General features: G+C 71.2%; 108 protein-coding genes and 2 riboswitches (2 of these 110 running past the window's edge). Of the genes, 59 read left to right on the top strand and 49 right to left on the bottom strand.

Annotation, left to right across the window (positions count from 1 at the left end):
- A protein-coding gene (locus tag OG490_RS10865) for an NUDIX domain-containing protein (protein ID WP_371619920.1) crosses the window boundary here: on the bottom strand, positions 1 to 496 show its 5' portion. It extends 5 nt beyond the left edge of the window; only the first 496 of its 501 coding nucleotides appear in the window; the start codon lies at positions 494 to 496; the stop codon falls past the left edge of the window.
- A gap of 225 nt (positions 497 to 721) precedes the next feature.
- Here OG490_RS10865 and OG490_RS10860 point away from each other — a divergent pair, with 225 nt between their 5' ends.
- The gene (locus tag OG490_RS10860) at positions 722 to 1,330 is read left to right on the top strand and encodes an NUDIX hydrolase (RefSeq protein WP_330300874.1); all 609 of its coding nucleotides are present in this window, start codon (positions 722 to 724) and stop codon (positions 1,328 to 1,330) included.
- A 105-nt stretch (positions 1,331 to 1,435) separates the two neighbouring features.
- Positions 1,436 to 1,567: a hypothetical protein gene (locus OG490_RS10855; protein ID WP_330296076.1), complete on the top strand. Its 132-nt coding sequence runs from the start codon at positions 1,436 to 1,438 to the stop codon at positions 1,565 to 1,567.
- Here the strand turns inward: OG490_RS10855 and OG490_RS10850 are convergent.
- Positions 1,561 to 1,860 carry a hypothetical protein gene (locus OG490_RS10850; protein WP_330296075.1) on the bottom strand — a complete coding sequence of 100 codons (300 nt, stop codon included), beginning with the start codon at positions 1,858 to 1,860 and terminating at the stop codon, positions 1,561 to 1,563. The two genes, OG490_RS10855 and OG490_RS10850, sit on opposite strands and share 7 nt — an antisense overlap.
- A 10-nt stretch (positions 1,861 to 1,870) precedes the next feature.
- On the bottom strand, positions 1,871 to 2,533 hold the full coding sequence (locus tag OG490_RS10845; RefSeq protein ID WP_330296074.1) for a TetR/AcrR family transcriptional regulator: 663 nt from the start codon (positions 2,531 to 2,533) through the stop codon (positions 1,871 to 1,873).
- A gap of 86 nt (positions 2,534 to 2,619) precedes the next feature.
- Between OG490_RS10845 and OG490_RS10840 the strand changes: the two genes are divergently transcribed.
- A complete protein-coding gene (locus OG490_RS10840) occupies positions 2,620 to 3,390 on the top strand; it encodes an SDR family NAD(P)-dependent oxidoreductase (RefSeq protein WP_330296073.1) in 771 nt (256 codons plus the stop codon).
- Between the two features lie 93 nt (positions 3,391 to 3,483).
- Here OG490_RS10840 and OG490_RS10835 read toward each other — a convergent pair whose 3' ends face one another.
- The 6 genes from OG490_RS10835 to OG490_RS10810 form a co-directional block, all read right to left on the bottom strand.
- Positions 3,484 to 4,002: a DUF4240 domain-containing protein gene (locus OG490_RS10835; protein ID WP_330296072.1), complete on the bottom strand. Its 519-nt coding sequence runs from the start codon at positions 4,000 to 4,002 to the stop codon at positions 3,484 to 3,486.
- Positions 4,003 to 4,169: 167 nt separating this feature from the next.
- Entirely contained in the window at positions 4,170 to 6,854 is a 2,685-nt protein-coding gene (gene aceE / locus OG490_RS10830; protein WP_330296071.1) for a pyruvate dehydrogenase (acetyl-transferring), homodimeric type, read from the bottom strand.
- A gap of 276 nt (positions 6,855 to 7,130) precedes the next feature.
- On the bottom strand, positions 7,131 to 7,754 hold the full coding sequence (locus OG490_RS10825; RefSeq protein WP_330300873.1) for a GntR family transcriptional regulator: 624 nt from the start codon (positions 7,752 to 7,754) through the stop codon (positions 7,131 to 7,133).
- A gap of 235 nt (positions 7,755 to 7,989) precedes the next feature.
- Positions 7,990 to 9,732, bottom strand: a complete 1,743-nt coding sequence (gene sucB, locus OG490_RS10820) for a 2-oxoglutarate dehydrogenase, E2 component, dihydrolipoamide succinyltransferase (protein ID WP_330296070.1) — start codon at positions 9,730 to 9,732, stop codon at positions 7,990 to 7,992.
- 53 nt (positions 9,733 to 9,785) lie between these two features.
- The gene (gene lpdA, locus OG490_RS10815) at positions 9,786 to 11,174 is read right to left on the bottom strand and encodes a dihydrolipoyl dehydrogenase (RefSeq protein WP_330296069.1); all 1,389 of its coding nucleotides are present in this window, start codon (positions 11,172 to 11,174) and stop codon (positions 9,786 to 9,788) included.
- Between the two features lie 337 nt (positions 11,175 to 11,511).
- The gene (locus OG490_RS10810) at positions 11,512 to 13,047 is read right to left on the bottom strand and encodes a leucyl aminopeptidase (protein ID WP_330296068.1); all 1,536 of its coding nucleotides are present in this window, start codon (positions 13,045 to 13,047) and stop codon (positions 11,512 to 11,514) included.
- Between the two features lie 347 nt (positions 13,048 to 13,394).
- Here OG490_RS10810 and OG490_RS10805 point away from each other — a divergent pair, with 347 nt between their 5' ends.
- The 5 genes from OG490_RS10805 (at position 13,395) to OG490_RS10785 (ending at position 20,165) form a co-directional block, all read left to right on the top strand.
- A complete protein-coding gene (locus tag OG490_RS10805; protein WP_330296067.1) occupies positions 13,395 to 15,425 on the top strand; it encodes a hypothetical protein in 2,031 nt (676 codons plus the stop codon).
- A 142-nt stretch (positions 15,426 to 15,567) separates the two neighbouring features.
- Positions 15,568 to 17,097: a GT4 family glycosyltransferase PelF gene (gene pelF, locus OG490_RS10800; protein WP_330296066.1), complete on the top strand. Its 1,530-nt coding sequence runs from the start codon at positions 15,568 to 15,570 to the stop codon at positions 17,095 to 17,097.
- Complete coding sequence (locus tag OG490_RS10795) at positions 17,094 to 18,623, top strand: hypothetical protein (RefSeq protein WP_330296065.1); 1,530 nt, start codon at positions 17,094 to 17,096, stop codon at positions 18,621 to 18,623. Before pelF ends, OG490_RS10795 begins: the two co-directional genes overlap by 4 nt.
- A 40-nt stretch (positions 18,624 to 18,663) precedes the next feature.
- Positions 18,664 to 19,326 carry a spherulation-specific family 4 protein gene (locus OG490_RS10790; protein ID WP_330300872.1) on the top strand — a complete coding sequence of 221 codons (663 nt, stop codon included), beginning with the start codon at positions 18,664 to 18,666 and terminating at the stop codon, positions 19,324 to 19,326.
- A complete protein-coding gene (locus OG490_RS10785; protein WP_330296064.1) occupies positions 19,323 to 20,165 on the top strand; it encodes an endo alpha-1,4 polygalactosaminidase in 843 nt (280 codons plus the stop codon). Before OG490_RS10790 ends, OG490_RS10785 begins: the two co-directional genes overlap by 4 nt.
- On the opposite strand, the gene OG490_RS10780 is transcribed toward OG490_RS10785, so the two are convergent.
- On the bottom strand, positions 20,162 to 20,740 hold the full coding sequence (locus OG490_RS10780) for a TetR/AcrR family transcriptional regulator (RefSeq protein WP_330296063.1): 579 nt from the start codon (positions 20,738 to 20,740) through the stop codon (positions 20,162 to 20,164). The two genes, OG490_RS10785 and OG490_RS10780, sit on opposite strands and share 4 nt — an antisense overlap.
- A gap of 90 nt (positions 20,741 to 20,830) precedes the next feature.
- Between OG490_RS10780 and OG490_RS10775 the strand changes: the two genes are divergently transcribed.
- Positions 20,831 to 21,277: a DUF1772 domain-containing protein gene (locus OG490_RS10775; RefSeq protein ID WP_330296062.1), complete on the top strand. Its 447-nt coding sequence runs from the start codon at positions 20,831 to 20,833 to the stop codon at positions 21,275 to 21,277.
- Positions 21,278 to 21,312: 35 nt separating this feature from the next.
- Here the strand turns inward: OG490_RS10775 and OG490_RS10770 are convergent, their stop codons facing one another.
- From OG490_RS10770 to OG490_RS10750, 5 genes are all read right to left on the bottom strand, one after another.
- Positions 21,313 to 22,539: a sensor histidine kinase gene (locus OG490_RS10770; protein ID WP_443065787.1), complete on the bottom strand. Its 1,227-nt coding sequence runs from the start codon at positions 22,537 to 22,539 to the stop codon at positions 21,313 to 21,315.
- A 29-nt stretch (positions 22,540 to 22,568) separates the two neighbouring features.
- Positions 22,569 to 23,303 carry a hypothetical protein gene (locus tag OG490_RS10765; protein WP_330296061.1) on the bottom strand — a complete coding sequence of 245 codons (735 nt, stop codon included), beginning with the start codon at positions 23,301 to 23,303 and terminating at the stop codon, positions 22,569 to 22,571.
- On the bottom strand, positions 23,300 to 25,033 hold the full coding sequence (locus tag OG490_RS10760) for a phosphatidylglycerol lysyltransferase domain-containing protein (protein ID WP_443065945.1): 1,734 nt from the start codon (positions 25,031 to 25,033) through the stop codon (positions 23,300 to 23,302). Before OG490_RS10760 ends, OG490_RS10765 begins: the two co-directional genes overlap by 4 nt.
- A 273-nt stretch (positions 25,034 to 25,306) precedes the next feature.
- Entirely contained in the window at positions 25,307 to 26,368 is a 1,062-nt protein-coding gene (gene cobT / locus OG490_RS10755) for a nicotinate-nucleotide--dimethylbenzimidazole phosphoribosyltransferase (protein WP_330296059.1), read from the bottom strand.
- 85 nt (positions 26,369 to 26,453) lie between these two features.
- Positions 26,454 to 27,659, bottom strand: a complete 1,206-nt coding sequence (locus OG490_RS10750) for a bifunctional adenosylcobinamide kinase/adenosylcobinamide-phosphate guanylyltransferase (RefSeq protein ID WP_330296058.1) — start codon at positions 27,657 to 27,659, stop codon at positions 26,454 to 26,456.
- Positions 27,660 to 27,770: 111 nt separating this feature from the next.
- On the opposite strand from OG490_RS10750, the gene OG490_RS10745 reads away from it, so the two are divergent.
- Positions 27,771 to 27,983, top strand: a complete 213-nt coding sequence (locus OG490_RS10745; protein ID WP_250742535.1) for a hypothetical protein — start codon at positions 27,771 to 27,773, stop codon at positions 27,981 to 27,983.
- 96 nt (positions 27,984 to 28,079) lie between these two features.
- Here the strand turns inward: OG490_RS10745 and OG490_RS10740 are convergent, their stop codons facing one another.
- Positions 28,080 to 28,865, bottom strand: a complete 786-nt coding sequence (locus OG490_RS10740; RefSeq protein WP_330300870.1) for a class I SAM-dependent methyltransferase — start codon at positions 28,863 to 28,865, stop codon at positions 28,080 to 28,082.
- A complete protein-coding gene (locus OG490_RS10735) occupies positions 28,862 to 29,470 on the bottom strand; it encodes a DUF3043 domain-containing protein (RefSeq protein WP_330296057.1) in 609 nt (202 codons plus the stop codon). The genes OG490_RS10740 and OG490_RS10735 overlap by 4 nt, the downstream gene beginning before the upstream one ends.
- Before the next feature lie 246 nt (positions 29,471 to 29,716).
- On the opposite strand from OG490_RS10735, the gene OG490_RS10730 reads away from it, so the two are divergent.
- Both OG490_RS10730 and pspAA read left to right on the top strand, forming a co-directional pair.
- Positions 29,717 to 30,508: a PspA/IM30 family protein gene (locus OG490_RS10730; RefSeq protein ID WP_330296056.1), complete on the top strand. Its 792-nt coding sequence runs from the start codon at positions 29,717 to 29,719 to the stop codon at positions 30,506 to 30,508.
- 13 nt (positions 30,509 to 30,521) lie between these two features.
- Positions 30,522 to 30,800: a PspA-associated protein PspAA gene (pspAA, locus tag OG490_RS10725; protein ID WP_330296055.1), complete on the top strand. Its 279-nt coding sequence runs from the start codon at positions 30,522 to 30,524 to the stop codon at positions 30,798 to 30,800.
- A 48-nt stretch (positions 30,801 to 30,848) separates the two neighbouring features.
- Here pspAA and OG490_RS10720 read toward each other — a convergent pair whose 3' ends face one another.
- Positions 30,849 to 31,619: a hypothetical protein gene (locus tag OG490_RS10720; protein ID WP_330296054.1), complete on the bottom strand. Its 771-nt coding sequence runs from the start codon at positions 31,617 to 31,619 to the stop codon at positions 30,849 to 30,851.
- Positions 31,620 to 31,689: 70 nt separating this feature from the next.
- On the opposite strand from OG490_RS10720, the gene OG490_RS10715 reads away from it, so the two are divergent.
- From OG490_RS10715 to OG490_RS10705, 3 genes are all read left to right on the top strand, one after another.
- On the top strand, positions 31,690 to 32,511 hold the full coding sequence (locus OG490_RS10715) for an adenosylcobinamide-GDP ribazoletransferase (protein ID WP_330296053.1): 822 nt from the start codon (positions 31,690 to 31,692) through the stop codon (positions 32,509 to 32,511).
- A gap of 47 nt (positions 32,512 to 32,558) precedes the next feature.
- Positions 32,559 to 33,287: a response regulator transcription factor gene (locus tag OG490_RS10710; protein ID WP_330296052.1), complete on the top strand. Its 729-nt coding sequence runs from the start codon at positions 32,559 to 32,561 to the stop codon at positions 33,285 to 33,287.
- Positions 33,288 to 33,479: 192 nt separating this feature from the next.
- Complete coding sequence (locus tag OG490_RS10705) at positions 33,480 to 36,617, top strand: efflux RND transporter permease subunit (protein WP_330296051.1); 3,138 nt, start codon at positions 33,480 to 33,482, stop codon at positions 36,615 to 36,617.
- 113 nt (positions 36,618 to 36,730) lie between these two features.
- Here OG490_RS10705 and nadA read toward each other — a convergent pair whose 3' ends face one another.
- Positions 36,731 to 37,930 carry a quinolinate synthase NadA gene (gene nadA / locus OG490_RS10700; protein ID WP_330296050.1) on the bottom strand — a complete coding sequence of 400 codons (1,200 nt, stop codon included), beginning with the start codon at positions 37,928 to 37,930 and terminating at the stop codon, positions 36,731 to 36,733.
- A 363-nt stretch (positions 37,931 to 38,293) separates the two neighbouring features.
- On the opposite strand from nadA, the gene erpA reads away from it, so the two are divergent.
- Entirely contained in the window at positions 38,294 to 38,650 is a 357-nt protein-coding gene (erpA, locus tag OG490_RS10695; protein ID WP_214949940.1) for an iron-sulfur cluster insertion protein ErpA, read from the top strand.
- 87 nt (positions 38,651 to 38,737) lie between these two features.
- Here erpA and OG490_RS10690 read toward each other — a convergent pair whose 3' ends face one another.
- On the bottom strand, positions 38,738 to 40,222 hold the full coding sequence (locus tag OG490_RS10690) for a hypothetical protein (protein WP_330296049.1): 1,485 nt from the start codon (positions 40,220 to 40,222) through the stop codon (positions 38,738 to 38,740).
- A 92-nt stretch (positions 40,223 to 40,314) separates the two neighbouring features.
- Entirely contained in the window at positions 40,315 to 40,539 is a 225-nt protein-coding gene (locus OG490_RS10685; protein WP_330296048.1) for a hypothetical protein, read from the bottom strand.
- A gap of 133 nt (positions 40,540 to 40,672) precedes the next feature.
- On the opposite strand from OG490_RS10685, the gene OG490_RS10680 reads away from it, so the two are divergent.
- A complete protein-coding gene (locus OG490_RS10680) occupies positions 40,673 to 41,650 on the top strand; it encodes a carbohydrate kinase family protein (protein WP_330296047.1) in 978 nt (325 codons plus the stop codon).
- Between the two features lie 133 nt (positions 41,651 to 41,783).
- Here the strand turns inward: OG490_RS10680 and OG490_RS10675 are convergent, their stop codons facing one another.
- Positions 41,784 to 43,166, bottom strand: coding sequence for a cysteine desulfurase/sulfurtransferase TusA family protein (locus OG490_RS10675; protein ID WP_330296046.1), 1,383 nt, complete (start codon positions 43,164 to 43,166; stop codon positions 41,784 to 41,786).
- A gap of 294 nt (positions 43,167 to 43,460) precedes the next feature.
- Here OG490_RS10675 and ctaC point away from each other — a divergent pair, with 294 nt between their 5' ends.
- The 4 genes from ctaC (at position 43,461) to OG490_RS10655 (ending at position 47,946) form a co-directional block, all read left to right on the top strand.
- The gene (ctaC, locus tag OG490_RS10670) at positions 43,461 to 44,435 is read left to right on the top strand and encodes an aa3-type cytochrome oxidase subunit II (protein WP_330296045.1); all 975 of its coding nucleotides are present in this window, start codon (positions 43,461 to 43,463) and stop codon (positions 44,433 to 44,435) included.
- Entirely contained in the window at positions 44,432 to 46,162 is a 1,731-nt protein-coding gene (gene ctaD, locus OG490_RS10665) for an aa3-type cytochrome oxidase subunit I (protein WP_330296044.1), read from the top strand. The genes ctaC and ctaD overlap by 4 nt, the downstream gene beginning before the upstream one ends.
- Entirely contained in the window at positions 46,159 to 46,557 is a 399-nt protein-coding gene (locus OG490_RS10660; protein ID WP_330296043.1) for a cytochrome c oxidase subunit 4, read from the top strand. The genes ctaD and OG490_RS10660 overlap by 4 nt, the downstream gene beginning before the upstream one ends.
- A 144-nt stretch (positions 46,558 to 46,701) precedes the next feature.
- Positions 46,702 to 47,946, top strand: a complete 1,245-nt coding sequence (locus OG490_RS10655) for a L,D-transpeptidase (protein WP_330296042.1) — start codon at positions 46,702 to 46,704, stop codon at positions 47,944 to 47,946.
- Positions 47,947 to 48,097: 151 nt separating this feature from the next.
- On the opposite strand, the gene OG490_RS10650 is transcribed toward OG490_RS10655, so the two are convergent.
- Complete coding sequence (locus OG490_RS10650; RefSeq protein ID WP_330296041.1) at positions 48,098 to 48,499, bottom strand: hypothetical protein; 402 nt, start codon at positions 48,497 to 48,499, stop codon at positions 48,098 to 48,100.
- A gap of 200 nt (positions 48,500 to 48,699) precedes the next feature.
- Here OG490_RS10650 and ctaE point away from each other — a divergent pair, with 200 nt between their 5' ends.
- The 6 genes from ctaE to OG490_RS10620 all read left to right on the top strand — a co-directional run bounded on the left by ctaE (position 48,700) and on the right by OG490_RS10620 (position 55,945).
- A complete protein-coding gene (ctaE, locus tag OG490_RS10645) occupies positions 48,700 to 49,320 on the top strand; it encodes an aa3-type cytochrome oxidase subunit III (RefSeq protein ID WP_330296040.1) in 621 nt (206 codons plus the stop codon).
- A gap of 74 nt (positions 49,321 to 49,394) precedes the next feature.
- A complete protein-coding gene (qcrC, locus tag OG490_RS10640; RefSeq protein WP_330296039.1) occupies positions 49,395 to 50,204 on the top strand; it encodes a cytochrome bc1 complex diheme cytochrome c subunit in 810 nt (269 codons plus the stop codon).
- Positions 50,201 to 51,259, top strand: a complete 1,059-nt coding sequence (gene qcrA / locus OG490_RS10635; protein WP_330296038.1) for a cytochrome bc1 complex Rieske iron-sulfur subunit — start codon at positions 50,201 to 50,203, stop codon at positions 51,257 to 51,259. The genes qcrC and qcrA overlap by 4 nt, the downstream gene beginning before the upstream one ends.
- A complete protein-coding gene (gene qcrB, locus OG490_RS10630) occupies positions 51,256 to 52,884 on the top strand; it encodes a cytochrome bc1 complex cytochrome b subunit (RefSeq protein WP_330296037.1) in 1,629 nt (542 codons plus the stop codon). Before qcrA ends, qcrB begins: the two co-directional genes overlap by 4 nt.
- Positions 52,885 to 53,069: 185 nt before the next feature.
- Complete coding sequence (gene trpD / locus OG490_RS10625) at positions 53,070 to 54,134, top strand: anthranilate phosphoribosyltransferase (RefSeq protein WP_330296036.1); 1,065 nt, start codon at positions 53,070 to 53,072, stop codon at positions 54,132 to 54,134.
- Positions 54,135 to 54,225: 91 nt separating this feature from the next.
- A riboswitch (SAM riboswitch) is annotated at positions 54,226 to 54,342 on the top strand.
- A gap of 217 nt (positions 54,343 to 54,559) precedes the next feature.
- Positions 54,560 to 55,945 (top strand): aminotransferase class V-fold PLP-dependent enzyme, encoded by a 1,386-nt coding sequence (locus tag OG490_RS10620; protein ID WP_330296035.1) that lies wholly within the window; start codon positions 54,560 to 54,562, stop codon positions 55,943 to 55,945.
- 86 nt (positions 55,946 to 56,031) lie between these two features.
- Here the strand turns inward: OG490_RS10620 and OG490_RS10615 are convergent, their stop codons facing one another.
- From OG490_RS10615 to OG490_RS10605, 3 genes are all read right to left on the bottom strand, one after another.
- The gene (locus OG490_RS10615) at positions 56,032 to 56,628 is read right to left on the bottom strand and encodes a dihydrofolate reductase family protein (protein WP_330296034.1); all 597 of its coding nucleotides are present in this window, start codon (positions 56,626 to 56,628) and stop codon (positions 56,032 to 56,034) included.
- 122 nt (positions 56,629 to 56,750) lie between these two features.
- On the bottom strand, positions 56,751 to 57,032 hold the full coding sequence (locus OG490_RS10610) for an Lrp/AsnC ligand binding domain-containing protein (RefSeq protein WP_330296033.1): 282 nt from the start codon (positions 57,030 to 57,032) through the stop codon (positions 56,751 to 56,753).
- Entirely contained in the window at positions 57,029 to 57,766 is a 738-nt protein-coding gene (locus tag OG490_RS10605; RefSeq protein WP_330296032.1) for a rhomboid family intramembrane serine protease, read from the bottom strand. The genes OG490_RS10610 and OG490_RS10605 overlap by 4 nt, the downstream gene beginning before the upstream one ends.
- A gap of 130 nt (positions 57,767 to 57,896) precedes the next feature.
- Between OG490_RS10605 and OG490_RS10600 the strand changes: the two genes are divergently transcribed.
- The 7 genes from OG490_RS10600 (at position 57,897) to OG490_RS10570 (ending at position 66,465) form a co-directional block, all read left to right on the top strand.
- On the top strand, positions 57,897 to 58,136 hold the full coding sequence (locus OG490_RS10600) for a hypothetical protein (RefSeq protein ID WP_008738811.1): 240 nt from the start codon (positions 57,897 to 57,899) through the stop codon (positions 58,134 to 58,136).
- Between the two features lie 40 nt (positions 58,137 to 58,176).
- Positions 58,177 to 59,541 carry an NYN domain-containing protein gene (locus tag OG490_RS10595; RefSeq protein ID WP_330300869.1) on the top strand — a complete coding sequence of 455 codons (1,365 nt, stop codon included), beginning with the start codon at positions 58,177 to 58,179 and terminating at the stop codon, positions 59,539 to 59,541.
- 253 nt (positions 59,542 to 59,794) lie between these two features.
- Entirely contained in the window at positions 59,795 to 60,817 is a 1,023-nt protein-coding gene (locus tag OG490_RS10590) for a C40 family peptidase (protein WP_330296031.1), read from the top strand.
- Between the two features lie 281 nt (positions 60,818 to 61,098).
- Positions 61,099 to 62,154 carry a C40 family peptidase gene (locus OG490_RS10585; RefSeq protein ID WP_330296030.1) on the top strand — a complete coding sequence of 352 codons (1,056 nt, stop codon included), beginning with the start codon at positions 61,099 to 61,101 and terminating at the stop codon, positions 62,152 to 62,154.
- A gap of 25 nt (positions 62,155 to 62,179) precedes the next feature.
- A complete protein-coding gene (locus OG490_RS10580; RefSeq protein ID WP_330296029.1) occupies positions 62,180 to 63,421 on the top strand; it encodes a hypothetical protein in 1,242 nt (413 codons plus the stop codon).
- 84 nt (positions 63,422 to 63,505) lie between these two features.
- Positions 63,506 to 64,648: a glycosyltransferase family 4 protein gene (locus OG490_RS10575; protein ID WP_330296028.1), complete on the top strand. Its 1,143-nt coding sequence runs from the start codon at positions 63,506 to 63,508 to the stop codon at positions 64,646 to 64,648.
- Between the two features lie 200 nt (positions 64,649 to 64,848).
- Entirely contained in the window at positions 64,849 to 66,465 is a 1,617-nt protein-coding gene (locus OG490_RS10570) for a GMC oxidoreductase (RefSeq protein WP_330296027.1), read from the top strand.
- A gap of 5 nt (positions 66,466 to 66,470) precedes the next feature.
- On the opposite strand, the gene OG490_RS10565 is transcribed toward OG490_RS10570, so the two are convergent.
- On the bottom strand, positions 66,471 to 68,267 hold the full coding sequence (locus OG490_RS10565) for an AMP-dependent synthetase/ligase (RefSeq protein WP_330296026.1): 1,797 nt from the start codon (positions 68,265 to 68,267) through the stop codon (positions 66,471 to 66,473).
- 228 nt (positions 68,268 to 68,495) lie between these two features.
- Here OG490_RS10565 and OG490_RS10560 point away from each other — a divergent pair, with 228 nt between their 5' ends.
- The 6 genes from OG490_RS10560 (at position 68,496) to OG490_RS10535 (ending at position 73,659) form a co-directional block, all read left to right on the top strand.
- Positions 68,496 to 69,308 (top strand): metallophosphoesterase family protein, encoded by an 813-nt coding sequence (locus tag OG490_RS10560; protein WP_330296025.1) that lies wholly within the window; start codon positions 68,496 to 68,498, stop codon positions 69,306 to 69,308.
- Positions 69,309 to 69,399: 91 nt separating this feature from the next.
- Positions 69,400 to 69,852 carry an SRPBCC family protein gene (locus OG490_RS10555; RefSeq protein WP_330296024.1) on the top strand — a complete coding sequence of 151 codons (453 nt, stop codon included), beginning with the start codon at positions 69,400 to 69,402 and terminating at the stop codon, positions 69,850 to 69,852.
- A 151-nt stretch (positions 69,853 to 70,003) separates the two neighbouring features.
- On the top strand, positions 70,004 to 71,164 hold the full coding sequence (locus OG490_RS10550; protein ID WP_330296023.1) for an ArsA family ATPase: 1,161 nt from the start codon (positions 70,004 to 70,006) through the stop codon (positions 71,162 to 71,164).
- Between the two features lie 130 nt (positions 71,165 to 71,294).
- A complete protein-coding gene (locus tag OG490_RS10545; RefSeq protein ID WP_330296022.1) occupies positions 71,295 to 71,825 on the top strand; it encodes a DUF5304 domain-containing protein in 531 nt (176 codons plus the stop codon).
- A 61-nt stretch (positions 71,826 to 71,886) separates the two neighbouring features.
- The gene (locus OG490_RS10540) at positions 71,887 to 72,828 is read left to right on the top strand and encodes an ROK family glucokinase (RefSeq protein WP_330296021.1); all 942 of its coding nucleotides are present in this window, start codon (positions 71,887 to 71,889) and stop codon (positions 72,826 to 72,828) included.
- A gap of 75 nt (positions 72,829 to 72,903) precedes the next feature.
- Positions 72,904 to 73,659, top strand: coding sequence for an endonuclease/exonuclease/phosphatase family protein (locus OG490_RS10535; protein ID WP_330296020.1), 756 nt, complete (start codon positions 72,904 to 72,906; stop codon positions 73,657 to 73,659).
- A 190-nt stretch (positions 73,660 to 73,849) separates the two neighbouring features.
- Here OG490_RS10535 and OG490_RS10530 read toward each other — a convergent pair whose 3' ends face one another.
- A complete protein-coding gene (locus OG490_RS10530; RefSeq protein ID WP_330296019.1) occupies positions 73,850 to 74,410 on the bottom strand; it encodes a hypothetical protein in 561 nt (186 codons plus the stop codon).
- A complete protein-coding gene (locus OG490_RS10525) occupies positions 74,403 to 75,182 on the bottom strand; it encodes an alpha/beta hydrolase (RefSeq protein ID WP_330296018.1) in 780 nt (259 codons plus the stop codon). The genes OG490_RS10530 and OG490_RS10525 overlap by 8 nt, the downstream gene beginning before the upstream one ends.
- Positions 75,183 to 75,331: 149 nt before the next feature.
- Here OG490_RS10525 and OG490_RS10520 point away from each other — a divergent pair, with 149 nt between their 5' ends.
- From OG490_RS10520 to OG490_RS10495, 6 genes are all read left to right on the top strand, one after another.
- Positions 75,332 to 76,069 (top strand): lysophospholipid acyltransferase family protein, encoded by a 738-nt coding sequence (locus OG490_RS10520; RefSeq protein WP_443065786.1) that lies wholly within the window; start codon positions 75,332 to 75,334, stop codon positions 76,067 to 76,069.
- Positions 76,070 to 76,107: 38 nt separating this feature from the next.
- Positions 76,108 to 77,316, top strand: coding sequence for a MacS family sensor histidine kinase (gene macS / locus OG490_RS10515; protein WP_330296017.1), 1,209 nt, complete (start codon positions 76,108 to 76,110; stop codon positions 77,314 to 77,316).
- A gap of 44 nt (positions 77,317 to 77,360) precedes the next feature.
- Positions 77,361 to 78,005, top strand: a complete 645-nt coding sequence (locus tag OG490_RS10510; RefSeq protein ID WP_330300867.1) for a response regulator transcription factor — start codon at positions 77,361 to 77,363, stop codon at positions 78,003 to 78,005.
- A gap of 183 nt (positions 78,006 to 78,188) precedes the next feature.
- Complete coding sequence (locus OG490_RS10505; RefSeq protein ID WP_330296016.1) at positions 78,189 to 79,217, top strand: 6-phosphofructokinase; 1,029 nt, start codon at positions 78,189 to 78,191, stop codon at positions 79,215 to 79,217.
- Between the two features lie 104 nt (positions 79,218 to 79,321).
- On the top strand, positions 79,322 to 80,323 hold the full coding sequence (locus OG490_RS10500) for a 2-hydroxyacid dehydrogenase (protein ID WP_330296015.1): 1,002 nt from the start codon (positions 79,322 to 79,324) through the stop codon (positions 80,321 to 80,323).
- 73 nt (positions 80,324 to 80,396) lie between these two features.
- Positions 80,397 to 80,750 (top strand): hypothetical protein, encoded by a 354-nt coding sequence (locus OG490_RS10495; RefSeq protein ID WP_330296014.1) that lies wholly within the window; start codon positions 80,397 to 80,399, stop codon positions 80,748 to 80,750.
- Here the strand turns inward: OG490_RS10495 and OG490_RS10490 are convergent.
- Positions 80,747 to 82,672 carry an anthranilate synthase family protein gene (locus OG490_RS10490; RefSeq protein WP_330296013.1) on the bottom strand — a complete coding sequence of 642 codons (1,926 nt, stop codon included), beginning with the start codon at positions 82,670 to 82,672 and terminating at the stop codon, positions 80,747 to 80,749. The genes OG490_RS10495 and OG490_RS10490 overlap by 4 nt on opposite strands.
- Positions 82,673 to 82,770: 98 nt before the next feature.
- Complete coding sequence (locus tag OG490_RS39170) at positions 82,771 to 82,839, bottom strand: trp operon leader peptide (protein WP_443065944.1); 69 nt, start codon at positions 82,837 to 82,839, stop codon at positions 82,771 to 82,773.
- A 94-nt stretch (positions 82,840 to 82,933) separates the two neighbouring features.
- Here OG490_RS39170 and OG490_RS10485 point away from each other — a divergent pair, with 94 nt between their 5' ends.
- The gene (locus OG490_RS10485; RefSeq protein WP_443065785.1) at positions 82,934 to 84,313 is read left to right on the top strand and encodes a class II 3-deoxy-7-phosphoheptulonate synthase; all 1,380 of its coding nucleotides are present in this window, start codon (positions 82,934 to 82,936) and stop codon (positions 84,311 to 84,313) included.
- 147 nt (positions 84,314 to 84,460) lie between these two features.
- Positions 84,461 to 84,727: a (2Fe-2S)-binding protein gene (locus tag OG490_RS10480; RefSeq protein WP_330296011.1), complete on the top strand. Its 267-nt coding sequence runs from the start codon at positions 84,461 to 84,463 to the stop codon at positions 84,725 to 84,727.
- A gap of 51 nt (positions 84,728 to 84,778) precedes the next feature.
- Here the strand turns inward: OG490_RS10480 and bfr are convergent, their stop codons facing one another.
- Positions 84,779 to 85,258 carry a bacterioferritin gene (gene bfr, locus OG490_RS10475; RefSeq protein ID WP_330296010.1) on the bottom strand — a complete coding sequence of 160 codons (480 nt, stop codon included), beginning with the start codon at positions 85,256 to 85,258 and terminating at the stop codon, positions 84,779 to 84,781.
- A gap of 173 nt (positions 85,259 to 85,431) precedes the next feature.
- Between bfr and OG490_RS10470 the strand changes: the two genes are divergently transcribed.
- A complete protein-coding gene (locus tag OG490_RS10470; RefSeq protein ID WP_330296009.1) occupies positions 85,432 to 86,064 on the top strand; it encodes a sulfite oxidase-like oxidoreductase in 633 nt (210 codons plus the stop codon).
- Positions 86,065 to 86,098: 34 nt separating this feature from the next.
- Here OG490_RS10470 and OG490_RS10465 read toward each other — a convergent pair whose 3' ends face one another.
- The 6 genes from OG490_RS10465 to OG490_RS10440 all read right to left on the bottom strand — a co-directional run bounded on the left by OG490_RS10465 (position 86,099) and on the right by OG490_RS10440 (position 91,465).
- Positions 86,099 to 86,641 (bottom strand): DUF4396 domain-containing protein, encoded by a 543-nt coding sequence (locus tag OG490_RS10465; RefSeq protein ID WP_330296008.1) that lies wholly within the window; start codon positions 86,639 to 86,641, stop codon positions 86,099 to 86,101.
- An 84-nt stretch (positions 86,642 to 86,725) separates the two neighbouring features.
- Positions 86,726 to 87,616 carry a deoxyribonuclease IV gene (locus OG490_RS10460; protein WP_330296007.1) on the bottom strand — a complete coding sequence of 297 codons (891 nt, stop codon included), beginning with the start codon at positions 87,614 to 87,616 and terminating at the stop codon, positions 86,726 to 86,728.
- A 9-nt stretch (positions 87,617 to 87,625) separates the two neighbouring features.
- On the bottom strand, positions 87,626 to 89,548 hold the full coding sequence (gene pknB, locus OG490_RS10455; protein WP_330296006.1) for a Stk1 family PASTA domain-containing Ser/Thr kinase: 1,923 nt from the start codon (positions 89,546 to 89,548) through the stop codon (positions 87,626 to 87,628).
- 743 nt (positions 89,549 to 90,291) lie between these two features.
- Positions 90,292 to 90,900 (bottom strand): hypothetical protein, encoded by a 609-nt coding sequence (locus OG490_RS10450; RefSeq protein WP_330296005.1) that lies wholly within the window; start codon positions 90,898 to 90,900, stop codon positions 90,292 to 90,294.
- Positions 90,901 to 91,032: 132 nt separating this feature from the next.
- Entirely contained in the window at positions 91,033 to 91,305 is a 273-nt protein-coding gene (locus OG490_RS10445; protein ID WP_330296004.1) for a hypothetical protein, read from the bottom strand.
- Positions 91,298 to 91,465 (bottom strand): hypothetical protein, encoded by a 168-nt coding sequence (locus tag OG490_RS10440; RefSeq protein WP_330296003.1) that lies wholly within the window; start codon positions 91,463 to 91,465, stop codon positions 91,298 to 91,300. Before OG490_RS10440 ends, OG490_RS10445 begins: the two co-directional genes overlap by 8 nt.
- A 164-nt stretch (positions 91,466 to 91,629) precedes the next feature.
- Here OG490_RS10440 and OG490_RS10435 point away from each other — a divergent pair, with 164 nt between their 5' ends.
- Both OG490_RS10435 and OG490_RS10430 read left to right on the top strand, forming a co-directional pair.
- Complete coding sequence (locus OG490_RS10435; RefSeq protein WP_330296002.1) at positions 91,630 to 91,947, top strand: putative quinol monooxygenase; 318 nt, start codon at positions 91,630 to 91,632, stop codon at positions 91,945 to 91,947.
- Positions 91,947 to 93,185 carry a helix-turn-helix domain-containing protein gene (locus OG490_RS10430; RefSeq protein ID WP_330296001.1) on the top strand — a complete coding sequence of 413 codons (1,239 nt, stop codon included), beginning with the start codon at positions 91,947 to 91,949 and terminating at the stop codon, positions 93,183 to 93,185. The genes OG490_RS10435 and OG490_RS10430 overlap by 1 nt, the downstream gene beginning before the upstream one ends.
- Positions 93,186 to 93,217: 32 nt before the next feature.
- Here OG490_RS10430 and OG490_RS10425 read toward each other — a convergent pair whose 3' ends face one another.
- The 4 genes from OG490_RS10425 to thiO form a co-directional block, all read right to left on the bottom strand.
- Positions 93,218 to 93,520, bottom strand: a complete 303-nt coding sequence (locus OG490_RS10425; protein ID WP_330296000.1) for a hypothetical protein — start codon at positions 93,518 to 93,520, stop codon at positions 93,218 to 93,220.
- Between the two features lie 83 nt (positions 93,521 to 93,603).
- Entirely contained in the window at positions 93,604 to 94,410 is an 807-nt protein-coding gene (locus OG490_RS10420; protein ID WP_330295999.1) for a thiazole synthase, read from the bottom strand.
- 4 nt (positions 94,411 to 94,414) lie between these two features.
- Complete coding sequence (gene thiS, locus OG490_RS10415) at positions 94,415 to 94,639, bottom strand: sulfur carrier protein ThiS (RefSeq protein ID WP_330295998.1); 225 nt, start codon at positions 94,637 to 94,639, stop codon at positions 94,415 to 94,417.
- Entirely contained in the window at positions 94,636 to 95,835 is a 1,200-nt protein-coding gene (gene thiO, locus OG490_RS10410) for a glycine oxidase ThiO (protein WP_330295997.1), read from the bottom strand. The genes thiS and thiO overlap by 4 nt, the downstream gene beginning before the upstream one ends.
- Positions 95,833 to 95,945: riboswitch (TPP riboswitch) on the bottom strand. Its footprint overlaps the gene before it by 3 nt.
- A gap of 120 nt (positions 95,946 to 96,065) precedes the next feature.
- On the opposite strand from thiO, the gene OG490_RS10405 reads away from it, so the two are divergent.
- From OG490_RS10405 to OG490_RS10385, 5 genes are all read left to right on the top strand, one after another.
- Positions 96,066 to 97,316, top strand: a complete 1,251-nt coding sequence (locus OG490_RS10405) for an NAD(P)/FAD-dependent oxidoreductase (RefSeq protein ID WP_330295996.1) — start codon at positions 96,066 to 96,068, stop codon at positions 97,314 to 97,316.
- 159 nt (positions 97,317 to 97,475) lie between these two features.
- The gene (locus OG490_RS10400) at positions 97,476 to 97,841 is read left to right on the top strand and encodes an Rv2175c family DNA-binding protein (RefSeq protein ID WP_266630041.1); all 366 of its coding nucleotides are present in this window, start codon (positions 97,476 to 97,478) and stop codon (positions 97,839 to 97,841) included.
- Positions 97,842 to 97,981: 140 nt separating this feature from the next.
- Positions 97,982 to 98,632, top strand: a complete 651-nt coding sequence (thiE, locus tag OG490_RS10395; RefSeq protein ID WP_330295995.1) for a thiamine phosphate synthase — start codon at positions 97,982 to 97,984, stop codon at positions 98,630 to 98,632.
- Between the two features lie 135 nt (positions 98,633 to 98,767).
- Positions 98,768 to 99,682 carry a methylenetetrahydrofolate reductase [NAD(P)H] gene (gene metF, locus OG490_RS10390; protein ID WP_330295994.1) on the top strand — a complete coding sequence of 305 codons (915 nt, stop codon included), beginning with the start codon at positions 98,768 to 98,770 and terminating at the stop codon, positions 99,680 to 99,682.
- A 52-nt stretch (positions 99,683 to 99,734) separates the two neighbouring features.
- Entirely contained in the window at positions 99,735 to 100,676 is a 942-nt protein-coding gene (locus tag OG490_RS10385) for a hypothetical protein (protein WP_330295993.1), read from the top strand.
- 28 nt (positions 100,677 to 100,704) lie between these two features.
- Here OG490_RS10385 and OG490_RS10380 read toward each other — a convergent pair whose 3' ends face one another.
- The 5 genes from OG490_RS10380 to OG490_RS10360 form a co-directional block, all read right to left on the bottom strand.
- Positions 100,705 to 102,114, bottom strand: coding sequence for a phytoene desaturase family protein (locus OG490_RS10380; protein ID WP_330295992.1), 1,410 nt, complete (start codon positions 102,112 to 102,114; stop codon positions 100,705 to 100,707).
- A 10-nt stretch (positions 102,115 to 102,124) separates the two neighbouring features.
- Positions 102,125 to 102,739, bottom strand: a complete 615-nt coding sequence (locus OG490_RS10375) for a DUF4126 domain-containing protein (protein ID WP_330295991.1) — start codon at positions 102,737 to 102,739, stop codon at positions 102,125 to 102,127.
- A 70-nt stretch (positions 102,740 to 102,809) separates the two neighbouring features.
- Positions 102,810 to 103,211, bottom strand: a complete 402-nt coding sequence (locus OG490_RS10370; RefSeq protein ID WP_330295990.1) for a DUF3040 domain-containing protein — start codon at positions 103,209 to 103,211, stop codon at positions 102,810 to 102,812.
- A gap of 332 nt (positions 103,212 to 103,543) precedes the next feature.
- A complete protein-coding gene (locus OG490_RS10365) occupies positions 103,544 to 104,302 on the bottom strand; it encodes a class I SAM-dependent methyltransferase (protein WP_330295989.1) in 759 nt (252 codons plus the stop codon).
- 96 nt (positions 104,303 to 104,398) lie between these two features.
- The gene (locus tag OG490_RS10360) at positions 104,399 to 104,941 is read right to left on the bottom strand and encodes an SAV_6107 family HEPN domain-containing protein (RefSeq protein WP_330295988.1); all 543 of its coding nucleotides are present in this window, start codon (positions 104,939 to 104,941) and stop codon (positions 104,399 to 104,401) included.
- A 208-nt stretch (positions 104,942 to 105,149) separates the two neighbouring features.
- Between OG490_RS10360 and OG490_RS10355 the strand changes: the two genes are divergently transcribed.
- From OG490_RS10355 to OG490_RS10345, 3 genes are read left to right on the top strand one after another with little or no spacing between them, the layout of a single operon-like run.
- Complete coding sequence (locus OG490_RS10355; RefSeq protein ID WP_330295987.1) at positions 105,150 to 106,076, top strand: ATP-binding cassette domain-containing protein; 927 nt, start codon at positions 105,150 to 105,152, stop codon at positions 106,074 to 106,076.
- Positions 106,048 to 108,132 (top strand): YhgE/Pip domain-containing protein, encoded by a 2,085-nt coding sequence (locus OG490_RS10350; protein ID WP_330295986.1) that lies wholly within the window; start codon positions 106,048 to 106,050, stop codon positions 108,130 to 108,132. The genes OG490_RS10355 and OG490_RS10350 overlap by 29 nt, the downstream gene beginning before the upstream one ends.
- 36 nt (positions 108,133 to 108,168) lie before the next feature.
- Positions 108,169 to 108,801 (top strand): TetR/AcrR family transcriptional regulator, encoded by a 633-nt coding sequence (locus tag OG490_RS10345; RefSeq protein WP_330295985.1) that lies wholly within the window; start codon positions 108,169 to 108,171, stop codon positions 108,799 to 108,801.
- 383 nt (positions 108,802 to 109,184) lie between these two features.
- Here OG490_RS10345 and OG490_RS10340 read toward each other — a convergent pair whose 3' ends face one another.
- Together OG490_RS10340 and OG490_RS10335 are read right to left on the bottom strand one after the other, a co-directional pair.
- Positions 109,185 to 111,605, bottom strand: a complete 2,421-nt coding sequence (locus tag OG490_RS10340) for a transglutaminase family protein (RefSeq protein WP_330295984.1) — start codon at positions 111,603 to 111,605, stop codon at positions 109,185 to 109,187.
- Positions 111,602 to 112,722: the 3' portion of a DUF58 domain-containing protein gene (locus tag OG490_RS10335; protein ID WP_330295983.1), read on the bottom strand. It continues 280 nt past the right edge of the window; the window shows 1,121 of its 1,401 coding nt (coding positions 281-1,401); the start codon falls outside the window, past its right edge — the gene reads right to left on this strand; the stop codon is at positions 111,602 to 111,604. The genes OG490_RS10340 and OG490_RS10335 overlap by 4 nt, the downstream gene beginning before the upstream one ends.

The following is a 112,722-nucleotide window of genomic DNA, read 5'->3' as shown; positions in this document are numbered from 1 at the left end:
ACTGCGCGGTCCGGAACACGAGATACCGGCTGAAGGCCTCGTGACTGTCGGGAGTGAAGCGCCACTCCAACAGAGCCGAGTGAAGCTCGGACTCGGTCAGCCAGCCATGCCAGGCGACCTCATCGGGATCGCGGGTCACAGCGTCCGGCACCACGGCTTCATGCACGCCGAGCCAGTGAGGGCTTAGGCCGCTGCGGTTGATGAACGTGAACAGCAAGCGCGGCAGGCCGCGGATGCCCAGCTCTTCGGCCAGCTCTCGCCCGGCAGCCTGTTCATAGGATTCGCCGACACCCACGGCGCCACCGACCATGACCTCATAGAGCCCGGGGAAGCGCGACAGCTGCTCCGACCGCCGATGGACGAGGATCCGACCACGCTCATCACGACACACCGTCGAGGCGATTCGATGCAGCCAGCCCTCCCGGATGGCCTGCCGACGGGTGACTACCCCTAGGACACGATCTTGACAGTCGACGCGCTCCACCAGTTCCTCCACGAAGCACAGAGTGGCAGAACCCACTGACAACGCCGTTTCTCGGCGAGCTGTTCTCAGAACTCGACAACATTCTGGACCCGCTTGATCAACATCTGTTGCCCGAACTCGGCACCAACCGTTCTCGCGTTACACCTACGTAGCCACCCAGGGCGAGGAGAGCTCCAGAACGCCTGACTTGAGGCGCGACATGTTGCAGCTCCCTGCCATCATGTCGTCGTGATCACCATGGATTCCTCAGGCGTTCCCCATCAATCACTTCGCGGCCAGCTGATGCATGTGCTCGGCGGCATCGAGCCCTGGGATGACCTGGAGCGTTCGCACCTTGCCGAAACTGTGGAATGGATCACCGGCGGGGCGCCTCTGTACAGGACGCAGAAGCCCGCGACCCCGGCGAAGCACCTGGTCAGCTACTTTGTCGTGCTCGATGAGACTTGCGAGGAGCTCCTACTCGTAGCCCACCGCAAGGCTGGCCTGTGGCTTCCCAGCGGCGGCCACGTCGAGCCGATGGAAGACCCGTGGAACACCGTCCGGCGTGAATGCCGCGAGGAACTGCGCATCGAAGCCGTACCCGCCTCGATCGCTGGCGACCGCCCGCTCTTCCTGACCGTCACCCGGACTCGCGGCCAAGGGCAGCACACTGACGTGTCCTTGTGGTACGTCCTGCGGGCAGAGGCAGGCCAGGTCACGTCCTTCGACGAAGCCGAGTTCGATGCGATCAAGTGGCTTTCACTGGACCAGGTCCTCGCCACGCCAGAGGACACCCTCGACCCCCACATGCACCGATTCACTCGCAAGCTGATGAGCCTCCTGGCCCTGCAGGGGAGCGCGCGGTGATGGCCTTCGGCCGCCAGGAGTAGACGTGCCTCACGTGGCTGACAACCACAAAAAGCTCTGACCGGCATGTATATACAGGCGACCCCAGATAACAGGTGGGGTGACGTGGAGGCGGAGGTCGCCGACGTCATCGTGACGGCGATGGTCACCCTGGCCCGGATGCGTCCCGACGCTCCCGCCTTCTTCGCCGCGCATCTGGAGCAGAAGTCGCAGCGGTTCCTGCGGCCGACTCAGTAGTCGGCGTGTTCGGGGTGGCCCTTGAGGAGTTTGCCCCAGGCCAGGCAGAGGAGCGGGAAGCCCAGATCGTGCAGGATGCGGCGGGCGGGTTCCACGTCGTCGAGCTTGCTGCCAGACGCGTGGTTGACCAGGTCAACCGGGGTGTGGAGGCCCGTGCCGACGAGCACGTACCACGAGTTGTTCGGCATGTGCTCACTGTGAACGGGCACCAGACGGGCCGACGCCGCCTGGACGTCGAGCCGGCTGATCGTGTGCTTCGTGCCGCCGGCGGTGAAGGTGATCTCGGTCTGCAAGGGGGTCCTCTCAGAGGGAAGGGCGCAGCAGCGGCATCGCGCCCGTGAGGTCGCGCAGGCAGCGGAGTGCCAGGTCCGAGGGGGAGCCGGGGCCCAGGGGCGGGGCGTCCGTGGCGGACCAGAGTTCCAGGGCGATGCGGATCGCGTCGGTGGCCGCCGCCGCGAGGAGGCGGATGGACAGGAGGTCGGCGTCCGGGCCGGCGAGGCGGGAGATCACGGGGACCAGGTTCTCCTCGGAGTCCTGGTTGACCCGGTACCAGACGGCGCGCAGCGCCTCGTCGGTCGCGGCGGCGCGCAGCAGTCCGCGGGTGACCTCCAGGCCTTCGTCGATGGCCTGGGGCTCGGTGAGCGAGCGGGTGACCGCGCGTTCCAGGGCCTGCGCGAGCGGGGTGCCGGGGTCCTCCTCGGCGAGCAGGGCGCGCCAGGCGTCACCGCCGCCCGCGAGCAGTGGGGCCACGGCTTCCTGCTTGTTGCGGAAGTAGCGGTAGAACGTGCGCAGTGCCACGCCCGCCCGGTGGGCGATGTCCTCGGCGGTGGTGCCGTCGGGGCCGTGCTCGGCGAAGAGTTCGCAGGCCGCGCGGGCGATGTCGAGCTGGGTGGCGGCCTTGCGGCGCTCGTTCAGCGACTGGGCTCCGGGGCCTGCCTGGGGAGAGTACGGACGAGGGGATCTCACGAGGGAAGAATACCCTCAGCCCGAGGAGGGATTGCACGCTTTGACAGGGTGGCAAAACGTGTCATGACGGGAGTACGCTCGTCCCCATGAACCGTTACGAAGGACGTCGCGTCCTCATCACCGGCGGTGGCTCCGGCATCGGCCAGGCCACCGTCCACCGCATCCTCTCCGAGGGCGGCCGCGTCCACGCCGTGGACGTCAACGAAGCCGGTCTCAAGATCACCGCTGAGCAGGCCGCCGCCGACGGCCGCGCCGACGGCCTCACCACCTCGGTGCTCGACATATCCGACGAAGCCGCCGTGAAGGCCGGCATCGCCGCCGCCGTGGCCGCCCTCGGCGGGCTCGACGTGCTGGTCAACGCCGCCGGCATCCTGCGGTCCTCGCACACCCACGAGACCACGCTCGAATTCTGGAACAAGATCATCTCGGTGAACCTGACCGGTACGTTCCTGGTCATCCGCGAATCGATCCCGGCGCTGCTGGAGGGAGACCAGCCGGTCGTCGTCAACTTCAGCTCCACCTCGGCGACCTTCGCCCACCCCTACATGTCCGCCTACGCGGCCAGCAAGGGCGGCATCCAGTCGATGACCCACGCGCTGGCCGCCGAATACAGCAAGCAGGGTCTGCGCTTCGTCGCCGTCGCGCCCGGCTCCATCGAGAGCGGCATGACCACCGGCAACGGCCCCGGCCTGCCCGAGGACACCGACTGGAGCCTGTTCACCAAGCTCGCCCCGGCCCTCGGCCAGGGCTTCGCAGGCCCGCAGACGGTCGCCGGCGTCGTCGCGATGCTGGGCTCCGAGGACGGTGCGTTCATCACCGGCACGGAGATCCGCATCGACGGCGGCACGCACTACTGAGCCGCACGCACCACTGGGCAGCACGCACCACTGGGCAGCACGCACCACTGAGTGGCACGCACCACTGGGCAGCACGTAAGAAGAGGCCGCCGGTCAGCCTCTGAAGCGGTCCCACAGCCGGGGGAAGCGCTCCGCGAGCACGGCTTCGTTCTCGAAGTCCAGCGCAGCGCCCTCCGGCTCCGCCGCCTGCAGCGGGATGCCCAGATCGGGTGCGACCGCCCCGGTGAGCTGCTCGTAGGCCTCGTCGGCCGCGTACCCCAGCTCCTCGCCGTCCCCGTCGATCTCCTCGTCGAACTCGCCGAGGAGCTCCGCCAGATGGTCGGGGTCGTGCACCCCGCCCTCGAAGACCTCCCGCCCCTGGCCGATCAGCCAGCACCGGAAGTAGTCGAACGCGTCGTCGCTCGCCCCGTCGAGCAGCACCCACGCGGCGCCCCACAGGTCCCAGGTGTACGCCCGGTTGTACCGCGACTCGAAGTGCCGGGCGAAGTCCAGCACGGAGTCCGGATCGAGCTGCGCCAGCCGCTCCACGAGCAGCTCGGCGTGTTCCTCGGGGTCGCCCTCGGCGGCCTCGCGGGTACGGTCGACGATCTCCCAGAACTCCGTCTCGTCCATCACCGCTCCAGCATCACGGGTCCACCCCCGCGCCGCCACCGCGCATGCCGCGAAAGTCCGGTGCCCGACCCCCACACGGACGCATGCCCGGACCCGGCCGCCAACGCCGTGAGGCGGCCCGCCCCCACAGGGGCGGACCGCCTCACGGTCGGATCGCTCGTTACGCCTTACAGGCCGTAGCGCTCCCGGGCTTCCTTGACGGAGGACGCCGGTACCTCGCCGCGGCGGGCGAGCTGGGCCAGCGCGGCCACCACGATCGACTGGGCGTCGACACCGAAGTGGCGGCGGGCGCCCTCACGGGTGTCGGACAGACCGAAGCCGTCCGTACCCAGCGAGGTGTAGTCCTGCTCGACCCACTGGCTGATCTGGTCCGGGACCTGACGCATCCAGTCGGAGACGGCGAGCACCGGGCTGGTGACACCCTCCAGCGCGCGGGTGACGTACGGGGTACGCATCTCGCCGCGCAGCAGGGCCTCGTCGCAGTCCAGCGCGTCGCGGCGCAGCTCGCCCCAGGAGGTGGCGGACCAGACGTCGGCGGCCACGTTCCAGTCGGCGGCGAGCAGCTTCTGGGCGTCGAGGACCCAGTGGATCGCCGTACCGGAGGCCATCAGCTGGATCTTCGGGGCATCGGCGGCCGGGGCCGCCTCCGCGAGGTCCGCCGCCGTGTTGAAGCGGTAGAGGCCCTTGAGGATGCCCTCTTCCACGCCCTCCGGCATGGCCGGCTGGACCTTCGGCTCGTTGTAGACCGTCAGGTAGTAGAAGACGTCTTCCGGCTTCTCGCCGTACATCCGGCGCAGACCGTCCTTGACGATCACCGCGATCTCGTACGCGAAGGCCGGGTCGTAGTTGAGCGACGCCGGGTTCGTGGACGCGATCAGGTGCGAGTGGCCGTCCGCGTGCTGGAGGCCCTCACCTGTCAGGGTGGTGCGGCCGGCGGTGGCGCCGACGATGAAGCCCTTGCCGAGCTGGTCGGCGAGCTGCCACATCTGGTCGGCGGTGCGCTGCCAGCCGAACATCGAGTAGAAGATGTAGAACGGGATCATCGGCTCGCCGTGCGTCGCGTACGACGTGCAGGCGGCGATGAAGTCGGCCATGGCGCCGGCCTCGGTGATCCCCTCGTTGAGGATCTGGCCGTCCTTGGCTTCCTTGTAGTACATGAGCTGGTCGCGGTCGACCGGCTCGTACGTCTGGCCCAGCGGCGAGTAGATGCCGGCCGACGGGAAGAGGGACTCCATACCGAAGGTGCGGGCCTCGTCGGGGACGATCGGCACCCAGCGCTTGCCGGTCTCCTTGTCCCGCATCAGGTCCTTGACGAGCCGGACGAAGGCCATGGTGGTGGCCATCTCCTGCTTGCCGGAGCCCTTGAGCAGCGGGGCGAAGGAACGGTCCGCCGGGGCGGGCAGGGCCACGTGCTTGACCTTGCGGGCCGGGGCCGGGCCGCCGAGCGCCGCGCGGCGCTCGTTCAGGTACTGCACCTCGGGGCTGTTGGCGCCCGGGTGGCCGTACGGGACCTGGCCGTCGGCGAAGGCGCTGTCCGGGATCGGGAGGCCAAGGAGGTCACGCATGTCCTTGAACTCGTCGATCGTCAGCTTCTTCATCTGGTGGTTCGCGTTCTTCGACTCGAACCCGGCACCCAGCGTGTAGCCCTTGACGGTCTGCGCGAGGATGACCGTCGGCGCACCCTTGTGCTCCAGGGCGGCCTTGTACGCGGCGTACACCTTGCGGGGCTCGTGGCCGCCGCGGGAGGTGTGGAAGCACTCGGCGATCTTCGCGTCGGAGAGCACACCGGCCAGCTGCACGAGCTCGGCGTTGGCGCCGAAGAAGTGCTGGCGGATGTAGGCCACGTCGCGGGTCGCGTACGTCTGGAACTGCGCGTCGGGTACCTCGCGCAGGCGGCGTACCAGGGCGCCCGTGGTGTCGAGCTGGAACAGCTCGTCCCAGGCGGAGCCCCACAGCGACTTGATGACGTTCCAGCCGGCGCCGCGGAACTGGGCTTCCAGCTCCTGCACCACGCGGAAGTTGGCGCGGACCGGACCGTCGAGGCGCTGCAGGTTGCAGTTGATGACGAAGGTCAGGTTGTCGAGCTGCTCGCGGGAGGCGAGGGCCAGGGCGGCGGTCGACTCGGGCTCGTCCATCTCGCCGTCGCCCAGGAAGGCCCAGACGTGCGAGTTGGCGGTGTCCTTGATGCTCCGGTTGTGCAGGTAGCGGTTGAACCGCGCCTGGTAGATCGCCGAGAGCGGGCCGAGGCCCATGGACACCGTCGGGAACTCCCACAGCCACGGCAGGCGCCGCGGGTGCGGGTAGGACGGCAGGCCCTGGCCGCCGGCTTCCTGGCGGAAGTGGTCGAGCTGCTGCTCGGAGACGCGTCCGTCGAGGAACGCGCGGGCGTAGATGCCGGGGGAGGCGTGGCCCTGGATGTAGAGCTGGTCGCCCGATCCGTCGGCCTCCTTCCCGCGGAAGAAGTGCTGGAAGCCGGTCTCGTACAGCCATGCGGCCGAGGCGAAGGTGGCGATGTGGCCGCCGACGCCGTACTTGGAGCCGCGGGTCACCATGGCGGCCGCGTTCCAGCGGTTCCATGCGGTGATCCTGGCTTCCATCGCCTCGTCACCGGGGAACTCCGGCTCGGCGGCGGTGGGGATGGTGTTGACGTAGTCCGTCTCGAGCAGCTTCGGCAGCGCGAGGCCGGCGGCCTCGGCGTGCTGGAGGGTGCGACGGAGCAGGTATTCGGCGCGGCGCGTACCGGCGGCCTTGGCGACTGCGTCGAGGGAGGCCGCCCATTCGGCGGTCTCCTCGGTGTCGCGGTCCGGGAGCTGGTCGAGCTCGCTCGGAAGCTTTCCTACGGGGTCGGACATCGGTGTGCGCCGCCTTCCGGACAAAGGAGAGGTGGTGAAGAAATCCCTGACGGGCAGGACAGGGTCGTTGGACCCGGGTGGGGTCCGCGATGACTGTAAGGCGCTGATCGATGATCGATCAAATGAAAGTGGCGAAGAAATGTCGATATGACAAAAGTCGGCACCCGGTGCCATGAAACAAGGCACCCGGTGCCGGGTAAAACGGTACAAACCGACCTGTAAATAGGGGGGTATCAGCCATAGGGGGGTGGCCAGGGGAGGCAGGAGGGGGCTGGATCAAGCCCGGGGCGCGCACCCGAGGACATGCCGCTTCACGAGCAGGCCGATGTCCGGGTCCTGGTTCCGGAAGGCCTCTACGAGGGCTTCGTGCTCCTCGGCGTAGGACTTCTGGACCGTGCCCAGCCACCGGATGGACAGGGCCGTGAAGACCTCGATGCCCAGGGACTCCCAGGTGTGCAGCAGCACGCTGTTCCCGGCCGCCCGGACCATCTCCCGGTGGAAGCCCACCGTGTGCCGCACCTGCGCCGTGCCGTCCGCGCTGCGGTCCGCGTCCCACAGGGCCGCCACATGCGGCTCCAGGGCCGTGCAGTCGGCCGCCAGCCGGGGCGCGGCCAGCTCGGCCGCGATCTGCTCCAGACCCGCCCGGACCGGGTAGATCTCCTCCAGGTCCGCCGCCGACAGGTTCCGTACGCGCACGCCCTTGTTCGGCGCCGACTCGATCAGCCGCAGCGTCTCCAGCTCGCGCAGGGCCTCGCGCACGGGCGTCTGGCTGACCTCGAGCTCCACGGCGATCCGGCGCTCCACGATCCGCTCGCCGGGCTTCCAGCGCCCGCTGACGATCCCCTCCACGATGTGCTCGCGGATCTGCTCGCGCAGCGAGTGCACGACGGGTGGGGTGATCATCGGGGCTTCATCTCCTGATGGGTGTGCAGGGGCATGCGGTGCCTGATGCGTAGACAATACGGCGGCGTCGCTCGCCGCGTTGCGTTCCTGGTCAGGGGCGCAGGGTGAGGCTGGTTACAGGCGGCCCGCGAAGGACCCGTAGCGGCCCTTTTGGATACGACGACGGCGCCCCCGCCCGGACGTGAATCCCGGGCGGGGGCGCCGTACGCGACAGATGCTGTCGCGGTGAGGCTTACAGGCCGAGCTCGACCTCGAACTCGCCGGCCTCGAGGATCGCCTTGACGGCCGAGAGGTACCGGGCCGCGTCCGCGCCGTCCACCAGGCGGTGGTCGTAGGACAGGGTCAGGTACGTCATGTCGCGGACGCCGATGACGGTGCCCTCGGCGGTCTCGATGACCACCGGGCGCTTCACCGTGGCACCGATGCCCAGGATGGCGGCCTGGTTCGGGGGCACGATGACCGTGTCGAACAGCGCACCGCGCGAGCCGGTGTTGCTGATGGTGAAGGTCGCGCCCGACAGCTCGTCCGGCGTGATCTTGTTGCCGCGGACCTTGCCGGCCAGATCGGCGGTGGCCTTGGAGATGCCCGCCAGGTTGAGGTCGCCCGCACCCTTGATGACCGGGGTCATCAGGCCCTTCTCGGAGTCGACGGCGATGCCGATGTTCTCCGAGTCGAAGTAGGTGATGGTGCCCTCGTCGTCGTTGATCCGGGCGTTGACGACCGCGTGGGCCTTCAGCGCCTGGGCAGCGGCCTTGACGAAGAACGGCATCGGCGAGAGCTTGACGCCCTCGCGGGCCAGGAAGGAGGCCTTGGCCTTCTCGCGCAGCTTCATGATCTTGGTGATGTCCACCTCGACCACGGAGCTGAGCTGAGCCTGCGAGTGCAGGGCCTTCATCATGTTGTCGCCGATGACCTTGCGCATGCGGGTCATCTTGACGGTCTGACCGCGCAGCTCGGACACCGCGGCGGCCGGAGCCTTGGCGGCGGGAGCGGCAGCGGTCGGAGCCGGGGCGGCAGCGGCGGCCTTGGCGGCCTCGGCGGCGGCCAGGACGTCCTGCTTGCGGATGCGGCCACCGACACCGGTGCCGGACACCGCGGACAGGTTGACGCCGGACTCCGAGGCGAGCTTGCGCACCAGCGGGGTCACGTACGCACCCTCGTCACCGGCGGAAACCGCGGCGGCGGGGGCGGCCGGGGCCACGGGGGCGACCGGAGCCGGAGCGGCCACGGGAGCCGGAGCGGCGACCGGGGCAGCCACGGGGGCGGCGACCGCGGGGGCTGCCACGACCGGAGCCGGGGCGGCGACCGGAGCGGCAGCCGCGACCGGAGCCGGAGCTGCGGCGACCGGGGCGGCCGCGGGGGCGGCACCGGCCACGCCGATGACGGCCAGACGCGCGCCGACCTCGGCGTTCTCGTCCTCGGCGACCAGGATCTCCAGCAGGACGCCGGCGACCGGGGCGGGGATCTCGGTGTCGACCTTGTCGGTCGAGACCTCGAGCAGCGGCTCGTCGGCCTCGACGGACTCGCCGACCTGCTTCAGCCAGCGGGTGACGGTGCCCTCGGTGACGGACTCGCCCAGGGCGGGGAGTACGACATCGGTACCGGCGGCCGGAGCGGCAGCGGCGGGAGCCGGGGCCGCGGGGGCCTCGGCGACCGGAGCCGGCGCGGCCGGAGCCTCGGCGACGACCGTCTCGGCAACGGCGGCGGCCGGGGCGGCAGCCGCGACCGGCGCGCCCGAGCCGTCGTCGATGATGGCCAGCTCGGCGCCGACCTCGACGGTCTCGTCCTCGGCGACCTTGATGGAGGCCAGGATGCCCGACACGGGGGACGGGATCTCGGTGTCGACCTTGTCGGTCGAGACCTCGAGCAGCGGCTCGTCGGCCTCGACGCGCTCGCCCTCGGCCTTCAGCCAGCGGGTGACAGTGCCCTCAGTAACGCTCTCTCCGAGCGCCGGAAGGGTTACGGAAACCGACATGGTTTCAGTTGCTCCTAACGAATGTGCGGAAGTGGTCGTCGCGCCCGTGACGATTAGTCGTGGTTGTGCAGCGGCTTGCCGGCCAGCGCGAGGTGCGCCTCACCGAGGGCCTCGTTCTGGGTCGGGTGCGCGTGGATCAGCTGCGCGACCTCGGCCGGCAGGGCTTCCCAGTTGTAGATCAGCTGGGCTTCGCCGACCTGCTCGCCCATGCGGTCGCCCACCATGTGGATGCCGACCACTGCGCCATCCTTGACCTGGACGAGCTTGATCTCGCCCGCGGTCTTCAGGATCTTGCTCTTGCCGTTGCCCGCGAGGTTGAACTTCGCGGCGATGACCTTGTCCGCACCGTAGATCTCCTTGGCCTTGGCCTCGGTGATGCCCACGGAAGCGACCTCGGGGTGGCAGTACGTGACGCGCGGGACACCGTCGTAGTCGATCGGGACGGTCTTGAGACCGGCCAGACGCTCCGCGACCAGGATGCCCTCGGCGAAGCCGACGTGCGCGAGCTGGAGGGTCGGGACGAGGTCGCCGACCGCCGAGATGGTCGCCACGTTGGTCTGCATGTACTCGTCGACCAGGACGTAGCCGCGGTCCATCGCGACGCCCTGCTCCTCGTAGCCCAGACCCTGCGAGACCGGGCCGCGGCCGATGGCGACCAGCAGCACCTCGGCTTCGAAGGTCTTGCCGTCGGCGAGGGTGACCCGTACGCCGTTCTCGGTGTACTCGGCCTTGTCGAAGAAGGTGCCGAGGTTGAACTTGATGCCGCGCTTGCGGAACGCGCGCTCAAGAAGCTTCGAGCTGTTCTCGTCCTCGACCGGCACGAGGTGCTTGAGGCCCTCGATGACGGTGACCTCGGAACCGAAGGACTTCCACGCCGAGGCGAACTCGACGCCGATGACGCCGCCGCCCAGGATGATCGCGGACTCGGGCACGCGGTCCAGGACCAGCGCGTGGTCCGAGGAGAGGATCCGGTTGCCGTCGATGTTCAGGCCCGGCAGCGACTTCGGCACGGAGCCGGTCGCCAGCAGGACGTGGCGGCCCTGGATGCGCTGGCCGTTCACGTCGACGGACGTCGGCGAGGAGAGGCGGCCCTCACCCTCGATGTACGTCACCTTGCGAGAGGCGACCAGGCCCTGCAGGCCCTTGTACAGGCCCGAGATGACCTCGTCCTTGTACTTGTTGACACCCGCGATGTCGATACCCTCGAAGGTGGTCTTGACACCGAACTGGGCGGCTTCACGAGCCGAGTCGGCGACCTCGCCCGCGTGCAGCAGAGCCTTCGTGGGGATGCAGCCGTTGTGCAGGCAGGTGCCGCCGAGCTTGTTCTTCTCGATCAGGGCAACGTCCAGACCCAGCTGGGATGCGCGCAGCGCCGCGGCGTAACCGCCACTGCCACCGCCGAGGATCACTAGGTCGAAAACGGTGCTGGCGTCGTTCGCCACGTCACGTCCTCCATGCATGTGCGCCGAGCACCGGTCCTCTGTGACCGGGCGGCGGCTGGTATACGGCCGCTTGTTTCTTCGGCCCTGTGGTGGGGGCCCTGTCCTGCCGAGAACCCATCTTCGCATTTGTCGGGGGAACGCGGGACGGCGGGCCCGCCCTGTGGACGGTCGATCTGTCCGAACCAGGGGTTACCACGGCGTAGAAACCTACGGATTTCGTTGAGAGTGAACAGGCCCCGGACCTGATCGGGAAAACCGACCAGGTCCGGGGCCCGCACGGTGACCGGAGGCTTGCCGCCCGGTGGGTGGCGGTTACCGGCCGGTGGGCGTCAGGGCCTCAGCCCAGGTCGCCGGTGGCGGTGCGCTCGGCCAGCCGCACCAGGGTGCGCACGGCCGAGCCGGTGCCGCCCTTGGGGGTGTAGCCGTACGGGGCGCCCTCGTGGAAGGCGGGACCCGCGATGTCGAGGTGGGCCCAGGTGATGCCCTCGCCGACGAACTCCTGGAGGAAGAGGCCGGCGATCAGGCCGCCGCCCATCCGGACACCCATGTTGGCGATGTCGGCGGTGGGGGAGTCCATGGTCTTGCGCAGGTCCGCCGGGAGCGGCATCGGCCAGGAGGCCTCGCCGACCTCCTCGGCGATCTCGTGGATCGCCGTGCGGAAGGCGTCGTCGTTGGCCATGATCCCGAAGGTGCGGTCGCCCAGGGCCAGCACCATGGCGCCGGTCAGGGTCGCCACGTCGATGATCGCGTCCGGGTTCTCCTCGGAGGCCTTGGCCAGCGCGTCACCCAGGACCAGGCGGCCCTCGGCGTCGGTGTTGAGGACCTCGACGGTCTTGCCGGTGTACATGCGCAGCACGTCGCCGGGCTTGGTGGCGGAGCCGGAGGGCATGTTCTCGGCGAGCGCGAGCCAGCCGGTGACGTTGACCTGGAGGCCGAGCTTGGCGGCCGCGACGACGGAGGCGAAGACGGCGGCGGCGCCGGCCATGTCGCACTTCATCGTCTCGTTGTGGCCGGCCGGCTTCAGGGAGATGCCGCCGGAGTCGTAGGTGATGCCCTTGCCGACGAAGGCGAGGGTCTTCTCCGCCTTGGGGTGGGTGTAGGAGAGCTTCACCAGGCGCGGCGGGTTCTCGGAGCCCTTGCCGACGCCCATGATGCCGCCGTAGCCGCCCTTGAGCAGCGCCTTCTCGTCCAGGACCTGGACCTTGATGCCGTTCTCCTTGGCGGTCGCGGAAGCGACCGCGGCGAAGGCCTCGGGGGTCAGGTCGTTCGGCGGGGTGTTGACCAGGTCGCGGCTGATGTTGACCTCGGTCGCGACGATGACGGCGCGCTCGGCCGCGGCCTTGTGCTCCTTGTCGCGCGGCTTGGCGCCGAGCAGGGCCACCTCGGCGAGCGGCTGCTTCGGGCCGCCGTTCTTGGCGCCGGCGGCCTTCTTCTCGCCGCCCTGGTAGGCGGTGAAGGCGTACGCGCCCAGCAGCGCGCCCTCGGCCACGGCCGTGACGGCGGAGGCGTCGTCGAGGGGGAGGGCGAAGGCGGCCTTCTTGGAGCCGTGCAGCGCGCGGGCGGCGGAGCCGGCGGCGCGGCGCAGCACTTCCTCGTCGTACGACTCGTCCGCCTCGGGGACGGAGCCCAGCCCGACCGCCAGCACGACCGGGACCTTCAGGCCGTCGGGAGCCGGCAGCTTGGTGGTCTCGCCTTCGGCGCCCGAGGCACCGAGCGCGTCGAGCACGGCGGCGAGCTTTCCGTCGTAGGCCTTGTCCACGGCCTCGGCGCCCGCGGCGACGACGAGGCCCTTGGGGCCCTTCGCTACGCCGACGACGAGGGCGTCGGCACGCAGCGTCGCCGGTCCGGCAGTGCTGAGAGTCAGAGCAGTCACGGTGGTGAAGTCTCGCTTCCGTTTTGGAGGTGTGGGCCGAGTGGGTGGACGGCCATCCGTAGCGATCGTATTCGGGCCCGACGGCCGCCGGAAATGAGCCTACGCGTACGCACTCGTCCGCACGCCACTCGAAGGTTTGGCAAGTTGTTCGATCAAGAGACTCTCAGGTTCACCCATCTGTGGCCTCTGTTCCAGGTTTGCCCCTTAGACCTGACGAGGTCCGAAAGACTCGGGCCACTCTCGCAAGGGGACGCGGGGTTCCTTTGCATCATTTCCACAGAGCTTCCCCGGCCCGGCCGACCGCCTCGGGGCCGTAGTCGAGGAAGCCTGCGGGGGGAAAGGCCGACATGGTCAAGAAGAACCGGACGAACAGGCTCGCCGCTGTGTGCTTCGCGGCTGCGATAGCGTCCGTGGCCGTACCCGGAGTCGCCGCTCAGGCCGCCGTGACTCCGCGCATCGACCTGAGGGTGCTGGTCGTCGACGACGGCGGCAGCTCGGTCCAGGCGATCACGGCGGAACTGCGTGACACCGGGGTTCCGTACACCCGGGTGGACCTGAGCAGCGCAAGCCGCCCGGTCGTGAACGCGGCGTTCCTCGCCGACACGGTCGACGGTCGGCCGCGCGCCAAGTTCCAGGGCGTGGTGCTGCCGAACGAGAACCCGTTCGGCGCCGGCTCGGCCGAGATGGCCGCACTCACCGCGTACGAGACCACGTACGCGATCCGCCAGGTGGACGCCTACACCTGGGCGCACCCGGAGGTCGGTCTGGAGTACACCGACAACGGCGGCTACGGCGGCACCCTCGACGGCACCCAGGCCGCCGTCACCGCCGCGGGCAAGACGGGCCCCTTCGGCTACCTCGGCGGGACGGTCCCCTTCGAGGACAACTCGCCGCTGGTGCTCGAGAGCTACGGGTTCATGGCCAAGCCGCGGACCGGTTACACCAGCCTCATCGACGCCCCCGTCCCGGGCGGCACCGGCCGGGCCTCGCTCGTCGGCGAGTACACCCACGACGGGCGCAGCGAGCTGGTCGTCACCTTCGGCTACAACCAGTACCAGCAGCAGTTCCGGCTGCTGGCGCGCGGCATCGTCGAGTGGGTCACCCAGGGCGTGCACCTGGGCCAGGAGCGCCAGTACTTCGCGGTCCACGTCGACGACGTCTTCGCCCCGGACGCCCGCTGGAGCAAGGACCTCAACTGCACCCCCGGCGACTACGCCTGCGCGGGCGGCGAGGGCAAGGAGTCCACGATCCGGATGACGGCCGCCGACGCCGTGTACCTGGCGCAGTGGCAGACGCAGAAGAACTTCAAGCTCGACCTGCTCTTCAACGCCGGTGCGGGCGAGGAGTGGAAGACGGAGAACGGCAACACCGACGCCCTGACCGCCCAGTTGATCGCCGACAAGGCGAAGTACCGGTGGATGAACCACACCTACACCCACCTGTTCCTCGGCTGCACCCAGGACACCACCACCGTCCCGTGGACCTGCACGAAGAACGCCGCGGGCGCGATCAACTGGATGAGCCGCGCCGACATCTCGGCGCAGATCCGCGACAACAACAACTGGGCCACGTCCAAGGGCATCACCACCGACCGCACCGAACTGGTCACCGGTGAGCACTCCGGCCTCAAGACCCTCCCGCAGCAGGCCCAGGACAACCCCAACCTGGCCGGCGCGCTCGCCGACAACGGCGTCAAGTGGGCGGGCAGCGACAACTCCCGCGAGCCCGCGCAGCGGGCGGTCGGAGCCGCGCTGACCGTCCCCCGGTATCCGATGAACGTGTACTACAACACGGGCACCAACTCGGAAATGGCCGACGAGTACAACTGGATCTACACCAGCCGGGCCGACGGCGGCAGCGGCATCTGCGAGGACAACCCGGGCACCTCCACCTGCCTGCCGGCCCCGCTCGACGCCAACACCGGCTACCTGAACTACATCGTTCCGGCCGAGGCCACCACCGCCCTGCGCCACGTCCTGAACAACGACCCGCGCCCGCACTACGTGCACCAGACCAACCTCGCCGAGGACCGCACCCTCTACCCGGTGCTCAACCAGGTCCTCGACACCTACCGCACGCTCTACGCGCCCAGCGCGCCGATCGTCAACCAGAGCATGAAGGACACCGGCGTCGAGCTCCAGCGCCGTGCGGCCTGGGACGCCGCGGTCGCGAACAACCAGGTCACCGCCTACCGCATCGGCAAGGACGTCACCGTCAAGGCGCCCTCCGGAGTCGTGGCCCCGGTCACCGCGCCCACCGGCACCAAGAAGCAGCTCGTGCTCGGCACCGCCGACTTCGGCACCGCGTACGCCGGCAGCCGTTCCACCTGGACGGCCCCCGAGCTGCTGCAGAGCGGCGTCACGCTGCACCTGCCGTAACGACGTACCTGCCACAACGGGCTACCTGACCCGACCGTCCGGCAGCACGTCCGAGCAAGCCACACGTACCACCTAGCGCCGGCGCTCCGCGGCACGAACCACGGGCGCCGGCCCCTTTCACGTCCTTGGGGGGACACACCGCATGAGCCATGGGCGTCATGTCACCATGCTCACCGAAGGCACCTACCCGCACGTCCACGGGGGCGTCAGCACCTGGTGCGACCAACTGGTCCGCGGTATGCCGGAGGTCGACTTCAACGTCATAGCCCTGACCGGCTCGGGACGCGAGCCGGTCACCTGGGAGCTGCCGCGCAACGTCTACCGCCACACCGCCGTTCCGCTCTGGGGGCCTCCGCCGGCCCGCAGGCTCCGTTCCGGTCTCCGGGGCAAGGCGCAGCGCCGCTTCACCGAGATCTACGAGACCTTCCTGCTCTCCCTGCTCGACCCCGCGCGCGGGGGCTTCTCCGACTCCCTGCGCGAACTGGCCCTGCTGGCCCGGGCCGGCCGGCTCGCCCCGGCCCTGCGCTCCGAGTCGGTGCTGCGCCTGCTGATGGACGTCTGGACCCGCCCCGGACTCCTGACCGCCGAGGCCGAGCCCACCATCCACGACGCGCTCACCGCCACCGACCTGCTGGAACACGCGCTGCGCCCGCTGTCCGTGCGGATCCCGCCCGACAGCGTCGCCCACGCCGTCAGCAGCGGACTGGCCACCCTTCCGGCGCTCGCCGCCAAGTACCTCGACAAGGTGCCCTTCCTCCTCACCGAGCACGGCATCTACCTGCGCGAGCGCTACCTCGGCTACCGCAGCGCCGAACAGCGCTGGCCCGTCAAGGCCCTCATGCTCGGCTTCTACCGCGAGCTCAACACCGAGGGCTACCGGCAGGCCGACCTGATCACCCCGTGCAACCAGTACAACCGCCGCTGGGAGGAGCGCGGGGGCGCCGACTCCGAGCGGATCCGCACCGTCTACAACGGCGTCGATCCTCACGCCTTCCCCGAGGCCGGCCCCGAACCGGAGGTGCCCACCCTCAGCTGGTGCGGCCGCATCGACCCGATCAAGGACCTCGAAACCCTCATCAGGGCCTACGCGTTCATGCGCGAGGAGATGCCCGCCCTGCGGCTGCGCCTCTTCGGCCCGGTCCCGGCCGGCTGCGAGGACTACAAGCTGGAGCTGGAGAAGCTCGCCGCCGAACTCGGGGTGTCCGACGGGATCTCCTACGAGGGCCGCATCACCGAAGTCGCCAAGGCCTACGCGGCCGGTTCCGTCGTGATGCTCTCCTCCATCAGCGAGGGTTTCCCGTTCTCCATCATCGAGGCCATGTCCTGCGGCCGCACCACCGTCTCCACCGACGTGGGCGGGGTCCGCGAGGCCGTGGGCGACACCGGCCTCGTCGTCCCGCCGCGCGAGCCCGAGACCATGGCCCGCGCCACCCTCGCCCTGCTCCGCGACGACGAACGCCGCGCCGAACTGGGCCGGATGTCCCGCAAACGGGTCGTGGAGAAGTTCACCCTCGACCAGTCCGTCGACGGCTTCCGCCACATCTACCGCGGCCTGGCCCTCGAGAAGGACGCGAGCCGGCCCGTGCTGCCCCTCCAGGTGGGCGACGCGTGGACCCCGGGTCTCGCCGACCCCTGGTACAAGGAACTGGCCGCCGACGGGAGCCTGTGGTGAGCGGATCCCTCTGGCTGAAGGTCCCCGGCGGGGACACCCTCCCCGCCATCCCGCGCCCCCGCCGGGGCGCCTCCCCGGCCGCCGATCCGATGGACGAACTCGCCGAGCGCCTCGGCGGGTTCATCGCCGCGGCCGTGCACCCCGACGAGATCGCCGCCATCCTCGAATCCGACGGGATGACCGACGAGCACATCCGGCTCACCTACGGACGCCAGGACTCCTTCGGACTCGCCGAGGAGCTCTACGCCCGGGTGCCGCGCGCCTTCCCGGAGCCCGCGGACGTCCCCGACCCCTGGAAGGTCTCCCTCACCGCCTGCCTGCTGCGCGGGGTGATCTTCGCCCTGCCCGGCCTCGCCTACCTGCTCGGCTCCCCCCTCCTGGAGGGCCCGCAGGACCGGCTGGGGCTGCCCGCCGGGACGCTGACCCTGCTCGCCGGGGCGCTCATCGGCTGGGTCTGGGACCAGACCCTGTCCCACCGCGCCTACTCCTGGCTGGGCCTGGGCGACCGGGCCGCCGCCGGGCGGACCCTGCTGCTCGGAGCCCCTGCCGGGGCGCTGCTGGGCACGGCGGCCGCGCTGTCGGTTCCCGGCGGGCCGCCGTTCTCGTACGCCTTCGCCGCCGGTCAGGCCCTGTACGTCGGGGCCGCCACCGTCCTGCTCGTGCTCGGGCGGGAGCGGGTGCTGCTCGCCGCGCTCGCGCCGATGGCCACCGGCGCGGTGCTCACCCTCTTCACGGACCTGCCCGTCGCGGTACGGGTCCTGCTGCTGGTGGCGTCCCTGCTGGCCGCCTGCGCGCTGGCGGTACGGGAACTGCCGCTGGCCGACGGGGTACGGGCCCTCGTGCTGCGGATCAAGGGCTGGACCGAACGCCGCCCCGGCGAACGGGGCCCGGTCCGCTGGCAGATGCTGCGCGGCGCCGAAGAGGACTACGCCCCGCGCGGCCCCCGGCTCGGGGATTCCGTCCCCTACGGGGTCTTCGGCCTGGGCACCGGCCTCCTCGTGCTCTACGCGGCCCTCGGGGAGGTCCTCGCCGGCGGCCCCGCCGAGGCCGTGGCGGCCCCCTCGGCGGTGGCCCTCACCCTCAGCATGGGCCCCGCCGAATGGCTGCTCCACCGGTTCCGCAGCGGCAGCCTCGCGGGACTGCGCGCGGCCCGCTCGCCCCGGCAGTTCGGGCTGCGGATGCTCGCCACCCTGGCCCGGTGCCTGGCCTGCTACCTCGGGGTGCTCCTGGCCCTGGGCCTCACCGGAACCCTGCTCTGGCCCGGCGCGCCGGGCCTGACCGGAGTCCGCGTCGCCACGCTGCTCCTGCTCGGCGCCGTGATGTGGACCGGGCTGCTCCTGCAGTCCTTCGGTGCGGTGCGGCCCGCCGCGGTGGTCTGTGCCTCGGCCGCCGTCGCGCAGAGCCTGGCCCTGCTCCTGGGGATCGGGCAGCCGCGCGCCGTGCAGCTCGTCGTCGCCGGGGCCGCGGCCCTCGCGCTGGCCCTGCTCGTCTGCCTGCTGCTGGGCCGCGCGACGGCCCACCGCTGAACACGTGAACCCGTACGACCCGCACGAGAAGAAGGACCACATGCTGCTGGTGCCCCTCTACGAGCACCCCGCCGACCGGCCCGAGGACTGGGAGCTGCTCATCCGCTCCGCGGGCCGGCTGCACTCGGTGGTGCTCAACCCCGACAGCGGGCCGGGCGACGCCCCCGACGAGCGGTTCGCCGCCGTCGCCGAGCGGCTGCGCGACGCCGGGGTGCCCGTCCTGGGGTACGCCGACACCGACTACGGTCGCCGCCCGCACGCCGCGGTCGTCCAGGACCTGCTGCGCCACCGGGACTGGTACGCCACCGACGGGGTCTTCCTGGACCAGGCCGCCGCCGACCCGGAGTTCCTGCCGCACTACGCCCGGCTCGCCGTCGCCGCCCGGGCCGCCGGGGCCCGTACCGTCGTCCTCAACCACGGAGTGCACCCGCACCCCGGATACGCCGAACTCGCCGACCTGCTCGTCACCTTCGAAGGGCCCTGGGACGCCTACCGGGACGCGGCCGCGGTACCGCCGTGGACCGTCGACCATCCCGCCCAGCGGTTCTGCCACCTGGTGTACGCCGTCCCGCCGGGCGCCCCGGCCGCCGAACTCGCCGAGCAGCTGGCGCTGGAGCGGGGCGCGGGGGTGCACTGCGCGGTCCCCGGGACCGGCGCGCACCCGTGGGGGACCCTGCCGTACGCCCTGGAGGCCGCCGGATGAACCGCCCGTCGCCGCTGCGCCTGCTGGGCATGCTGCTCCTCGTACCGCTCCTGTCCCTCGCGGCCTGCACCTCTTCCCCCGGAGACGGTGGGGAGGAGGAGCAGCCGGACGACCTCTCGCCCGCCCCGGCGCCGGGGGAGCGCTGGCAGCCGGCGCCCGGGGTGAGCTGGCAGTGGCAGCTCACCGGGAAGCTGGACACCTCGGTGAAGGCCGCCGTCTACGACGTCGACGGGTTCACCACCACCAAGGAGCAGGTCGCCGAGTTGAAGAAGGCGGGCCGGCGGACCATCTGCTACCTGTCCACCGGCGCCTGGGAGGACTTCCGGCCGGACGCCGAGGCCTTCCCGCAGTCGATGCGCGGGGAGGGCAACGGCTGGGAGGGCGAGCGCTGGCTGGACGTCCGGCGGCTCGCCGAACTGGAACCGCTGATCGGCAAGCGGTTCGACATGTGCCGGGAGAAGGGCTTCGACGCGGTGGAGCCCGACAACATGGACGGCTACCGCAACAAGTCCGGCTTCCCGCTGACGGCCGAGGACCAGCTGAAGTACAACCGGCTGATCGCGAAGCTGGCGCACGACCGGGGCCTGTCGGTGGGGCTGAAGAACGACCTGGACCAGATCCCGCAGCTGGTGGGGGAGTTCGACTTCGCGGTCAACGAGCAGTGCATGCAGTACGAGGAGTGCGACCGGGTCGCGCCCTTCGTGAAGGCGGGCAAGGCCGTCTTCCACGTGGAGTACGAGAAGCCGCTCAAGGAGTGGTGCCCCAAGGCCCGGGAGGCGAAGCTCAGCTCGCTGCAGAAGAAGTCCGAGCTGGGGGTCTGGCGCCAGGTCTGCCGTTAGAGCACGGCGAGCCGGTCCACCAGCAGCTCCACCCTCGGCCCGGCGTCCCCGGGCAGCAGGCGGCCGGTTCGGGTCAGGGTCGCCAGGCCGTGCAGGGCCGCCCAGAACACCTCGGTGAACATCCCCGGGTGGACGCCGTCGCCGGCGACCTCGGCGAGGCATTCGAGGAGGGCGGCGAAGGCGTCCTTCAGCGGCTCGGGGGTGTCCTCCCGGGCGTACGCCAGGCCGCCGTCGAGCTGGAACAGGGCGTCGTAGACGGCCGGGTTGTGCTCGGCGAAGTCGAGGTAGGCGCGGGCGAGGGCGGCGACGCGCTCGCGCGGGCCGTTCGCTGCGGCGGCCGCGGCGCGGACCGCCGCGGCCAGCTCGACGGCGCCTTCCAGGGCGACGGCGCCGATGATCTCGCGCTTGCCGCGGAAGTGGCTGTAGAGGACGGGCTGGCTGTATTCGATGCGCTCGGCGAGCCGGCGGGTGGTGACGGCGTCCCAGCCCTGCTGCTCGGCGAGTTCGCGGGCCGTCGCCACGATGAGGCGTTCGCGCTCCGCCCGGTCGCGTTCCTTGCGTTCCCTTACTGACATGACTGGATGCTAGCACTGCTAGACAATCGAGCGTTAGTAGTACTAGCGTTGCCTCATCACCTAGCAACGCTAGCTCTCGGAGGGATCGCCATGCTCAACGCACTCGAGGTCGTCACCACCGTCGTCGTCGGCCTGATGGTGGGAGTGGAGTTCTCCGTCCTCTTCATCATGAACCGGATCCTGGACGCGCTTCCCGAGGACAGCGGCCAGCTCGGCCACGCCCACGGCGGCCGGATGCTCGGCGCCCTGATGCCGTTCTGGTACATCGGATCGGTCGTGCTCAGCGCGATCTGGGCCGTCGCCGGATGGCACCACCACGGCGCCGGACTCGTCGTCACCGCCGCCGGACTGCTGATCCTCAGCGTGGTCATGTCGATCCTGCTGCTCGTCCCGATCAACAACCGGAACAAGACCTGGACCCCCGAGAACCGGCCCGCCGACTGGAAGGCGCAGCTGGACCGCTGGAACCGCTACCACTACGTCCGTGTCGCCGTCATCGTCGCCGCGTTCACCCTGCTGGTCTGCGCGCTCGTATGACGCCCCGCCCGACGCCCCCGCCCGAGGCCCCGGCCTCAGCCCACCGGAAGGATCGCGTGCACCCTGTAGCCGCCCCCGAAGCGGGGGCCGGCGAAGCAGGAGCCGTTCAGGGCGACGGCCCGCTCGCGCATGCCGAGCAGGCCGTGGCCGCCGCCCTCGTCCGGGGGCTCGGCCGCCGCGTCCGCCGGGGAACCGCCGTCGTCCAGCACGGTCACCTCGACCGAACCGCCCACCCGGACCACGCTGACCTCGGCACTGGCTCCCGGGCCCGCGTGCTTGCGCACGTTGGTCAGCGCCTCCTGGATCACCCGGTACGCGGCCAGGTCCACGGCGGCGGGCAGGGGAGCCGCGACGGCGGGCCGGCCCAGCTGCACCATGACCTTCACCGGGAGCCCGGCGTTGCGGAAGGTGTCCACGAGGTCGTCCAGGACCGCCAGGCCCGGCGCCGGCTCGGTCGGCGCCTCGGGATCGCCGGACTGGCGCAGCAGCCCCACCGTCGCCCTCAGCTCGTTGAGCGCAGAGCGGCTGGCGTCGCGGACATGGGCCAGCGCCTCCTTCGCCTGATCCGGGCGCTTGTCCATGACGTGCGCGGCCACCCCGGCCTGGACGTTGACCAGGGCGATGTGGTGGGCCACCACGTCGTGGAGGTCCCGGGCGATCCGCAGCCGCTCCTCGGCCACCCGGCGCCGGGCCTCCTCGTCGCGGGTCCGCTCGGCGCGCTCCGCCCGCTCCCGGATCGCGTCGATGAAGGCGCGGCGGCTGCGCACCGCGTCCCCGGCGGCCGCGGCCATGCCGGTCCACGCGAAGATCCCGATGTTCTCCTGGGCGTACCAGGGCAGCGGGCCGGAGAGCATGGCCACGCCCGTCAGACCGGCCATGGTCAGGACGCCGACCCGCCAGGTGGTGGGCCGGTCGGTGCGGGAGGCCAGCGTGTACAGGGCGATCACCGTGCACATGGCGACGGGCGCCCGCGGCTCCCCGGTGGTCAGCTCCAGCAGCGACAGAGCGATCGTCACGGCCAGCACCACCCGCGGCCGTCGGCGCCGGAACACCAGGGCGGCCGCGCCGAACACCATGAGGACCAGCGAGAACGTCGCGGGGGTGCGGGTCCCGAAGGTCGGCCCGTGGGCGCCGTGCGGGTCGGCGAAGGAGCCGAGGACCATGGAGACGAGCGCCCCGAGCGCCAGTACGGCATCGGTGGCCAGCGGATGGTCCCGCATCCACCGCCGCGTGCGGGCGAACGGCCCGAGCTCTGTCGTCACCCCGATACGGTACGGCCCCGCGGGCGCTCTCAGCCCCGGGGAACCGGAGGCGACGGCGGCGGGCCCGGGGGAGCGCTCCGCGTCCGGACGCCCAGCGGGGTCCGGGAGCGCTCGGGGCCCCACTTCGCGCGGACGAAGCAGAGCGCCATCACCGAGGCGATGGCGGCCAGGTGCTCCTTGCCCGCCAGGTTGTCCTTGAAGAGCAGCTCGCCGATCATCAGCACGATGACCACGGAGCCGGTCAGGTACGCCCGGTAGCGCCAGCAGACGTAGATGGCCAGTCCGACCACCGCCGCCGAGGGCCCGGTGTCGTTGACGATCCGGTCCGTGTCCGGCAGGCCGAAGGGGTGGTCCGCGCCGAGCGAGAGCCCGATCCGCGCGTACGTGGTCCCGGCCAGGGTGGCGACGTAGCCGATGGCCAGCGTCCGCCACCACCCGATGCAGATCTCCGAGATCCCGAAGACGAGCAGGATCTGGGCGAGCGCCCCCCACACCGGAAGGTCCAGCGCGGGCACGAACAGCGACAGGGGGGTGCGCAGCAGGGCGAGCCAGAGCGGGTCGACGGCTTTGACCGACCCGAGGTTCTGGACCGGCTGGAAGCCCCATGACGTGTTCTGCACGATCTGGAAGACCGAGGTCAGCAGGACCGCGCCGATGGTCATCGGGATCGCCCGCCACTTCTTGTGGACGAGCGCGTCCCGGATCGTCCAGTACAGGGGCCCCCACTCGCGGCGGGCGAACCGCCGCAGTGAGGCAGTGGTCAACGCTTGCTCTCCAGATGTCTGCGGTGCATCCACTTCGGAAGGCCGGGGGCTTCCAGGAAGCCCTCGGCCCGGCCCGCCGCGATACCGATCCGCAGCAGGTCCGAACTCTTCTCGAAGAGCATGAACCGCGGTTCCCAGATCGGCCGGTATTTGGCGTTGGCCCGGTAGAGGGACTCGATCTGCCACCAGCGCGAGAAGAAGCTCAGCAACGAGCGCCACATGCGCAGCACCGGACCGGCGCCGAGCTTCGACCCACGCTCGAAGACGGAACGGAACATCGCGAAGTTGAGTGAGACCTGTGTGACCCCGATCTCCTTTGAGCGTTCCAGGAGTTCGATGACCATGAACTCCATCAGACCGTTCTCGGAATCGCGGTCGCGGCGCATCAGGTCCAGCGACAGGCCCTTGGGTCCCCACGGGACGAAGGACAGCACGGCGCGCAGCTCTCCGTCGCCGTCGAAGCACTCCAGCATCACGCACTGGCCGTCGCCCGGATCGCCCAGTCGGCCCAGCGCCATGGAGAAGCCGCGCTCGGTCGCGCCGTCGCGCCAGTCGTCGGCGCGCAGCAGGAGTACGTCCATCTCCTCGGCCGGGATCTCGGCGTGGCGGCGGATGCGGACCGTGTACCCGGCGCGCTTGACGCGGTTGTACGCCTGGCGGACGGTGCGCATGGCGCGGCCCTCCAGGGTGAACTCGTCGGTCTCCACGATCGCCTCGTCGCCGAGCTCCAGGGCGTCGAGTCCGTGCCGGGCGTAGATCTGCCCGGCCTCCTCGCTCGCGCCCATCACCGCGGGCACCCAGCCGTGCTCGCGGGCCTCGGCCAGCCACGGGTCGATGGCTCCGGGCCAGGCCTCGGGGTCGCCGATCGGGTCGCCGGAGGCCAGTGAGACCCCGCCGACGACGCGGTAGGTGACGGCGGCCTTGCCGGTGGGGGACCAGATGACGGACTTCTCGCGGCGCAGCGCGAAGTAGCCGAGGGAGTCGCGGTCGCCCTGCTTGGCGAGCAGTGCGCGCAGCTTGTCCTCGTCCTCCTCGGTGAGCGGGTCGACCGCGCGGCGCGAGCGGAAGGCCGCGAACAGCACGGCGAGCAGCAGCAGCGTGGACATGACGTTGATGGCGACGTCCACCCAGCCGGGGGTGGTGATCGAGTTGTACGCCTTGTCGTCCGGGGCCAGGGTGACCAGGCGCATCACGCCGTACCGCCAGCGGGCCAGGAAGGTGGCGTCGGCGGCGTCCGGGTCGGTGTTGGTCGCGCCCACGATCAGGGCGGCGACCAGCGAGGTCAGCAGCAGGCCGACGGAGGCGACGAGGCTGGCCAGCAGCGGGTTGGAGCGGTCGCCCTTGGCGTAGAACTCCCGGCGGCCCAGCAGCAGGGCGCCGACGAAGAGCGCGGTGAGGGCGAAGGCCACCCAGTTCTGGGCGTGGCCGCGGAACTCCGGGTAGCAGAACTCGTAGTCACCGCCCGAGCAGGGGGTGAAGGAGGCGACGGCGGCCATGGTGAACGCCAGCAGCAGCAGTCCGCTGAGCACCAGGTTCAAGATCCATGCGGCGCGTTTGCGGCGGCCCATGGTGACGGTGAGCAGCAGCGAGAAGGCCGCGGAGGCGAAGCCCGCCGTGAGCAGGTACGGGGTGTAGAAATCGGCGGTGCTGTGCCGGCGCAGGTCCTGGCCGAGCGATACCCACACCGCGCTGAGCAGGTTGACGAAGGTGACGGCGCGCAGGTACCACACCGCGAAGGCGGCGCTGCGCCGCGATCGGGCGCTTCCCCTGCGGTTCTCCTTCTCCTTGCCGTTCTCCCCGTTGCTCTCCCGGCCGGGTTCCCGGCCGCCCCCTGGTTTGCCGTTGCCGTTCGGATCCGTACCGGTTGCTCGGTCGGTCTTCCGCTCGGTCTCTGCGCTGGTCAAACGGACCTCTCCCATAAAAAGCGATGATATGGGGCGTCGCGGTCCGTGCTCGGCGGTCCCAAGGACCACGGCCTGGTCAGGACCGCGGTCCCCGGTGACTCATTCCGTCGGTTCCTGAACCCGCTCAGGGAGTTCCGCCGCGAGTGCGGCGGCCGCCTGGACGAGGGGAAGAGCGAGCAACGCCCCGGTTCCTTCTCCTACAGTGACGCCGTGGTCCAGCACCGGGTTGAGTGCCATCCGGTCCAGGGCCTTGGCCTGGCCCGGTTCCCCGCTGGCCTGCCCGGCCAGCCACCAGTCCGGGGCACGGAAGGCGGCCCGCTGGGCCACCAGTCCGCAGGCCGCCGAGACGACCCCGTCGAGGATGACGGGGGTGCGGCGCACCGCGCACTGGAGCAGGAATCCGGTGATCGCGGCGAAGTCCGCACCGCCGACGGCGGCCAGCAGCGCGACCTGATCCCCGAGGACGGGCCGGGCGCGTCGCAGCGAGTCGCGGATGGCCGCGCACTTGCGCATCCAGGTCAGGTCGTCCACGGGTACGCCGCCGCGGCCGGTGACCACGGAGGCGTCGGTGCCGCACAGGGCGGCGACGAGCGTGGCGGCGACGGTGGTCCCGCCGACGCTCAGGTCCCCGAGCACGATCAGATCGGTCCCGGAGTCGGCCTCCTCGTCGGCGATCTGCATGCCCAGGCGCAGCGCGGCCGAGGCCTCCTCGGCCGTCAGCGCGTCCTCCACGTCGATCCGCCCGCTGCCGCGCCGGACGCGGTGCTTGGTGATCTCCTGCGGAAGCAGATCGAGGTGGCAGTCCAGGCCCGCGTCGACGATCCGCACGGAGGCGCCGAACCGCGCGGCCAGGATGCCCACCGGGCTCGTCCCGTCGAGCACGGCCCGCACCAGCTCGTGGGTGCTGCCGGCGGGCCGGACGGACACCCCCTGGGCGGCGATCCCGTGGTCGGCCGCGAACAGCACGACGCGCGGCCGCTCGATCGGCTTGACCGGAACCTGCCCCTGCGCGGCCGCGAGCCACTCGGCGAGCTCGTCGAGCCGCCCCAGCGCCCCGACCGGTACGGCCTGCCGCTCACGGCGTTCCTCGGCATCACGCCGTACGCCCCCGTCGGGGCGTTCGATCAGATCGGAGAAGTCGTCGAGATTCAGCATGGTCATCTGCCAGAGCGTACAGCCGAGGCCTTGCATACTCAGCCCCGCCGGCGCTTCCCGGACGGGGCCCACAGCTCCGGTGGAGCGGGAGTCACTGCTTGAGGACCACCGGCTGGCCGGCCACCACCAGCAGCACGTGCTCGCACTCGCCCGCCACCCCCGCGTTCAGCCGCCCCAGCTCGTCCCGGAACCGCCGCCCCGAAGCCGTCGCGGGGACCACCCCGGAGCCGACCTCGTTGCTGACGAGCACCACCGGGCGGCGGGTCGCGCGCACCGCCGCCACCAGCTCGGCCGTCCGCTCCTCCAGCTCCTTGCGGCCGCCGCCGGCCCAGGCCGCGTCGTCCCAGGCCAGGGCCCGGTCCATCGCGTCCGTCAGCCACAACGCCAGGCAGTCGATCAGCAGCGGCGGCCCGTCCTCGGCCAGCAACGGAACCAGCTCGCAGGTCTCCACCGTCCGCCAGGACGAGGGCCGCCGCTCCCGGTGCAGGCCGACCCGCGCCGCCCACTCCGCGTCGCCCTCACGGGTGCCGCCCGTGGCCACGTAGACGACCTCGGGGAAGCCGGTCAGCCGGCGCTCCGCCTCGTAGGACTTCCCCGACCGGGCCCCGCCCAGGACCAGGGTCCGGCGCGGCACCCGGGGCAGCGCCCGGTACTCGCCGGTCGACACCGTCGTGCCGTCCGCCACCGTCCGGGCGCCCAGGGCCGCGCACCGGCGCTCCAGCTCCGCGCCGGGCGGGGTGTCGTGGTCCAGGTGGACCGCGATCACGTCCGTCGCCGGGCCCACCGCACCGCTCGCCCGCAGCCGGGCCAGCGCCTCCGGGCGGCCGAGCACGTCCGCGAGGACCACGTCGTACGGGCGCTGCGCGCTGGTCCCGTTGGTTCCCGCGGGCGCCCCGCCCGGCGGCAGGTACAGCAGCCGCGCCCCGTCCGGGCCGGTCACCTCGTACCCGGTGCCGGGCGCGTCCATGGCCACCGCCAGCACCCGGTGCCCGGAGATCACCGCGAGCTCCCGCCCGTCCGGCACCCGCCCGGCGGCGGGCAGCCCCGGCGGGAGCTCCACGGCCGGCCCGTCGTGGGGGTGGGTCAGCAGGACCTGGCGCACGCCGGTCAGTGAATGCCCCGCGCGCGCGCCCGCGAGCACCGCCCCCGGGGTCAGGTCCAGCAGCAGCGCCCCGTCGACGAGCACGGACGTGGCGGCGCGCGCCCGCGGCCCGACGCTGAGCGCGCAGACGGCGCAGGGACAGCCGGGGCGGGGCAGTCCTTCGGGTGTGCCGGTGCCGAGCAGAGTGAGTTCCACAGGATGATCCTCCCGCGTCGCCGAGACTGGTGCGCGCCCGGCTACTCTCTGGGCACACTCAAGACGAGAAGCGTGCGATCAGCGATCAGCGGACGAGCAACGGAGGCGGACATGGCGTGGACGTGGCGGTTCGAGACGGCGGACGGCAGTGAGACGAGCCCGTCGGTGGTTCCGGAGGAGTTCACCACGCAGGGGGACGCCGAGTCGTGGATCGGCGAGTACTGGAAGGACCTGCTGGAGGGCGGCACCGAGCAGGTGAAGCTGTCCGACGACAACGGCGTCCAGCTGTACACGATGAGCCTGCGCGAGGCCGCCGAGCTCTGACCCGGCCGGGCCGGTGACGGCCGAGGACGCGAAGGAGCCCGGGTCCGCGAGCGGACCCGGGCTCCGGGCGTGTTCCGAAAGAGACGGCCTGGGGGCTCAGCCCCGTACGCCGCACAGGTGCAGCAGGGCCGCGACCCCGCGGTAGGGGTCGATCCGCCCGGCGCGGTCCTCGGCGGCGAGCAGCCGCTCCAGCTCCGCGCCCTCGGGGAGCCGCTCCCCGGCCTCGGTGCCGTCCGTGAAGACCCGTACGCCGTACCAGGTCTGCAGCGGGGCGCCGATCCCGGACAGGGTGGCCGTCAGCGCGGCCAGCCGGTCGGCGCGCACGTCCAGGCCCAGCCGGTTCGTGTAGTCGGTGGTGTCGAAGGCGTCCAGCGCGGCCTTCCAGTCGCCGTCGAGGCCGGGCCGCATGGCGAGCGCGTCGCCGTTGCGCACCAGCAGGGACAGCAGTCCGCCGGGGGCCAGCATGCGGGCGAGCCCGGCGAGCATGGCGTCCGGCTCGGGGACGTACATCAGCACGCCGTGGCAGAGCACCACGTCGAAGCTGCCCGGCAGGAAGTGCGCCCCGGTCTCGCGGCCGTCGCCCTCCATGAGGCGGACGCGGTCCCGGATCCCGGCGGGCTCGGCGGCCAGCGCCTCGCGGGCGACGTCCAGCATCGCCGGATCCTGCTCCAGGCCCGTCACCATGTGCCCGGCGCGGGCCAGGCGCAGCGCCTGGGTGCCCTGGCCCATGCCGACGTCCAGGACGCGCAGCCGCTGCCCGACGGGGAAGCGGTGCGCTATCTGCTCGTCGACCTGGCGGCCGACGAGCTCCTGGCGGACGGCGTTGCGGAGCCCGCCGAGGCCCTCGAGCCAGAGGCGGGATCCGTCCGAGAAACCGCTCAGGGCCGTTCCCCGCGCTTGACCTGCGGCTTGGGCAGGCGCAGCCGGCGCATCTGGAGGGTGCGCATGAGGCCGTACGCGACGGCGCCGCGCTTGGGCTCGTCGGGGAACTTGGTGTTCAGGGCCTTGCGCAGCCGGATGAACATGCCGACGGAGTCGACGAGGATCAGCGCGATCACGCCGAGCCACAGCATCAGCGCGATGTTCTGGATGGACGGCACGCGCACCATGCTGAGCACCAGGATGATCACTGCCAGCGGCAGGAACATCTCGGCGACGGAGAAGCGGGAGTCCACGAAGTCGCGGACGTAGCGGCGCACGGGGCCCTTGTCGCGGTTGGGCAGGTAACGCTCGTCGCCACTGGCGAGGGCCTCGCGCTGCTTGGTCATCTCGACCCGGCGGCGTTCACGGGCTCGCTTGGCATCCTCCTTGCGGTTGCCGGTCGAGGCCACCACGGCCTTGCGCTGTGACTGAGCCACGGCACGCTTCGGCGTAGGGCGGCCCTTCGGGGCCTGCGGGTCACGGGACTGCGAGAGGTCGGCGCTCACCTTGTCGGTGGCTGCGGCCTTCTCTTCCTTGGAGGATCGGCTACCAAACACAAAACCCAAGGGTACGTGGTTGTGGGCACGGGCCCCATCCCGGACGGGAACGATCCGGCAACGGCGGGCGTCCTTCCTGTTGGGTAACCGTGAGGGGAGCACCTACTCCTTACGCCTGACACGGCGGCGCAGCAGTCGTCCTGGAGGAGGAGCCCATCCGTACTCGAACAGTGCGGTAATAGATGCAGGGCCCGTACTGTGGGTCTTGTTGGTGACCTGGAGCACAGTCCGTCTAGAAGGGGGCGCGCGAAGCCCATGAGCGGTGTCATGAAGCGTATGGGGATGATCTTCCGCGCGAAGGCGAACAAGGCCCTTGACCGGGCCGAGGACCCGCGCGAGACCCTCGACTACTCGTACCAGAAGCAGCTGGAGCTGCTTCAGAAGGTGCGCCGCGGGGTCGCCGACGTGGCGACCTCCCGCAAGCGGCTGGAACTGCAGCTGAACCAGCTCCAGGGCCAGTCCAGCAAGCTGGAGGACCAGGGCCGCAAGGCGCTGGCCCTCGGCCGCGAGGACCTGGCCCGCGAGGCCCTGTCCCGCCGCGCCTCGCTGCAGCAGCAGGTCAGCGACCTCGAGGTGCAGCACCAGACCCTGCAGGGCGAGGAGGAGAAGCTGACGCTGGCCGCGCAGCGCCTCCAGGCCAAGGTGGACGCCTTCCGCACCAAGAAGGAGACCATCAAGGCCACGTACACGGCCGCCCAGGCGCAGACCCGGATCGCCGAGTCCTTCTCCGGCATCTCCGAGGAGATGAGCGACGTCGGCCTCGCCATCCAGCGGGCCGAGGACAAGACGGCGCAGCTGCAGGCCCGCGCCGGCGCGATCGACGAGCTGCTGGCCTCCGGCGCGCTGAGCGACGCGAGCGGGCTCGCCAAGGACGACCTCCAGGCCGAGCTGGACCGCATCTCGGGCGGCTCGGACGTGGAGCTGGAGCTCCAGCGGATGAAGGCAGAGCTGGCGGGCGGTTCCTCCGCCCCGCAGCAGGCCATCGAGGGCGGCGCCGCGGGCAATGGCCAGCCGTCGCAGACCCAGCACCGGTTCGACAAGCAGTAGGACGGGGCCCGTCATGATTGTCCGCATCATGGGGGAAGGTCAGGTGAAGCTGGCGGACAGCCACTTCACCAAGCTCAACGAGCTGGACGACGAACTGCTCGCGGAGATGGAGTCCGGCGACGAGGAGGGCTTCCGGCGCACGCTGGGAGCGCTGCTCGACGAGGTGCGCCGACTCGGCGAGCCGCTCCCGGACGACGCGCTGGAGCCGTCCGAACTGATCCTGCCCGCGCCGGACGCGACGCTGGACCAGGTCAAGGAGATGCTCAGCGACGACGGCCTGATCCCGGGCTGAAGACGGTGAGGAAGGGCCCGTCCCCCCGGGGGCGGGCCCTTCCGTCGTTCAGCGCGACTCTCCTCCGGCGTCGGACACCTGCTCCTTGTCGGGGGTCCCGCCGATGAAGTTCTCGAACTTGCGGCGCGGCGCGGTCCACCGGCGGTCGTGGTGGAAGGCGCGGAGCCCGGCCTTGGCGCGGGCCCGCGGGCGGTTGGCGTAGAACCTCTTCGCGTACGGGGAACCGGGCCGGGCCAGCCGGATCGAGCCGATCAGCGCCACGAAGGGGATGACCGTGCCGAAGAACGCCGTGCGCGGCTTGCCCTTCCACAGGGCGATCAGCGCGAGGAAGAAGTTGGTCGCCGTATTGATGACGACCAGCCCGCGGCTGTGTCTCTCCTCCTCGGTGAGGTCGTTGACCCCGAACGGCAGGAACCCGCCCAGCACCAGCGCCACGATCGCCGCCGTCAGGACCACGATCTCCACGCTCTTGCGGCCCTGCTCGCTCCAGTAGACGTCGTCCAGGTGCAGGATCAGCGCGAACTCGTCCAGCACCAGCCCCGCGCCCAGCCCGAAGATGACCGCCGACAGCCCCGCCCCGAAACTGTGCCGGCTGCTGCCGACCGCGCCGAACCCGCCGATGATCACGAGGATCACGCCCGGTACCACGTGGTGGATGTGCAGCCCGCCCGGAGTGACGTTCTTGAAGGGCCCCCGGCCCGCCCGGATCAACCGGGTGATCACGCGGGTGACCAGGAAGGACAGGACGAAGGAGACCAGGGCGAGGAGCAGCGGGAGCTTCCCCGGCTCCACAATGTTTCGATACCACCAGTGACCCATGCCACCACCTCCCGGTTTGGGGCGTAATGGGTAACTTACCGTTCCCGGTGAGCGGGTAGCGTTCGCGCCGATGACAGATTCGTACGACGGCCCGTCCCCGACGCCGCCCCCGGACCGGGCCTCGCTGCTCGACGGGGTCCGCTTCGCCTTCGGCACGCTCACCGTGCTGCCCGCCCGCATCACCCGCTGGGACCGCCCCGCCGCCCGCACCGGGATGGCCTGCGCCCCCCTCGCCGGGCTCGTGGTGGGACTCCTCGCGGCCGTGCCCGGCGTCCTCCTGCTGCTGTGCGGCGCAGGTCCGCTGCTCGCCGCGGCCGTCACCGTCGCCGTACCGGCGGCCCTGACCCGCGCCCTGCACCTGGACGGCCTCGCCGACACGGTGGACGGACTGGGCAGCGCCAAGCCGGCCGACGCCGCGCTGCGCATCATGAAGCAGTCCGACATCGGCCCCTTCGGGGTGGTGGCGCTGGTGTTCGTGCTGCTGGTCCAGGTCGCCGCGCTGGCCGACGTGTACGCCGACAGCTGGATCCGGGGCGCCCTCGCCGCCGTGCTCGCCGCCGTCGCCGCCCGCCTCGCCATGACGCTGGCCTCCCGCGACGGGGTCCCGGCGGCCCGCCCCGAGGGGCTGGGCGCGGCGGTCGCCGGAGTCGTCCCGTACGGGGCGGCCGCCGCCGTCGCCGTGCTCACCGTGGTCCTGGCGGCCGTGGCCGCGCTGCCGCTGGGCGCGGGCGCCGCCGCGCAGCACGGGGCGGCGGTACTGGCCGCCCTGCTGGCGGCGGAGGCCCTGCTCCGGCGCTGCGTCCGGCGGTTCGACGGGGTCACGGGGGACGTGTTCGGAGCCCTGGCCGAGGTGTCCGCGACGGCGGTCCTGGTGGTCCTGGCCCTGGGCTAGGCCGCCTCCCGCCCGGTCGGCCGCGCGGGACGACGTAGGGTCGGCTCGTGGAAGAGACCCAGCCCCAACTCCAGGAGCAGGCTCCGGCGCCCATCAGGGTGCTGCTCGCCGACGACCAGGCGCTGCTGCGCAGCGCGTTCAAGGTGCTCGTCGACTCGGAGCCCGACATGCGGGTCGTCGGGGAGGCCTCCGACGGGGCGCAGGCCCTCGAGCTGGCGCGCGAGTTCCGGCCCGACGTGGTGCTCATGGACATCCGGATGCCCGGCACCGACGGCCTCGCCGCCACCCGGCTGATCAGCGCCGATCCCGAACTGGCCGGGGTCCGCGTGGTGATGCTGACGACCTTCGAGGTGGACGAGTACGTGGCCGCGGCCCTGCGGGCGGGCGCCTCCGGGTTCCTCGGCAAGGGCGCCGAGCCCGAGGAGCTCCTCAACGCCATCCGCGTCGCCGCCGCCGGTGACGCGCTGCTCTCCCCGGCCGCGACCAAAGGGCTGATCGCCACCTTCCTCGCCCAGGGCGGCGGCGACGAGACCCGCACCGCGACCGCCGCGGCGCACGCGCAGCGGCTCGCCGCGCTGACGGGACGCGAGCGCGAGGTCCTCGTACTCGTGGCGGCGGGTCTGTCCAACGACGAGATCGCCGGGCGGCTGGAGGTCAGCCCGCTCACCGTCAAGACGCACGTCAACCGGGCCATGGCCAAACTCGGCGCCCGCGACCGTGCCCAATTGGTGGTCATCGCCTACGAATCGGGACTAGTCAGGCCCCGCGCGGAGTAGCCGCAGTAGCACCGACTACTGCGGACGCGGTATGCCGGGCGTAAGGACGGGACCTGGGGCCGACGCCGGCGTGCCCGCGCGCACGACAAGCTGAGGAGCCTTCGCGCGCACCCTCACGGGGTCGTCCGGCGGCATGACTTCGTCGACGTCGTTCGACGTCACCCACGTCACTGCAGAGAGAACCTCATATCCATGTTCCGGCTGTCCCGCTTCAGCCTGGCCCAAAGGGCGCTGATCGGCCTCGTGTCGCTCGTCGCGCTCCTCTTCGGTGCCATAGCCATCCCGCAGCTCAAGCAGCAGCTGCTGCCCTCCATCGACCTGCCGATGGTGTCGGTGCTCGCGCCGTACCAGGGCGCCTCGCCCGACGTGGTGGAGAAGCAGGTCGTCGAACCGATCGAGGCCACCCTCAAGGGCGTCGACGGAATCACCGGCATCACCTCCACCGCCAGTGAGGGCAACGCCCTCATCATGGCGACCTTCGACTACGGCGACACCGGCACCAAGCAGCTCGTCGCCGACGTCCAGCAGGCCGTCAACCGGGCCCGCGTCCGGCTGCCCTCCGAGGTCGACCCGCAGGTGATCGCCGGTTCCACCGACGACATGCCGACCGTGGTCCTCGCCGTCACCTCCGACAAGGACCAGCAGGCGCTGGCCGACCAGCTGAACAAGTCGGTCGTCCCCGTGCTGCAGGACATCACGGGGGTCCGCCAGGTCACCGTCAACGGGGTCCAGGACCTCCAGGTCACCGTCACCCCGGACGCCGCCAAGCTCGCCGCGGCCGGCCTCGACGGACAGGCGCTCGCCCAGGGCCTGGCGGCGGGCGGCGCCACCGTCCCGGCCGGCTCCTTCGACGAGGCGGGCAAGAACCGCACCGTACGCGTCGGTTCGGGCTACACCTCGCTCGCCCAGCTCGAAGACCTGCGCCTGACCGCCGGACCCGGCAAGCCGGCCGTGCGCCTCGGTGACGTGGCGAGCGTGAAGCAGGAGTCCGCCAAGGCGGTCTCCATCACCCGCACCAACGGCAAGCCCAGCCTCTCCCTCGTCCTGACCATGGACAAGGAAGGCAGCGCCGTAGCCATCTCGGACGCCGTCAAGGACAAGCTGCCCGAGCTGCGTTCCACCCTCGGCTCCGGCGCCGATCTGGCCGTGATCCAGGACCAGGGACCGCCCGTCGCCAAGTCCATCTCCGGCCTGACCACCGAGGGCCTGCTCGGCCTGGTCTTCGCGGTGATCGTGATCCTGGTCTTCCTCGGCTCGATCCGCTCGACGCTGGTCACCGCGGTCTCCATCCCGCTGTCCGTGGTCCTCGCGCTGATCGTGCTGTGGACCCGCGACCTCTCCCTCAACATGCTGACGCTGGGCGCGCTCACCATCGCCATCGGCCGGGTCGTCGACGACTCGATCGTGGTCCTGGAGAACATCAAGCGCCACCTCGGCTACGGCGAGGAGCGCGAACACGCGATCATCACCGCGGTCAAGGAGGTGGCCGGCGCGGTCACTTCCTCCACGCTCACCACCGTCGCCGTCTTCCTGCCGATCGCCTTCGTCGGCGGCATGGTCGGCCAGTTCTTCGGCCCGTTCTCCATCACGGTCACCGCGGCCCTGCTGGCCTCGCTGATCGTCTCCCTGACGGTCGTGCCGGTGCTCTCGTACTGGTTCCTGCGCGCGCCCAAGGGCGTCAGCGCCGGGGACGCGGCGAGCGCCGATAAGGCGCGCCGCGAGGCCGAGGAGAAGGAGTCGCGCAGCAGGCTCCAGCAGTTCTACGTCCGCGCGCTGGGCCTGGTCACCCGCCGCAGGATCACCACCCTGGTCGTGGCCGTCGTGGTGTTCGTCGCGACACTGGGCATGACCCCGCTGCTCAAGACGAACTTCTTCGACCAGGGCGAGCAGAACGTCCTGAACGTCAAGCAGCAGCTGCCCCCGGGCACCTCGCTGGCCGCCGCCGACGAGGCGAGCCGCAAGGTCGAGAAGGTCCTGTCCGAAACCGAGGGCGTCGAGGCCTACCAGGTCACCGTCGGGTCCTCCGGCTTCATGGCCGCCTTCGGCGGCGGCACCGGCTCCAACGAGGCCTCGTACGCGGTCACGCTGAAGAGTTCCGACGACGCCGACGCCGCCAAGAAGCACATCGAGACGGCCCTGAAGGGACTCGACGGCATCGGCGACACCACCGTCGCGGCGGGCGACGGCTTCGGCAGCCAGAACCTCCGGGTCGTCGTCAAGGCCGGTGACGCGGGCGTCCTGGCCAAGGCCGCCGAGCAGGTCCGCGCCGAGGTGGCCACCCTCAAGGACGTCACCGACGTCCAGAGCGACCTGTCCCAGTCCGTGCCCCGGATCTCGGTCACCGCCACCCCCAAGGCGGCGGAACTCGGCATCAGCCAGGCCGCGCTCGGCGGGATCGTCGCCCAGGCCGTACGGGGCAACCCGGCGGGCAAGGCCGTACTGGACGACACCGAGCGGGACATCGTCATCAAGTCCGCGCAGCCGGCCACCACCCTGGCCCAGCTGCAGGCGCTGCCGGTCGGCCCGGTCAGGCTCGGCGACATCGCCGAGGTCAAGGAGGTACCCGGCCCGGTCGCGATGACCCGGATCGACGGCGCCCGCGCCGCCACCATCACCGCGAAGCCGGTCGGTGACAACACCGGCGCCGTCAGCGCGGACCTCCAGACGAAGATCAAGGCCCTGGACCTGCCCGCGGGCGCCACCGCCACCATCGGCGGCGTCGGCCAGGACCAGAGCAAGGCCTTCGCGGACCTGGGCCTGGCCATGCTCGCGGCCATCGCGATCGTCTTCATGCTGCTGGTCGCGACGTTCCGCTCGCTGGTCCAGCCGCTGATCCTGCTGGTCTCCATCCCCTTCGCGGCCACCGGCGCCCTCGGCCTGCTCCTGATCACCGGCACGCCGCTCGGCATCCCGGCTCTGATCGGCATGCTGATGCTCATCGGCATCGTCGTGACCAACGCGATCGTCCTGATCGACCTGGTCAACCAGTACCGCGCCCAGGGCTACGGCGTCGTCGAGGCGGTCGTCGAGGGCGGCCGCCACCGGCTGCGCCCGATCCTGATGACGGCACTGGCGACGATCTTCGCGCTGCTCCCGATGGCGCTGGGCGTCACGGGCGAGGGCGGCTTCATCTCGCAGCCGCTCGCGGTGGTCGTCATCGGCGGCCTGATCAGCTCCACCCTGCTGACGCTGCTCCTGGTGCCGACGCTGTACACGATGTTCGAGCTCTTCAAGGAGCGCCGCCGAGGCAAGAAGACGGCCCGCCTGACGGTGGTCCCGTCCCCGTCCCCGTCCGCCTCCGCGGAGGACGAGAGCCCGGTCAAGGTCTGACCGCGGCAGTTCTCCCGTTCGACGCCGAAGGGCCGCCCCTCCAGACGGAGGGGCGGCCCTTCGGGCGTGTACGGGGCTTCGCGCGGCCGGTGCGGTCGGCGCGGCCCGCGCCGCTACAGCGCGAGCATGCGCTCCAGGGCCAGCTTGGCGAAGCTCTCGGTCTCCTTGTCGACCTGGATCTGGTTCACGAGGTTGCCCTCGGCCAGGGACTCCAGGGTCCACACCAGGTGGGGGAGGTCGATGCGGTTCATCGTCGAGCAGAAGCAGACCGTCTTGTCGAGGAAGACGACCTCCTTGTCCTCAGCGGCAAAACGGTTCGCCAGGCGCTGCACGAGGTTCAGCTCGGTGCCGATGGCCCACTTGGAGCCGGCCGGGGCCGCCTCCAGCGCCTTGATGATGTACTCGGTGGAGCCGACGTAGTCCGCGGCCGCCACCACCTCGTGCTTGCACTCGGGGTGGACGAGGACGTTGACGCCGGGGATGCGGGCGCGCACGTCGTTGACCGAATCCACCGAGAAACGGCCGTGTACGGAGCAGTGCCCGCGCCACAGGATCATCTTGGCGCCCTGGAGCTGCTCGACGGTGAGGCCGCCGTTCGGCTTGTGCGGGTTGTAGAGCACGCAGTCGTCCAGGGACATGCCCATGTCGCGGACGGCCGTGTTGCGGCCCAGGTGCTGGTCCGGGAGGAAGAGCACCTTCTCACCCTGCTCGAACGCCCACTCCAGGGCCTTCTTGGCGTTGGACGAGGTACAGATCGTGCCGCCGTGCTTGCCGGTGAAGGCCTTGATGTCGGCCGAGGAGTTCATGTACGAGACGGGCACCGTGGTGCCGGCGATCCCGGCCTCGGTCAGCACGTCCCAGCACTCCGCGACCTGCTCGGCGGTGGCCATGTCGGCCATCGAGCAGCCCGCGGCGAGGTCGGGCAGGACGACCTTCTGGTCGTCCGAGGTCAGGATGTCCGCGGACTCGGCCATGAAGTGGACGCCGCAGAAGACGATGTACTCGGCTTCCGGCTTGGCGGCCGCGTCCTTGGCGAGCTTGAAGGAGTCACCGGTGACGTCGGCGAACTCGATGACCTCGTCCCGCTGGTAGTGGTGGCCGAGGATGAAGACCTTGTCCCCGAGCTTCTCCTTGGCCGCGCGGGCGCGCGCCACGAGGTCCGGGTCCGACGGCGACGGCAGGTCGCCGGGGCACTCCACCCCGCGCTCGCTCTTGGGATCGGCTTCGCGGCCGAGCAGCAGCAGGGCGAGGGGCGTCGGCTGGACGTCCAAAGGCTGGTTGTCCAAAGGCTGGGCGGTGGTCACGACACGCACCCTTTCTGTTCTGCGACAAGGGACTTCTGAAGCCATCGGCTTCGACTTCTCGTCTATTTGACGTTATCTATCATAACCGCTTCACGTCACTTTGACGATGCCGATAGTGTCGATGTGACGCATTCGCCCGCCCGAGGTCCGCCCGAGCTCCGGCCGAGCTCCGGGCGACGTCCGGGCGACGTCCACCCGAGGTCGACCCCCGGTACGGGCTCGCCCCCTCGCGCGGTGTGCGAGCATGGAATTTCTGAAACAAGCGTCGGGTCCCGGAATGAAACCGCGGTCCCGCTCGTTGCCACCGACGGCAAGAGTCCGACGTTTCCCCGCCTTGGAGTGGGGAGCCGCCCACTTCGGGAGTGAATGCAGATGTCCGTACAGGACGAAAAGACCACTGTGAGCGACGGCATCCTCCTGTCCGACGCCGCCGCCGAGAAGGTCAGGACCCTCCTTGAGCAGGAAGGCCGCGAGGACCTGGCGCTGCGCGTCGCCGTCCAGCCCGGCGGCTGCTCGGGCCTGCGCTACCAGCTCTTCTTCGACGAGCGGTCCCTCGACGGCGACGTCGTGAAGGACTTCGACGGCGTCAAGGTCGTCACCGACCGGATGAGCTCCCCGTACCTCCACGGTGCGTCGATCGACTTCGTCGACACCATCGAGAAGCAGGGCTTCACGATCGACAACCCGAACGCCACGGGCTCCTGCGCCTGCGGTGACTCCTTCAGCTAAACCTGTAGGACGACGAGAGGGGCCCCGCGGTCGAACCGACCGCGGGGCCCCTCTCGTGCGCCCGGATCCGCTCCCGGGCCCTGACGGCTACTGCCGGGGGATCGGCTTGCCCGTCGTGGCGTCGATCACCTTCCGGTCGCCGAGCGGCTGCTGGAGCCGGGCCGTGACCGTCATCTCCTGCGCGAGCATGATGCAGGACTGACCCGGCTTGTTCGGGGTGTCGGTGATCTTCACCAGCACCGAACCGGGCTCCTCCCGGGCCTCCAGCGCGTAGGTGCTGCACACCCCGCCCCAGAAGTTCACGGTCAGGGTCCTGTCGGCCTCGGAGTACGAGAATCCGGGCACCGTCAGCGTCTTCCCGGCCGGGGGAGCGGGGGGCGCCGTGCCCGGCGCGGGCTCCTCGGCCAGGGCCGCCGGCTGGGCCACGGTGTGGCTCGCGGCGCCGTCCTTGCCCGCCACCTCGAACAGCCAGGCCGGGACCAGACCCCGGGCCCCGTCGACCGTGCCGGGAACCAGCCCGAGCACGGCGCCCCGTACCGACTCCGTGCGCGGGGGCTTCATCGGGCGGGGGTCCGGGTTGCAGGGCGGCGTGTCCGTCGCGCCGACCGCGGTGTCCGGAGCCAGCGGGACGCTCGTGGCGCAGCCGCTGGGGCCGGGGCCCGTGCCGTCCGCGGGGCCCGCGGACCTCTTGTTCAGCCGGGCCAGCGCGTCGACGGCGCCGATCACCGGCTGCTCGGCGGCGGCCCGCACGGGGAGGGTCAGCTCGCCGCTGCCCGACACCACCTGGGAGTCCGCCCCGACGCCGATCTTGGTGGACCAGCCCTGGGTGGGCAGTCCGCCCACCACCGGGTCGGCACTCACCACCCGCACCGAGCCCTGGACCAGCCGGGCGTCCAGCTTGGCGCCGCTCTGGCCGACGGCCGCCAGTACGGGCGCGGCGGCGGCCTTGGCGGCGGCCTCGGAGAGGGGCTTCCCGGCCGGGGCCTGCCCCTTCTGGGCGGAGCCCTGGTCCAGGCCCTCGGGGAGGGTGGCCGGGCCGCAGGTGTCCTTGCCGCGCTGGCAGTCGTCGCCGGTGCCGCCGACCTGGAAGCGGGAGAAGGTCCAGGTACCGGGGGCCTTGGAGTTCACCGTCAGCCGGGGCCCGGAACCGTCCGCGGTCTCCCCGGCCTGCCACATCTCCCCGCTCCGGCGCGGCGCGCCGGAGATGCCGAGGGCCGCCGCGAGGCGGGCCACGTCGGCGGAGCCGACCTCGCCGGTCGCGGCGAAGGCGGGCGCGGTGGCCGGACCGCCGGGGAGTTCGACGTCCGCCGCGTACGTGACCCCGCCGCCGGACGGATCGGGCTCGCCGACCGCGATGCCGGGACCGGGCGGAGTCGGCGCCACGCGGGGTGCGGAGGCCGCGGAGGAGTCCGTACCGCCGCCCGTACGGCCCTCACCGTGGGCGGTCGACGCCCAGTACGCGGTGCCGCCGCCCGTGACGAGGACGGCGGCCACGATCGCGCCGACGGCCCAGGCGGGCCGCCGCCGCACGGCCAGTGGTGTATCGGATGTGCCCGGTTGTTCGGTGGTCACCGCATCGCTCCTTAGCCCGTCCCGCCAGTGGTGATGCGGATGTGACGGAACAGGCGCCGATCCGGTTCCCCCCGGATCTCCCGGGCAGCCGCTCAGTCCCCGTAGGCGGCGGTGGAGGCGATCAGCCGGGCCGAGGCCGCGGGGACGCGGATCCCGTGGATCTGAGAGGGTGCCACCCGGTCCGGACGGGGGTCGGCGGGGACCGACCAGTGCGGGGCCATCCGGGCGCAGTCGCCCAGCAGCCGTGCGAAACCGGGCCGAGCGTCGGCGGTGTTCTGGGCCGTCTCGGCGTACCCGAAGCCATCGGTATAGGTCATGGGGGCACGGTAGACACGCCAATGCGGGCGAAGAAAGCCCTACTACGGGGTAGTTTCAGCCGGTCGGTCAACCGCCGTCGACCGGGTAGTTTTGACTGTCCCCTTTGCCCTCCCGAGCAGGAGCATCCACCCCGTGCGCATCGCAGTCACCGGCTCCATCGCCACCGACCACCTCATGACCTTCCCCGGCCGCTTCGCCGACCAGTTGGTCGCGGATCAGCTGCACACGGTCTCCCTCTCGTTCCTCGTCGACAACCTCGACGTCCGCCGGGGAGGCGTCGGTCCGAACATCTGCTTCGGCATGGGGCAGCTCGGCACCCGCCCGATCCTCGTCGGCGCGGCCGGCTACGACTTCGACGAGTACCGCTCCTGGCTGGACCGGCACGGCGTCGACACCGCCTCCGTGCGCATCTCCGAGGTGCTGCACACCGCGCGCTTCGTCTGCACCACGGACGCCGACCACAACCAGATCGGCTCCTTCTACACGGGCGCGATGAGCGAGGCCCGCCTGATCGAGCTGAAGGCGGTCGCGGACCGTGTCGGCGGCCTGGACCTCGTCCTGATCGGCGCCGACGACCCCGAGGCGATGCTCCGCCACACGGAGGAGTGCCGGACGCGGAACATCCCCTTCGCGGCGGACTTCTCGCAGCAGATCGCCCGGATGGACGGGGACAACATCCGCACCCTGATGGAGGGCGCGACGTACCTCTTCTCGAACGAGTACGAGAAGGGCCTCATCGAGGCGAAGTCCGGCTGGACGGACGCGGAGATCCTGGCGAAGGTCGGCACGCGGGTCACCACCCTCGGCTCGAACGGCGTCCGCATCGAGCGGGTCGGCCACGACCCGATCGTCGTCGGCTGCCCGGAGGAGACCGCCAAGGTCGACCCGACCGGCGTCGGCGACGCGTTCCGCGCCGGGTTCCTTACGGGGCTGGGCTGGGGCGTGAGCCTGGAGCGCGCGGCGCAGGTCGGCTGCATGCTGGCGACGCTGGTCATCGAGACGCTGGGCACCCAGGAGTACACCCTGGCCCGCGCGCACTTCATGGAGCGCTTCACGAAGGCCTACGGCGACGTGGCGGCGGCGGAAGTCCAGTCCCACCTCGCGGCGTAGCAGTCGGGCCTCAAACGTCGGCGGGGCTGGATTTTTCCAGCCCCGCCGGCGTTTGAGGCGCGGGTCTGGGCGGAGCCCAGGGAACGGCGGAAGGGTGGGTCGGGGACATGCCCCGCAGGGCCCACCCCCCGGCTCACACCACCCGCCGCACCGTGTACGCGACCCCCTCCGGCCGAGGGGCCTCGCCCACGTACACCTGCCCCCGCATCACGCACCACGCCGGGATGTCCAGCCGCGCGACCTCGTCGTCCGACAGCACGGTCACCGTGCCCCCCACCGGCACCCGCCCGATCGCCCGCCCCAGTTCGATGACGGGCTGCGGGCACCGCAACCCCAGGGTGTCCAGTTCGAGGGACTCCACATCAGGGTCGGGCGCCGGCACCGGCTCCGCGACGCCGAGTCGTTCGCGGACCCCCGCCACCACCCCCGGCAGCAGTTCCAGGAACCCGTTGACCTCCGCGGCCGTGGTGCCCGTAGGCAGGGAGACCCGTACGTTGCCCTCCGACAGCACCCCCATCGCGCGCAGCACATGGGACGGAGTCAGGGTCGAGCTGGTGCACGAGGAGCCGGAGGAGACGGAGTAGTCGGCCCGGTCCAACTCGTGGAGCAGGGTCTCGCCGTCGACGTAGAGGCAGGAGAAGGTGACCAGATGGGGGAGGCGCAGGTCGGGGTGGCCCACCACTTCCACGTCGGGGACCAGCCGGGCCACCCGCCGCCGCAGCCGGTCGACCAGGGTCCGCAGCCGGGCGGCCTCCGCGTCGGCCTCGGCGCGCACCGCCCGCAGGGAGGCCGCTGCGGCGACGGCCGCCGGGAGGTTGACGAAGCCGGGGGAGCGGCCGGACTCCCGCTCGTCGGAGGGGTGTTGGGAGGAGTACCGGACGCCCTTGCGGACCGCCAGCAGGCCGACTCCGGGCGGGCCGCCCCATTTGTGGGCGCTCGCGCACAGGACGGACCAGCCCGCGGCGACCGGTCCCCAGCCCAGCGACTGGGCCGCGTCCACGAGCAGCGGCACGCCGGCCGCGCCGCAGAGTTCGGCGACCTCCGCCACCGGCTGGACGGTGCCCACCTCGTGGTTGGCCGACTGGAGGCAGGCCAGCGCGGTGTCGGGGCGTACGAAGTCCCCGTAGGCGGCGGGGTCGACCCGGCCGTATCGGTCGACCGGGACCTCGCTGACGGTGCCGCCGCGCGCGGCGTGGGACTCCGCCGCGTGCAGGACGGAGCTGTGTTCCACCGCTGATACGACCAGATGCCCGCCGACGCGCCGACGGCCCGCGAGTACCCCCGCCATGCCCGAGTGAACCGCGTGCGTCCCCGAAGGAGTGAACACGAGCTCGTCGGGACGGCATCCCACCGAATCCGCCGCGGCCTCCCGGGCCGCGTCCAGCAGCAGCCTGGCCCGCCGGCCTTCGCGGTAGAGCCGGGCCGGGTCGGCCCAGCCCTCGTCGAGGGAGGCCTGGAGCGCTTGGCGGGCCACGGGGTGCAGCGGGGCGGCGGACGCGGTGTCGAAGTACGGCATCCGGTCACGCTAACCGGCCGCCCGCCCGGTGTGGCGTCCGGCCGAGGTCAGGGCCCGTCAGATGTCTTCCGGAGGCCGCCATTCGGGGTCGGTTGGGCCGTCCCCCGTACGGCGGATCCATCCCTTCGGGGTCAGTAACGGCGCGTTGGGCACCCTCCCCGCGCGACCCCAAATAGCGTCCAGTAGGGTTTGGTCCGCATAAACATCCAAACCCCTGCCTGCGTCAGGGCCGGCGACCGACCCGAATACGGCCGCGGCCGGCCGCGCGGGCCGAGACTCTCGGGAAGGCGCTACGTGAGTCCCTACGGCTCCGACCGCTCGCCGCGGCGCCCGATGCGGCGGAAGCTGCTGCAGGCGCTGACTGCGGGCGCGGTTCTGGCGACCGCCACTGGTTGCTCGTACACCTGGAAAGACTTCCCCCGCCTCGGAATGCCCACCCCGGTCACGGAGGAGGCGCCTCGCATCCTCTCCCTGTGGCAGGGCTCCTGGGCGGCCGCTCTCATTACGGGCATCCTGGTGTGGGGCCTGATCATGTGGAGCGTCATCTTCCACCGGCGCAGCCGGACGAAGATCGAGGTCCCCGCGCAGACCCGGTACAACATGCCGATCGAGGCGCTGTACACCGTGGTCCCGCTCATCATCGTCTCGGTGCTGTTCTACTTCACCGCGCGCGATGAATCGAAGCTGCTCTCCCTCTCCGCCAAGCCGGCTCACACGATCAACGTGATCGGCTACCAGTGGAGCTGGGGCTTCAACTACGTCGAGAACGTCGACGGCGACGCGGCGACCCCGAAGGCGGGCGAGGTTCCGAAGGAACTCGCCGCCATCCCGGACCGCTACACCAAGGACTTCCCCGCGGGCGCCGAGGGCGTCTACACCAAGGGCGTCCCCGGAGACCGGAACCCGGACACCAACAACCCGGGCCCGACCCTCTGGCTGCCCAAGGGCGAGAAGGTCCGCTTCATCCTGTCGTCGAATGACGTCATCCACTCCTTCTGGGTGGTCCCCTTCCTGTTCAAGCAGGACGTCATCCCGGGCCACACCAACGTCTTCGAGGTCACCCCGACCCAAGAAGGCACCTTCATGGGCAAGTGCGCCGAGCTCTGCGGCGTCGACCACTCCCGGATGCTCTTCAACGTCAAGGTGGTCTCCCCGGAGGCGTACAAGGCGCACCTGAAGGAGCTCGCGGAGAAGGGTCAGACCGGCTACCTCCCGGCCGGCATCAAGCAGACCGACCCGGCCCGGAATGCGGAAGTGAACAAACTGTGAGCATCCTCAACGAATCTCAGGGTGCCGCCGCCGACTCGTACGAGAACGAGCTGCCGGTGCGGCGCAAGCAGCCGGGCAACGTGGTCGTGAAGTGGATGACCACGACCGACCACAAGACCATCGGCACGATGTACCTGGTCACGTCGTTCGTGTTCTTCATCATCGGCGGGATCATGGCGCTCTTCATGCGCGCCGAGCTGGCCCGTCCGGGCACGCAGATCATGTCGAACGAGCAGTTCAACCAGGCGTTCACCATGCATGGCACGATCATGCTGCTGATGTTCGCCACCCCGCTGTTCGCGGGCTTCGCCAACTGGATCATGCCGCTGCAGATCGGCGCGCCCGACGTGGCGTTCCCGCGGCTGAACATGTTCGCGTACTGGCTGTACCTCTTCGGCTCGACCATCGCGGTGGCCGGCTTCGTCACCCCCTCGGGTGCCGCCGACTTCGGCTGGTTCGCCTACTCCCCGCTGTCGGACGCCGTCCGCTCGCCGGGCATCGGCGCCGACATGTGGATCATGGGTCTGGCCTTCTCCGGCTTCGGCACGATCCTCGGTTCGGTCAACTTCATCACCACGATCATCTGCATGCGCGCCCCCGGCATGACGATGTTCCGCATGCCGATCTTCACCTGGAACGTGCTGCTGACCGGTGTTCTGGTCCTGCTCGCCTTCCCGGTGCTGGCCGCCGCGCTCTTCGCGCTGGAGGCCGACCGGAAGTTCGGTGCGCATGTGTTCGATGCGGCAAATGGCGGCGCCCTACTGTGGCAACACCTCTTCTGGTTCTTCGGACACCCAGAGGTGTACATCATCGCGCTGCCATTCTTCGGAATCATTTCCGAAGTGATCCCGGTCTTCTCGCGCAAGCCGATGTTCGGTTACATCGGCCTGATCGCCGCGACGATCTCGATCGCCGGCCTCTCGGTGACCGTGTGGGCCCACCACATGTACGTCACCGGCGGTGTGCTGCTGCCGTTCTTCTCCTTCATGACCTTCCTGATCGCGGTACCGACCGGTGTGAAGTTCTTCAACTGGATCGGCACCATGTGGAAGGGCTCGCTGTCCTTCGAGACCCCGATGCTCTGGGCCGTCGGCTTCCTGATCACCTTCACCTTCGGTGGTCTGACCGGCGTCATCCTGGCCTCGCCCCCGATGGACTTCCACGTCTCCGACTCGTACTTCGTCGTCGCGCACTTCCACTACGTCATCTTCGGCACCGTGGTCTTCGCGATGTTCTCCGGCTTCCACTTCTGGTGGCCGAAGTTCACGGGCAAGATGCTGGACGAGCGCCTCGGCAAGATCACCTTCTGGACGCTGTTCATCGGCTTCCACGGCACCTTCCTGGTGCAGCACTGGCTGGGCGTCGAGGGCATGCCGCGTCGTTACGCGGACTACCTCGCGGCCGACGGCTTCACCGCGCTGAACACCATCTCCACGATCAGCTCGTTCCTGCTGGGCCTGTCGATGCTGCCCTTCATGTACAACGTCTGGAAGACGGCGAAGTACGGCAAGAAGGTCGAGGTCGACGACCCGTGGGGCTACGGCCGTTCGCTCGAGTGGGCGACCTCCTGCCCGCCGCCGCGGCACAACTTCCTCACCCTGCCGCGGATCCGCAGTGAATCCCCGGCGTTCGACCTGCACCACCCGGAGATCGCGGCCCTCGACCACCTCGCGGACCACGACGCCGGTACCAAGGCAGTCACCGGCGGCAAGGAGGCCGGCAAGTGAAGATCCAGGGCAAGATGTTCCTCTGGCTCTCCTTCTTCATCCTGATCATGGCCGTCGTGTACGGCGTGTGGTCGAAGGAGCCCGTCGGTACCACCGCTCTCTTCCTGGCCTTCGGCCTGAGCGTCATGATCGGCTACTACCTGGCCTTCACGGCCAAGCGCGTGGACGAGATGGCCCAGGACAACCTGGAGGCCGACGTCGCCGACGAGGCGGGCGAGCTGGGGTTCTTCGCCCCGCACAGCTGGCAGCCGCTCTCGCTGGCCATCGGTGGCGCGCTCGCGTTCAGCGGCGTCATCTTCGGCTGGTGGCTCATGTACTTCTCGGCGCCGGTCATCCTCGTGGGCCTGTGGGGCTGGGTCTACGAGTACTACCGCGGCGAGAACCAGAACCAGTAGCAGTACCCGCGTCACCGCCACCGCTTCCGGTGGCGCCCGCAGCCTGAGACCTGGGGCCCGGACACCTCTAACGGAGGAGTCCGGGCCCCTCGTTTGCAGTCACCCCGCGCGCCGTAATTGTCATATCTTCATAGCGTTGGCTCCATGAACCACTCACCGCGTCTTTGGACGGTAATCGGCTGCTCCCTGCTGGTCGCGTCCCTCGGGGCCGGCGCCACCGCATGCGGGTCCGGCGACAAGAACCCGCTGTCTGCCCGCCCCTACGACGCGGGTGACCAAGTCGCCTTCAACCAGGCCTCCGGCAGCCGTCCCGTCGACCCCGAACGGCCCCTGGAGGTCACCGCCAAGAGCGGCGGCCGGATCACCGACGTGAGCGCCGTGGACACCCACGGCCGCCGCCTGGCGGGCGAGCTGTCCGCCGCGGGGGACCGCTGGCACAGCACCGTCCCGATGGCCGCCGGCGTCCGCTACACCGTCAACGTGAGCACCGAGGACGAACACGGCGCCCCGGGCCAGCGCACGATGTCCTTCGACACCACCCCCTCCAAGAAGGTCCTCAAGGTCGAATTCGGCCCGGAGGAGGGCAAGTACGGCGTCGGACAGCCCCTCACGGCCGAACTCAACGAACCCGTCAAGGACAAGGCCGCCCGCGCGATCATCGAGCGGGGCCTGATCGTCGACGCCCCGCCGGACGCCGAGGGCGCCTGGTACTGGGTGGACGACAAGAAGCTCCACTACCGGCCCAAGGACTACTGGCCGGCCAACACCACCGTGTCCGTCCGGAGCAACCTGGAGGGCATCAAGATCTCCGAGGACCTCCACGGGGCCGCCAGCAAGCCGCTGAAGCTGGAGATCGGGGACCGTGTCGAGGTCACCACGGACGCCTCCTCGCACTACCTCACGTTCAAGCGCAACGGAGAAGTGATCAACACCATTCCGGTGACCACCGGAAAGCCGGGCTTCTCCACCCGAAACGGCGTCAAGGTGGTCCTCGGCAAGCAGTACTACGTCCAGATGCGCGGCGACACGGTCGGCATCGGCGGCAGCGAGTACTACAACCTGCCCGTCTACTACGCGACTCGCGTCACCTGGAGTGGTGAATACGTCCACGCCGCTCCGTGGTCCGTCGGCTCCCAGGGCTACGAGAACGTCAGCCACGGCTGCACCGGCATGAGCACGGGCAACGCCGCCTGGTTCTACGAGAACATCAGCGAGGGCGACATCGTCCGGGTCATCAACAGCATCGGCGACGACATGGACACCTTCGGCAACGGCTACGGCGACTGGAACATGGACTGGAAGGAGTGGCGCCAGGGCAGCGCCCTCCTCAAGGGCACCCAGGAAGGCCGCAGCCCCATCGACAAGGACCGGCTGCGCCCGCAGGTGTAACCACCGGGGCGACAGGGCCCGTAGCGCCCCTGCCGGGGCACGGGAGTCCGTACGGGGCTCCCGTGCCCCGGTATGCGTCCGTACGGGCCGTTGTGGGGCCCGTACGGGCCCTGCGGGCGGATCTACGGGCCCGCGGGGCCCAACCGGCCGGTCAGGCCGCCGGGGAGAGCCGTGTGCGCAGCAGACCCGCCAGGGCCTCCGCGAAGCCCACCGGATCCACCGGAAGGGTGACGGCGGCGTCCGCGCGGCTCCACGTGGCCAGCCAGGCGTCCTGCGGACGGCCCATCAGGAGCAGTACGGGAGGGCACCGGAAGATCTCGTCCTTGATCTGCCGGCAGACGCCCATGCCCCCGGCAGGGGCCGCCTCGCCGTCCAACACGCACACGTCGATGCCACCCGCGTCCAGTTGGCTCAGGACGGCCGGGAGCGTGGCGCATTCCAGGAACTCCACCGGCGGCAGGTCGGAGGCCGGCCTGCGCCCGGCCGCCAGCCGCACCTGCTCCCGGGTGCCCGCGTCGTCGCTGTAGACCAGAACCCGCGCAGTCGCCCGCATTTCGTTCCTCCACGTGTCCCGTGAAAAACGCTGATGTTGCGCGGGATGCTACTCCGTCCGACCCGGTGTCAACATCGGTTCGCACAGGCTCGTGATCAGTCGCGCGCAGGCCCGTCTGATGGGCCGTTCGGGCCTTGCACACGGCCCTGACACTCCGAACGGCACCCCCCGGGGTGAGGGCGGGATAAGGGACCGACATAATGTCGGTCGTGGCGACAGCAACGACAGTAGATACCGGGCACGCGCACCCGACGGTCAACAGGCCGAACCTCGTCAGCGTGGGAACCATCATCTGGTTGAGTTCCGAGCTGATGTTCTTCGCGGCCCTCTTCGCGATGTACTTCACCCTGCGATCCGTGATGGGTCCCGAGCACTGGGCAGAACAGGCTTCAAACCTGAACCTGCCCTTCTCGGCGACGAACACCACGATCCTGGTGCTGTCTTCGCTCACCTGCCAGCTCGGCGTATTCGCAGCCGAGCGCGGTGACGTGAAGAAGCTCAGGACATGGTTCATCATCACGTTCGTCATGGGTGCGATCTTCATTGGCGGCCAGGTGTTCGAGTACACCGAGCTGGTCAAGCACGAGGGCATCTCCCTCTCGTCGGACCCCTACGGATCGGTGTTCTACCTGACCACCGGTTTCCACGGTCTGCACGTGACGGGCGGTCTCATCGCCTTCCTGCTGGTCCTCGGCCGGACGTACGCGGCCAAGAGGTTCACCCACGAACAGGCCACGTCGGCCATCGTCGTGTCCTACTACTGGCACTTCGTCGATGTCGTCTGGATCGGCCTCTTCGCGACGATCTACCTGATCAAGTAGCGAACACGCCGGGCCCGAGCCCGGCACTCCATCCAGAAACACCGACGCAGAAGATCCTGACACCGGGGTAATCCGTGAAAAAGCTCTCCGCACGACGACGCCATCCGCTGGCGGCGGTCGTCGTTCTACTCTTCGCGCTGGCGGCCACTGGGGGGCTGTACGCCGTCTTCGCGCCTACGGGCACTGCGAAGGCCGACGAGACCGCCCAGTCCCTCGCCATCGTGGAGGGCCAGAAGCTCTACGCCGTCGGCTGCGCAAGCTGCCACGGAACCGGCGGTCAGGGTTCCTCTGACGGCCCGAGCCTGGTCGGCGTCGGCTCCGCGGCCGTCGACTTCCAGGTGAGCACGGGCCGCATGCCCGCCCAGCAGCCCGGCGCCCAGGTGCCGAAGAAGCCCGTCATTTACAACCAGGCGCAGACCGACCAGCTGGCCGCGTACATCGCGTCCCTCGGTGCCGGTCCGATCACGCCGACCGAGAAGCAGTACGACCCGGCGGGCGCCGACATCGCCAAGGGTGGTGAGCTGTTCCGCAACAACTGCGCGCAGTGTCACAACTTCACCGGCGAGGGCGGCGCGCTGACGAACGGCAAGTACGCCCCGAACCTCGAGGGCGTCGAGCCGAAGCACATCTACGAGGCCATGCTCACCGGCCCGCAGAACATGCCCTCCTTCCCGGACAGCACCATGCCGGAGAAGCAGAAGAAGGACATCATCGCGTACCTCCAGAACGTGAACGGCGAGAAGTCGACCAGCCCGGGTGGGCTCAAGCTCGGTGGCCTCGGCCCCGTCTCCGAGGGTCTCTTCGGCTGGATCTTCGGTCTGGGTGCGCTGATCGCTGTCGCCGTCTGGGTCGCGGCCCACACCGCTAAGGCCAAGAAGTCATGAGTAGCCAAGACATTCCCGAAGAGAAGCACCTGCCGAGCGAGCAGGGCGACACGCACCACGGTGGCGTGGCAGTGGCGGACGACCCGTTCGCCGACCCGGGCCTCCCGGTTCACCGCCCGCGCATCCAGGACATCGACGAGCGGGCCGCCAAGCGGTCCGAGCGCACGGTGGCCATGCTGTTCACCCTGTCGATGCTGGCCACGGTGGGGTTCATCGCCTCGTTCGTGTCCATCCCCGTCGACAAGATCGTCTTCATCTTCCCCATCGGGAAGGTGAGCGCGCTCAACTTCGCCCTGGGCATGACGCTGGGCACGGCGCTCTTCAGCATCGGCGCGGGCGCGGTCCACTGGGCCCGCACCCTGATGTCCGATGTCGAGGTCGCCGCCGAGCGTCACGAGATCGCGGCCCCGGCCGAGGTCAAGGCGCAGGTCATGCAGGACTTCGCGGACGGCGCGCGCGAGTCGGCCATCGGCCGCCGCCCGCTGATCCGCAACACGATGTTCGGTGCGCTGGCCCTGCTGCCGCTCTCCGCCGTCGTGATCCTGCGCGACCTGGGCACGCTGCCCGAGGACAAGCTGCGCAAGACGCTCTGGGCCAAGGGCAAGCTGCTGGTCAACGACAACACGAACCAGCCGCTGCGTCCCGAGGACCTGCTCGTCGGCTCGCTGACCTTCGCCCGGCCGGAAGGCCTGGAAGAGGACCAGCACGACTTCCAGACGCAGATCGCCAAGGCAGCCCTGATGATCGTCCGCATCAAGCCGGAGGACATCAAGGACAAGCAGGAGCTGGAGTGGTCCCACGAGGGAATCGTGGCCTACTCCAAGATCTGCACCCACGTCGGCTGCCCGATCAGCCTGTACGAGCAGCAGACGCACCACGTGCTCTGCCCGTGCCACCAGTCCACCTTCGACCTCTCCGACGGCGCCCGAGTCATCTTCGGCCCGGCTGGTCACGCGCTCCCGCAGCTGCGGATCGGCGTCAATGACGAAGGTTTCCTCGAGGCGCTCGGCGACTTCGAAGAGCCCGTCGGTCCTGCATTCTGGGAGCGCGGATGAGCACTGCGACCGACACTCAAGAGCGCAAGGCCCCGGCCGGCGAACGCGTAGCCGACTGGGCCGACGGCCGGCTGGGCATCTACAGCCTCGCCAAGGCCAACATGCGCAAGATCTTCCCGGACCACTGGTCCTTCATGCTCGGTGAGATCTGCCTCTACAGCTTCATCATCCTCATCCTCACGGGTGTGTACCTGACGCTGTTCTTCCACCCGAGCATGAACGAGGTCGTCTACGACGGCTCGTACGTGCCGATGCAGGGCGTCCAGATGTCGGAGGCGTTCAAGTCGACGCTCGACATCAGCTTCGACGTCCGCGGCGGTCTGCTCATCCGGCAGATCCACCACTGGTCGGCGCTGATCTTCGTCGCGGCGATGCTCGTGCACATGATGCGCGTCTTCTTCACGGGCGCCTTCCGCAAGCCGCGCGAGGTCAACTGGATCTTCGGCTTCCTGCTGCTGGTCCTCGGCATGTTCACCGGTTTCACCGGTTACTCCCTGCCGGACGACCTGCTCTCGGGCACGGGTGTCCGCTTCATGGAGGGCGCGATGCTGTCCGTGCCGGTCGTCGGCACGTACCTCTCGTTCTTCCTCTTCGGCGGCGAGTTCCCGGGCGGCGACTTCGTCTCCCGGTTCTACTCGGTCCACATCCTGCTGCTGCCCGGCATCATGATGGGCCTGCTGGTGGCCCACCTGATCCTGGTCTTCTACCACAAGCACACCCAGTTCGCGGGCCCCGGCAAGACGGAGAAGAACGTCGTCGGCATGCCGCTGCTCCCGGTCTACATGGCCAAGGCCGGAGGCTTCTTCTTCCTGGTCTTCGGTGTCATCGCGGCCATCGCGGCGATCGCCTCGATCAACCCGATCTGGGCGCTCGGCCCGTACCGCCCGGACCACGTGTCCACCGGTGCGCAGCCCGACTGGTACATGGGCTTCTCCGAGGGTCTGATCCGTGCCATGCCCGGCTGGGAGATCAACCTGTGGGGCCACACCCTCGTCCTGGGTGTGTTCGTCCCGCTGATGATCTTCCCGATGGTCCTGGTCGTCATCGCGGTCTACCCGTTCATCGAGTCCTGGGTCACCGGGGACAAGCGCGAGCACCACATCCTGGACCGCCCGCGCAACGTCCCGACCCGTACGGGCTTCGGCGTGGCCTGGCTGACGTGGTACGTCGTCCTGCTGATCGCCGGTGGAAACGACATGTTCGCGCAGTACTTCCACCTGTCGATCAACTCGATCACCTGGTTCGCCCGGATCGCGTTCTTCGTGGGCCCGGTCGTCGCGTTCATCATCACCAAGCGGATCTGCCTCGGCCTCCAGCGCCGGGACCGGGACAAGGTGCTGCACGGTCGCGAGACCGGCATCATCAAGCGCCTGCCGCACGGTGAGTTCGTCGAGATCCACGAGCCGCTCTCGCAGGGCAAGCTCCACACGCTCACCTCGTACGACCAGTACCAGCCGGCCGAGATCGGCCCGACGGTCGACGAGAACGGTGTCGAGCGCAAGGTGGGCCGCATCGAGAAGCTCCGCGCGAAGCTCAGCAAGGGCTACTACGGAGAGAACAACCAGATTCCGAAGCCCTCGGCTGAGGAGTACAAGGAGATCCAGAGCGGCCACGGCCACCACTGATCTCCTGCGCCACTGCTCGTCGTCTGTTTGTCAGATCGCTTGAGGGACTGATTTCGGCCAGTCCTGGTGTCGCCACAGCGGGAGCCCCGTCCAGTGTCTGGGACGGGGCTCTTTGCCGTCCCCCGGCTGGATAGGCTGAAGCCCTTCCCACTCGATGTGACCATGACCAGTAGCAGGAGCGGACCATGAACCTGGTGACCCCGGCGGGCGGCGACAGCGTGGCGGCCCGAGGCTGGCCGGGCGTTCTCGACGCACTGCTGACCGGCCGGGACCTCAGCGCCGACGACACGGCCTGGGCCATGGACCGGATCATGCGCGGAGAGGCCACCGACGCCCAGATCGCCGGCTTCGCGGTCGCCCTGCGGGCCAAGGGGGAGACGGTCGCGGAGATCAACGGCCTGGTACGGGCCATGTACGCGCACGCCAACCTGATCGAGGTGCCGGGCCGGACGGTGGACATCGTCGGCACCGGCGGCGACGGCGCGAAGACGGTCAACATCTCGACGATGTCCGCGATCGTCGTGGCCGGAACGGGTGCCAAGGTGGTCAAGCACGGCAACCGGGCCGCGTCCTCCGCGAGCGGCTCCTCGGACGTCCTGGAGAAGCTGGGCGTCAACCTCGACCTCACCCCGGCGCGGGTCGTCGAGGTCGCCGAGGAGGCCGGGATCACCTTCTGCTTCGCGGTCAAGTTCCACCCGGCGCTGCGGCACGTGGCCGCGGCCCGCAAGGAGCTCGGCATCCGGACCACCTTCAACTTCCTCGGTCCGCTGACCAACCCCGCGAAGGTCCGGGCTCAGGCCACCGGTGTCGCCGACGCCCGGATGGCCCCGATCGTGGCGGGCGTCCTGGCGGAGCGCGGCTCCTCGGCGCTGGTCTTCCGCGGCGACGACGGCCTCGACGAGCTCACCACCACGGCGACCTCCCGGGTGTGGTGGGTCCGCGACGGCCGGTCGGTGGAGCAGGCCTTCGACCCGCGCGACATCGGCATCCCGCTGGTGGACGTCTCCGCGCTCGCCGGCGCCGACGCCTCCTTCAACGCGGACGTCGCCCGCCGCCTCCTGGCCGGTGAGACCGGCCCGGTCCGCGATGCCGTGCTCCTGAACTCGGCCGCGGCCCTGGTCGCGCTGGACCCGGGTACGGGGACGCTGGAGGAGCAGCTCGCCGCGGGCGCGGCCCGTGCGGCCGAGGCCATCGACTCGGGTGCCGCGCGGGCCGCGCTGGAGCGTTGGGTGGCGGCCAGCAACGCCTGACGCGGCGGTCGATCCTTTTCGGCCATGACCCCGGTCCACCATGCGGACCGGGGTCTTGCGTTCGAGGGATCTTGTGGCAGGATCATCGTCAGGTCACGAGTGACAGCGTTTTGGCCCCGGCTCGCTGTCCGGCAACCCTCCTTCCGTGGCGGGGTGCCCCGGGTGATGACCAGGTCGTAGGCAGTGAGGTCTACGGCAAGCGCGGATCCCTCGACACCAGGGATCCTGGTCTCGATCGAGGAGCTTTTTCCGTGAGCAAGCGAATGCGATAGGGCGCTTCCGCCCCTTCTTCAACCCTCGGAACAGGGTCGCTTCCGCGTACCCGGAATCTCCGAGGCTCTTCCCGTACCCCGGACGGCCGCAGCGTCGTACCCCCGTACGGGCACACAGAAGCCATTCAGACCTGCCTGCCGGGAGATACCGCCATGTCCGCAACCCCGAACGCCACCGCCACCGCCGCCGTCACCGCCGAGGGCCCCGCCTGTGCCGAGCCGCTGCCGGTCCTCGGCCGCGACGTCACCGTCCCGCTCGTCACCGGCGGCGAGGTCACCTACGCCGCCCTCGACTACGCGGCCAGCGCCCCGGCCCTGCAGCGCGTCTGGGACGACGTGGCCGCGTACGCCCCGTACTACGGCAGCGTCCACCGCGGCGCCGGATACCTCTCGCAGCTCTCCACCGACCTGTTCGAGCAGAGCCGCGTCACGGTCGCCGAGTTCCTCGACTGCCGCGCCTCCGACCAGGTGATCTTCACCCGCTCCACCACGGACTCCCTGAACCTGCTCGCCGCGGTGCTGCCGGCCGACTGCCAGGTCTTCGTCTTCGAGACCGAGCACCACGCCTCGCTCCTGCCCTGGGTGGACGCGCAGGTCACGTACCTCGACGCGCCGCGCACCCCGGCCCAGGCCGTCGAGACCCTGGAGCGGGCACTGGCCGACCGTGCCCCCTACGGCCCCGCCCTGGTCTGCGTCACCGGCGCCTCCAACGTCACCGGCGAGCTGTGGCCCGTCAAGGAACTGGCCGCCGCCGCGCACGCGCACGGCGCCCGCATCGTCCTGGACGCCGCCCAGCTGGCCCCGCACCACCCCGTCTCCGTGCAGGAGCTCGACGTGGACTGGGTGGCCTTCTCCGGACACAAGCTCTACGCGCCCTTCGGCTCGGGCGTGCTCGCCGGCCGGGCCGACTGGCTGCAGCAGGCCGAGCCGTACCTCGCCGGTGGCGGCGCCTCCCGCAAGGTGGCCCGCCGCGAGGACGGCGGCGTCGACGTCGAGTGGCACACCACGGCCGCCCGCCACGAGGCCGGTTCCCCCAACGTCATCGGCGTCTACTCCATCGCCTCCGCCTGCAAGGCGCTGAACGAGGCCGGGTTCGAGAACCTGGTCGCCCGCGAGCAGCAGCTGATCGACAAGGTCCGCGGCGGTCTGGCCGAGGTTCCCGCGGTCCGCGTGCTGTCCCTCTTCGGCGACGACGCCCCGCGGGTGGGCGTCATCTCCTTCGTGGTCGACGGCTGGAACAGCTCCCACTTCGCGGCCGCGCTCTCCGCCGAGTACGGCATCGGTGTCCGCGACGGCCTGTTCTGCGCCCACCCGCTGGTGCGCACCCTGCTCGACAGCGAGCCGCAGGAGCCGGGCGAGTGCGGTGCGCCGGAGGCGGCCCCGGGGGAGCGCTCGCTCAACGCGATCCGCGTCAGCTTCGGCGCCGGCACCCCCGACGAGCACGTCGAGCGGTTCGTCCGCGCGGTCAAGGAGCTCGTCGCGGACGGCGCGAAGTGGCAGTACCGGACCGAAGAGGGCCGCTGCGTCCCCGCCGTCTGAGACACGACGTCAGGGGGACGCGGGGACCGGGTGACGGGCCCGGGTGCTGTGCCCGGGCCACCGCCGGTGCTGCGCCTGGCCCACTGCTACGCCTGGGCCGCCGGGCGGTAGACGCACACCTGCGTGCCCGTGGACGCGGTGACCGAGGAGACCAGCTCCAGGGGCCGCAGACCGCCGTCCTCGGGGAAGATCGACTTTCCGCCGCCGACCAGCACCGGCATGACCATCAGCCGCAGCTCGTCGACCAGGCCCTCGCTCAGCAGGGTCCGTACGAGCGTGGGGCTGCCCATGACCACCAGGTCGCCGCCGTCGGCCGCGTGCAGCTCACGGATCCGGGCCACCGCGTCGGCGCCGGGGACGAGCGTGGTGTTATTCCAGGTCAGGTCGGATTCGCCCAGGGTGGCGGACACCACGTACTTGGGGATCGAGTTCATCTGGTCGGCGAAGGGGTCGCCGGCCCGCTCCGGCCAGGCCCCCGCCATCGTCTGCCACGTGCGGCGCCCGAAGAGCAGGGCCTCGGCCTTGGCGGTCACCTCGGCGAAGGCGCCGCCCACGACCTCGGCGTCGAAGAACGGGTGCGACCAGCCGCCGTGCGCGAACCCGTTGTCGTCGTCCTCCCCCTGGCCGCCGGGGGCCTGGACGACGCCGTCGAGGCTGATGAACTCGCTGATGACGATGCGCATGAGAGGCTCCTGGGTCCGTAGTGGATCTACACCGTTACAGACCGCGCGGTCACCGGAAACTCATCGCACCGCACAAGATCGCAATTGTGACCTGGGACACGTCGGCCCCGGGCCCCTCGCCGCTACGCGTCGAGGCCGATCGCGAACGCCGCTTCCAGGTCGTGCTGGGAGTAGGTGCGGAACGCCACGTGCGTGTCCGTGCCCTCCACGCCCGGGATCTTGCTGATGCTGCCCGGGATGACGTCCGCCAGGGCCTCGTGGCGGGCCACGCGGACCAGTGCGATCAGGTCGTAGGTGCCGGTGACGGAGTAGACCTCGCTGACGTTCTCCAGCGCCGCGATGGCCTCGGCGATCTCGGGGATCCGGTCCACGCTGGTCTTGATGAGCACGATCGCGGTGATCACGGTTGGCCTTCTCCCTCGCCGGCAGTCACTGGTCGGCCCACTCTAGTCCCCCTCCGGTAACGCACCCACGCGTAGAGGAATCCCGCCGAGAAGCCCACCACATGGGCCAGATAGGCGACTCCCGGACCGCTCTGTGCCCGGTGCGCCGCCAGCCACTGGAGGGCGAACCAGAACATCAGCACGATCCACGCGGGGAACCGCAGCGGCAGGAAGAGCAGGAACGGGAACAGGCTCGTCACCCGGGCCTTGGGGAAGAGGCACATGAAGGCCCCCAGGACCGCCGAGATCGCGCCGGAGGCGCCGACCAGGGTCTGGTCCGAGGAGGCGTTGGCCGCCGCGTACGCCGCCAGGGCCAGGTAGCCCGTGGCCACGTAGAAGCAGAGGAACCCCGTCCGGCCCATGCGCTGCTCCGTCATCTTCCCGAAGACGTAGAGGAAGAGCATGTTGCCCAGCAGGTGCAGCCAGGAGCCGTGGACGAACAGGGCCGTCAGGGGGGTCAGCAGCGCCCGGCCCCCGCCGTGCGGCAGCCCGCCCGTGAAGAGTTCGTCCGGGACCACGCCCCAGCGCCGGAAGTACGCGGTCCCGTTCGCCAGCAGCTCCTCGCCCGTTCCGTAGACCGGATTGAGCCCCGAGGCGGGGCTCAGGACGAACACCACGCAACAGCCTGCGATCAGCGCGTGCGTGACCACCGGGCCCCGGGCGGCCTCGCGCACGGCCTGCCACTTTACGATCATGCGACCGAGCATGACCCAGCCCGACCCACCCGCGGGTGCGGCAGGCCGTAGGGTTACGAGCTACGCACGTCCGCGTGCGCATGCCCGCGTGCGCGACGAGGTGTAAGACATAGAAGGAGAGAGCGGCCTGATGACGGTTCCCCTGCCGACCGACACCACCCGGTGGCGCTGCACCCTGTGCGGCAACCTCACGCGATTCGACGTCACCCGTTCGTCGAAGGTCGTGGAGTACGTCCACCTGGACCTCGCCGGGGAGCCGAAGGTCGAGGAGCGCGAGGTGGTCAATGAGACCATCGAGTCGGTGCGCTGCCGCTGGTGCAACGCGGTGGACCAGATCGAGCTCGTGGACAGGCCGGGCGCGGACTCCTGACGGAGCCCGGCCCACAGGTCAATGACGGTAGGGGTGACGGATTGTGGAGCCAGCAAGCGGCGCTGAGGCGGCCGATGCGGCCGGCGACGCCGCCGAGGTGCTCGACCGCCCGCTCCCGGAGGGCGTGCGGCGCCGGGTCGTCGCGCTCGTCTCGGACGCCTTCGGCGGTCTGACGGTCGCGGACCTCCCGGCGCAGCTGCGCCAGTACGCCCGTTTCACCCCGACCCGGCGTGCCAAGTTCGCGGGCAACGCCATGGCGACGGCCGTCGAGACCGATGCCGTCTTCCGGGGCCGGGTCGCCGAGAAGCTCCGCGAGGCGCAGGCCGACCTGGCCGGGGCGCTGGAGTCCGGGGCGCCGCCCGCCGCCGCCGATCCGCTGGACGTGGCGGCCGCCGCGTACGTGCTGAGGCCGGCCGGCTGGGCCAAGCTGGTGGCCGCCGCGGGCGAGGAGGCCCAGCGCGCCGACGCCGAGCGCGTCGGCGAGGAGGCCCGCAGGGAGATGGACCGGCTCCGCGAGGAGCTGGCCCACGTACGGGAACTGCAGCGCGCCGGCGGTGACCAGGTGCGGGTGGAGCTGGAGGCGGCGCGCAAGGAAGCGGAATCGCTTCAGCGCAAGCTGCGCAGCGCCCTGAGCGACGTCAAGCGGGGCGACGCCGCCCTGCGCAAGATCAACGCCGAGGTCGACGGGATCCGCGGGGAGGCGGCCGCGCAGGTGGCCGCGGCCGAGAGCGAGACCCGGCGGCTCAAGTCCCGCCTCGCGGAGGTGGAGTCGGCGCTGGAGACCTCGCGCCGGGCCACCCGTGAGGGGCGCAGCATCGAGGACATGCGGCTGCGGCTGCTCCTGGACACCGTGCTGGACGCCGCGGCCGGGCTGCGCCGGGAGCTCGCGCTGCCGCCGCTCTCCACGCGGCCCGCCGACACGGTGGAGGCGGTGGAGCCGGGCCGGATGACGCCGAAGGACATCGCGGCGCGTGCGCTGTCGGAGACCGACCCGGCGCTGCTGGACCAGCTGCTGGCGCTGCCCCAGGCGCATCTGGTGGTCGACGGCTACAACGTCACCAAGACCGGCTATCCGACGATGCCGCTGGAGAAGCAGCGGCTGCGGCTGCTGGGCGGGCTGTCGATGCTCGCCGCGCAGACGGGCGCCGAGATGACCTGTGTCTTCGACGGGGCGGAGCTGGCGGCCCCGGTGCTGCTCGCGCCGCCGCGCGGGGTGCGGGTGCTGTTCTCCAAGGCCGGGGTGACGGCGGACGAGCTGATCCGCCAGCTGGTGCGCGCCGAGCCGCTGGGCCGCCCGGTGGTCGTGGTCTCCACGGACCGGGAGGTCGCCGACGGGGTGGCCAAGGCCGGAGCCCGGCCGGTGACGTCCGCCTTGTTGCTGAAGCGGCTTTCGCGCGTTTCGTAACTCCTGGGCCCAATGCCGGAATTGGCAGGGGCTCGAGGGAACGTACCGTCAAGTGCCCTGCACAGAGCGTGCACCGTAGGTAAAAAGCCTGGTCGCAGAGCGAGTTTTTTCCCGACAGGATTTGAACTGATCACAGAAGGGTCACTAGGGTCAGGTCAAACCTTCGTGCGGTAGTTCACTCATTCGGGGTGATGGCGAAGGTGTCGCCGAGTCTGCGTTCTTCGGCGGCTCCAGGAAGAAGGAGCTCGCCTTCGTGGCGTCCCACCGTCGACCCAAGCAGCCGACCCGCACCCGTGTGACCGTCCTGACCATCACCGCCGCCGCGGCGGTCGCCCTCACCGGCCAGGCGGCCAACGCCGCCCCGGCCAAGCCGAGCAAGGACGAGGTCAAGAGCAAGGTCGACGCGCTCTACGAAGAGGCGGAGCAGGCCACCGAGAAGCTCAACGGGGCCCAGACGCGCCAGGACGCCCTCGAGAAGGAGATAGGCCAGCTCCAGGACCAGGTCGCCCGCGGCCAGGGTGAGCTCAACACCCTGCGCGGCAGCATCGGTTCGATGGCCAACGCCCAGTACCGCACCGGCGGCATAGACCAGTCCCTCGCGCTGTTCCTCTCCGCCGACCCCGACAGCTACCTCGACAAGGCCTCCACGCTGGAGCAGTTGAGCGGCAAGCAGGTCGAGGCGGTCCAGAAGATCCAGGCCAAGCAGCGCACCCTCGCGCAGCAGCGCCAGGAGGCCGCGGGCAAGCTCGCCGACCTCGACGCCACCCGCAAGGAGCTGGCCGAGAAGAAGAAGATCTCGACGGACAAGCTCGCCGAGGCCCAGGCCCTCCTCAACACGCTGACCGCGCAGGAGCGCACGCAGCTCAAGGAGGAGGCCAAGAAGGCGGGCGGCAGCGCGGCCGAGCAGGCCGACCTCAGCAACGTGAAGGGTTCCGGCCGCGCCGCCGACGCGCTGCGCGCCGCCGTGACCAAGAACGGCGGGACCTACGTCCGCGGCGGCACCGGCCCGAACGCCTTCGACTGCTCCGGCCTCACGCAGTGGGCCTACCGGCAGGCCGGCATCACCATCGGCCGCACCACCTTCGACCAGGTCAACGACGGCCGGAAGATCAGCCTGAGCGAACTCCAGCCCGGAGACCTGGTCTTCTACGGGAACCTCCAGCACGTCGGGCTGTACGCGGGCAACGGCAAGGTCTTCCACGCCGCCAACCCGAGCGCCGGCATCCTGTACGGATCCCTCAGCGGATTCGCGTACGGGGTCCGCGTCGGAGGCTGACGCCCCCCGTCGGAGGCTGAAGCCCCCCGTCAGAGGCTGACGCCCCCGGACCCGACCGGACGCGCCGCACACCGCCCATCCGGGCGAATTCCGCGGCCCCGCTCTGACCACACGCCCCGCCGGTGACCTGCGTCTCCGGCGGGGCGTCACTGTGTGTGCCCGCCGGAGGTCGTTGGCCGGTGACCGGTGGCGCGGCTACTGTCTGCCAGCGCGGAACCCCGGCACACGGCCGTCCACGGGGGGCGGACCCGGTCCCGCGCAGCGGAAGGGAGCGGTTTCACGTGGCGTCCCATCGCCGGTCCGGGCCCAGCGTCCTCGACCGGAACACGAAGGTCACCGTCCTCACCGCCGCGGCGGCGAGCGCCGCGGTCGCCATGACGGGCGCACCCGCCAGCGCGGCCCCCGGCCTCCCGCACGAGCCCTCGGCCGGCGCCCGCGCCCAGGTCGACCAGCTCTTCGAGGAGGCCGAGCAGGCCACCGAGCGCTTCAACCAGGCAGGCGAGAAGGCCGGCAGGCTCCGGACCGAGGTCGACCGGGTCCAGGACGCGGTGGCCCGCGGCCAGGACCGCATCAACACCATGCGCGGGGTCCTCGGGGCCTATGCCGGAGCCCAGTACCGGGCGGGCGGCATCGACCCCTCCGTCGAGCTGATGCTCTCCGACGACCCCGACGAGTACCTCGCCAAGGCCTCCACCCTCGACCGGCTGACCGGCCGCCAGGCCCGCCAGCTCGAGGAACTGCGCTCCGAGCAGCGCCGGCTCGGCCAGGAGCGGGAGGAGGCCTCCCGCAAGCTCGCCGAACTCGACGCCCTGCGCGCCGACGTGGCGAAGGAGAAGCGGGCCGTCACCGCGAAGCTCGCCGCCGCCCGCCGGCTGCTCAACGCCATGCCCACGCAGGAGCGCGCCGACTTCGAGCGCGCCTCGCGCTCGGGCGGGCGCCCCGACGCCCTGCCCGACCCGGCCGCCCTGCCCGCCTCGTTCGGCCCCTCCTCGGGGCGCGCCGCGACCGCCGTGATGGCGGCCCGCTCCGCGGTCGGACGGCCCTACGTCTGGGGTTCCACCGGGCCTTCCGGATTCGACTGCTCCGGCCTGATGGTGTGGTCCTACCGCCAGGCGGGCGTCGCACTGCCGCGGACCTCGCAGGCCCAGCGGTACGCGGGGCAGCAGGTGCCGCTCTCGCAGGCGCGGCCGGGCGACCTGGTGACGTACCGCTCCGACGCCAGCCACGTCGGGATGTACGTGGGCAACGGCCAGGTGGTGCACGCCCCGTACCCGGGAGCACGGGTGCGCTACGACCCGGTCGGGATGATGCCGGTGTCCTCGGTGACCCGGCCCTGAGGGCGGATCTGCGTACGATCGGGTGATGTTCCCGGGCCCGGTCCGTTCCCGCCACCCCCTGCTGCGCGCGCTGCCGCCGCTGGCGTTCCTGCTGTGCGTGCCGCTCGCCGGCTGCGGCCCGGGCCCGGCGCCCGGCCCTTCTTCCGGTTCCGTTTCGGGTTCCGCTTCCGCCCCGGCCGGCTCCTCGGCCGAGGGGGCCGTCCGCCGGGCCGTCGCCGCCTGGTCGGCGGCCCCGCCCGAGCGGCTCGCGGCGATCCCCCTGGAGGGCTGGTCCTACGAGGTCTCCTCGGTCCGGGTGGACGGCGTACGGGCCTTCGCGCGCGCGGAGCTGCACTACCGGCTCACCGGCTACGACGCGGCCCCCGCCGGATCGGCCCGCGAGGTGGAACTCACCCGGGGGAGCGGCCCGGACGGCTCCGGCGGCCCTGCCGGCCCCGCCACCCCGGGCGGCCCCGGCGGCTCCTGGACCGTGGTGGCCGACCGGCCCGCGCCCGGCGCCCCGCCGCAGCTGTGGGACCAGGGCCCGGTGGGCGTCGCGCGGGGCGCGCACGCGCTGGTGCTCGGCGGCGACGGCCAGAGCCCCGAAGCCCTGGCCGCGATCGCCGCCGAGGCCGACGAGGCCGTCCCGGCCGCGAGCGCCGCCTGGCCGCGGCCCTGGGCGGGCCGGGTGGTGGTCCTGGTCCCCGGGTCGCTGGAGGCGATGGCGGCGCTGCTGGGCCGCCCGGTGGAGGAGTACCGGGGCCTGGGCGCCGTGACCACCGGGAGCACCGGCGCGGGCCCGGCCCCCGCCGACCGGGTCGTGGTCAACCCGGAGGGGTACGGACAGCTCACGGCGGAGGGCCGCCAGGTCATCCTGACCCACGAGACCACGCACGTGGCCACCCGCGCGGCGACCACCGCGAAGACCCCGCTGTGGCTCTCCGAGGGCTTCGCGGACTGGGCGGCGTACCGGGGCAGCGGCCGCAGCGCGGCCGAGGCCGCACCGGCGACCGGCCGGGCGGTGCGCCGGGGCGACCTGCCGGCCGAGCTCCCCGGCAACGCGGCCTTCGCCTTCGGTGGGGACGGGGAGGCGCTGGCGCGGGCGTACGAGGGCTCCTGGCTGGCCTGCCGCCTCATCGCCCGCAAGTGGGGCGACGCGGCGCTGGTCTCCCTGTACGAGAAGGCCGGCCGCGAACCCCTGCCCACGGCCCTGGACGAGGCCCTCGGAACGGACCTCCCCGCCCTGACCCGGGCCTGGCAGCAGGAGCTGCGCGGTGAGTTCCGGTAGGCCGTCTCTTCCGGATCTTGCCGGGCGGCGCGGGCCCGGCAAGATCCGGAAGAGACGACCCAGCTCCGGTAGGGTCGGCTGACGATGCACAAGACGCTGATCGTGACCAACGACTTCCCGCCGCGGCCGGGGGGCATCCAGGCCTTCCTGCACAACATGGCCCTGCGGCTGGACCCCGACCGCGTCGTCGTCTACGCCTCCACCTGGAAGCACTCCGCCGAAGGCCGGGCGGCCACCGCCGCCTTCGACGCGGAGCAGCCGTTCCGGATCGTGCGCGACCGTACGACGATGCTCCTGCCGACCCCGCGGGTGACCCGGCGGGCGGCGGACCTGCTGCGCGAACACGGCTGCGAGTCCGTGTGGTTCGGGGCGGCGGCCCCGCTGGGCCTGATGGGCCCCGCACTGCGCCGGGCCGGGGCGAAGCGGATCGTGGCCACCACGCACGGGCACGAGGCGGGCTGGGCGCAGCTGCCGGCCGCGCGGCAGCTGCTGCGGCGGATCGGCGAGGGCACGGACACGCTGACCTACCTGGGGGAGTACACGCGTTCGCGGATCGCCTCCGCGCTGACCCCGGCGGCGGCGGGCCGGATGGTGCAGCTCCCGCCGGGCGTGGACGAGAAGACCTTCCACCCGGGTTCGGGCGGCGCGGACGTCCGCGCCCGGCTGGGCCTGACCGACCGCCCGGTCGTGGTGTGCGTCTCGCGCCTGGTGCCCCGCAAGGGCCAGGACACGCTGATCGAGGCGATGCCCGAGATCCTGGCGGAGCTCCCGGACGCCGTACTGCTCGTCGTGGGCGGCGGACCCTACGAGGCGGACCTGCGGGCGCTGGCGGCCTCCACGGGGGTCGCGGACTCGGTGGTCTTCACGGGCGCGGTCCCGTGGTCCGAGCTCCCCGCCCACTACGGGGCCGGGGACGTCTTCGCGATGCCCTGCCGGACCCGGCGCGGCGGCCTGGACGTCGAAGGCCTGGGCATCGTCTACCTCGAAGCCTCCGCCACGGGACTGCCGGTGGTCGCGGGCGACTCCGGCGGAGCCCCTGACGCGGTACTGGAGGGGGAGACGGGCTGGGTGGTCCCGGGCGGCGCCCCCGCCGACGCGGCGGAGCGCATCGTGGCCCTCCTGAAGGATCCGGCCCTGCGTGCGCGCATGGGCGAGCGGGGCCGCGCCTGGGTCGAGGAGAAGTGGCGCTGGGACCTCCTGGCGGAGCGCCTGCGCGAGCTCCTGTAGCCACGGCCGGGTGCGACGGGCCGGGCCCCTTTGCGCGGGAGCCGGATTATCGCTCCCGAGGGGCCGGCCGCGGGCAGAGTTGATCAAAGCCTGCGGGCGGGGGCGGGATCCGCATACGGTCGAGCCATGTCTGACTGTTACTCAGAAGCGTGTCAGTGCGGGTTATGGCTGGTTGGGCGGAATCCGCTCATGATGCGGCCATGACACCAAACCTGACGCGCCGTCATGTTCTCGGCCTCGGCGCCCTCCAGACCGCCGCCGCCCTCGGCTTCACCCGGATCGGCCTGCAGTCCGCGGCGGCCGCCGAACCCGCGGCCGCGACGTACGCCCCGGCCATCGTCGTCGGCTCCGGCTACGGGTCGGCCGTCGCCGCGCTCCGCCTCGGCCAGGCCGGGGTGCGCACCGTGGTCCTGGAGATGGGCCGGCTCTGGGACACCCCGGGGTCCGACGGGAAGATCTTCCCGTCCACCTCCGCCCCCGACCAGCGCTCCATGTGGTACCGCACCCGCACCGAGGCCCCGCTCGCCCAGTTCCTCTGGCTGGACGTGGTCAACCGCAACATCAGCCCGTACCCCGGAGTCCTGGACCGGGTGAACTACGGGGACATGTCCGTCTACGTGGGACGCGGGGTCGGCGGCGGCTCCCTCGTCAACGGCGGCATGGCGCCCACGCCGAAGCGCTCGTACTTCACCGAGATCCTCCCGCGCGTGAACGCCGACGAGATGTACGGGACCTACTACCCCCGGGCCCGCGCCATGCTCGGCGTCAACGACATCGACCCGGCCTGGTTCGAGTCCACGGAGTGGTACCGGTTCGCCCGCGTCTCCCGCAAGCACGCCCAGAACACCGGCCTGAAGACCACTTTCGTGCCCAACGTCTACGACTTCGAGTACATGAAGCGCGAGGCCGCCGGCACCGCCACCAAGTCGGCGCTCGCGGGCGAGGTCATCTACGGCAACAACCACGGCAAGAAGAGCGTCGACAAGACCTACCTCGCCGCCGCCCTGGGCACCGGCAACGTCACCATCGAGACCATGCAGCGCGTGGTCGGCGTACGCCAGGACCCGGCGGGCGGCTACATCCTGACCGTCCAGACCAGCGACACCACCGGCCGGATCACCCAGGTCCGCGAACTCGGCTGCAAGCAGCTCTTCCTCGGCGCGGGCAGCCTCGGCACCACCGAGATCCTGCTGCGCGCCCGCGAGACCGGAACGCTGCCCGCCCTCAACGACAAGGTCGGCCTCGGCTGGGGCCACAACGGCAACGTCATGACCGCCCGCGCCAACCACCTGTGGGACACCGTCGGCGCCAACCAGGCCACCATGCCCGCCATGGGCATCGACGACTGGGACAACGCCTCGAACCCGGTCTTCGCCGAGATAGCCCCGCTCCCGATGGGGATCGAGCACTGGATCTCGATGTACCTGGCCATCACCAAGAACCCGGAGCGCGGGCACTTCACCTACGACGCGGCCAGCGACTCGGCGAAGCTCCAGTGGACCCGGGACCAGAACACCCCGTCCGTCCAGGCGGCCAAGAACCTCTTCGACCGCATCAACCGGGCCAACTTCACCATCTACCGCTACGACCTCTTCGGCGACAACAAGAACTTCGCCGACAACTTCACCTACCACCCGCTGGGCGGCTGCGTCCTCGGGGACGCGACCGACGACTACGGCCGCGTCAAGGGCTACCAGGGCCTCTACGTCACCGACAGCTCGCTGATCCCCGGATCGCTCGGCGTGAACCCGTTCGTGACGATCACCGCCCTTGCGGAGCGGAACATGACGCGGGTCCTCGCAGAGGACCCGCGCTAGCCCTTCTAGCCCCGGTAGAGGGCTTCGATCTCGTCCGCGAAGTCCTTCGCCACCACATTCCGCTTGAGCTTCAGCGAAGGCGTGATGTGCCCGGACTCCTCCGTGAACTGGGAGGGCAGGATGCGGAATTTACGCACCGATTCCGCCTTGGAGACCGCCGCGTTGCCGTCGTCCACAGCCTTCTGGACGGCGGCGACGAGGTCCGCGTCCTCGCGCAGCTCGGCGGCCGTCACACCGGCCGGCTTGCCGTGCTCCGCGGCCCAGCGGCCCAGGAACTCCTCGTCGATGGTGACCAGCGCGGCCACGAAAGGCCGCGCGTCGCCGACCACCATGCACTCCGCGACCAGCGCGTGCGCCCGGATCCGGTCCTCGATCACGGCGGGCGCCACGTTCTTGCCGCCGGCCGTGACGATGAGCTCCTTCTTGCGCCCGGTGATCGCGAGGTAGCCGTCCTCGTCGAGCGTGCCCACGTCACCGGTGTGGAACCAGCCGTCGGTCAGCGCGTCGGCGGTGGCCGTCGGGTTGTTCCAGTACTCCTTGAAGATGTGCTCGCCGTGCAGCAGCACCTCGCCGTCGTCGGCGATGCGCACCACGGAGCCCGGGAGCGGCTGGCCGACCGTACCGATCTTCGTCTTGTCCCACGGGTTGAAGGCCGTGGCCGCGCAGGACTCGGTCAGGCCGTAGCCCTCCAGCACCGTGAAGCCGATGCCGCGGAAGAAGTGGCCGAGCCGCTCGCCCAGCGGGGCGCCGCCGGAGATCGCGTACTCGCCGCGCCCGCCGAGGACCGTGTGGAGCTTGCTGTAGACCAGCTTCGTGAACAGCTTGTGCTTGAGCTTGAGCCCGAGGGAAGGACCGCCCGGGAGGTCCAGTGCGCGGCTGTACGCGATCGCCGTCTCGGCCGCCGCGTCGAAGATCTTGCCCTTGCCGTCGGCCTGCGCCTTGGCGCGCGCCGAGTTGTAGACCTTCTCGAACACGCGCGGCACGCCGAGGATCAGCGTCGGCTTGAAGGACTGCAGCTCGTCGGTGAGGTTCTTGATGTCCGGTACGCAGCCCAGCCGGATCGGCGCCAGTACGGCCGCCACCTCCACCAGGCGTCCGAAGACGTGCGCGGCCGGAAGGAAGAGCAGGACGGAGCACTCGCCGGTGCGGAACAGCGGGCTCAGCCGCTCCACGATGTTCCCGCACTCGGCGAAGAAGCTGCGGTGGGTCAGCACGCAGCCCTTGGGTCGGCCGGTGGTGCCGGAGGTGTAGACGATGGTGGCCGGGTCGTCGGCGTTGGCCAGCGAGCTGCGCGCGTCGACCTCGGCGTCGGAGATGCCTGCGCCGGCGGCGGTCAGCGCCGCCAGCGCGCCCTGCTCGATCTCCCAGACCTCGCGCAGCTCCGGCAGCCGGTCGCGCAGCGCGGCCACGGCGGCGCTGTGCGCGGGGGACTCGGTGACGACGGCGACGGCGCCGGAGTCGCCGAGGATCCACTGGATCTGCTCGGCGGAGCTGGTCTCGTACACGGGGACGGTGACCGCGCCCGCGCTCCAGATCGCGAAGTCGACCAGCACCCACTCGTAGCGGGTGCGGGAGATCAGGGCGACGCGGTCGCCGGGCTTGATGCCGGCCGCGATCAGGCCCTTGGCGGCGGCCCGCACCTCGGCGAGGAACTCGGTCGCCGTGACGTCCTGCCACTGGCCGGCGACCTTGCGCGCCATGACGGCCGTGTCGGGATGCTGAGCGGCGTTGCGGCGGATGAGATCCGTCAGGTTCCCGTCCGACGGGACCTCGTACAGGGCCGGAAGGCTGAACTCGCGCAAGACTGCTGCTCCTCTGGGCGCCATCGCCACCATGTGGACCGACCGGACGTTACCCACCGGTAGTGGGTTCCGGATAGAGGGAACCGGCCGATTGTTCCGTGCGTCACATGCCACGGCCGTGCCCTGCCGACAGTAGTCGACCCCGTTTGCGACTCGGAAGTAACCGCAGGTCCGGCCGCTGCTCCGGAGCCCCTACCCGCGGCGCCCAAGCGCCCCTAGGGTGGCCGCATGGGTGGCACGCACAGCAGTACTCAGGCCAAGGCGGGCGCGAAGCGCGGTACGCGGGTGCACGTCGTCAGCGATGTGCACGGGAACACCGAGGCCCTCGCCAGGGCCGGAGAAGGCGCCGACGCGCTGATCTGCCTCGGTGACCTGGTCCTCTTCCTCGACTACGCCGACCACTCGCGCGGCATCTTCCCCGACCTCTTCGGAGTCGAGAACGCCGACCGCATCGTCGAACTGCGCACCGCCCGCCGCTTCGAAGAAGCCCGCGAGTTCGGCCGCAGACTGTGGGACGGGCTCGACCGGGAGCGGCTGATCGAGGGCGCGGTCCGCCGCCAGTACGCCGAGATGTTCGCCGCCTTCCCCCGGCCGACGTACGCCACCTACGGCAACGTCGACGTCCCGGGCCTGTGGCCCGAGTACGCCGGCCCCGGCCTGACCGTCCTCGACGGGCAGCGGGCCGAAATCGGCGGACGGGTCTTCGGATTCGTCGGCGGCGGACTGCCGACGCCGATGCGCACCCCCTACGAGGTGTCCGAGGAGGAGTACGCGGCCAAGGTGGAGGCCCTGGGCGAGGTCGACGTCCTGTGCTCGCACATTCCGCCGGAGGTTCCGGAGCTCTGCTACGACACGGTGGCGCGGCGGTTCGAACGCGGGAGCGGGGCCCTGCTCGCCGCCATCAGGCGGACCCGGCCCCGGTACGCCCTCTTCGGCCACGTCCACCAGCCCCTGGCCCGGCGGATGCGGATCGGCGCCACGGAGTGCGTGAACGTCGGCCACTTCGCGGCGACCGGAAGGCCGTGGGCCCTGGAGTGGTGAGGCGCGCACGCGCGGTAGCCTTCACGCGGCGGCCCAGACGGCACAGGTCGTCCGCACACTTCCTCGAAAACTCCCCGGAGGAGCGACCGCGATGGCGGAACACACCAGCTCGAGCATCACGATCGAGGCGTCCCCGGCCGACGTCATGGCCGTGATCGCCGACTTCGCCCGCTACCCCGAGTGGACCGGCGAGGTGAAGGAGGCCGAGGTGCTGGCCACCGACGCCGAAGGTCGCGCGGAAAAGGTCCGGCTGCTGCTGGACGCGGGCGCGATCAAGGACGACCACACGCTGGCGTACGCCTGGAAGGGTGCGGACGAGGTCAGCTGGACGCTGGACAAGTCCCAGATGCTGCGACAGCTGGACGGCTCCTACCGCCTGGCCCCGCTGGCGGGCGGCACGAAGACCGAGGTCACCTACCAGCTGACCGTGGACGTCAAGATCCCGATGCTGGGCATGATCAAGCGCAAGGCGGAGAAGGTCATCATCGACCGGGCGCTCGCGGGCCTGAAGAAGCGCGTGGAAGCCCCCGCTTCCTCTTCCTGACGCGCCGTGCCGGTCCTCAAACGCCGGACGGGCTGGATCTTCCAGCCCGTCCGGCGTTTGAGGACCGGGTCCGGGCAGAGCCCGGGGAACGGTGGAAGGGCGGGTAGGGGACACGCCCCGCAGGGCCAGGATCACAACTAGGAGCCACCGCATGCACACCCTCCTCGTCACCGGCCCCGGAGGCGCAGGGCGGACCACCGTCGCGGCGGCCACCGCACTCGCCGCGGCCCGCGAAGGGCACCGCGTGCTGCTGCTCTCCTGCGGCGACCCCGGGGAACCGGTGGCCGAGCCGGGCGGCGGGGTACGGGTGGCCCGCGTCGACTCCGGCCAGGAGTTCCGCCAGGAGCTCGTCGCCCTCCAGGAGCGCGGCTCCGCGCTCCTGGGGATGCTCGGGGCCCGGCCCCTCGGCGCCGACGAGCTCACCGAGCTCCCCGGCGCCGAACAGTTCGCGCTGCTGCGCGCCCTGCGGCGGGCCGCCGCCGAGCCCGACACCGACCTCGTGGTCGTCGACATGCCCCCGCTGCACCAGGCCCTCACCACCCTCGCCCTCCCCGCCCAGCTGCGCCGCTACCTCGCCCGGCTGCTCCCCGCCGAGCGCCAGGCGGCCCGCGCCCTGCGCCCCGTACTGGCCCAGCTCGCCGGGGTGCCGATGCCCGCCCAGTGGCTCTACGAGGCCGCCGCCCGGTGGGACGAGGAGCTGGCGGCCGTCCAGGCCGTCGTGGAGGCCCCCACGACCCGGGTCCGGCTGGTCGCCGAGCCGGGACCCGCCGCCCGCGCGGCCCTGCGCACCGGAGTGCTCGGGCTCTTCCTGCACCAGGTGGGCATCACCGACCTGGTGGCCAACCGGCTCGTGCCCCCGGATTCCGCCGACCCCTGGGTGAAGTCGGTCGCCGCCCAGCAGCTGGACTTCCTCCGGGAGTGGGGCGGGGACGTCCCGATCCGGGAGCTGCCGCACCTGGGCCGGGATCCGCAGGGCTCCGGCGACCTGGCGGAGCTGGTCGACAGCGCCTCCGGGAACGGTTCCTTCGCTCCGGGGCAGCCGGGCCGGGGACGCGGGCCCTGGGTCGTCGAGGACCGGCTCGCCGAGGACGGGGTGCTCGTCTGGTGCGTGCCGCTGCCGGGTGCCGAGAAGCCGGACCTCGACCTGGTGCGGCGCGGCGACGAGCTGCTGCTCACGGTGGGCCCGTACCGCAGGATCGTTTCGCTGCCCGCCGCGCTGCGCCGGTGCACGGTCTCCGGCGCGGCCCTCGCCGACGAGGAGCTCCGCATCCGCTTCACCCCGGACCCGGGGCTGTGGCCGCGCACGCCCTGACGGCGCGGAAGTACTGACGACGCGGACGGCCCTGGGTGGCCCGGTCGGCCCTGGGTGGCGTACCGCCGTTCGGGTAACGTCGAAGGTAGTCCGCACCGCACGCCCAGCCGCCGCCGCAGGAGAGTCCGCCATGAGCGAGGCCACCGACCGACCCGCCGACCGCCCCACCGACGCCTGTGCCGAAGACGACGCATGGGCCAGGGCCTGCGCCGAGGACCTCGCCGCGGAGAAGGAGCGGCGCCGGGCCCAGGGCGCGGGCGCCGACGCGGGCACCGGCACCGCCGCCGAGGAGCTCTTCAAGCTGTTCGAGGCCGTCGCCGACAAGGTGTCCTCGCTGAACAACCCGCTGATCACGGGCGCCGCCCAGGGCGCCGTACGGCAGTTCGTCAACCAGGCGAAGACCGCCGCCAAGCCCGTCATCGAGCGCAATCCGGAGGTCTTCGACCACCTCGCGGCGGCCGGTTCCGAGCTGCTCGCGGCCTACCGATCGGCGGTCGAGGGCCACGAGCGCCGCTGGACGCGCGACGAGAGCGGCGACGAACGCAGCGCCCGGCAGAGCGCGGAGCCCCGTACCGAGGACGGCACCGAGCCCCGTGACGAGCCCCGCGACGAGGGCGGTACCCAGGCCGGCGGCCCCGCCGAGCGGATCGATCTCGACTGATCCTCTTCATCACTCGGGTACGGTTGACAGTGGCGGGGTTTGACCGGAAACCGAGGGACTAATGGGACTCACCATCGGCGTCGACATCGGCGGCACGAAGATCGCGGCCGGCGTGGTCGACGAAGACGGCACCATCCTTGAGACGTACAAGGTGCCCACCCCGCCGACCCCGGACGGAGTGACGGACGCGATCTGCGCCGCCGTGTCCGAGGTCAGCAGCAGCCACACCATCGACGCCGTCGGCATCGGCGCCGCCGGATACGTGGACGACAAGCGCGCGACCGTACTCTTCGCGCCGAACATCAACTGGCGCCACGAGCCGCTCAAGGACAAGGTCGAGCAGCGCATCGGCCTGCCCGTGGTCGTCGAGAACGACGCCAACTGCGCGGCCTGGGGCGAGTACCGCTTCGGCGCCGGCCAGGGCCACGAGGACGTCATCTGCATCACGCTCGGCACGGGCCTGGGCGGCGGCATCATCATCGGCAACAAGCTCCGGCGCGGACGGTTCGGCGTGGCCGCCGAGTTCGGCCACATCCGGGTCGTCCCGGACGGCCTGCTGTGCGGCTGCGGCAGCCAGGGCTGCTGGGAGCAGTACGCCTCCGGGCGCGCGCTCGTCCGCTACGCCAAGCAGCGCGCCAACGCCACCCCCGAGAACGCGGCGATCCTGCTCGCCCTCGGAGACGGCACGCCCGAGGGCATCGAGGGCAAGCACATCAGCGAAGCGGCCCGGCAGGGCGACCTGGTGGCCGTGGACTCCTTCCGCGAGCTGGCCCGCTGGGCGGGCGCCGGCCTCGCGGACCTGGCCTCGCTCTTCGACCCGTCGGCCTTCATCGTCGGCGGCGGCGTCTCCGACGAGGGAGACCTGGTCCTCGACCCGATCCGCAAGTCCTTCAAGCGCTGGCTGATCGGCGGCGCGTGGCGCCCGCACGCGCAGGTGCTGGCCGCGCAGCTCGGCGGCAAGGCCGGCCTGGTCGGCGCGGCGGACCTGGCCCGCCAGGGCTGAACCGCCACTCCGTATCGCCGGACTGCCCGCCGCGCCCTCTGGGGTACGGCGGGCAGTCTCGTTATGTTGCCGGGTATGGAACTGACCGAGCTGCCCAACTCCCGTACCGAAGCCGATGGTTCCGCCGTGATCCGGGTGCTCTCCTACAACATCCGCTCACTGCGCGACGACGAGGACGCGCTGGCCCGGGTGATCCGCGCGTGCGCGCCGGACCTGGTGTTCGTCCAGGAGGCGCCACGGTTCTTCCGGTGGCGCAAGCACGCGGCGCGGCTCGCGGCGAAATGCGATCTGGTGGTCCTGTCGGGCGGCGCGACGGCGGCCGGCCCGCTGCTCCTGTGTTCCCTACGGGCCTTCGTGGAGCGGACCGAGGACGTACTGCTGCCACTCACGCCCGGGCACCACCGGCGGGGCTTCGCGACCGCCGTGGTCCGCCTGGGCGGGGCCCGGGTGGGCCTGCTCAGCGCGCACCTGTCGCTGAACGGGCCGGAGCGACTGGCCCAGTCGCAGGCGCTCCTGGACCGGCTCGCGGGGATGGACGTGCCGTACGCGATCGCGGCGGGCGACATCAACGAGGGCCCGTCGGGGGCCGCCTTCGCGCTGCTGGCGTCGACCCTCCAGGACTGCCGGGCCGTTGCCCCCTGGGGCGGGGAACACACCTGGGTGCGCTCTGATCCGGCGCGGCGGATCGACGCGGTCTTCGCGAGTGCGGGGGTGGAGGTGCTGGGCTGTGGTGTCCCGACGGGCCTGCCGGGCGTCACGTCCGCGGACCTCCTGGCGGGGACGGACCATCTCCCGGTCCTGGCGGCCCTACGGCTCCCGGCGGTGCGGTAGCCCTGCGGGGCAGAGTCCCCTACCCGCCCTTCCGCCCCAGACCCCGCGCCTCAAACGCCGGCGAGGCTGGATGATGCCGCGCAGCGGCATTTCCAGCCCGTCCGGCGTTTGAGGACCGGGTCCGGGCAGAGCCCGGGGAACGGCGGAAGGGCGGGTAGGGGACCAGGCCCCTCGCAGCGGCCGGTCGCGCTCAGACCACCGCTCCGCGCCCCGGATCGTCGTCCTCGTCGTCACCGCTCGCCATCCGGGCGATCAGCGTCGCGAACCCGCCCAGGAACCCGCCGATGCCCAGGGTGGTCAGCCACCACGTCATTTCCCACTGCAACAGCACCGCCAGGAGCAGCAGGACCGGTCCGCCCACCACTGCCAGCCAGGCGAACTTCGACGTCACGTCGGCTTCCGGAAGCTCTGGTTCCGGCGGGACGAAGTGGCCCTCGTCCTTCGCGGCGGCGGCCGCGGCCGCGGGGGAGTCGTCCGGCTCCGCGAGGGAGTGGTCGCGGGGACCCGAGGTGCCCACGCCCGGGGCGAACACCACCGAGCTGCCCAGCGCAGCCGCCGGCGGGGGTTCCGGGGACGGCGGCCGGTCGGGCTGGACGTCCTCCTCCGGCAGGAGCAGGTTCTCGATCGGACGGAACGGTCTCGCGCCCGGCGGGTCCGCCGGTTCCTGGCCGTAGCCGGCGACGATCGCCGCCCACGCCGCTTCCTCGTCCAGCGGAGGAACACCCCCCGAGGACTCCTCGTGCTCAGCCACCGCTGGCCGCCCCCTCCCTGCCCACGCTCTCCGCCAGTCGTCCGACGAACGCATAACTGTCCGCGAAGATCCGCTCCGCGTCATGGTCCAACGTCGCGACGTGGTAACTCTGTTCCAGCAGGGTCTCGGTGACATCGGTGGAGGACACCCGCGCCAGGATCCGTGCCGAGTCGGCCGGCCGTACGACGTGGTCCTGCGGGCTGTGCAGGAGCAGCAGCGGCTGCGTCACCTGCGGCAGCTCGGTGTCCAGCATCTGCAGGAACTTCCGCAGGGAGTGCGCGGCCCGGGTCGGGATCCGGTCGTAGCCGACCTCGTCCGAGCCCGGCTTGGCGATGTCGCTCGCGATGCCCGGCGTCGACCGGATGAAGTGCTTGACCACCGGAAGGGCTACGGCCAGCGGGTCGTGCACCTTGTTGACCGGGTTGACGAGGACGATCCCCTGGATCGAGTCCCCGTGCTTCGCCGCCAGCCGCAGCGTCAGCGCGCCACCCATCGACAGTCCGAAGACGAACACCTGCTCGCAGCTGTCGAGCAGCTCCCGCAGTGCGCGGTCCACCTCGGCGTACCAGTCCTGCCAGCCCGTGAGCTGCATGTCCTGCCAGCGCGTCCCGTGCCCGGGGAGCAGGGGGAGCGACACCGTCAGCCCCCGCGCGGCCAGATGCTCGGCCCAGGGGCGCATCGACTGCGGGGAACCGGTGAAGCCGTGGCAGAGAAGGACGCCGACCTTTCCGCCCTCGTGGCGGAACGGCTCGGCTCCAGGGAGGACGGGCACCAGGATCTCCTTCAAAGGGGGGTGGGGGGTGCGTAGCGCTGTGTGACTTCACCGTACGCGACGGGGGTGGCACCGACCAGGGTCGTCGGGCCGCTCCGGGGACGGCCACGGGATAAGGTCTGTTCGACAGACAAAGGAAGGCTTTCGAGTTGATCTACGGCGCAATGAAGTTCTCCATCGGCGGTTCCCTGAAGCTCGCCTTCAGGCCGTGGGTCGAGGGCCTCGAGAACATTCCCGCGGAGGGGCCGGCGATCCTCGCGAGCAACCACCTGTCCTTCTCCGACTCCTTCTTCCTGCCGGCCGTACTGGACCGGAAGGTCACCTTCATCGCGAAGGCGGAGTACTTCACCTCCCCGGGCGTCAAGGGCAAGCTGACCGCCGCCTTCTTCAAGGGCGTCGGCCAGCTCCCGGTGGACCGTTCCGGCGCGCGCGGGGCGGGCGAGGCCGCGATCAAGAGCGGCATCGACGTCATCGAACGCGGAGAGCTGTTCGGTATTTACCCCGAGGGGACGCGTTCACCCGACGGCAGGCTGTACCGCGGCAAGCCCGGCGGTCTGGCCCGGGTGGCACTGGCCACCGGTGCGCCCGTGATCCCGGTGGCGATGATCGACACCGAGAAGATCCAGCCGCCCGGCAAGGTGGTTCCGAAGCTGATGCGTCCGGGTATCAGGATCGGCAAGCCCCTGGACTTCAGCCGGTACCACGGCATGGACGGGGACCGGTTCATCCTGCGCTCGGTGACCGACGAGGTCATGTACGAGATCATGAAGCTGTCCGGCCAGGAGTACGTGGACATCTACGCCACCGCCGCCAAGCGCCAGATCGCCGACGCGGAGAAGGCCGAGAAGGCTGCGCAGGCCGACAAGGCCGCGGACACCGGCAAGTAGCAGTACGCGGGCGCGACCGCCCGCACGGGGTGGGGGAAATGGCGAAGCGCGAGCGCGTCGTACGCATGTCGGTCGAGCAGCCGCTGTGGCGGGCCCTGACGGCCTATCGGCTGCTGACCATGGTCTACGCGGTGCTGCTCTTCGCCTCCGCGTACAAGGAGTTCGACCGGCCGTGGATCGCGGTCGCCTACCTCACCGTGCTCGTCGGCTGGACCCTGGTCACCCTCCCCAAGGTGGCCAGCGCCGCCAGCTGCACGAAGGGGTTCCTGTGCGCCGACCTGACGGTCGCCTGCGTGGGGATCCTGCTGACCCCGCTCGCCGACACCCACGCGCGGATCGCGGCCGGCGGCCCCACCCTCCCCACCATCTGGACCGCGGGCGCCGTCCTCGCCTTCGCCATCAAGGGCGGCTGGCGCTGGGCCTGTTTCGCCTCCACCTTCGTGGCCGCCACCAACCTCATCCAGCGCGGCGAGCCCACCCGGGACACCCTGCACAACGTGCTGCTGGTCTGGGTCGCCTCCGTCGCCATCGGCTACGTGGTCGAGGTGGCCCGGGCCAGTGAGGCCACGCTCGCCCGCGCCCTGGAGATCGAGGCCGCCACCCGCGAGCGCGAACGCCTCGCCCGCGACATCCACGACGGGGTCCTCCAGGTCCTGGCCATGGTCCAGCGGCGCGGCACCGAACTGGGCGGCGAGGCCGCCGAGCTGGGCCGGATGGCGGGGGACCAGGAAGTCGCGCTGCGCACCCTGGTCTCCAGCGGGCTGACCCGCCCCTCCCGGATCTCCCGGGACGAGTCGCTGGGCGCGCTCGTGGACTCGTACGAGGTGGAGGAGCCGGGGGCCGACGAGGGCGAGCTGGACCTGCGGACCCTGCTGGCCCCGCACGCCGGTTCCCGGGTGAGCTTCGCCGAGCCGGGCACCCCGGTGCCGCTGCCGGTGCCCGCGGCCAGGGAGCTGGCCGCGGCGGTGGGGGCCGCGCTGGACAACGTACGCAAGCACGCGGGCGACGGGGCCAGCGCCTGGATCCTGGTCGAGGACTGGGGCGACGAGGTGATCGTGACCGTCCGCGACGACGGCCCGGGCATCCCGGCGGGCCGGCTCGACCAGGCGGCGGGCGAGGGCCGGATGGGCGTGGCCCTGTCCATCCGGGGCCGGCTGCGCGATCTCGGCGGCAGCGCCGAGCTGGTGTCCGTCCCGGGGCAGGGCACCGAAGTGGAACTGAAAGTACCGAGGGGGAGCACCCAGTGAACGAGCAGAGCACGGCCACCACCGGCGCCGGTGACATCAAGGTCATGGTCGTCGACGACCATCCGATGTGGCGGGACGCGGTCGCCCGCGACCTGGCCGCCGCCGGATTCGACCTGGTGGCCACCGCCGGGGACGGCCCCGAGGCGGTGCGCCGGGCCCGCGCGACCGTCCCGCACGTGCTGGTCCTCGACCTCAACCTGCCGGGCATGCCCGGGGTCCAGGTCTGCAAGGAGCTGGTCGGGGCCAACCCGGCGCTGCGGGTCCTGGTCCTGTCCGCGAGCGGCGAGCACGCCGATGTCCTGGAGGCGGTGAAGTCCGGCGCCACCGGCTACCTGCTGAAGTCCGCGGGCGCCCAGGAGCTCATCGACGCCGTGCGCCGTACGGCGGCCGGTGATCCGGTCTTCACCCCGGGCCTGGCAGGCCTGGTCCTGGGCGAGTACCGGCGCCTGGCCACCGATCCGGCGCCGGCCGCCGCCGACGAGCGCCAGGCCCCGCAGCTGACCGACCGGGAGACCGAGGTGCTGCGGCTGGTGGCCAAGGGGCTCTCGTACAAGCAGATCGCGGAGCGGCTGGTGATCTCCCACCGCACGGTGCAGAACCACGTCCAGAACACCCTGGGCAAGCTCCAGTTGCACAACCGGGTGGAGCTCGTCCGCTACGCGATCGAGCGCGGCCTCGACGAGGTGTGAGCGCGTGTGACGCCGCCCGGGGGGTGGGCCGTTCCTCGTACGAGTGAACGGGTGTGCGGCAACTCCCCTTGATCCCACCGGAATTGACCCTTCCATGGCCCTTGCTGTGACCTGAGTCACCACTAGCGTGACGGTCATGAGGGCCCCGCGGCCTCAGCGGGCCCCGTGGTGAAGGGATGTTCCATGAAGGTCGGAGTGCTGACGGGTGGCGGCGACTGCCCGGGTCTCAACGCGGTGATCCGCAGCGTCGTGCGCAAGGGCGTGCAGGAGTACCAGTACGAGTTCATCGGGTTCAAGGACGGCTGGCGCGGCACGGTCGAGGGGGACACCGTCCCGCTCGGCATCCCCGCCGTCCGCGGGATCCTGCCGCGCGGCGGAACCATCCTCGGCTCCTCGCGCACCAACCCGTTCAAGCTGGAGAACGGCGTCCGCCGTATCAAGGAGAACCTCGCCAAGTACGAGGTCGACGCCCTCGTCGCGATCGGCGGCGAGGACACCCTGGGCGTGGCCGCCAAGCTGTACGAGGAGTACGGCATCCCCTGCGTCGGCGTCCCGAAGACCATCGACAACGACCTGTCGGCCACCGACTACACCTTCGGCTTCGACACGGCCGTCGGCATCGCCACCGAGGCCATCGACCGGCTGCACACCACCGCCGAATCCCACATGAGGGTCCTGGTCGTGGAGGTGATGGGCCGCCACGCCGGCTGGATCGCCCTGCACTCCGGGCTGGCCGGCGGCGCCAACGTCATCCTCATTCCCGAGCAGCGCTTCGACGTGGACCAGGTCTGCGCCTGGGTGAGCTCGCGGTTCAAGGCGAGCTACGCGCCGATCGTGTGCGTCGCGGAGGGCGCCATGCCCAAGGACGGGGACATGGTGCTGAAGGACGCCACCCAGGACTCCTTCGGGCACGTCCGGCTGTCGGGCGTGGGCGAGTGGCTGGCCAAGGAGATCGAGGCGCGGACCGGCAAGGAAGCCCGTACGACGGTGCTCGGACACATCCAGCGGGGCGGCACGCCCAGCGCCTTCGACCGGTGGCTGGCGACCCGGTTCGGGCTGCACGCGATCGACGCGGTGCGCGACGGGGACTTCGGCAAGATGGTCGCCCTCCAGGGGACGAACATTGTGCGGGTGCCGATCGCGGAGGCTACGGCGAAGCTCAAGACGGTGGACCCGGCGCTTTACAAGGAGGCCGGAGTGTTCTTCGGCTGAGCCGTTCGACCCGTTCGGCTGGGCCGGGACGCGTAGGCGGGTCATGGGTCGTAAGGTGACAAACGACCCATGGTCCGAATCTTGCGCGTCATACGGGAGCGAACGTGGAAATCCTGGCATTCGGGGTGCAGGGGGACGAGAAGCCGCTCATCGAGAAGGCCTTCGCGGGACAGCACGAGGTGCGCTGCCTGGACGTCTTCCTGAGCGAGGACACCGCCCCCATCGCGGCCGGGTACGAGATCGTCTCGTCGAGCGTGAACGCCGACCTCAACGGGCGGGTGCTGAGGATCCTGGCCGCGGGCGGGACCAGGATGATCGCCCAGCGCTCCACCGGCTTCAACAACATCGACCTGCCGGTCGCCCGTGAGCTCGGCCTGACCGTCAGCCGGGTGTCGTACTACTCCCCGTACTCGGTGGCCGAATTCGCCTGGACCCTGGCCATGGCGGTGAACCGGCGGATCGTGCGCGCCTCGAACCGCACGCGGGACTTCGACTTCCGGCTGAACGGCCTGATGGGCCGCGACATGCGCGGCCGCACGGTGGGCGTGCTCGGCACCGGCAAGATCGGCGAGGCGTTCACCCGGATCGCGCACGGCTTCGGGATGAACCTGCTGGGCTGGGACGTGGCGCAGAATCCGGCGTGCGTGGAGCTGGGCATGAAGTACGTGGACAAGGACACGCTGTTCGCGTCCTCGGACCTGATCAGCCTGCACGTCCCGCTGCTGGAGTCCACGCACCACATCATCGGCTCCGAGGCCCTGAAGATGATGAAGGACGACGCGATCCTGGTGAACTCCAGCCGCGGCGGCCTGGTGGACACGGACGCGCTGGTCACGGAGTTGCGCAGCGGGCGGTTCGCGGGCGTGGGCCTGGACGTCTACGAGGCGGAGGCCGGGCTCTTCTTCCTGGACAAGTCGCTGGTGGCCGTCGAGGACGACACCCTGGCGCGCCTGATCACCTTCCCGAACGTGGTGGTCACCTCCCACCAGGCGTACTACACGCACGACGCGGTGGGCCAGATCATCGACACCACCGTCGCCAACGTCGCGGACTACCTGGCGGGACGCCGCTCCGAGAACACACTGAGCCCCGCGGAGCCTTCCTGACGCACCCGGAGTTGGGTCGGAGTTCAGGATCCGGCCATGTCCGGTCCGGGGGCGGTGGCCTAATGTCGCCCCTGTGGACATACCCGTTGCGGCCCGTTGGGCCGTGCTCGCCTTCGCTGCACTGAACTTCCTCCTCGCGCTGAGAGCACTGCGCCTCGCGCTCCGGGCCGAACCCGGCGCGCGGACCGGCCACCTCCTCGACGTCGCGGACAACCTGCTCGGCACGGTGCTGATGGGGGCCCTCGGCCTGCCCGGAGAGCACTGGGACATCGCCGGCGGCACGCTGGTCCTGATCGGCCCGCTGGTGGTCTGGAAGGCCGTCCGCGACTTCCGGGCCCGCCGCGCGGAGAAGGCCCGGACCGCCGACGAGGCGCAGGCCGGGACCGCGGCCGAGGCGCAGGCCGGGACCGCCGCCGAGGAAGGCTAGACCCCCGCCGTCACCCTCGCCACCAGCTCCCGGACCAGCTCCGCACCCCGCAGGGTCAGCACCGACTCCGGGTGGAACTGGACCCCCGCGAAGCCGCCCGTGAGGGAGCGCAGCGCGTGGACCTCGCCCGTGGCGGGGTCCCGGGAGACCTCGATCCCCTTCAGCGCCAGCTGCCGCTCCTGCTCCGCCGAGCAGGAGGCCGCGTAGGTGTTGTAGAAGCCCACCACCTCCTGCGTCCCGAACAGCTGGATCCGGGTCTGCGCCCCCTGCGCCGGCTCCGCCTTGCGCACGAGCGGGAGCCCCAGCTCCGCGGCCAGCAGCTGGTGGCTGAGGCAGACCCCGAGCAGTCCGCCCCGGTGCGAGGCCAGGAGCTCCGCCGTCAGCCCGCGCATCAGCGCCATCTTCGGGTCCGAGGCGTCCGCCGGGTTCCCGGGGCCGGGGCCCAGCACGATCGGCCCGTCCCAGGTCAGGGCCGCCGCCCGCAGGCCCGGGGCGTCGTGGCGCAGTACGGTCACTTCCAGCCCGGCCACCCGCAGCACGTGCCCCAGCATCGAGGTGAAGGTGTCCTCGCCGTCCACCACCAGGGCGTGGCCCGTCACCTCGGCCGGCCGCTCCTGCATCCGGAGCCAGAACGGCGCCAGGTCCTGTCGCCGGGACGCCAGCGCCGCCTGGACCCTGGGATCGGAGCCCAGGCCGGGGGAGGCCGCGACCGGGCGGCGGGCCGCCGGGCGGACGCTCAGCGCCGCCAGGACGCCCGCCGCCTTCGCGTGGGTCTCCGCCACCTCGCCCGCCGGGTCGGAGTGGCGCACGAGGGTGGCGCCCACGGGCACCCGCAGCGCGCCGTCCGCCGCGATGTCGGCCGTGCGGATGAGGATCGGGGAGTCCAGCGTCTGCGCCCCGGACTCGTCCACGCCCAGCAGCGCGAGCGCGCCCGCGTAGTAGCCGCGGCCGCCGGTCTCGTACCGTTCGATGACCCGGCAGGCGTTCTGCACCGGGGACCCGGTCACCGTCGCCGCGAACATCGTCTCCTTCAGCACCTCCCGCACGTCCAGCGAGGAGCGGCCGCGCAGCTCGTACTCGGTGTGCGCGAGGTGCGCCATCTCCTTGAGCCGGGGGCCGACGACCACCCCGCCCATGTCCCCGACGGTGCACATCATCTTGAGCTCCTCGTCCACGACCATGGACAGCTCCTCGGTCTCCTTGCGGTCGCCGAGGAAGGCGAGGAGGGACTCCGCGGTCGGACCTCCGGCCGGATACCGGTAGGTGCCGCTGATCGGGTTCATCACGACCGTGCCGCCGGACATCCGTACGTGCACCTCGGGGCTGGCCCCGACGAGGGTGCGGTCCCCGGTGTGGACCACGTACGTCCAGTACGCCCCCCGCTCGCCCTCCAGCAGCCGCCGGAACAGGGCGAGGGCGTCGGCGGGACCGAAGCCCTCGATCCGGCCCTCGTAGGTGCGCCGGATGACGAAGTTGGCGCCCTCGCCGCGGCCGATCTCGTCCTCGATGACCCGCCGGACGGTGTCCGCGTACTCCTCGTCGGGGACGTCGAAGCCGCCGCCGTCGACCCGTACCTCGTGGACGGGCAGCGCGGCCAGCGCCTCGGCGAGCGGGACCTCGTACGCCTCGTCGGCGACCAGCACGCTCAGCGGGGTGCCGTCGTCGCGCACGTCGAACCCGCGCTCCCGCATCTGCCGGAAGGGTACGAGCGTCAGGGCGGGCCGGTCGCCGACGGGCAGGTCGGCCAGGTGCTCTGCCTCGTGGACCGGGCCGGTCAGCACCTCGACGGTGTCGTGGTCGCGGCCGGGCGTGCGGCGGCGCAGCAGCGCGAAGGGCGGGGTGGGACCGCCGGACCGTCCGAGGCGCTCGAACAGGGCGGTCAGTCGGCCGGGGTTGGTGCCGGGGGCCATGGGTACGGACATGGAGGGTGCGTCCTTCCGGGTGGTGGAGGGACGGCCGGCGCTTCGGGAGAAACGCGGAAGGCCGCCCCGTGGGGCGGCCTTCGCGTCGCTCGTGTCTTCTAGGTACGCACGAGGGGCGGGCCGCCGGGAGCGGTCCACCACCAGTTCTTGTTGGAGTGCGCGTACATGCGAAGAACCCTAGCCCACGGGGCGGAGTGAACGGGTCAGTAACACAGTGAGAGACATCCGTCTCACGTAGTGGTCGGCAGGGTCGGACGTGCCATGGGACGCCGTAATGTGTGTGGGGTGACCGTGAACGCTGAATCCCAAGCCCCCGCCTCCAAGGCGACCTGGCGAGACCTTCCCGCGGCGCAGCAGCCTTCGTACCCCGATGCCGAGGCCCTGCGCGCTGTTGTCGCGGACCTCGAGTCGTATCCGCCCCTCGTTTTCGCGGGTGAGTGCGACCAGCTGCGCGCCCGCCTGGGAGCCGTCGCCAAGGGCGAGGCGTTCCTGCTGCAGGGTGGCGACTGCGCCGAGGCCTTCGACGCCGTATCCGCTGACCACATCCGCGCCAAGCTGAAGACGCTGCTCCAGATGAGCGCCGTCCTGACGTACGCGGCCTCCGTGCCGGTCGTCAAGGTCGGCCGCATCGCGGGCCAGTACTCCAAGCCGCGCTCCAAGGACACCGAGACCCGCGACGGCATCACCCTGCCGACCTACCGCGGCGACTCCGTCAACGGCTTCCCCTTCACCGAAGAGGCCCGGATCCCGGACCCCGAGCGGCTGAAGCGCATGTACCACGCGTCGGCCTCGACGCTGAACCTGGTGCGCGCCTTCACCACCGGCGGTTACGCCGACCTGCGCCAGGTGCACGCCTGGAACCAGGACTTCGTGAAGAACTCCCCGTCCGGGCAGCGCTACGAGCAGCTCGCGCGGGAGATCGACAACGCGCTGAACTTCATGAAGGCCTGTGGCACCGACCCGGCGGAGTTCAAGGCCGTCGAGTTCTACTCCTCCCACGAGGCGCTGCTGCTCGACTACGAGGGCGCCCTCACCCGTACGGACTCCCGCACCGGCCGGCTGTACGACACCTCCGGCCACATGGTCTGGATCGGTGAGCGCACCCGCCAGCTGGACCACGCGCACATCGAGTTCTGCTCGCAGATCGCCAACCCGATCGGCGTCAAGCTCGGCCCCACCACCACGGTGGACGAGGCCCTGACGTACATCGACCGGCTGGACCCCGACCGCGAGCCGGGCCGTCTGACCTTCGTCGTCCGCATGGGCGCCGACAAGGTCCGCGACAAGCTCCCCGAGCTCGTCGAGAAGGTCACCGCCTCCGGCGCGAACGTCGTCTGGGTCACCGACCCGATGCACGGCAACACCTTCGAGGCGGCCTCCGGCCACAAGACGCGCCGTTTCGACGACGTGCTCGACGAGGTCAAGGGCTTCTTCGAGGTCCACAAGGGCCTGGGCACCCACCCGGGCGGCATCCACGTCGAGCTCACCGGTGACGACGTCACCGAGTGCGTGGGCGGCGGCGACGAGATCTTCGTCGACGACCTGCACCAGCGCTACGAGACGGCCTGCGACCCGCGCCTCAACCGCAGCCAGTCCCTGGACCTGGCGTTCCTGGTCGCGGAGATGTACCGCGACCAGTAACCACTGCTCATGACGATGGGGCGCGGATCGAATGTGATCCGCGCCCCATCCTCGTTTCCACCTCTTTTAGGCCACCCTAACTTCGGGTACGGTTAGGTAAGCCTCACCGAATAGGGGATGGCTCGCCGAACCATTCCGGTCAGGGAGGTGAACCGCGTGTACGTCTGCTCTTGCTTCGGAGTCACCGACAAGCAGGTCAAGGACCACGCGGCTGCCGGGGCCTGCACCCCCCGCCAGATCGCTTCGGCCACCAAGGCCGGCACCGACTGCGGTGGGTGCGTGCGCACCATCCAGGGCCTCCTCGGCCGCGGGGCCTGCCCGCGCCGTGAGCTGCTGGAGAAGGGCGACGTGGCCGCCGTGCTCGCCGCCGACCCGCTGGTACCCGCGGGTGCGGAGCTCGCCGAAGCCGCGTAGGGCCCTGGTTTCCTCGGCTCCCCTGATTCCCCTGGTCTCCCTGAGGACCGCCTAGCTCTCGGGCTGTTCCAGCAGCTGCGCGATGTACAGCGGCTCGCCGATGGACTCGATGAGCTCCAGCTGGGTGTCGAGGTAGTCGATGTGGTGCTCCTCGTCCTCCAGGATCTCCTCGAAGAGCCGCGCCGAGGTGACGTCACCCTTGCCGCGCATGACCTCGATACCGCGCTTGAGCCGGTCGATCGCCTCGACCTCGACCTGGCGGTCGCACTGGAACATCTCCGTCAGCGTCTGACCCACGCGGACGTGGAAGAGGCGCTGGTAGTTCGGCAGGCCGTCGAGCATCAGGATGCGCTCGGTGATCTTGTCCGCGTGCTTCATCTCGTCGATGGACTCGGCACGGGTGTACTTCGCGAGCTTCGTCCAACCCTTGTTGTCCTGGATCCGGTAGTGGAGCCAGTACTGGTTGATCGCCGTAAGCTCGCCGGTCAGCTGCTCGTTCAGAAACTCAAGGACCTCGGGGTCGCCCTGCATCGCAGAGGCTCCTTCCAAGCAATGTCAGCAATGTGACTGGGCAGTTGCGCGCATCCTCGCACCGCCGTCGGAGGCCGTCCAGTAAGTGCCTCCTTAGTGGGATTAACCTAGATTTGCCCGAATCGGGCCGCAACTGGTCATGACCACCCCGCCAAGTCTGTCACCATGGAGTCATGGGTCAGCCGGAAAGCCGGGAATCTCCGGGATCAGAGCAGCTGGAGCTTCCCCCGGGACAGCGGTTGCAGCGCGGCTGGCCGGTCACCCACTACGGGCCCGTCCCCAAGTTCAAGCCGGAACGCTGGGAGTTCCGCGTCTTCGGCGCGACGGCCGACGGTGAGAAGCACTGCTGGAACCACGAGGAGTTCGCGGCCCTGCCGTTCCAGTCCGTCGTGGCGGACCTGCACTGCGTGACCAAGTTCAGCATGACCGGCGCCGAATGGGGCGGCGTGCTCACCCGCGAGATCCTCGCCCTCGCCCCGCCGTCCCCGCAGGTCACGCACGTGATGGTGTGGGCCGAGTACGGCTTCAGCTCCAACATGCGGCTCGCGGACTTCGCTTCCGACCGCTCCCTCTTCGCCACCCACCAGGGCGGTGAACTCCTCACCGCGGAGCACGGGTTCCCGCTGCGGCTCGTGGTGCCGCACCTGTACGCCTGGAAGGGCCCCAAGTGGGTCCGGGGCATCGAGTACATGACCGCCGACCGCCGCGGCTTCTGGGAGGAGCGCGGCTACCACAACGTCGGCGACCCCTGGCGCGAGCAGCGCTACTCGTACCAGGAGGAGCCGGGGGACGGCCCCGAGTTGTAGGCCCGCAGGCCCGAGGGTCCTTCTGTCGTGTCCCTCAATGGTGGTACTGGTGGACCACCGCGTGACCCTTGCCGCGGCCGATCATCCACCTGTTGACCGGGGTCGTGACGACGAAGGCCAGCGCGAGCGAGATCGCGAGCGCGATCCAGAACAGCGCGTCCGAGAGCGTCGCGTCCATGGCTCCCGGCCAGACCACGATCACCCCGTTGTCGATCAGCTCCATGACGGCGATCGAAAGGGTGTCCGCCGCCAGCGCCACCCGGACGGCCGTACGGAAGTCCACGCCGGCCGCGCGGATCCCGCGCAGGGTGAGCGCGTAGCCGAAGAAGAACGCGAGGACGATCGCGAGGATCATCGTCGGGACGTTCCCCCAGCCGAGCGCGGTGCCGACGATCATGCCGAGCACCTCGCCGATGGCGCAGCCGGTGAGGCAGTGCAGGGTGGCCTGCGCGGCGGCGGCCCAGGTGACCTTTCCGCCGGTGGCGCCGTGGTGGTGGGCGTGCTCTTCGTGCTGGTGCTCGTGGTGCTCGTGGTGCTCGTGGTGCTCGTGACCGTGCTGCTCGTGTGCGTGCTCCATGACGACCCCCTGGCGTGGAACGCCGAGTAACGGTTCTGTCGATATGACAGAACCGTATACCCCCCAGGGGTATTCCTCAAGGGATCATCCGAGCTCGCGGAGCTCCTTCAGCAGTGCCACGTCGGCCGCGTGCCCTTCCTTGCCGCCCGGAGTCTCCGTGATCAGCGGTACGCCCTCCATCGCCGGATGCGTGAACAGCTCGGCGAAGGCCTCCCGGCCGATGTGGCCCTGCCCGATGTTCTCGTGCCGGTCCTTGTGGGCGCCCACGCCCTCCTTGGAGTCGTTCGCGTGGACCAGCTTCAGCCGGCCCTCGCCGACCGTGTCCACCAGCAGGTCCAGCGTCTGCTTCGTCCCGCCCGGCGCCGCCAGATCGTGTCCGGCCGCGAAGATGTGGCAGGTGTCCAGGCAGATCCCGAGCTTCGGATGGTGGTCCAGCGCGTCGAAGTACGGGCCGAAGTCCCAAGTGCGCGAGCACAGCGAGGAGCCCTGCCCGGCGGTGGACTCCAGCAGCAGGAAGGGGTCGTCCTCGTGCGTCAGCTCGTCCAGCAGCGGCAGCATGTGCTCTCTGACCTGCGCGTACGCCGCTGCGCGCGGCCGGCCCCCGGTCGCCGATCCGGTGTGCACGACCACCCCGAGCGCGCCGATCGCGCGGGCCCGGCGCAGCGAGTGCCGCAGCGACTCCACGGACTTCTCCACGGTCGCCTCGGTGTGCGAGCCGAAGTTGATCAGGTAGGGCGCGTGGACGTACGCCGGGATCTCCTCGGCCGCACAGGCCTCGCGGAACAGCTCGTCCTGCGCCGGATTGCCGACCGGGGTGGCCCAGCCGCGCGGATTCGCGACGAAGACCTGGACGGCCTCGGCCCCCATCTCGCGGGCGTACGTCAGACCGACGGAGGCGAGCCCGCCCGCGACGGGAACGTGCCCGCCCACTGGATTACGGCATATGGAACTGGAACTGGAAATGGAACTGGTCATGGCGTGTGGCTAGAGCCCCTTGGTCCTGATGGTGATGGTGCTGCCCTCGGCGGCGCTCTGGCCGGCGGGTACCGACTGGGAGTCGACGGTGTTACTGAAGGAGAGGAAGGGCTTGTCCACCTTCACCTTGAAGCCCAGCCCCTCCAGGGTCTTGCGGGCCGCGTCCGCCTCCTGGCCGGTGACGTCCGGCACCGGGATCTGACGGGGGCCCTTGGACACGGTGAGGGTGACGGTGTCCCCGGCGGCGGCCTGGGTACCGGCGGCCACCGACTGGTTGGCGACCGTACCGGCGGGGGAAGGGGAGTTGACCTGCTCGGGAGCGGTCTCCACCTTCAGCCCGGCGCCCTCCAGGGCCGACCGGGCCTGGTCCACCGGCTTGCCCACGACTCCGGGCACCGGCACCGGGCGGCCCTTGCTGACCACCAGCGCGACCGCCGTGTCCAGGGCGCGCTTCGGGCCGTCCGCCGCCGGGTCCGTGCTGATCACCGAGCCCTGGGGGACGTCCTGGCTGAAGGCCTGCGTGACGATCCCGGGCGCCAGGCCGGCGGAAGTCAGCTCCGCCTTCGCCGCCTCCAGCGGCTTGCCCTTCAGATCGGGGACCGCGACGGTCTCGGGGCCGCGCGAGATGGTCACGACCACCGCGCCGTTGCCCCGTATCCGCTTGCCACCGGGGGGATCGGTGTTCATCACCGTCCCCTTGTCGAAGGTGCTGCTGAACTTCCGGTCGACCCGCTTCACCCCCAGGCCCGCCGCCGACAGCTGGGTCCGGGCCTCCGCCTCGGTCTTGCCGAGCAGGTTCGGGACCTGCGTGAACTGGCCGGAGCTGATGTACCAGACCCCGGTGCCGAGGCCCAGGCAGAGCAGCAGGCCGATGACGGCGAGCAGCGGCCCGCGGCCGCGCAGACCCCGGGCCGACGCCCGGGACGCGGCCCGGCCCGGGCCCGCGGGCTCGGGCAGCGGCGGAGTCGAGAGCCGGGAGGTGTGGGAGACGGGATCGGCCGCGGGCCGGGCGATCACGCTGGTGCGGTCCTCGGTGGAGGTCCGCACCTCGGCCCGCGCCTGCGGCGGTACGGAGTCCAGCGCGGCATCGCCCAGCTGCGCGCGGGCACCCTGGACCAGCCCGAGCAGCGCGGCGGCGTCGTGGGGGCGCAGCTCGGGCTTGCGCGCGGTGGCGTACGCGACGAGCTCGTCCAGCTCGGCGGCCAGCCCGGGCACGGCGGCCGACGGGGGCGGCACGTCCTCGTTGAGGTGCCGGAAGAGGACCTGCGCGGGGCTGTCCCCGGCGTGCGGCTTGGAGCCGGTGAGCATCTCGTAGAGCACGATGCCGCAGGCGTAGACGTCCACGCGGGTGTCGGTGACCCCGTTCTCGATCTGCTCGGGGGCGAGGTAGGAGACGGTGCCGAGGACGGACCCGGTGGTGTGCGTGACGGAGTCCACGGACCGCACCAGCCCGAAGTCGGCCACCTTCACGCGGCCGTCGTCGCCGATCAGCACGTTCTCGGGCTTCATGTCGCGGTGCACGAACCCGGCGCGGTGCGCGGCGCCGAGGGCGGCGAGGACCGGCTCGAGGATGTCCAGGGCCGCGCGGGGCTGGAGCGCGCCGCGCTCGCGCAGTACGTCGCGCAGGGTGCAGCCGGAGACGTACTCCATGGCGAGGTACGTGTACCGGCCGTCCGTGCCCTGGTCGAAGACGGCCACGACGTTGGGGTGGGCGAGGCGGGCGACGGACTTGGCCTCGCGGATGAACCGGTCGACGAAGGCACCGTCGGCGGCGAGCGCCGGATGCATCACCTTCAGCGCGAGGATCCGGTCCAGGCGGGTGTCGACGGCCCGGTAGACCGTGGCCATGCCGCCGGCCGCGATACGGGCGTCCACGCGGTAGCGGCCGTCGAGCGTCTGCCCGACGAGAGGGTCATCCAGGGTCGTGTCCACCCGGTGATTCTACGAGGGGTGGGTGGGGCGCCGTCCCGGGTCCCCGGGGGTTGCAGCGGAGCTGTGACGGTGCGGCGGGGTACGGGGCCACGCGCGTGCGGGGCCCTCACCCCCCGAGCCCCCCGCTCCCGGATCGGCGGCTGCCCACCCGCCCCCCTCGGCGTCGGGCAAGGGCCGGGCGGTCCCGTGCGGCGGAGTCGGGGGACGGCGGGGTCCGGGGCGGCCGGAATCGGAGAGGGTTCGGGGGTTTCCCGGCAGTCTCATCGTCCTTCCGCGTCGGGACGGCCTGTCAAGGGCGCTCCCTGCGGTCGCGTCGCTCCGCGATTTCACCCTTGACAGACCGCCCCGCCACGGAAAAACGAAGACCACCGGGAAACCCCCGAAAGAACGGGCCGGACCAGAGATCCAAGGACGGGCCGATCACAGTTCCCCGGCCCCGCTCCGGGACACGGGCAGGCCTCCGCCGAAGCCCGATCAGGCCCTCTCGGGGAGCGGCAGGCGCATCAGGTCGCTACGCGGTCCCCGCCGATGGCGTCCGCGCCCCGTACGGGGCTGGTTCGTTCTGACGGTTGCGCCGGACGGGGAGCGTCGCGGGTCTTCCTGGGAGCGCGGAGGATCACGTCGTCCAGTTGATCGGGTCGGGTGCTGGCTCCGCGCAGCGACGCGGGTCGCCGAAGGTCCGAGTCCTACCGCTTCTGGATCACTGAAGCCGAACGGTGCGGCTGACCGGGAAGTCCTCCCGGTCAGTTGCGGCTGGACAGGGGAGTGCGCAGTTCCGTGCGGAGCTGAACGGACGTGAGGATGGGTAGTCCGAACAAGGCGTGACGTAGTTCCGTCGATCGCGCGGCGATGAGGTCGAGGTCCCGCAGTTGGCGCTTGAGTTCGTCGATCAGTGCCTTGTCGGTATCGAGAAGGTCGTCCTCTTCCAGCTCGGCGCCGGCGAGGTACTCGAGGTGCTGATCATCGGTGGCCCGGCCGCTGGCCCAAACGGCAAAGTCGGTGCATCCGAAGAGGTACGCATAGGCTGCGTTGAGGGTCGCGGCAGCGGCGGGCTCGTGCGCATCGGCAGGTCCCACCTGGCGGTCGTTGTGGCAGTAGTCGCTGAGCATGTACTCCGCCAAGCCGCGGTTGACGGTGGTATACGCTGCCGGATCGCCGAGGACGCCTTCCCATACCGCGTTCAGGAGCGGACGCAGCCCCAGAGTGAAGCCTGCCCGTTCATCCTCGGGCAGACCCTCGTGCCAGCTCATCAGGCGCTCAGCAATACCCGTGGCGAAAACACCCCGCTCACTGGACGACGCGGCCTCCAGGTGCTCTTTCACCAGCGCTACGAGGTCCTGCCAAGTGTCCATCCGAGCCCCCGTCGAGAAATCGGCCTGCTCACGACCGCCTCGGGGATCATCCCATCCACCGCGGACGACCTTTGAAGCAGTCCCGCAAGCTGACTCGACACCAAAAGGGCAGGCTCGTCCGCACTGCGCCTGTCAGGGACATGGGCCGGCAGGGTCAAGGTCACCCAAGTACGGACCTCTATCCCGCCGCTCGCCAACAACCTCTTCGACGTTTTGGATCGTGGTGGTGAACTCGCGGCCGGAGGCGCCGCGGACGTAGGCCAGTTTCATCCAGTGTTCGTGTGTGACGGAGCACGAGACGTTCTCGTTGATCACGGCCATCAGCTCCCCCTCGGCTCCGGAAGCGATGTCACGGACGCGGCGGTGGAGAAGTCGATGGGGGACGTACTCGTAGCGCTCACTCATCGGGCCCGCCCTCGAAGGTGTCGAGGAAGCGCTCCCAGCCCGTCAACGCCCGGTCGAGCAGGTCTGTGCTGGGTTCGACCGCTGCAGTCACCCCGGCTGAGGGTGTGTCCGAGGTGCTTGCTGTCTCGGGGGTCGAGGTGTCTACGGGGGTCTGACCCATGTGCGCGTCTCCTTGGCATAGCAGGGGCGCCACCGCTCCCCGGTGACGGTGGGTAGTGGCTCGATTGCGAAGCTACTCGCAGTGAATCTGCGAGTCAAGAAAATCTGCTACTCGTAGAAGTTCTGCGTATCTGGGAGACTGGTCACGACTCGAAAGGAGCACGTATGAGCGAGGGATTCGGCCTGGTCGTGCGCTTCAGGCTGCGCGATCAGGAAGCCGCGAAGGCGTTCGACGAGCTGTGTGCAACCACCCTGGAGGGCATCAAGAGCGCTGAGCCGGGCACGCTGGCCTATGTGGTGCACGTACCGGAGGGTGAACCTCTGGTGCGGGTGTTCTATGAGTTGTATGTGGATCGCGCCGCGTTCGACGTGCATGAGGCGCAGTCGCACACGAAGTACTTCCTCGCTGAACGGGAGCAGTACCTTGCCGGTGTCGAGGTCACGTTCCTCGACGTGACCGCCGGGAAGGTGGCAGGGCAGTAGTGAGTTCCGAGGAGCGGCGCGTCTTTGGCGCGCGAGTGGCCGATCTGCGCAAGCAGAGGGGCATGACGCAGGGGGAACTTGCGACGGCCATCGGCCGTACGGCGAGCTGGCTGTCCCAGGTCGAGCGGGGCGTCCAGCCGGTGAACCGCCTGGACGTGCTGCGACTCCTTGCCGACGGTCTTGGCGTGCCGCTCCAGGTGCTGCAGCCCGATGCCCCCGCCCCGGCAGAGGCCGAGACGTCGTCCCCACCGGACGTGAACGATCTCGATCGGGCTCGGCTGGTGCTCTCCGGGCACTCTGCGCTCGATGTCCTCCTGGAACCCCGCCAGGACTTCAGTCCGGATTCCCTTGCCGGGCTGCGAGCATCGGTCGACAGGATCTGGGAGCTCACGCACGGCGGTCAGTTCGCCGAACTTAGCGCGGCCATTACCTCGTCGGTTCCGCTGTTGGAGCAGGCCGTGCGAACGGCGCCGGCTGAGTACCTACCCGAGCTGCATGATCTGCTGGCCAGGATTTACCAAGCCCTGTCTGCAGCCTTCGTTCGCCAGAACGAGGCGGATGCCGCATGGGTTGCGGCGGATCGGGCGGTCCGCGAGGCGGAGCTTTCGGGCAGCGCCCTCGGGGTCTTCGTCGGGATCTACCGCCTCTGCCACGCCTTCGTTCGCCTGAACCGCCTTGACCAGGCGGAGCACGCTGCCGCCACGGCGGTCAGCGCCCTCCTGCGGCATGTCGAGTGCAACGAGCCCACGCCTCAACACCTCTCCGTGCTGGGATCGCTGCACCTGATGCTGGCACTCGTGCACGCCCGATCGGGCGAGAGGACGTCGGCGCGGCAGCAGATCGGCGCCGCCCGGAGGGTGGCGGGTTTGCTGGGCGAGGACCGTAACGACTTCAACCTTGAGTTCGGCCCCACGAACGTGGAGATCCAGGCCGTCTCGACCGCGGTCGAACTCGGCGATGCCGGCGAGGCGCTCGACATCGCCGACGGGCTCCGCATGGACGGGCTGTCCGCCGAGCGACAGGCGCGTCTACTGATGGACCTGGGCCGAGCCCACGCGCAACGCCGTCAGTACGCCGCCTCGCTGGACTGCCTGCTGCGTGCCGAGGGGCTGGCACCCGAGGTGGTCCACACCCATGTGGTGGCCCGGGCAGTTGTCCGCGACTTGGTACTTGTCGCGGGCCGGTCCGCGTCGGACGAACTCCGCGCACTGGCGGGGCGTACGGACAGCCTTGCGTGAGCCGGAGCGAGGCTGTCCTTCGTACGTGGGGCTCAGGCCGCGAGCCTCGGGCGGCGGATGGTGCGGAGCCACCTGCGGGCGGCGGCGATCGCCGTGACGATCACGGCGAGGATGAGGAGGTTGCCCGCGGCCATTCCGGATCCGATGGCGATCCCTCTCGTGAGGGAGGCGAGGAAGGCCCTGGTGCCCCGGTTTGTCCAGGCCTCCGGGGAGGAGGCTGCCGGGGCGAGGAGGCCGGCCAGTAGCCAGCCCGCCGCGGCCACTATCGCGAAGCCGGCTGCGAACCGGGCGAACAGGAGGCCTGCGCTGGTGGTGCGTGCGCTTCGGTTTTTCACTCGTCCCCCTTGGCATTCCCGTTCACTGCGGACGCCACCGTACCAACCGGTAATTTGCCTGTGCAGCCGCCCTTGCGGGTTCCTCAGAACGCCGGGCGTTCCGGATCCAGGGTGGCTCGGCCCTCCGTGGGGGAGGAGGGTTCTGCGAAGCGGCGTTGGGGGATGCGGCCTGCGCGGTGGGCGAGGCGGCCCGCCGAGACCGCGTCGCGCATGGCCGCGGCCATCAGGACGGGGAGTTGGGCCCTGGTGACCGCTGAGGCGAGCATGACCGCTGCGCAGCCGAGTTCCATGGCCAGGGCCGCGTCCGAGGCCGTGCCGGCCCCCGCGTCCAGGATGACCGGGACTCCGGCCCGGTCGATCATCAGCTCGAAGTTGTGCGGGTTGCGGATGCCCATGCCGGAGCCGATGGGGGAGCCCAGCGGCATGATCGCCGCGCAGCCCACGTCCTCCAGTTTGCGGGCGAGGACCGGGTCGTCGTTCGTGTAGGGGAGGACCGTGAAGCCCTCGTCGACCAGGATTTCGGCGGCGTCCAGGAGTTCCACGCCGTCCGGGAGGAGCGTGCGTTCGTCCGCTACTACTTCCAGTTTGATCCAGTCCGTGCCCAGGGCCTCGCGTGCCAGTCGGGCCGTGAGTACCGCCTCGCCCGCGGTGAAGCAGCCTGCCGTGTTCGGGAGTACGTCGATGCCGAGCTTGGTCAGGACGGAGAGGACCGAGCCCTGGACCGTGGGGTCCAGGCGTCGCATGGCGACCGTGGTGAGTTCCGTGCCGGAGGCGGTCAGGGCGCGCTCCAGGATGTCCAGGCTCGGGGCGCCGCCCGTGCCCATGATCAGGCGGGAGGAGAAGGTCCGGCCGCCCAGGGTGAAGAGGTCGTCCGCCGTGTTGTCGGTCATTCGGTCAGCCTCCCTGGACCGCGGTGAGGATCTCCACGCGGTCGCCGTCTTCCACGCGGGTGTGGAGCCACTGGCCGCGCGGGACCACCGTCTCGTTGAGGGCCGCCGCGACCCCCTTGGTGGCCTGGGTGAGGGTGGCGACGACCGTGGCGAGCACGGTGCCGGCCGCGATCTCGCGCGGTTCGCCGTTGACGGAGATGGAGACGGAGACGGATGCGGAGTGGGTCATGCGTACGACTCCTGTCGTGTGAGGGCGAAGCGGCGCGGGGTGAAGGGCTGCGCGATCTCGGGAAGTTCGCCGGTGGTCAGGAGCTCCGCCATGACGTCGCCGGTCAGCGGGGTCAGCAGGACCCCGTTGCGGTAGTGCCCGGTGGCCAGGTGCAGGCCCGGCAGGTCGGTCGGGCCCAGGAGCGGGGCGTTGTCGGGGGAGCCGGGCCGCAGTCCGGCCAGGGTTTCCACGAGCGGGAGCTCGGTGATGCCGGGGACCAGGTCGTGGGCGTCGCGCAGGAGCTCGTAGACCCCGCCCGCGGTGACGGTGGTGTCCCAGCCGAGTTCCTCGCTGGTGGCGCCGATGACCAGTTCGCCGTTCTCGCGCGGCACCAGGTAGACGTGGCTGCCGCGCACGACGGCCCGTACGGTCCGGGAGAGGAACGGCGCGTACGCGGGTGGCACCTTGAGCCGCAGCACCTGCCCCTTCACCGGCCGTACGGGGGCCACGACCCCGGGCGGTACGCCGTCCAGGCGGCCGCTGAGCGAGCCCGCCGCCAGTACCACCTGGTCGGCGAGCAGCTCCGTGGCCCCGGCGTCGTCGAGCACCGCGCCGGTGGCCCGGTCGGCGCCGGTCAGCAGCCGGGACGCGGCCGCCCGGTGGAAGTCGACTCCGGCGCGTTCGCAGGCGGCGAGCAGCGCCGCCGCGAGCCGGCGGGGGTCGACCTGGTGGTCGCCGTCCACGCGCAGCCCGCCGCGCACGCCCGGGGCCAGCATCGGCTCCAGGCGGCGGCACTCGCGGCCGGTCAGCCACTGCGAGTCCAGGCCGCAGCGGCGCTGGAGGGCGTGCAGTTCCCGCAGGTGGAGGCGGTCGTCGGCGTCGAGGGCGACGGCGAGCGTGCCGCAGGCGCGGTAGCCGATGTCCAGGCCGCCGCTGGCTTCGGCGAGCTCGTCGGCGAACTGCGGGTAGCGGGCGGCGGAGGCGAGGTTCAGCCCGAGCAGGGTCTCCTCGCCGTAGTGCAGCTCGGTGACGGCGGCGAGCATGCCCGCCGCGACCTGTGCCGCGCCGCCGCCGGGCGCCGGGTCGGCCAGCGCGGTGCGCAGCCCGAGCCGGGCCGCCCGCCAGGCGGTGACCAGGCCGATGATGCCGCCCCCGATGACGAGGACGTCGTAGCCGGAACTCCGGCTCTTCCTGGATGAGTGCACGTTTGAGTGCATGGGCGTCCAGCCCCTCCCTTCGCCGGCATGACCCGGATCAGGTTCGGACGGTCGGAGGCCGGTCAGCCTCCCTCTCAGCCCGGTGCGCCCGGACTCCCGCGATAGGTTCGGTGGCCAGAGTAGCGCCGAGCCGGACGGCCGGGTAAGGCTGCCTCCCCGAGGCAGCCCGCGGCCGGCTCCCCGGGCCGGGCGCGGTCGAACCCGGCCCCCTATTCCTGACGGACCGTCAGATGATTAGGGTGGGCCGCGTGAGCGAGCAGACGGAACACAGCGAACACACCGGGCCCGGCGTCGTCGTCGTCGGCGCCGGAATGGCCGGGGTCCAGACCGCGGTGGCCCTCCGGGAACAGGGCTGGACCGGCCCCGTCACCCTCCTGGGAGCCGAACCCCACCAGCCCTACGACCGGCCCCCGCTCTCCAAGGCGGTGCTCCTCGGCAAAGCCGAGGACTCGGCCTTCGACGTCGACTTCGAGGGGCTCGGCATCGAGCTCCGGCTCGGCGTAGAGGTCACCGGAGTGCGGGCCGCCGACCACGAGGTGGACACCGAGGCGGGCCCGGTCCCGTACGAGGTCCTCGTGCTGGCCACCGGATCCCAGCCGCTGAACCTGCCCGGCGCGGAGGGGATCCCCGGCGTACACCTGCTGCGCACCCTGGACGACGCGGCCCGGCTGCGGCCCGTGCTGGCCGCCGGGTCGGCGGTGGTGGTCGTCGGCGCGGGCTGGATCGGCGCGGAGTTCGCGACGGCGGCGCGCGAGGCGGGCTGCGCGGTGACCGTGGTCGAGGCGGCCGACCGGGTCCTGGCGGGCGCGCTGCCGGCCGAGGTCGCCGAGCCCATGGGGCGCTGGTACGCGCAGGCGGGCGCCGAGCTGCTGACCGGCGCCCGGGTGGCCTCGGTCGAGGCGGGCCGGGTGCTGCTGGCGGACGGGCGCTCGCTGGAGGCGGGCGCGGTGGTCGTCGGCATCGGGGCCCGCCCGGCCACGGGCTGGCTGGCCGGGTCGGGGATCGAACTGGGCCCCGACGGCGCGGTCGTCGCGGACGAGCACCTGCGGACCTCCCTGCCCGGGGTGTACGCGGTGGGGGACTGCGCCTCGTTCCCGTCCGGGCGCTACGGGGCGCGGCTGCTGGTGCACCACTGGGACAACGCCCTGCAGGGGCCGCGTGCGGTGGCCGCGGACATCGTGGCCGCCGGCTCCGGGGACCAGCCCTACGACCCGGTCCCGTACTTCTGGTCGGAGCAGTTCGGCCGCTTCGTGCAGTACGCGGGCCACCACGGGGACTCCGACACGATGCTGTGGCGCGGCGACCCGGCGGCCGACACCTGGTCGGTGTGCTGGCTGCGCGAGGGCCGCCTGGCCGCGGTCCTCGCGGTGGGCCGCCCGCGCGACCTGGCCCAGGGCCGGCGCCTGATCGAGTCGGGAGCGGCCGTGGATCCGGCCAAGGTCGCCGACCCGGCGGTCGCGCTGAAATCGGCGGTGGCCTGACCGGGCGCAGGGCCGGTCGGGGAACCCGGGCGGGGGCCCGGTGGGGGTCGCGCGCGGGCCCGGTGGGGGCCGGGGCGGGGGCCCGGTGGGGGCCGGGGCGGGCCCCGGACGGGGCCGCCCGGGTACCGGCAGTCAGTCCGAGATGGCAGGCTTGTGTCCGTGACCGAGATTGACGCAAAGATCGATGCCCTTGTCCCCGCCTGGCTGTACCTCCCCGACATCGCGGAGATGCTCGACATCGAAGTGACCAAGGTTCGCCAGCTGGTCAAGGAAGGTCAGCTGCTCGCGGTGCGCCGCGGCGAGAACCGTTCCCTCCAGGTCCCCGCGGCCTTCATCGACGGGGACAAGATCGTCAAGGGCCTGGTCGGCCTGCTGACCGTGCTCCGCGACGACCGCTTCACCGACGCGGAGATCCTGGAGTGGCTGTTCACCGCGGACGACAGCCTGCCCGGCACCCCCGTGCAGGCGCTGAGCGAGAATCGCGGCACGGAGGTGAAGCGCCGCGCTCAGGCGCTCGCCCTCTGACCCGATCCCGCACGACCTGACATCGCAGTACGCGCAACATCGCAGTACGCGCAGCGCAGCGCAATGCCACCCGCGGTGTGCGGGCCCCGGCCCGGGGCCCGCACACCGCGTACGTACGACACACCACCCCGGGGGTACCCATGTCCGCCATCGCCGCCCAGCTGTCCGATGCCCGGCTCTACCTGTGCACGGACGCCCGCCGGCGGCAGGGCGACCTCCCCGAGTTCCTCGACGCCGTCCTCGCCGGGGGCGTGGACATCGTCCAGCTCCGCGACAAGGGCATGGAGGCGGCCGAGGAGCTCGAGCACCTCCAGGTCTTCGCCGACGCGGCCCGCCGCCACGGCAAGCTGCTCTCCGTCAACGACCGCGCCGACGTCGCGCACGCCATCGGCACCGACGTGCTGCACCTTGGCCAGGGCGACATCCCGGTGCCCGCCGCCCGGGCCATCCTCGGCGGCGAGGTCCTCATCGGACGCTCCTGCCACTCCGAGGCCGAGGTGGACGCGGCCGCCGCCGAGCCCGGCGTGGACTACTTCTGCACCGGCCCCTGCTGGCCCACCCCCACCAAGCCCGGCCGCCACGCCCCCGGCCTCGACCTGGTCCGCCATGCGGCCTCGCTCGCCCAGGACCGGCCGTGGTTCGCCATCGGCGGGATCGACGCGTCCAACCTGGACGAGGTGCTCGACGCCGGAGCCTCCCGCGTCGTGGTCGTACGGGCCCTCACCGAGGCCTCCGACCCCGGCGCCGCCGCCGCCGACCTCGCCAAGCGGGTCCGCGCCCGGCTCGGCTAGCGGATCCCGGCGCCCCGCCGGACAGCCCGCCTGCCGCCCTCCGGCAGCCCCCGTCGCCCGATCGGCTGTCTCATTTCGGCGTCCAGTCCGTGGACACCGCTTCGGCGTCCACCGGACCACGTCTAACCTCCCCGTATGGCCCTTGGTACCTCTTCCACCTGGTCGGATCGCGCACATACGGTCCGAGACCTCCTCGCGTCCGGGCGCTCGTACTCCTTCGAGTTCTGGGCACCCAAGAGCGAGAAGGGCGAGCGCAACCTCTGGAACGCGCTGCGCCGGGTCGAGGCGGTCGCCCCGAGCTTCGTCTCCGTCACCTACGGAGCCGGCGGCTCCACCCGCGGCGGCACCGTACGGGCCACCGAGCAGATCGCCGCGGACACCACGCTGACCCCCGTCGCGCACCTCACCGCGGTCGACCACTCGATCGCCGAGCTGCGCAACGTCATCGGCCAGTTCGCCGACGCCGGCATCCGCAACATGCTCGCCCTGCGCGGGGACCCGCCGGGCGACCCGATGGGCGAGTGGGTCGCGCACCCCGAGGGCGTGCACTACGCGGCCGACCTGGTCCGGCTGCTCAAGGAGTCCGGCGACTTCTGCGTCGGCGTCGCGGCCTTCCCCGAGATGCACCCGCGCTCGGCGGACTGGGACACGGACATCCGGCACTTCGTGGACAAGTGCCGCGCGGGCGCCGACTATGCGATCACCCAGATGTTCTTCGATCCTGAGCACTATCTGCGGCTGCGCGACAGCGTCGAGAAGGCCGGCTGCGACACCCCGATCATCCCCGAGTGCATGCCTGTTGTGGGCATCAAGCAGCTCGACCGGCTCCCGCAACTCAGCAACGCAGTCTTCCCCGCGGCCGTGAAAGAGCGCATGCTCGCCGTCAAGGACGATCCGGCCGCTGTACGCTCCATTGGCATCGAGTTCGCCACGGAGTTCTGCGCGCGGCTGCTGTCCGAGGGTGTCCCGGGGCTGCACTTCATCACGCTGAACAATTCCACGGCGACTCTCGAAATCTACGAGAACCTGGGCCTGCACCAGCGGGCCTGATCGGTCGGCCCCCGATTCCTGGGCGGTCGTCCGCACCGAGAGGGGCCCATGCATGGGAATGACGGTCCTCTACATCGCGTTCGGTTTCGTCGCGTTGTGGCTGCTTGCCGAGGTCCTGATGCAGTACAAGGCCCGGTTGCGCTGGCGCCTGCTCGCCTTCGCCGGCTTCCTCGCCGTCGTGGCCGGCGTCGCACTGCCGTCGGTGCTCGTCATCGCCGCCGGTGCGGGCGCGTTCGCAGTCGGCCAGACGCTGGTGACCCTCTCCTTCCGCAAGGGCTTCGTGGCCGGCTGGGCCCTGCGCCGGGGCAAGGCGTCCGCCGCCGCCCCGCAGGCGAACCGGCGCCGCCGGGCCGCGGGCGGAGCGCGCCCGGAGCCGGCGCTCCAGGTGACGGCCCTGGAGTACGGGCCCGAGTCCGGGTTCGACGCGGACGCGGACATGGACGCCGATGCCGTGGATTCCGGCCGGTTCGAGGAGACCGGGGCCGCAGCCCGGTCCACCGACGGTTCCGACGCCCAGCAGTTCTACGCCGCGCAGCCGGTGCCCGAGGAGACCGGCTCGTACGGGATCCAGAGCTTCCAGACCGCCTCCTTCGCCTCGCCGTTCGTGGCGCCGGAGCAGGACGCCCACCAGTACGCGGCGTACTACGACCCGCAGGGCCAGGGCGGTTACGACTACACCACCGGCTACCCGGCCCCCGGCGAGCCGCAGGTCTACGCCGCCTACTCGGACCCGTACATCGGCACCGGCGGCGCCGTGGCCCCGCAGCAGCCCTACGAGTACCCCCAGTCCGGCGGCTACACCGCCTACCCGGACTACACCCCCGACCCGTACGCGGCCGCGCAGCAGCAGTACTCCATGGACACCCCGCCCGGCGGCGTCTGGGTCCCGCAGCAGCGGTCCACGGACGGGGCGGGAGCCCAGCAATACCCGGCGCAGGAGCAGCCGCAGTACCCGTACCAGGGCACGGGCGAGTACGACCAGTACCGCTACTGACCCCGGCCGCCGACCGCCGGCCGCGCTCCTACCGCGAGCCGCGGAACTCCGCGCCCTCCACGATCAGTCCGGCGACCAGGGCCCCCGTCATCCCGGCGTGCGCCAGCCCGCCGCCGGGATGGGCCCAGCCGCCGGCCAGGTACAGGCCGGGCAGCGTCGTCGAGTTGGCGGGGTAGAGCCCGCGGCCGCCGGCTCCCGCGAGGGCCGGCGGGGGCACCGAGCCGCCCGCGGCGCCCGTGGCCGCCTCCACGTCGGCCGGGCTCTGCGCCCGCTGCCACAGCAGCCGCTCGTGCAGGTCCGGGACCGTCCGCGCGGCCAGGTCCAGCAGCTCCCGCGGGTCCGCTCCGGCCCCCGGCGCGCACACCGTGCTCACGGTGACGGCCTCGTGGTCCGGGTCCGGCCGGGTGGCGGGATCGTCGGGGCGCAGTACGGTCACCAGCGCGCCGGGGGAGTGGACCAGGGTCCGGTGCACGGCATCGCCGGGGCGGGGCCCGCGCAGGGCGAGGAAGAGCGTGTGGCGGCTCGCCACCCCGTCGCCCCGGGCCGGGACGGCCCCCGGCGCGGACTCCACGCCCAGCAGCCGCGGGTCCACCCCGCAGACCACGTGGTCGGCCTCCACCGAGGACCCGTCGGCCAGCAGCAGGCCGGCCGCCCGGCCCTCCCGGACCAGGACCTCCCGCACCCCGGCGCCGAACTCGAAGGCCACCTTCCGCTCCAGGCACCGCTCGTACACGGCGGTGGCCAGCTCCCGCATCCCGCCGCGCACGTACCAGCTGCCGAAGGTCTGCTCCATGTAGGGCAGCACCGCCGCCGAGGCGGGCGCGGTCGCCGGATCGATCCCGTACGAGCGCACGCGCGCGGCCAGCAGATCGCCGGGGCCGTCGCCGCCCAGCTCGCGCGCGGCGACCTCGGCCAGGGTCGGCGGGCGGCGGCGCAGCAGCCCGCTGCCGCGCAGCGCGGGGTACGGGTCGCGGCCCAGGACCTCCCAGTCGGGGCGCAGCGGCTCCTCCAGCAGGGGGCGGCGGGTGGCGTCCCAGGCGTCCCGGGCGCGGCCCAGGACCGCGCTCCAGCGGTCCCCGGCGCCCGGCCCGAAGGCCTCGTCGAGGACGGCGGCGGCGCCGCCGTGCGAGCCGCCCGGGAGGGTGACCGTACGGCCGTCCGCCAGGACGTGGCGGACGGCCGGGTCGACCTGGACCAGTTCGGCGCACTCCTCCAGGGGGCGCTTGCCGGTCTTGACGAAGAGGTCGCGGTAGACGGCGGGCAGGTGCAGCAGCCCCGGGCCGGTGTCGAAGGCGAAGCCGTCCCGCTCGTACCGTCCGACGGCGCCGCCGTAGGTCGCCGAGCGCTCGTACACCGCCACCCGGTGCCCCGCCACGGCCAGCCGGGCCGCCGTCGCCATCGCGCCCATCCCGGCGCCGATCACCGCAATTCGTGCCATGCCGCAGAGCCTATCGAGCGACCCGCGCCACTTCGGAAGCGAGTCTCTTCTCCTCGCGGCGCTGGGCGCGGCGGCGCCGGAAGCGGCGGATCTTGGCCCAGAGGTAGATCAGCAGGGCGAGCCCGATGATCAGCAGGACGGCGCAGATGACCGCGGCGGCCTGCGGGTTGAACATGGCGAAGGTGACGATGCCGCCCACGCCGAGGTCCTCGGCGGTGCTCATGACGATGTTGCTGAACGGCTCCGGCGAGGTGTTGATCGCCATCCGGGTGCCGGCCTTGACGAAATGGCTGGCCAGCGCGGTGGAGCCGCCGACCGCACCGGCGGCGATGTCGGAGAGCGAACCGCTCTGCCCGGCCAGCAGCGCACCGACCACGGCTCCGGACACCGGGCGGATCACGGTGTGCACCGTGTCCCAGATCGAGTCCACGTAAGGGATCTTGTCGGCCACGGCCTCGCAGAGGAACAGCACCGCGGCCACGATCAGCACGTCGGTGCGCTGCAGGGAGGCGGGGACCTCGTCGGTCAGGCCGGTCGCGCCGAAGATGCCGAGCAGGAGGACCACGGCGTACGCGTTGATCCCGCTGGCCCAGCCGCTGGTGAAGACCAGGGGGAGCACACTCATCGGCTCATCATGGACCAGTGAGGGGACGGGCGCCTTTCGGCACCCGTCCCCTCACCCGAGTCTGTGGGGCTCACTGCCCCTGATCGTCACGGCGGCGCTGCCACCGGTCCTCGATACGGGTCATCATCGACCGACGCTGCCGGTTCTGGCCTTGGGCCGAACCGCCTGCACTACCGGAGGCGGGCTGCTCACCAGGCTTGGGTGCCTTGCGCCAACCGGTGACCACGAGGACCGTACAGCCCAGCATGACGAGGAATCCCACCACACTGATCCACAGCACGTTCGGCACGATCACACCGGTCATAAGGAGCGCGACACCCACCACGATGCCTGCGACTGCCTGGTAGACCCGTCGCCGGGTGTACGTGCGCAGTCCGCTTCCCTCAAGCGCTGTAGCGAATTTGGGATCTTCGGCGTACAGCGCTCGCTCCATCTGCTCGAGCATTCGCTGCTCGTGCTCCGAGAGCGGCACGGGAGTCCTCCTCATCCGTCGGTCGCGCGGGGCTAGCGACCAGGGGTCCCCTTCAGGATAGGCGGGGAACCGCCCCCGTGATACCCGCCCTCTACGCCGCGTTCTAAAAAACACTGCCTAAAAAAACACTGCCCGAAAAAAATACCTTCCGGGGAAAGCTCAGTCCTGTCTCAAGCATGCGTCGCGCCAAGCCGTACCGCCCTGCGAGCGGCTCTGAGGGCGTTATTCCCCAGAGGTCCGCTCGGCATGCCGGTCACTGACCCCGATCATACGGGTCACACCATCGATTCGGAGGGTGAGTGACGCACCGCGTGCTCCGGAAGGTTCGCAGATCAGGCGGGCTTCTCGCCGAGCACGTGCAGCTGCGTGGCGATCGCGTGGAAGGCGGGCAGCTCGGCGGCGGCCTCCTCCAGGCGCAGCAGGGCCTCGACGGCACCCGGTTCGGTGTCCACCAGGACGCCCGGGACCAGGTCGGCGAAGACCCGGACGCCGTGCACCGAGCCGACCGTCAGGCCGGCGTCGCCGACCAGCGCGGCGAGCTGCTCGGCGGTGAAGCGGCGCGGTACCGGGTCGCCCGAGCCCCAGCGGCCGGCCGGGTCGCCGAGGGCGGTACGGGCCTCCGTGAAGTGCCCGGCCAGGGCGCGGGCCAGGACAGCCCCGCCGAGTCCGGCGCCGAGCAGGCTGAGGATGCCGCCGGAGCGCAGGGCGGCCACCGTGTTGGCCACGCCCTCGGCCGGGTCGTCCACGTACTCCAGCACCCCGTGGCAGATCACCACGTCGTAGGCGTCGCGCTCCACGACGTCGAGCAGGCCCTGCGCATCGCCCTGCACACCGCGGACCAGGTCGGCCACGCCGGCTTCGGCGACCCGGCGCTCCAGCCCGAACAGTGCGTTCGGGCTGGGGTCGACCACGGTGACCCGGTGGCCGAGGCGGGCCACCGGGACGGCGAATTTTCCGGTGCCGCCACCCGTGTCGAGCACGTCCAGCACATCCCGCCCGGTCGCCTTCACCCGGCGGTCGAGCGCCTCCTTGAGGACCTCCCACACCACGGCGGTGCGGAGGGAGGCGCGGGGGCGGGAAGTGTCCGACACGGCTGATGGCTCCTCGGCGTAGGGGGCACGTCCCAGCGGCAGCTGGGGGAGGTGAGCGCTCCGTGCCCACCCTATGGCCTCCGGATGCCGGGCAGGTCATCCCGCGTCCGGACGCTCCGCGCGGGGCTGCGGCAGTTGCTCGGGCCTGTCGTTCGGGGAGTCCCGCCCCAGCAGCTGCTGCAGCGGGAGCATCCGCTCCACCAGGCGCAGGAACATCTCGACGGCACGCACCAGATCGTCCGCGTCCCGGCCGGTGGCCGCGCCCGCTATCCCGGCCTCGGCCCGGGCCCGGCGGGTCGCGCCGGAGGCGAAGAGCGCGCTCCACTCGGTCAGTTCGGGCGCTATCTCCGGAAGTACCTCCCACGCGCTGCGGATCCGGGGCCGGCGCCGCGGATTGGCCGGTGCGGGCCGTCCGCGCGCGGCGAGCACGGCCGCGGCCGCGCGCAGCGCCGCGAGGTGGGCGGTGGCGTACCGCTCGTTGGACCGGGTCAGCCGGGCGGCTTCGGCCAGGCCCGCGCGGGCCTTGACGAGCAGATCGAGGGCGGCGGCAGGGTCTCCCCGCGGCGGGACCGCGGGGGAAGGCGGCGCCGGCTTCCGGGGAAGGGGGTGGACAACAGGGGACGGGGACGGTGTGGCCATGACGAACCTCCTGTCGTTGCGTGCGTGCGGTACTCCATGTCGTTGCGTCCCCCCATCGTGAAGGCCACCACTGACAATCGCGCTGACCTGCGGCTTTGCCTTCCCGGGCGGAGCTGCGGAGGGGCAACTGCCCCCCGCTGCGCACCCCGTGCCGCCGGGGATGCTAGTTTTTGAACTGACTGGTCAGTTCAAAAGAAGGGGGACCGGCGTGGACAGCCCGCACGGAGCTGCCGTCAAAGCCGAGGACTTCGGACTCAAGGGCCCGCGCGGCTGGGTGTTCCGGGGCGTTGGGATCGACGCGGCGCCCGGCTCGCTCATCGCGGTCGAAGGCCCCTCCGGCAGCGGGCGGACCTGCCTGCTCCTCGCGCTCACCGGCCGGATGAAGCCCACCGAGGGGCACGCCGAGATCGGCCGCCACCGGCTGCCGAAGAAGATGGCCGCGGTCCGCCGCATAGCCGCCCTCGGCCCGGTACCCGGGGTCAACGACTTGGACCAGGCCCTCACCGTCGCCGAGCAACTGCGCGAGGGCGCCCTGCTCCAGCGCCGCTACGACGGCCCCCTGCGCTCCCTGCTCCGCCCGCGCGGCGAACGCCGCACCTCCACCGCGGCCCGGATCGAAGCCGCTCTGGCCGCCGTCGGACTGGACCTCGCGGCCCTGCCCAAGGGCCCGCGCACCTCCGTACGCGATCTGGAACGGCTGGAATCCGTACGGCTGTCGGTCGCCATCGCCCTGCTGGGCGCTCCGCGCCTGCTGGCCCTGGACGACCTCGACCTCAAGCTCTCGGACACCGAGCGCGCCGAGGCCTGGGAGCTGCTCCGCTCGATCACCGCCCGCGGCACCACCGTCCTCGCGGTGTGCAGCCAGGCTCCGGCCGACGCGGTGATCCTGCGGACCGTCGCCGAGGAGCCCATCGAGGCGTCCGCCGAGGAGTCCACCGAGGAGCGGCCGGTCCTGCCCCGGCCCACCGGCTCCAAGATCACCTGGGGTGTCCCCGCAGACACCGACACGGAGACCGACACGGAGACCGGCGCCGGGACCGGCACGAAGTCGGACACGAAGACCGACAAGAAGACCGACAAGAAGACCGACACGAAGGGGGACGACGATGCGCTCGCCGAAGCTGGCCGCGCTTGAGCTGAAGCGGTTCGGGCGGGGGAAGCTGCCCCGGGCCGCACTCGTCGCGCTGCTCCTGCTGCCGCTGCTCTACGGAGCGCTGTACCTGTGGTCCTTCTGGGACCCGTACAGCCGCCTCGACAAGGTGCCCGTCGCCCTCGTCAACGCCGACCAGGGCGCCACCGTGGACGGCAAGCGCATCGACGCCGGTGACGAGATCACCCGCAAACTGCACGCCAGCAAGACCTTCGACTGGCGCGAGGTCAGCGCCGAGGAGGCGGCCAAGGGCCTGGAGAACGGTACGTACTACCTCTCCCTCACCATGCCCGCCGACTTCAGCTCGAAGATCGCCTCCAGCTCCGGAGCCGACCCCGCCACCGGCGCCCTCCAGGTCCGCACCAACGACGCCAACAACTACATCGTCGGCTCGATCTCGCGCACCGTCTTCTCCGAGGTCCGCTCGGCCGCGTCCACCAACGCCTCCCGCGGATTCCTCGACAAGATCTTCGTCAGCTTCTCCGACCTCCACGACAAGACCGCCGAAGCCGCGGACGGCGCCGACAAGCTCACCGACGGGGCCGGCAAGGCCCAGCAGGGCGCCAAGGACCTCGCCGACGGCCTCGACACGGCCAAGGAGAAGAACGGCGAGCTGACCGGCGGCTTGAAGAAGCTCAACAGCGCCGCCGGACAGCTGGAGACCGGGACCAAGGACATCGCGTCCGGCACCCAGCGGCTCGCCGACAAGGTCGGCGGCGTCGCCGACCAGGCCCGCCCCTTCCTCAAGGACCCCAAGCAGCTCGCGGACAGCGCGGAACTCGTCGCCGACACCGCCAAGGTCGTCAAGAACCACCTCGACACCTTCGCCAAGGCGGCCCCGGGCGCCGCCACCGTCACCCAGCGCGTCTCCACCGGTGCGGCCGACGTCTACGAGAAGACCTGCACCAAAGCCGCCCAGCCGGTGCCCGCCACCTGCCCGCAGCTGAAGAAGCTCAAGGAGGACGCCGCCGAAGGCGCCGAACTCGCGGGCGACGTCAACACCCTGGTCAAGGACTCCAACGGAGACCTCACCACCCTGCGGGGGCAGCTCACCGACCTGGAGAACAAGGCCCGCGCCCTCGCCGCCAAGGCCCCGGTCCTCTCCTCCGACCTCGACGCCGCCGTGGCCCAGGTCGACGCCCTCAACACCGGCGCCCACAAGGTCGCCACCGGCATGGCCAAGCTGCACACCGGCCTCGGCTCCGCCACCGACGGCTCCGGCGCCATCGGCGAGGGAGTCGGCAAGCTCGGCGACGGGGCGCACAGCCTCGACGGCGGCCTGGTCAAGCTCGTGGACGGCAACGGCGAACTCGCCGGCGGCCTGCACGACGGCGTGGGGCAGATCCCCGACTACGACCAGCAGCAGCGCGAGGCCCGCACCAAGGTCATGGCCGACCCGGTGCAGCTCGCCAACCAGTCCCTGCACAAGGCGCCCAACTACGGCACCGGCTTCGCCCCCTACTTCATCCCGCTCTCCCTCTGGGTCGGCGCGATGGTCGCCTACATGCTGATCGCCCCCCTGAACCGGCGGGCCCTGGCCGCCGGTGCCTCGCCCTGGCGGATCGCCTTCGCCGGCTGGCTGCCCGTGGCCGGGCTCGGCACGTTGCAGGTGGCCGCGCTGATGTCCGTACTCCACTGGGGACTCGGCCTCCAGATGGCCCGGCCGGCGCTCACCATCGCCTTCCTGATGCTGGTCACCGGCTGCTTCGCCGCGATCGTCCAGTGGCTCAACGCCAAGTTCGGGGCCGCCGGACGCATCCTGGTCCTCGCGTTCCTGATGCTCCAACTGACCTCGGCGGGCGGCACCTACCCCGTCCAGACCAGCCCCGGCTTCTTCAACGCCATCCACCCCTACCTGCCGATGTCGTACATCGTGGAGAGCCTGCGCCGCCTGATCACCGGCGGCGACCTCGCCCCGGTCTGGCAGGGCTGCGCCGTCCTCGCCGCCTTCACCGCGGGCGCCCTCGCACTCACCGCGCTCGCCGCACGCGGCAAGCAGGTGTGGACGATGGACCGGCTGCATCCGGAACTGAGCCTGTAGCCGGTGAGGACGGGTCGACCTGTGAGAATCAGCCACATGGAAAGCAGCAGCACCGGTACGGCCGCGGGCGGCGGCCGCCGCCAGGCCACACGGCAGAAGCTCTACGAAGCGGCCGTGACCCTCATCGCGGAGCAGGGCTTCTCCGCGACCACCGTCGACGAGATCGCGGAGCGGGCGGGCGTTGCGAAGGGCACCGTCTACTACAACTTCGCCAGCAAGAACGACCTCTTCGAGGAGCTGCTGCGGCACGGGGTCGGGCTGCTCACCGCATCCCTGCGGACGGCCGCGGAGTCCACCGAGGCACGGGGCGGGACCCGGGTCGAGGCCCTCGACGAGATGATCCGGGCCGGCCTGGTCTTCATCGACCGCTACCCGGCCTTCACCCAGCTCTACGTGGCCGAACTGTGGCGGACCAACCGGACCTGGCAGCCCACCCTGATGCTCGTCCGGCGCGAAGCGGTCGCCGTCGTGGAGACCGTGCTGCGCGAGGGCGTGGAACGGGGCGAACTGAGCGCGGAGATCGACGTGCCGCTGACCGCCGCGGCGCTGGTGGGGATGGTGCTGGTGGCAGCGCTGGACTGGCAGTCCTTCCAGAGCGAGCGCTCGCTGGACGACGTCCACTCGGCGCTGTCGCTGCTGCTGCGGGGCCGGGTCAGCGGAAACCGCTGACGCGGACCGCCCGCCGCGACCCGGGTGCCGCCCGCCGCGACCCGCGGGCCGTACAGGTGACCCCCGATCGGCGGTGCCGCGGGGGCGGTCGGTCCGCGTAGAACTGGTGGGGCGCCTGAGTATCCGTACCTAGACGCGGAAATGAGTACCTGCGCGGATTGGCCCAGACCTGCGCGGACGCCAGACTGGGGGCAACGGACAGGGACCCGGCCCGCACCGCCGACACGGGGCGGCAGGTGGGGACCGGGTCTCTCTGGCCGGGGGGAAACAAGACGGCTGCGCCGGGGCTCGGGGGGATCGAGCCCCGGCGTCGGCCGTTTTTCGTGCCTCCAGGTCCGCAGGCCTTCAGCCCCTCAGCCCCCAGAGCCTCAGCCTCCAGGCCTTCAGCCCCGCCCCCGCGCCGGGATGCGGGTCCGCATCCGGGCCAGGGCGGCCGAGACCCGGGCGGCCACGGCCGCGCGCCGGGCCGTCGCCGCCCAGCGCAGCCGGGCCGAAGAGCGCGGCAGGAACAGGGCCCGCAGCCGCGTCGCGCGGGACACCCCGGCCAGCAGGGCGGTCCGCGCCAGCAGGACGTCGGAGGCCAGGCCCTCGTACGAGGGTTCCGCGCCCGGCGGGGCGTACAGCGCGCGCTCCACCGCCGCCGACACCCGCCGCACCGCCTCCGCGGCCTTCGGATCCATCCGGCCCAGCGTCACCACCCGGTCCGCCGCACCCCGCGGGGACAGGGCCTCGTCCGGGTCGATCCCGACGTCCCACGCCGAGTCGCCCAGCTCCCGCCACGCGGACAGGACATCGCCCGGGTCCAGCCGCCGCGCCCGCAGCCGCCTGCGCCACAGGAACGGCAGGAAGGGCAGGGCCAGCAGGGCCGCAGTGCCGGCCGTCCAGGCCAGGACGGTGCCCACGGACGTGCCGCCGCCGCCCGAGCCCGCGCCCGTCTTGGCCGCCGTCCCGCACTCGCCCAGCTTCTTCTCCTCCGGCGGGCAGTCGTCCGCCTTCGAGGGTCCGGCCGAGGGCTGCGCCGAACTGGCGGACGGGGCCGCGGTGGGCTCCGTCGGCCGGGACTCCGGGGCCTCGGTCCGGCTGTAGTCCGGCACCGTGATGCCCGACCGGGGAGTCGGCTCGAAGCGGGTCCAGCCCACGCCCTCGAAGTACAGCTCCGGCCAGGCGTGCGCGTCCCGCATCGAGACGTTGACACTGCCGTCCGACTGCTTCTCCCCGGGCGTGAAACCGACCGCGACCCGCGCCGGGATCCCCAGCGTGCGCGCCATCGAAGCCATCGAGAAGGCGAAGTGGACGCAGAAGCCCTCCTTGTCGGAGAGGAACTTCACGATGGCCTGCGAACCCGTACCCGAGGACACCTTCGTGTCGTAGCGGAACCCTCCGCTCACCGCGAAGAAGTCCTGGAGCTTCACCGCGCGCGAGTAGTCGTCCTTCGCGCCCTTGGTGACCTGCCGGGCCGTGTCGGCGACCACCGACGGCAGATTGTCCGGCACCTTCGTGTACTCGGCCCGGATCGCCTCGTTCGGCGCGGGCGCCGCCTGCAGCTGCTCCGCCGTCGGCTTCAGCAGCAGGCTCCGCACGGTGTACTGCGCGCCCTGGGCGTTCTGGAACCTGTCCTTGCCCAGCTGGTCCCCGACGAGCGTGCGCCCGACCGGCTCGAACCGCCACTTCCCGCCGATGTCCACCTGCATCGCCGGATACGGCATCGGCAGGTAGCGCTGGGCGTACGTCTGCGCCGAAGAGACGCTGGTGCGCACCTCGGCCGCGCCGCTGAGGACCTGGCCGCTCACCCCGGGCGGGTTCGGCAGCCGCTCCGGCACGTCCGTCAGGGGCCGCCCGGAGGCCTCCCACTTGACCCCGTTGAACTCGTCCAGCGCCAGGATCCGCAGGTACTGCTCGCTCAGCTGCGGGTTGTCGGTGCGGTACTTCAGCACCACCCGGTTGTCCTGGGCGTTGAGGCTGCTCTGCAGCGAGACCAGCGGATTGACCGCCTGGATCGACGGGCCGATGCCGGTCCCGTCGCCGTCGCCCCCGCCACCCGTGCCCAGCAGCCCGCCGCCCATCGCGGGCAGCAGCGCAGGCACCACCAGCGCCAGGCCCAGCGCGACCGCGCCGATCCGCCGCCCGGTGCGCACCGGGGCCACGGCCCGGCCGCCGCCGGAGACACCGGCCGACACCCGCCCGCGCGGGGCGGCGCCGAAGACCCGGCCCCACTGCGCGAGCCGGTCGCGGCCCTCGGACAGCAGCAGCAACAGGTAGCCGCAGCCCGCCAGCAGGAACGCGAACCAGGAGGCGCCGCCGGAGCCCGAGACCGTGCCGGCGAGGCCCGCCGCCACCGAGTACAGGGCGAGCAGCGGGAGCCCGGCCGCCGCGGCCATCCGCAGGGTCACCGCCATCAGGTCCACCAGGAGCCCGATGACCAGCACCCCGGTCACCAGCAGCAGCCGGATCCCGTCCGTCAGCGGCGCCGGGATCGCGAACTCGTTCACATCGCGGACGCCCTGGGCGAACAGCGCCCCGAAGTCCGACACCAGGTAGGACAGCACCCCGTCGCCGGCCCCGGAGCGGCCCTTGCCGCCGAAGAGCAGCATGAGCGCCAGCAGCGACACGAGGAGCTGCGCCCCCACGGTCAGCGACCGGGCCAGCGGAACCCGCCGCGCCCCGGCGCCCACCGCGCTCTGCAGCACCAGCAGGACCGCCGCCTCGGGCAGCCAGCTCCCCGTCTCCACCAGCGGATTCAGCGACCACGCCGTGAACAGCGTCGCCAGTGCCGCGAAGACCGTCAGTCTCGCCCGCCCGCTCATCCCCAGCCCCCCGCCGTACTTCCGGCCTGCGCGTTCCCGGCCAGCCGCCACAGTTCCCCGAAGGCCACCCCGGGCGGGGCGGCCAGCGCCGTCCAGCCCGCGTCGCGCAGCCGGCCCAGGCGCTCGTCGAGCGGAGGCAGCCCCTGCGACATCACCGCGGAGAGCCCCGGCGGCCGCCCGGACCAGTCCGCGGAGTCCAGGACGAACGCCACTGCCCCTCCGCTGCGCCGGCACATCTTGGCCGCCAGTTCCGTTTGTACGTCGTCCAGGTCTCCGAAGAAGGCGATGAGGAGCCCGTCGCCCCCCGCTCCGCCGAAACCACCACCGCCGCCGGTGCCACCGCCCCGGACCGCGTCGTAGGCCCGGGAGAGACCGGCGCCGTCGGAGTGGCCGACCACCGCGAGGGTGTCCATCATCAGTCCGGCCGCCTCCGCGGACTCCTGGCCGCCGGAGGTGAAGCCGCCGCCCTCGCGGGGCACGCAGTCCCCGGTGTCGGTCAGCAGCCGCACGGCGTAGCCCTGCTCCAGCAGGTGCACGAGCGCCGACGCGGTGCCGGAGACGGCCCATTCGAAGGCGGAGTCGGGGCCGGCGCCCTCGTAGGCCAGGCGCCGGGTGTCCAGCAGGACGGTGGCCCGGCTGCGCTGCGGCTGCTCCTCGCGGCGCACCATCAGCTCCCCGTAGCGGGCGGTGGAGCGCCAGTGCACCCGGCGCAGGTCGTCGCCGCGCCGGTAGCCGCGCGGGATCACGTCGTCCTCGCCTGCCAGGGCCAGCGAGCGGCGGCTGCCGTCGCCGTAGCCCGAGGACTCGCCGGTGAGGCGGACCGCGGGCAGCGCTTCGGTGCGCGGTATCACCGTGAGGGTGTCGTAGGCGGAGAAGGAGCGGGTCAGCTCGACCAGCCCGAAGGGGTCGGACAGGCGCAGCTGGAGGGGGCCCAGCGGATAGCGGCCGCGCAGGTCGGAGCGGACCCGGTAGGACACCTCGCGGTGGCCGCCCGGCTCCACCCGGTCCAGGACGAAGCGCGGCCGGGGCCCCAGCACGTAGGGCACCCGGTCCTGGAGCATCAGCAGGCCGGTCGGCATCCGGGAGGTGTTGTCCAGGCGCAGCTGCACCCGGGCCT

The organism is Streptomyces sp. NBC_00503 (assembly GCF_036346895.1).
Classification (GTDB): Bacteria; Actinomycetota; Actinomycetes; order Streptomycetales; family Streptomycetaceae; genus Streptomyces.
This window is presented reverse-complemented; position numbering and strand designations above follow the sequence as displayed.

Bases quoted from the DNA above. Each gene is read 5' to 3' on its own strand.
- OG490_RS10560 (WP_330296025.1), top strand. From the start codon at position 68,496: ATGGGTGGCACGCACAGCAGTACTCAGGCCAAGGCGGGCGCGAAGCGC.
- OG490_RS10785 (WP_330296064.1), top strand. From the start codon at position 19,323: ATGAACCGCCCGTCGCCGCTGCGCCTGCTGGGCATGCTGCTCCTCGTA.
- OG490_RS10575 (WP_330296028.1), top strand. From the start codon at position 63,506: ATGCACAAGACGCTGATCGTGACCAACGACTTCCCGCCGCGGCCGGGG.
- bfr (WP_330296010.1), bottom strand. From the start codon at position 85,258: ATGCAGGGCGACCCCGAGGTCCTTGAGTTTCTGAACGAGCAGCTGACC.
- macS (WP_330296017.1), top strand. From the start codon at position 76,108: ATGGCGAAGCGCGAGCGCGTCGTACGCATGTCGGTCGAGCAGCCGCTG.
- thiS (WP_330295998.1), bottom strand. From the start codon at position 94,639: ATGACCCACTCCGCATCCGTCTCCGTCTCCATCTCCGTCAACGGCGAA.
- OG490_RS10805 (WP_330296067.1), top strand. From the start codon at position 13,395: ATGGTCAAGAAGAACCGGACGAACAGGCTCGCCGCTGTGTGCTTCGCG.
- OG490_RS10380 (WP_330295992.1), bottom strand. From the start codon at position 102,114: ATGGCACGAATTGCGGTGATCGGCGCCGGGATGGGCGCGATGGCGACG.
- OG490_RS10580 (WP_330296029.1), top strand. From the start codon at position 62,180: ATGTTCCCGGGCCCGGTCCGTTCCCGCCACCCCCTGCTGCGCGCGCTG.
- OG490_RS10385 (WP_330295993.1), top strand. From the start codon at position 99,735: ATGGGAATGACGGTCCTCTACATCGCGTTCGGTTTCGTCGCGTTGTGG.
- OG490_RS10720 (WP_330296054.1), bottom strand. From the start codon at position 31,619: ATGGGTCACTGGTGGTATCGAAACATTGTGGAGCCGGGGAAGCTCCCG.
- OG490_RS10840 (WP_330296073.1), top strand. From the start codon at position 2,620: ATGAACCGTTACGAAGGACGTCGCGTCCTCATCACCGGCGGTGGCTCC.
- qcrA (WP_330296038.1), top strand. From the start codon at position 50,201: ATGAGTAGCCAAGACATTCCCGAAGAGAAGCACCTGCCGAGCGAGCAG.
- OG490_RS10470 (WP_330296009.1), top strand. From the start codon at position 85,432: ATGGGTCAGCCGGAAAGCCGGGAATCTCCGGGATCAGAGCAGCTGGAG.
- OG490_RS10675 (WP_330296046.1), bottom strand. From the start codon at position 43,166: ATGCCGTACTTCGACACCGCGTCCGCCGCCCCGCTGCACCCCGTGGCC.
- OG490_RS10555 (WP_330296024.1), top strand. From the start codon at position 69,400: ATGGCGGAACACACCAGCTCGAGCATCACGATCGAGGCGTCCCCGGCC.
- thiE (WP_330295995.1), top strand. From the start codon at position 97,982: ATGTCCGCCATCGCCGCCCAGCTGTCCGATGCCCGGCTCTACCTGTGC.
- OG490_RS10465 (WP_330296008.1), bottom strand. From the start codon at position 86,641: ATGGAGCACGCACACGAGCAGCACGGTCACGAGCACCACGAGCACCAC.
- OG490_RS10450 (WP_330296005.1), bottom strand. From the start codon at position 90,900: ATGGACACTTGGCAGGACCTCGTAGCGCTGGTGAAAGAGCACCTGGAG.
- OG490_RS10440 (WP_330296003.1), bottom strand. From the start codon at position 91,465: ATGGGTCAGACCCCCGTAGACACCTCGACCCCCGAGACAGCAAGCACC.
- OG490_RS10405 (WP_330295996.1), top strand. From the start codon at position 96,066: ATGATTAGGGTGGGCCGCGTGAGCGAGCAGACGGAACACAGCGAACAC.
- OG490_RS10860 (WP_330300874.1), top strand. From the start codon at position 722: ATGGATTCCTCAGGCGTTCCCCATCAATCACTTCGCGGCCAGCTGATG.
- OG490_RS10485 (WP_443065785.1), top strand. From the start codon at position 82,934: ATGGGACGCCGTAATGTGTGTGGGGTGACCGTGAACGCTGAATCCCAA.
- pspAA (WP_330296055.1), top strand. From the start codon at position 30,522: ATGATTGTCCGCATCATGGGGGAAGGTCAGGTGAAGCTGGCGGACAGC.
- OG490_RS10545 (WP_330296022.1), top strand. From the start codon at position 71,295: ATGAGCGAGGCCACCGACCGACCCGCCGACCGCCCCACCGACGCCTGT.
- trpD (WP_330296036.1), top strand. From the start codon at position 53,070: ATGAACCTGGTGACCCCGGCGGGCGGCGACAGCGTGGCGGCCCGAGGC.
- OG490_RS10780 (WP_330296063.1), bottom strand. From the start codon at position 20,740: ATGTCAGTAAGGGAACGCAAGGAACGCGACCGGGCGGAGCGCGAACGC.
- aceE (WP_330296071.1), bottom strand. From the start codon at position 6,854: ATGTCCGACCCCGTAGGAAAGCTTCCGAGCGAGCTCGACCAGCTCCCG.
- OG490_RS10345 (WP_330295985.1), top strand. From the start codon at position 108,169: ATGGAAAGCAGCAGCACCGGTACGGCCGCGGGCGGCGGCCGCCGCCAG.
- OG490_RS10510 (WP_330300867.1), top strand. From the start codon at position 77,361: ATGGTCGTCGACGACCATCCGATGTGGCGGGACGCGGTCGCCCGCGAC.
- OG490_RS10615 (WP_330296034.1), bottom strand. From the start codon at position 56,628: ATGCGCATCGTCATCAGCGAGTTCATCAGCCTCGACGGCGTCGTCCAG.
- metF (WP_330295994.1), top strand. From the start codon at position 98,768: ATGGCCCTTGGTACCTCTTCCACCTGGTCGGATCGCGCACATACGGTC.
- OG490_RS10445 (WP_330296004.1), bottom strand. From the start codon at position 91,305: ATGAGTGAGCGCTACGAGTACGTCCCCCATCGACTTCTCCACCGCCGC.
- OG490_RS10745 (WP_250742535.1), top strand. From the start codon at position 27,771: ATGGCGTGGACGTGGCGGTTCGAGACGGCGGACGGCAGTGAGACGAGC.
- OG490_RS10535 (WP_330296020.1), top strand. From the start codon at position 72,904: ATGGAACTGACCGAGCTGCCCAACTCCCGTACCGAAGCCGATGGTTCC.
- OG490_RS10340 (WP_330295984.1), bottom strand. From the start codon at position 111,605: ATGAGCGGGCGGGCGAGACTGACGGTCTTCGCGGCACTGGCGACGCTG.
- OG490_RS10620 (WP_330296035.1), top strand. From the start codon at position 54,560: ATGTCCGCAACCCCGAACGCCACCGCCACCGCCGCCGTCACCGCCGAG.
- OG490_RS10505 (WP_330296016.1), top strand. From the start codon at position 78,189: ATGAAGGTCGGAGTGCTGACGGGTGGCGGCGACTGCCCGGGTCTCAAC.
- OG490_RS10570 (WP_330296027.1), top strand. From the start codon at position 64,849: ATGACACCAAACCTGACGCGCCGTCATGTTCTCGGCCTCGGCGCCCTC.
- OG490_RS10835 (WP_330296072.1), bottom strand. From the start codon at position 4,002: ATGGACGAGACGGAGTTCTGGGAGATCGTCGACCGTACCCGCGAGGCC.
- OG490_RS10655 (WP_330296042.1), top strand. From the start codon at position 46,702: ATGAACCACTCACCGCGTCTTTGGACGGTAATCGGCTGCTCCCTGCTG.
- OG490_RS10715 (WP_330296053.1), top strand. From the start codon at position 31,690: ATGACAGATTCGTACGACGGCCCGTCCCCGACGCCGCCCCCGGACCGG.
- OG490_RS10605 (WP_330296032.1), bottom strand. From the start codon at position 57,766: ATGATCGTAAAGTGGCAGGCCGTGCGCGAGGCCGCCCGGGGCCCGGTG.
- OG490_RS10600 (WP_008738811.1), top strand. From the start codon at position 57,897: ATGACGGTTCCCCTGCCGACCGACACCACCCGGTGGCGCTGCACCCTG.
- OG490_RS10375 (WP_330295991.1), bottom strand. From the start codon at position 102,739: ATGAGTGTGCTCCCCCTGGTCTTCACCAGCGGCTGGGCCAGCGGGATC.
- OG490_RS10705 (WP_330296051.1), top strand. From the start codon at position 33,480: ATGTTCCGGCTGTCCCGCTTCAGCCTGGCCCAAAGGGCGCTGATCGGC.
- OG490_RS10435 (WP_330296002.1), top strand. From the start codon at position 91,630: ATGAGCGAGGGATTCGGCCTGGTCGTGCGCTTCAGGCTGCGCGATCAG.
- ctaE (WP_330296040.1), top strand. From the start codon at position 48,700: ATGTCGGTCGTGGCGACAGCAACGACAGTAGATACCGGGCACGCGCAC.
- OG490_RS10540 (WP_330296021.1), top strand. From the start codon at position 71,887: ATGGGACTCACCATCGGCGTCGACATCGGCGGCACGAAGATCGCGGCC.
- OG490_RS10775 (WP_330296062.1), top strand. From the start codon at position 20,831: ATGCTCAACGCACTCGAGGTCGTCACCACCGTCGTCGTCGGCCTGATG.
- OG490_RS10730 (WP_330296056.1), top strand. From the start codon at position 29,717: ATGAGCGGTGTCATGAAGCGTATGGGGATGATCTTCCGCGCGAAGGCG.
- qcrB (WP_330296037.1), top strand. From the start codon at position 51,256: ATGAGCACTGCGACCGACACTCAAGAGCGCAAGGCCCCGGCCGGCGAA.
- OG490_RS10685 (WP_330296048.1), bottom strand. From the start codon at position 40,539: ATGACCTATACCGATGGCTTCGGGTACGCCGAGACGGCCCAGAACACC.
- OG490_RS10650 (WP_330296041.1), bottom strand. From the start codon at position 48,499: ATGCGGGCGACTGCGCGGGTTCTGGTCTACAGCGACGACGCGGGCACC.
- thiO (WP_330295997.1), bottom strand. From the start codon at position 95,835: ATGCACTCAAACGTGCACTCATCCAGGAAGAGCCGGAGTTCCGGCTAC.
- cobT (WP_330296059.1), bottom strand. From the start codon at position 26,368: ATGACCATGCTGAATCTCGACGACTTCTCCGATCTGATCGAACGCCCC.
- sucB (WP_330296070.1), bottom strand. From the start codon at position 9,732: ATGTCGGTTTCCGTAACCCTTCCGGCGCTCGGAGAGAGCGTTACTGAG.
- OG490_RS10360 (WP_330295988.1), bottom strand. From the start codon at position 104,941: ATGGCCACACCGTCCCCGTCCCCTGTTGTCCACCCCCTTCCCCGGAAG.
- OG490_RS10350 (WP_330295986.1), top strand. From the start codon at position 106,048: ATGCGCTCGCCGAAGCTGGCCGCGCTTGAGCTGAAGCGGTTCGGGCGG.
- OG490_RS10460 (WP_330296007.1), bottom strand. From the start codon at position 87,616: ATGACCAGTTCCATTTCCAGTTCCAGTTCCATATGCCGTAATCCAGTG.
- erpA (WP_214949940.1), top strand. From the start codon at position 38,294: ATGTCCGTACAGGACGAAAAGACCACTGTGAGCGACGGCATCCTCCTG.
- pelF (WP_330296066.1), top strand. From the start codon at position 15,568: ATGAGCCATGGGCGTCATGTCACCATGCTCACCGAAGGCACCTACCCG.
- OG490_RS10490 (WP_330296013.1), bottom strand. From the start codon at position 82,672: ATGTCCGTACCCATGGCCCCCGGCACCAACCCCGGCCGACTGACCGCC.
- OG490_RS10420 (WP_330295999.1), bottom strand. From the start codon at position 94,410: ATGACCGACAACACGGCGGACGACCTCTTCACCCTGGGCGGCCGGACC.
- OG490_RS10790 (WP_330300872.1), top strand. From the start codon at position 18,664: ATGCTGCTGGTGCCCCTCTACGAGCACCCCGCCGACCGGCCCGAGGAC.
- OG490_RS10550 (WP_330296023.1), top strand. From the start codon at position 70,004: ATGCACACCCTCCTCGTCACCGGCCCCGGAGGCGCAGGGCGGACCACC.